The sequence below is a fragment of the Pseudomonas sp. TE21435 genome, from assembly GCF_056279265.1.
This window is the reverse complement of record NZ_JBWBQZ010000001.1, coordinates 3859258-3971047: the sequence shown is the minus strand read 5'-3', so window position 1 is coordinate 3971047 and position 111790 is coordinate 3859258. Positions and strand designations below refer to the sequence as shown.

Below are 111790 nucleotides of genomic sequence, written 5' to 3'. Positions count from 1 at the left end.
GCCGGTGTCGACGCCATGTTTCACCGCGTGGCCGACGATCTCGTGGCAGTCACGGAAGGGCAGGCCGCGGCGCACCAGGTAGTCGGCGAGGTCCGTGGCGGTGGAGAAGCCGCGCAGGGCCGCTTCGCGCATGATCGCGTGCTTGGGCTTGATCGCCGGGATCATGTCGGCGAAGGCGCGCAGCGAGTCGCGCAGGGTGTCGGCGGCGTCGAACAGCGGCTCTTTATCTTCCTGGTTGTCCTTGTTGTAGGCCAGCGGCTGGCCTTTCATCAGGGTCAGCAGGCCGGTCAGGGCGCCGAACACGCGGCCGCTCTTGCCACGTACCAGCTCGGGTACGTCCGGGTTCTTCTTCTGCGGCATGATCGAGCTGCCGGTGCAGAAGCGGTCGGGCAGGTCGATGAACTGGAACTGCGCGCTGGTCCACAGCACCAGCTCTTCGGAGAAGCGCGACAGGTGCATCATCGCGATGCTCGCGGCGGCGCAGAATTCGATGGCGAAGTCGCGGTCCGAGACGCCGTCCAGCGAGTTGCCGGCCACGGCTTCGAAGCCCAGCAACTTGCAGGTCAGCTCGCGGTCGATCGGGTAGGTGGTGCCGGCCAGCGCGGCGCTGCCCAGGGGCATGCGGTTGGCGCGCTTGCGGCAGTCGACCAGGCGCTCGTAGTCGCGGCTGAGCATTTCGAACCAGGCCAGCAGGTGGTGGCCGAAGGTCACCGGCTGGGCGGTCTGCAGGTGGGTGAAGCCGGGCATGATGGTCTCGGCTTCACGCTCGGCCTGTTCCAGCAGGCCCTTTTGCAGGCGGGTGATCTCGGCCAGGATCAGGTCGATCTCGTCACGCAGCCACAGGCGGATGTCGGTGGCCACCTGGTCGTTGCGGCTGCGGCCAGTGTGCAGCTTCTTGCCGGTGATGCCGATGCGGTCGGTCAGGCGCGCCTCGATGTTCATGTGCACGTCTTCCAGGTCGACGCGCCAGTCGAAGGTGCCGGCCTCGATCTCGCCCTGGATGGTCTTCAGGCCATCGATGATGGTGTCGCGCTCGGCGTCGCTGAGTACGCCGACCTGCGCCAGCATGGTGGCGTGGGCGATCGAACCCATGATGTCGTGGCGGTACAGGCGCTTGTCGAAATCGACCGAGGCGGTGAAACGGGCGACGAAGGCGTCGACGGGCTCACTGAAGCGGCCGCCCCAGGACTGATTGGTCTTGTCGGTGCTCATGGATTCACTCGTTGAAGGCGTGAACGGAAAAGTGGCGCCGATCATAGCAGGGTTGCGCCCGCCGCCGCAGGGCGCTGGTCGCGAGAATCGTCCGGTAACAAGGGGGTGCGGCATATTCAACGATTGAACGGCAGTGTTCCACGGAGCGTCTACAGTTGGACAAAGGGCTGGCGGTGAATCTGCCAGGCCAGTGAATCTTTGGCCTTCGCACCGGTCTGTAGCGTGACCGCGTTTCGGTCGCCCCACACTTGTCTACGCTATACCCGTGCGAGACTCACTCAGGAATCCAGCGCAATTATGAATGTCCTGATCGTTGATGATGAACCCCAGGCCCGCGAGCGCCTGAGCCGGCTGCTTGGCGAGCTGGAGGGTTACACCGTGATGGAGCCCAGCGCCACCAACGGCGAGGAGGCCCTGACCCTGATCGAAAGCCTCAAGCCCGACGTGGTGGTGCTGGACATCGGCATGCCGGGCCTCGATGGCCTGCAGGTCGCCGCCCGGCTCTGCGAGCGCGAGTCGCCGCCGGCGGTGGTGTTCTGCACCGGCGACGACGAATACGGCAGCGAAGCCTTCAGGGACAGCACTTTGAGCCATGTCGAGAAGCCCATCCAGCCCCAGGCGCTGCGTGACGCCTTGCGTCGGGCTGAAAAACCCAACCGCGCCCAGCTGGCGGCGTTGACCCGCCCCGCAGGCGATACCGGCGGCGGCCCACGCAGCCATATCAGTGCCCGCACGCGCAAGGGCATCGAGTTGATCCCTATTCCCCAGGTCATCTATTTCATCGCCGACCACAAGTACGTCACCTTGCGCCACGAGGCAGGCGAAGTGCTGCTCGACGAACCCCTCAAGGCCCTGGAAGACGAGTTCGGCGAGCGGTTTGTGCGTATTCACCGCAACGCGCTGGTTGCCCGTGAGCGCATCGAACGGTTGCAGCGCACGCCGCTGGGGCATTTCCAGCTCTACCTGAAGGGGCTAGAGGGCGATGCCCTGACCGTCAGCCGTCGGCATGTGGCCGGGGTGCGCAAGATGATGCAGTCCTTGCACTGAATACCCTTCGACAGCGTGAGAGCGGCCTTGCCCCGCGATAAGGTGCATTTCCCACCATCGCAATCGCGGGTCAAGCCCGTTCCCACGTGGCGCTTTGCTGATCTGAATCTGCGGGCACACCCGGAGGAGCTGTTATCATCGACGGCATTTCTCTGGTTCGGGGCGTTTCATGTCCACTCGCGAAATCCGCATTGCCACCCGTAAAAGTGCCTTGGCCCTGTGGCAGGCCGAATATGTAAAAGCCCGCCTGGAGCAGGCGCACCCGGGTCTCGTCGTAACCCTGGTGCCCATGGTCAGCCGCGGCGACAAGCTGCTCGACGCGCCGCTGGCGAAGATCGGCGGCAAGGGCCTGTTCGTCAAGGAGCTGGAAACCGCCCTGCTCGACAACGAAGCCGACATCGCCGTGCATTCGATGAAAGACGTGCCCATGGACTTCCCCGAAGGCCTGGGCCTGTACTGCATCTGCGAGCGCGAAGACCCGCGCGATGCCTTTGTTTCCAATACCTTTGCAAGCCTCGAGGCACTGCCGGCCGGCAGTGTTGTCGGCACTTCGAGCCTGCGCCGCCAGGCGCAACTGCTGGCGCGTCGGCCCGATCTTCAGATCCGCTTCCTGCGCGGCAACGTCAATACGCGCCTGGCCAAGCTCGATGCCGGCGAATACGACGCCATCATCCTCGCCGCCGCCGGCCTGATCCGCCTCGGCTTCGAGGACCGCATTACCGCCTCCATCAGTGTCGATGACAGCCTGCCGGCTGGTGGCCAGGGCGCGGTGGGGATCGAGTGCCGTAGCGCTGATACCGAGATTCATGCCTTGCTGGCGCCGCTGCACCATGCCGACACCGCTGACCGGGTGGTGGCCGAGCGTTCCCTGAACAAGCGCCTCAATGGTGGCTGCCAGGTGCCGATCGCCTGCTACGCGGTGCTTGAAGGCGAACAGCTGTGGCTGCGTGGCCTGGTTGGCCAGCCCTCCGGTGGCACCTTGCTGGTGGCCGAAGCCCGCGCTGCGCGCGTGGATGCCGAGGCCTTGGGCATACAGGTCGCCGAAGACCTGCTGGGGCAGGGTGCCGAGGCGATCCTCAAGGAAGTCTACGGCGAGGCCGGCCACCCGTGAGCCCCTGGCGCCTGCTGCTGACCCGCCCTGAAGAGGACTGTGCGGCACTGGCGCAGACGCTGGCCGACGCGGGTATCGCCAGCGCCAGCCTGCCTTTGCTGGTGATCGAGGCGCTCGCGCCGGACCCGGCGCAGATGCAGCGCCTGCGGACGATCGCCGGGGCTCAGGCCATCATCGTGGTCAGCAAGCCGGCGGCCCGCCTGCTGCTGGAGCAGCTCGCCCAAGCGGGAGTGAAGCCGCCTTCCGCAGGTTGGTTCACGGTAGGTGAGGCGACGGCGCGAATTCTTCAGGAACATGGGCTGCAAGTGGCCTTTCCAGCGGCCGGTGACGACAGCGAGGCCTTGCTCGGGCTGCCCGCCTTGCGCGAGGCTATTGCTGAGTCACCGAGGCCTCGCGTCCTGATCGTGCGCGGCGTCGGAGGTCGTGAACTGCTGGCCGAGCGTCTTGCCGAGCAAGGTGCTAGTGTCGATTATCTGGAATTGTATCGCCGCTGCCTGCCCGACTACCCTGCCGGAACCCTCGCCCGACGCATCGATGGGGAACGCCTCAATGGCCTGGTGGTCAGCAGTGGGCAGGGGCTGGAACACTTGCATCGACTCGCGGGTGCGCACTGGCCGCGGTTTTCCCGATTGCCGCTGTTCGTGCCCAGCCCACGGGTCGCTGAACAGGCCCGCGCACTCGGGGCGCTGGATATTGTGGATTGCCGTGGCGCCAGCGCCGCGGCCTTGCTGGCAGCCGTGCAGCGAACCGCTGCGCCTGCCTCTTAAGGCGCTAAGCTAGAGAGCGATGCGCCACCATGCAAAGGATGGATACGTGAGCGAAACTGTCTTGTCCAACACCGAACAGCCCGTGGCGTCCGAGGCGCCGGAATCCGCCACCGCCAAGCCCGCCCGACGCTCCGGCAACGGCCTGGCGCTGCTGGCCCTGCTACTGGGCGCCGCAGGCGTCGCGGTCGGCGGCTGGGGCGTCTGGCAGGTTCGCCAGCTGCAAGGCAGCGAACAAGGCCAGGGCGAACACCTGCAAGCCCTCAACCAGCGCGCCGACGCGCTGCAGCAGCGCGAGCAGCAGCTCAGCGCGCAGCTGGCCAGCCTGCCGGCAGCCAGCGAACTGGAAGATCGCCGTCGCCTTGTAGCGCAACTGCAGGGCGACCAGCAGCGCCTGAGCCAGCGCGTGGAGACCGTACTGGGCGAAAGCCGCAAGGAATGGCGCCTGGCCGAGGCCGAGCACTTGCTGCGCCTGGCGACCCTGCGCCTGTCGGCGTTGCAGGACATCACCAGTGCCAAGGCGTTGGTCGAGGGCGCCGATGAAATTCTTCGTGAGCAGAGCGACCCGGGCGCCTTCGCTGCCCGCGAGCAGTTGGCACGTAGCCTGGCGACGCTTTCCAGCACCCAGCAGCCGGACCGTACCGGCCTGTTCCTCAAGCTCGCCGCGCAGCGTGAGATGGTCCAGCAGCTCAGCGCCCAGTCGCCCGAGTTCGACAGCCAGGCCGACGCCATGGGGGCCCTGACCGCCGATGGCGACGGCGCCAGCCGCTGGTCACAGTGGTGGGCGGAAATGTCCAAGTACTTCCAGATCGAGTTCAATGCCGACGACAACGTTCGCCCGCTGCTGTCCGGCCAGTCGCTCAACCAGCTGCGCCTGGCCCTGAGCCTGACCATCGAACAGGCGCAATGGGCGGCGCTCAATGGCGAAGCCAAGGTCTACACCCAGGCCCTGGACGATGCGCGCAGTGTGTTGCTGGCCAACTTCAACCCGGACAATCCGCAGAGCAAGGCGATGCTCGACAACCTCAACCAGCTGGCCGACCAGCCGGTGTCGGTGGTCACGCCTGACCTGAGCGAGAGCCTGGCTGCGGTGCAGGCCTATATCCAGCGTCGCCACCTGCCGGCCACCACGGAAGGGGCCAAGCCATGAAGCGCGTCTACCTGCTGGCAGTGTTGGCGATCGTCATTGCCGCGGCGCTGGGTATCGCGATCGCCAAGCACAGCGGCTACGTGCTGATCGCCTACGGCGGCTTCCGCTATCAGTCGGGGCTGTGGGCGGCACTGGGCGCGCTGGTCGGGATCGTCCTGCTGTTGCTGCTGGCGCGTTACCTGGTCGGGCTGGTGCTGACGTCCTCCGGGGTGGTCAACCCCTGGTCGCGGCGCAACCGCAGCCGCCGCAAGCGCATTGCCATCGAGCAGGGGCAGCTGGACCTGGCCGAGGGGCGCTGGGCAAGTGCCCAACGCCACCTGCAGCGTGCCGCCGAATCCGATCGCCAGCCACTGCTCTACTACCTCGGCGCCGCCCGTGCCGCCAACGAACTGGGCCGGGTCGAGGAGCGTGACCAGTTGCTCGAGCGCGCCCTGGAGCGCCAACCCCAGGCAGAGCTTGCCGTGGCCCTGACCCATGCCCAACTGCAGATGGACCGCGGCGAAAGCGACGGGGCGCTGGAGGCCCTGCAGGCCATGCAGGAGCGCCATCCGCACAATGCGCAGGTGCTGCGCCTGCTGCACCGCCTGCACCTGGAGCGTGGTGACTGGCCGGCGCTGATCCGCCTGCTGCCTGACCTGCGCAAGCACAAGGTGCTGCCAGCGGCCGAACTGGCCGACCTGGAGCAACGTGCCTGGGGCCAGAACCTGGGCCTGGCGGCGACCCGTGACGAGGACCCGCAGACGGCGCGCCAGGCGCTCGAGCGCGCCTGGCAGCAGTTGACCAACGCCCAGCGCCAGGAGCCGCAACTGGTGTCGGCCTATGCCGAGCAGCTGCGCCAAATCGGCGCCCAGGGTGAAGCCGAGCAGGTGTTGCGCGGCGCGCTCAAGCGTAGCTACGAAAGCCATCTCGCCCGCTTGTATGGGCTGGTGCGCGGCGATGATCCTGGGCGCCAGTTGCAGACGGCCGAAGGCTGGCTGAAGGAGCATCCGCAGGACCCTAGTCTGTTGCTTACCCTAGGGCGCCTGAGCCTGCAGAATCGCCTGTGGGGCAAGGCCCGTGACTACCTGGAGAGCAGCCTGCGCATGGAGCGCAATCCAGAGGCTTGCGCGGAGCTGGCGCGGCTTCTGGCCGGCCTTGGCGAGACCGAGCGCAGCAACCAGCTGTTCCAGGAAGGCTTGGGGCTGCTGGATGAACGTCTGCTGGCGTTGCCGTTGCCGGAGGGGGTTCGGGCCTGAAGGGGCCTGGGCTCGCCCCACGCAGAGCTCATTGCCCTCGTGGGGCCGTGCCTGGCACCGGTTTTGTTGCCTTGGCATGCGTAAATGGCGGGCGCTGAACTTTCCTTCGTCCGTGTCGGAATGTTCCCACTTTCTACGAAAATGATTCCCTATCCATTCAGCGACTTGTCTGCGCTGTAGCGACTTGATACAAAGCGCCCCTTTCCTCTACCGTTTCAAACCACATCTCCTCTTTTCGGATCACCTTCGCCCATGTCGCTGGCCTGCCTGCGCAGCTTTTTCTTTCCCGCCTTTCTGGCCGCCGTCGCTGTGCTGGTGGCGTCGTTTCGCCTCGAGAACTTGGTCGGCCTTGACCCTTGCGCGCTGTGCTTCAGCCAGCGCCTGATGCTGGGGCTCTATGCGCTGGCTTGCCTGGGTGCGGTCGTCCACGCCGGTCAGCAGCGATTGCATGCCCGGTTGGCCTTGGGGTTCTCGGTTGCCGGCGCCTTGCTCGCCGGTCGACATGTCTGGTTGCAGGCCGAGCCGTTGCCGCTCAGCGGTTGTCATCTGCCGCTGGCGCACCTGATGGAGCGTCCCTGGGGCGAGATCCTGCGAACCTTCCTGCTGGGCAGCCCGGAATGCGTGTCGATCAACTGGAGCTTTCTCGACCTGACCCTGCCTGAATGGAGCCTGCTGGCGTTCCTGTTGCTGGCCGCGCAACCACTGTCGTGGCTGGTGGTGTATCGATTGCGCCACGGCGCGGTGGCTTGATCCAGCGCAACGAGCCGGGGATTGCGCGACCAGTGGTGGCCGGCAGAGGGATTAAACGCTTGTATGAACTTAGTCTGCTGCGTACCTTGATGGGCAGGTCGCGCGGGAATAATCTCCCAGCACGCATACCGAAAATACAACTGCTCGATGCCGTTTGCTGATGTCACCTTTGTGCCACGGTGTTGTGTCGCGAGGTGCAGCGGCATCTACCCAGAAGGGAAGAGATCGCCATGCTCGATAGTTGCCAGAACGCCCAGGAACGCTGGGGCGGTGTTCACAAGCTGATCGACCGTTGGCTGGAGGAGCGCGAGGAACTGGTGCAAGCCTTCCGCGCCCTGCGCGATGCCAAGCCGGCGTTTGCCGACAAGCACCACAACGGTGGGTTCTGCGAAATTCTTGTCGACTATGTGTCGGCGTGGCACTTCGAAGTCTGTGAGCAACTCATCAGCGAGGCCAAGGCGTTCGGTGACGAGCGTGCACTGGAACTGGCCGAGGAAATCAACCCGCGGATCAATGACATTTCACAGATCGCCTTGGCGTTCAACGACCGCTGCGCCGAGGGTGAGTGTACCGACACCGAACGCTTCGCCGAAAAGCTGGCCAAGCTGGGCAGCCTGCTGCACGAGCGCTTCGAACTGGAGGATTGCCTGATCGAGGTGTTGCACAACGCCCACAAGCAAGAAGACGCGGTGCAGGCCTGATTCAGTCGGCCACGTCCAGCAGTTCGATCTCGAACACCAGTGGGGTATAGGGTGCGATCAGGTCACCCGCACCGTCGGCGCCGTAGGCTTGCGCCGACGGGATCACCAGGCGCCATTTGGCCCCGACTTTCATTCGTGGCAGCGCCACCTGCCAGCCCTCGATCACCGAATCCAGCTTGAACCACTGAGGTTGCAGGTTCTGGTCGAACACCGTGCCATCCGGCAGCTTGCCCACATACCGTACTTGCACGCGTCCATTGGTCTTGGGCTGCGCACCGCTGCCGCTGGCCAGTTCGCTGTAGAGAACGCCCTCGGGCAACTCACGTACTCCGGCCTTGGCCCGCTCACCCGCGATAAAGCGTTTTTCGGCCTCCACCAGCTTGTCCACCTGGGCCTGCTCTGCGGCGGCGTTGGCTTGTGTTTCGTGCTGTTCGAGGATGACCTGCATGCGTGACTTGGCAATCCGTGGCGGCTCGCCCTGGTAGGCCTGGCGCAGCCCTTCGACCAGTGCGTCGAGCTGCAGGCCGGGCACTTCCTGACGCAACCGCTCACCGAGGCTGCTGCCCAGGCTATAGGCCAGGTCGCTGTCGTTGACGGGGGCGGTCTCGGCATTGGCCAGGGAGAGCGGCGTCACCAGGCACAGGCCGAGAATCAGATAACGAGGCATGGAGGTCTCCTGCGGCAATGAGCGCGAAGTATGCCAGCGTTGTTGGCCAGAGATGTGTAAATATCGGCACTGCACTAATGGGCAACTACACTTGTTTCCAGCTGCAAGACAACAACTTTGCCCAGGCATGCAACGCGGCGCTACCGAGACTGTCAACATGCCCTAGCGGCGGTAGCAGCAGAAGCATAGTATGAGCCGCACTCTCGTCAGCCAGGAGGTAAACCATGTCGGCCAAAAAGAAGCCAGTAAGTACGCCGTTGCACCTGCTCCAGCAACTTTCGGGCAGCCTGCTCGAACATTTGGAAGATGCCTGCTCCCAAGCGCTGGCGGATGCCGAGAAACTCTTGGCCAAGTTGGAAAAACAACGTGGCAAGGCCCAGGAAAAACTCCACAACGCCCGCCTGAAGTTGCAGGACGCCGCCAAGGCCGGTAAAGCCAAGGCACAAGGCAAGGCACAAAAAGCTGCTGGCGAACTTGAAGACTTGCTCGATTCGCTCAAGGATCGCCAGGCGCAGACCCGTACTTATATCCAGCAACTCAAGCGTGATGCCCAGGAGAGCCTGAAGCTGGCCCAGGGTGTCGGCAAGGTGCGAGAGGCGGCCGCCAAGGCCCTGGGCGCACGTACGGCAACACCGAAAGCTGCCGCCAAGCCCGCTGCAACCAAAGCCCCGGTCAAGGCTGCTGCCAAGCCGGCAACCCGTCCAACGGCCAAGCCTGCTGCTGCCAAGGCAGCGACCAAGACTGCCGCCGCCAAGGCTCCGGCGAAGACTGCCGCCGCTAAACCGGCTGCCAAGCCAGCGGCCAGGCCCGCTGCCGCCAAGGTTCCGGCGAAGACTGCCGCGGCCAAACCGGCTGCCAAGCCAGCGGCCAAGCCTGCTGCCGCCAAGGCTCCGGCGAAGACTGCCGCCGCCAAACCGGCTGCCAAGCCAGCGGCCAAGCCTGCTGCTGCCAAGGCTCCGGCGAAGACTGCTGCCGCCAAGCCAGCGACCAAGCCTGCTGCCGCCAAGGCCCCGGCGAAGCCTGCCACCGCCAAGCCAGTGGCCAAGCCTGCTGCTGCCAAAGCCGCCCCGAAGCCGGCAGCCAAACCTGCAGCCAGACCGGCCGCCGCCAAAGCCCCGGCCAAACCTGCCGCCAGCAAACCCGCCGAAAGCAAGCCTGCCACTCCGGCCGCCAGCGCCACTCCGGCGCCAGTGACCGGCGGCACCGCGCCTGCGGCCACCGGCACTCCGACTCAGTCGCCGACTTCGGCGTCCTGAAGCCCACGGGCCGCGGCGCGCAGCTGATGCAGCGCGTCGTGGTCCCGGGCCTGGTCCGGCGCCAGCCGGGCCAGCCAGTCCGGCGCCGCGCCCGCTTGTGCCGGCCACTCACGCGTCAACGCCTCCAGGCGTTCCAGCAAGGTGCGTTCAGCCTGCAGTTCCAGGGCTTTCACCTGCTCACGCATCACGCTCAGTTGCGGGTCGGCCAGCGCGTGTTCGCGCCATTGCCGGCGCAGGGCGCGTAGCGGCGCCACAACGTCGCGCTGCCAGGGCCGGGCCAGCGCCTGCAGGGTGGCAATCCGTTGTTCGTCGGGGGCTATGCCGCGGGCCTGTAGCCAGGTGCCGCAAAGCAGCAGGCAGACATCGCCGCCCAGTTCCTGGAGGGCCAGGCAAGCTGCCTCGACACCCGGCCGGGCATACAGGGCCAGGGCATGATTCCACAGGTCGGTGTGCATGGTTTCACTCGCGCCAGTGATCGGTGAAGCTGGTAGACTCCGCGACCATCATGATCAGACTATCGAACCTCACTTTACAGCGTGGTCCCCAGCGCCTGCTAGAAGGCGCCGAGATGACCCTGCACACCGGCCACAAGGCCGGCCTGATCGGTGCCAACGGTGCCGGCAAATCCAGCCTGTTCGCCTTGCTGCGCGGCGAGCTGTCGCCCGATGCCGGTGACTGCCAGCTGCCCGGTGACTGGCGCATCGCCCATATGCGCCAGGAGGTCGATACCCTCGACCGTATCGCCGTGGACTATGTCCTCGATGGCGACGTGCGCCTGCGCAAGGTCCAGGCAGAACTGGCCGCCGCCGAACTGGCCCACGATGGCACTGCCCTGGCGCGCCTGCACAGTGAACTGGACAGTGCCGACGGCTACACCGCCGATGCTCGCGCGCGCAAGCTGCTGGCCGGCCTTGGCTTCAGCAACGAGCAGATGGACCGCCGCGTCGGCGACTTCTCAGGTGGCTGGCGGATGCGCCTGAACCTGGCCCAGGCACTGATGTGCCCGTCCGACCTGCTGCTGCTCGACGAGCCGACCAACCACCTGGATCTCGACGCCATCCTCTGGCTGGAGGATTGGCTCAAGGGCTACCCGGGCACGCTGCTGCTGATCTCCCACGACCGCGACTTCCTCGATGCCGTGGTCGACCATGTGCTGCACGTCGAACAGCGCAAGCTCAATCTCTACAAGGGCGGCTACAGCGCCTTCGAGCGCACCCGCGCCGAACGCCTGGCGCAGCAGCAGCAGGCCTACGAGAAGCAGCAGGCGCAGCGCGCGCACATGGAAAAGTACATCGCCCGCTTCAAGGCCCAGGCCACCAAGGCCCGCCAGGCGCAGAGCCGGATCAAGGCCCTGGAGCGCATGGAGGAGCTGTCGGCGGCCCACGTCGACTCGCCCTTCGACTTCGTTTTCCGTGAGTCCGAGAAGATCTCCAGCCCCTTGCTCGACCTGTCCGAAGGCCGTCTGGGCTATGGCGACAAGGCCATCCTCGAGAAGGTCAAGCTGCAGCTGGCGCCGGGTGCGCGCATCGGTCTGCTCGGCCCCAACGGCGCGGGCAAGTCGACCCTGATCAAGAACCTCGCCGGTGAGCTGCAGCCATTGTCCGGGCGCCTGGTGCGTGGCGAAAACCTCGCCGTCGGCTACTTCGCCCAGCACCAGCTCGACTCGCTGGACGACAAGGCCAGCCCGCTGCTGCACCTGCAGCGCATTGCCCCGGGTGAGCGCGAGCAGACCCTGCGTGACTTCCTTGGTGGTTTCGACTTCCATGGCAACCGTGTCGACGAACCGGTGGTGAACTTCTCCGGTGGCGAAAAGGCCCGCCTGGCCCTGGCGTTGATCGCCTGGGAGCGGCCGAACCTGTTGCTGCTCGACGAGCCGACCAACCACCTGGACCTCGAGATGCGTCTGGCGCTGACCATGGCGCTGCAGGAATTCGCGGGTGCCGTGGTGGTGGTCTCCCACGACCGTCACCTGCTCAAGAGCACCACCAACGACTTCCTGCTGGTGGCCGACGGCAAGGTCGATACCTTCGACGGCGACCTCGACGACTACAGCCGCTGGCTGGTCGAGTTCCGCCAGCGCAACGCGCCGGTGAGCAGCACGCCGGCCAACCCGGACAAGACCGACAAGAAAGCCCAGCGCCAGGCGGCCGCGGCGCTGCGCCAGCAGTTGGCGCCGCACAAGAAGGCGGCCGACAAGCTGGAGACCGAGCTCAACCAGGTGCACAAGGACCTGGCCGAGGTCGAGACCGCCCTGGGCGACGGTGGCGTGTACGAGGCCGCGCGCAAGGACGAACTGCGCGACCTGCTGGCGCGCCAGACCAAGCTCAAGCAACGCGAAGGCGAGCTTGAGGAGGCCTGGATGGAGGCCCTGGAAACCCTTGAAAGCATGCAGGCCGAACTCGAGGCGCTGTCCTGATGGAGGAGCTGCGCTCGCTGTTACCGGGGCAGTGGATGGACTCGATGTGGCTGGGATTGCAGATTCTGCTGATCCTGATCGCCGCGTTCGTCCTGCAGCGCATGGTCGCTCGCGGGTTGAGAAGCCTGGGCGAACGCTACCCGTTGCCGCACGAGCTGATGGTGCCGGTGCGCGGCGCCTTGCGCTGGCTGATCATGGGCAGCGCGCTGTTGTTCGTGCTCGAGCGCCTGGGTGTATCGGCCACGGTGCTGTGGACCGCGCTGTCGGGCTTCGTCGCGGTGGCGGCGGTGGCGTTCTTCGCTATCTGGAGCGTGCTGTCCAACCTGCTGTGCGCGGTGTTGATCTTCACCGTCGGGCCGTTTCGTATCGGCGATGTGGTCGAGCTGGTCGATACCCTCGACAAACCGGGGGTGAAGGGCCGGGTGATCGCCATCAACCTGCTGTACACCACGCTGATGGAAACGCCGGAAGCGGGTGGCGCACTGGTGCAGGTGCCCAACAGCCAGTTCTTCCAGAAAGCCGTGCGCCGTTGGCGTGGCGCCGAGGCCACCACTGCGGTCAAGCCGGAATCGATCGAAACCGACTGAAGCCGCAGAATTTACTGGTTATTTTTTCGCCAGCACCGTAGCTTAACGATTTGTAACAAATGTTCGAGCGAGGTGTGCGATGTCGATGGAAACGTGGTTGGCCTTCTTTGCCGCGTGCTGGGTGATCAGCCTGTCGCCGGGTGCCGGGGCGATCGCCTCGATGTCCAGCGGGCTGCAGTACGGTTTCTGGCGTGGTTACTGGAACGCCCTGGGCCTGCAACTGGGCCTGATCGTGCAGATCGCCGTCATCGCTGCCGGTGTCGGCGCCATCCTCGCCGCTTCCGCCACGGCCTTCCAGGTCATCAAATGGTTCGGTGTCGCCTACCTGGTCTACCTCGCCTACAAGCAATGGCAAGCCCTGCCGATGGACATGAGCGACGAGTCCGGCGTGCGGCCTATCGGCAAGCCGCTGAGCCTGGTGTTCCGTGGCTTCCTGGTCAACGTCAGCAACCCCAAGGCGCTGGTGTTCATGCTCGCGGTGCTGCCGCAGTTCATCAACCCGCACGAGGCGTTGCTGCCCCAGTACGTGGCGATCACCGTGACCATGATCAGCGTCGACATGCTGGTGATGGCGGGTTACACCGGCCTGGCTTCGCGGGTGCTGCGCCTGTTGCGTACGCCGAAGCAGCAGAAGCGCCTGAACCGTACCTTTGCCGGACTGTTCATTGGCGCGGCGACGTTCCTGGCGACGCTGCGCCGCGCGCCGATCTGATTTGATCATCGCGGGGCCAGCTCGCTCCCACGGTTCTGGGAGCGGGCTGGCCCCGCGATTGCTTTTCAGCGCTGACGATCCACCAGCCCCTTTAGCAGATCCATCGGCATCGGAAACACGATGGTCGAGCTCTTGTCGCCGGCAATCGAGCCCAGCGTCTGCATGTAGCGCAGTTGCATAGCCCCCGGCTCCTTGCCCAGCATCTGCGCCGCCTGCATGAGTTTCTCCGACGCCTGCAACTCACCTTCGGCATGGATCACCTTGGCCCGTCGCTCACGCTCGGCCTCGGCCTGGCGGGCGATGGCGCGGATCATCGATTCGTTCAGGTCGACGTGCTTGATCTCGACGTTGGCCACCTTGATGCCCCAGGCGTCGGTCTGCGCGTCCAGCACTTCGCGGATATCCGAGTTCAACTGTTCGCGCTCGGCCAGCAGTTCGTCCAACTCGTGCTTGCCGAGCACCGCCCGCAGTGTGGTCTGGGCCAGCTGGCTGGTGGCGGCGAGGAAGTCCTCGACCTGGATGATCGCCTTCTGTGGGTCGAGCACGCGAAAGTACAGCACGGCGTTGACCTTGACCGAGACGTTGTCGCGGGTGATCACGTCCTGGGGCGGCACATCGAGCACCACGGTACGCAGGTCGACGCGCACCATCTGCTGGATCCCCGGAATCAGGATGATCAGGCCCGGGCCCTTGACCTGCCAGAAACGCCCGAGCTGGAACACCACGCCGCGCTCGTACTCGCGCAGGATGCGCAGCGCCGACAGCAGCAGTATGGCCAGCAGCACCAGTACGGCGCTGAAACCGAATTGCATGAACATCGTCTACTCTCCTTGCGCCGTGGGCGCAGTGGCGCTGACCTCCAGGGTCACGCCATGACGGGCCGTCACCCGCACGTGCTGGCCAGGTTGCAGTGGTGTCGCACACTGCACCTGCCACTGTTCGCCCTGGGCCTGTACCGAACCGCAGAACGGGTTGTCGGTGCGCACCTGCGTCACCGTGACCAGGCTGCCCACCAGCCCGGCATCGCCGCTGACCAGGGCGCGCCGGCGCGCTTTCACCGCCATGCCCAGCACGCCGCCGAGCAACAGCGCCGAGAGCACTGCCAGGCTGATGATCAGCGCCAGCGGAATGCCGAAGCCGGGGGCGTCGGTGTCCATCAGGATCACCGCCCCGACGACGAAGGCGACGATGCCGCCGAAGCCGACCACGCCGAAGCTGGGCAGGAACGCCTCGGCGACCATGAACGCCACCCCGAGCAGAATCAACGCCACCCCGGCATGGCTCACCGGCAGCAGTTGCAGGGCATACAGCGCCAGCAGCAGGCAGATGCCGCCGACCACGCCGCCGACCCCGGAGCCCGGGTTCATGAATTCGAACAGCAGGCCGTACACGCCGATCATGATCATGATCAGCGCCACGCTGGGGTTGGTGATCACCGCCAGCAGGCGGGTGCGCCAGTCCGGCAGGTGTTCGGTCACACTGGCCTCATGGGTGCGCAGTTGCACGGTCTGGCCTGCGACGAGCAGTGACTTGCCATCGAGCTGGCGCAGCAGGTCGGGGAGGTCAGCGGCGACCAGGTCGATTACCTGCAAGCGCTGGGCTTCGCTGGCCGACAGGCTGACGGCCTCGCGCACGGCCTTCTCCGCCCAGTCGGCGTTGCGCCCGCGCAGCTGGGCCAGGCCACGGATGTAGGCGGCGGCGTCATTGACCTGTTTGCGTGCCAGTGTGCCTTCTTCGCTGTTCGTGGCGGGTTGTTCAGCTTTGCCGGGAGCGCCGACCTGGACTGGCGTCGCGGCGCCGAGGTTGGTCCCTGGGGCCATGGCCGCGATATGGCTGGCGTAGAGGATGTAAGTGCCGGCGCTGGCTGCCCTGGCCCCACCCGGGGCGACGTAGGTGGCCACCGGCACGGGGCTTGCCAGGATCGCCTTGATGATCTGGCGCATGGCGCTGTCCAGCCCACCGGGGGTATCGAGGCGGATCACCACCAGTTGCGCGCCTTGTGCCTGCGCCTGGTCCAGCCCACGCAGCAGGTAGTCGGCGCTGGCCGGGCCGATGGCATCATCGACGCTCAACAGCCATACATTTGCGCCAGGCGCGCTCTGGCCACCCGGCGCGAAGCCGAGGATCAACAGCAACAGCAGCATGCGCCAGCGCTGGGCGATCACCTGTCGTCACCTCATGCAGACCTGTCCTTGAAGTTTAGCCGTGCCTGCCGGGCCACGGCCTAAACTTGAGGGTGGGGGCAAAACCGGAGGTGCATCATGCGTATGGCCAAGACCCTTCAGCAGCGCCTGGACCAGGCCAACTGCGACTACGACATCATTCCCCATCCCCATTCGGCCACCAGCCTTGAGTCGGCGCGCACGGCCGGCGTACCCGCCGAGCGGGTCGCCAAGTCAGTGATGCTTGATGACCGCCATGGCAACTTCATCATGGCCGTGCTGCCGGCCAACCGGCATCTGGACATGACCGAGGTGCGCATGACCGGGGCCTGGCAGCTGACCCGCGAAAGCAACCTGCCGAGCCTGTTCGGCGATTGCGAGCGCGGCGCCATCCCGGCCCTGGGCGACGCCTACAACATTCCCATGCTGCTCGACCGGAGTCTTACCCGCCAGGGCGATGTCTACCTCGAGGCAGGTGACCACGATCATCTGATCCACATGAGCATGGAGCAATACTTGAAGCTGGTGCCGCACGCCGAAGTGCGCGAACTGAGCTGATGCTCGCAACCAACGCCGGGTTGGCGTCGTGGACGACCCGCCCGGCCCGAGGAGGAATCATGGAAGCACCGAACCATCCATTTGCCGACTTGTTCAAGCAACTGGGGCTGGCGGACGATGCCACCAGCATCGACCAGTTCATTACCACTCATTCGCCGTTGAAGAATGAGATCAAGCTGGTGGACGCACCGTTCTGGACCGAGGCGCAAAGAACCTTTTTGAAGGAAAGCATCATAGAGGACGCCGATTGGGCGGTACCCTTCGACCAACTCAACGAAGCGCTGCGTCGCCCCCGCAAATAAAGCGCCGAGCGGCACCTGATGGGTGGATCGGGCCGTTGCTATGCTCAGGTAAAACAAGAGGGGATGGCGCAATGAAAGATCCCTACGCACCAGGATTCTGGTGCACCGTGACGATCCTGGGCACCCTGACCGTCGGCTACTTCTACGGTATCCGGCACACCCACCAGATGAACCAGGCCGTGCAGTTTCTCTATGCCGCCGCCGCCGTTACCGCGGCGGTGGCGCTCTGCGGCCTGGCCTGGATCGCCTGGCAGCATTTGCACCTGAACAAGCGTGAGGTGGCCCAGGGGCGAACGTTACTGACCATCTGGAACACCAAGGTCGCCCTGCGCCGGGTCGAGACGGTGTTCGACCGCTACTTCTGGGGCAGCTACTGGCACTCCGGGCGCACCTTCGAGGAGGTGATGGGCGAGCTCAAGGGCACACCGCTGGAGCAGAGCCTCGACGCCCTCAAGCGCCAGTGCCGGGAACTCGACCGCGAGGTGCACGACCACCACCATCACTGGCTGGCCAATGCCCGCGACTTGTCCAGCGTGGCCACGGCGATGGCCCGCGAGCGCTATCAGCTGGATCTGTGCGATGCCCCGGTGCGCGAGGGCGGCAATACCGCCGTGCTCAATCGCGATCTGGAAGTGCTGGTGTACACCTGGTCGGCGCGCCTGCGCAGCTTCGACCATCAACTGGACGAGCTGGAGCGCGCTTACCACTGAGCGGGATCATTCGCCGCGGATGTATTGCTCAAGCTGCAGGATCAGGTTGGCCTGCTCGGCGATGGTTTCCTTCACCAGGTCGCCAATCGACAAAAGTCCCAGCAGCTTGCCGTTATCCACAACGGGCAGGTGGCGCAGATGGCGGTTGGTCATCAGGTTCATGCAGTACTCGAGGTTCTGCTTGGGCTCCACGGTGACCACCGGCGAACTCATGATTTCCCGTACCGGCGTGGCAGCCGACGAGCGTCCCTTGAGTACCAGTTTGCGGGCATAGTCGCGCTCGCTGACGATGCCTACGACCTGATCGTTTTCCATCACCGGCAATGCACCGACGTTCTTTTCCGCCAGCAGCTTCAAGGCATCCAGCACCGAGTCATCAGGGCCTATGGTGTAGACGGTCTGATGCTGGGACTTGGCTTTGAGGATTTGTTCGACGTTCTTCATACGGGCCTCGGTGGGTGAAAAAGCGCGGTGTCGGAGTAAATAAAGCATCCGGCACGGCGCTCTGCACGGCAATGCAGGAAACGGCATCGAGGTGATTGAAAAACGTCATCGCGGCAAGGGGCTGCTGCGCAGCCCCGAGTGGGTCATCAAAGCTTCGGCATCTGCCCGATCCGCGCCACCATCTCGCTGACGATCTGCAGGTCGAGCATGAACTGCTCCACGGTCTTGAACTCGTTGTCGTTGTGCCCGGTGTACTTCACATCCGGCATGGCCAGGCCGAACTGCACGCCGTTGGGCAGGTCGTGCACCGAGGTGGCGCCAGCGGAGGTGCCGTACTCGTGCTTCATGCCCAGGTTCTCGCTGGCCACGGCCAGCAGGGCCTTGACCCACTCGCCTTCGGGGTTGCGGTACATCGGCTCGTCCATGCTGTAGTCGAAGGCCACCTTGGTCTGGCTCTTGGCAACCCAGCTGTCGAGCTTGCCGGAGATCTCACCCTTGAGGGTGTCGAGCGACTTGCCTTTGGGAATACGCAGGTTCACCGCCAGCTTCAGCGCCTTGTCATCCAGGCCGACGAAGGTCAGCGAGGTGGTCAGCGGGCCCATGAAGTTGTCCTTGAAGCCCACGCCAAGCTTGTTGCCCAGGTAGTCCAGGCCCCAGTTGTCGGCGGCGTAGCGGGCGGCGTCGGTGATGTGGTTGTGCTTGAGCGGCACCTCCTTGCCCAGGCCATTGAGGAAGTCGAGCATGCGCGCCACCGGGTTGACCCCGGACTCGGGCTCGGAGGAGTGCGCCGACACGCCGGTCACGGTCAGCAGCACCTGCTTGCCGTCGACCTTGGCGTCGATGCTGAAGTCACCGCCATGGCGCTTGACGTAGGCCGCGCCGGCTTTTTCCAGGGCCTTGGCCAGCTCGGCCGGCTTGTCGCCGGTCAATGTCGCCACCGAGCTGCCGGGTATCTGGTTGGTGGCCAGGCCGCCGGTGAGGTTGATCACCTCGGCGCCTTTGCCATCACCGGCACGCTTGGCGAAGGTGGCCATGACGGTGCCATAGCCCTTCTCGGCGATCACCACCGGGTAGCCGCCGTCCAGCGCGAGGTTGTAGTCGGGGGTGGCGTTGCGTTCGAAGTAGTAGGGGATGGCATCACCGGTGGTTTCCTCGGTGGTGTCCACCAGCAGCTTGAACTGGCGCGCCAGCGGCAGCTTTTCGTCCTTGGCTACTTTCAGCGCGTAGAGCGCCACGACGATGCCGTTCTTGTCGTCCTCAGTGCCGCGGCCGTACATGCGGTCGCCCACCAGGGTGACCTTGAACGGGTCGAGCTTGGTGCCGTCCTTGAGCTTCCAGTTTTCCGGTGTGACAGGCACCACGTCGGCATGGGCGTGGATGCCGATGACTTCCTTGCCCTCGCCGAGTGTGATCTCGTAGACGCGGTTGTCGATATTGCGGAACTGCAGGCCGAAGCCCTCGGCCAGGGCCTTGATCTTGTCGGCGATCTTGAGGAACTCCGGGTTTTCGTGCTGTGGCACGCCCTCTTTGCGAACGGTCGGGATCTCCACCAGCTCGCGCAGGGTCTCCTTGGCGGCCTTGCCGTACTTGATGCGGGTGTACAGGCCCAGCAGGCGGTTGATCTCGTCCTGTTGCTCGGCAGCCAGGGGCTTGCCGGCCAGGTACAGCTTGAGGGTGTCGTCCAGCTTGTCGGCCTTGGCCAGGTCGCTGCCGGCCAGCTTGCCGAGGAACTGCTTGAAGTCGGCCGGATCGCTGCCGTCGTAGGCCTTGATGATGGCGGCGGACTGCTGCTGGGAGAGGTTGGCCTGGGCCGGGATCGAGAACATGGCCACGCTGGCCAGCAGGAGCGATGCGGCGGATAGCTTGGTAAATGGCATGGGTGTGCGCATTCCTTTGCAAGGGGTGGAGGGTGACCGTTTACGCAAACGGAAGATGCCCACGCTATCACCAATGGCTACTGGCGCGGGAGAGGTGGCAATGTGCATTTCCGCACAAACGTACAAGCTTTCATCTACGGCGCGGCCTGCAGCTTTATGACAAAAATGCGTATCATTAGCGTTTTTTGCAATAACCCGTTCTACGAGAGAAGGATCCTCATGTTCACGTCTTACCTTGCACCCCTGGCCGGGGTGCTGGCCGTCACCCTTGCCTGCATCACGCCCGCCCAGGCCCGGGACGATGGCACCGACCACTCTGTCACCCTGGAAAAGGTCGTGCAGACCTTCACCGTGCAGGCCGACGGCAGCTTCCAGGTGGCGGTCGAGTCGATCTCGCGCATCAACGAAGAGCGGGCCATCCAGGCCAAGGCCCAGCAGCCGCTGAGCTACAACCGCTCGTACGAAACCCTGGAGGTCGACGAAGCCTTCACCCAGAAGCCCGATGGGCGCAAGGTGATGGTCGATGCCTCGCAGATCAAGGAGCAGCAGGAGCAGGCGTCCACCTACGCGCCAATGTTCCAGGACTCCCGGGTCAAGGTGGTGATCTTCCCGGAAGTCGCCGTCGGCGATCGCCTGGTGCTGCGTTACAAGCGCCATCGCAACACAGCGCTGTTCCCCGGCCACTTCGAGGACCTCACCGGCCCGGATTTCCACCCCGTGGAGCAGTTCTCGCTGATCTACGACCTGCCGGCGGATCTGCCGCTGTACGCTGATGCCCGTGGCTTCAAGGCGTCCTCGCCCAAGGCCGGCAAGGGCCGCAAGGTCTACCGCTGGGACTTCGTGCCCGCAGACAGGGCCAGGATCGAGGCGAGCGCCGTGTCCTACCTGGACTACGGCCAGTACCTCGCGGTGTCGACCTTCAAGGATTACGCAGGGCTTGCCGCCAGCTACCAGGCGCGCGCCGGCGTGGAAGTGACGCCGGCCATCGCCGCACTGGCCGAGCAGTTGACGGCGAACCTGCCCGATGCCCGGGCCAAGGCGCTCAAGCTCAGCGACTGGGTACGTGAGAACATCCGCTACGTAGCGGTCTATGTCGGTGCCGGCGGGGTGGTTCCGCATTCGGCGCAGAGCGTGCTGGACAACCGCTATGGCGACTGCAAGGACCATGTCGCCCTGCTCGAGGCGTTGCTCAAGGCCGCGGCCATCGAAAGCTCGCCTGCCCTGATCAACCTCGGCAATGCCTACCACCTGCCCAAGGTGCCGACCCTGGGCGTGCTCAACCATGTGTTGACCTACGTACCGAGCCTGGACCTGTACCTGGACTCGACCGACCCGTCGGTGGCCGCCGGCTACCTGCCGCTGATGGATCTGGACAAGACGACGCTGCTGACCGCCTCGGGCGAATTCGGCAAGACCCCGGCCTCGCAGTTCGGCAAGCAGGTCGGTGAGATGCTGTTCAAGGTCAAGGGCACGGGCGCCGCGGACTTCACCGGCGCTTCGACGATCGAGGGTTGGGCCAGCGAGGTCAACCGCTATGGCGCCAAGTCGATGAAACCGGCAGATCTCGACCGTATGGTCGAGCAGGTGCTCAATGCCTACGGGCAGCGGGGCAGCGGCAAGATCCTGATCCAGCCATCGGTGGCGCCGGAGCACTTCCACAGCCAGGTCCAGGGCCATACCGAGAACCTGGTGAACCTGCCAGGGCCAGTGGGGCTTCCAGCACTGAGCAGCCTGGTCGGTGGCATCTCGCAGATGGTCTATGGTTTTGCCGCCGAAAACGAACGCACCCAGGGCTTCGTCTGCATTTCCAACGAAACGGTGGAGAAGTCGCGCTTCGAGTTCCCTGCCGAAGTCACCGTCCTGGCGACGCCCAAGGCCGTTGCCGTGAAGGAAGGCAGCTTCGACTACAGTGCCCGTTACACGCGCGATGGCAATGCCGTGGTGGTCGAGCGGCGCATGCAGTTCAAGCATCCGAAGGCGGTGTGCACGCCTGAAGAGTTCAAGGCGATGAAGCCAGTCATTGAAACCATGGTCAGGGACCTGCAAGGCCAGATCATCGTGCAGGGCTGAGGCCCGGAAACGCAAAAGCCCCGCCAGAGCGATCTGAGCGGGGCTTTTGTTTGCCGCCATCGGTGAAAACACACGGGTGGCAGCGCGAAGTCATGGCGCACTCGGCGGGATTCGAACCCACGACCCCTGCCTTCGGAGGGCAGTACTCTATCCAGCTGAGCTACGAGTGCAACGGGGCGCATGATACCCATCTGCGTTGGTGGCGTCCATCGCCTTGATATGAGGGTGTTTTTCCAAAGCTACCCATCGCGGGTCAAGCCCGCCCCCACGCAGTAGCACCGTCAATCTATTCATATGCAATATCGGTATTTCTCATAGCCGACTTATGCCCGTTATCTTCTGGTCACAACTTGTTATAACAAGTCAGCCGACAGAGAAGACCATGGCCGAATTGCTCCCGCTGTCTCCCGTACCGCTCTACACCCAGCTCAAGGAACTGCTACGCGAGCGCATCCTCGACGGCAGCTACCCACCGCACAGCCGCATGCCCTCGGAAAACGAGCTGGGCAAGGCCTTCGACGTCAGCCGCATCACCGTGCGTCAGGCCCTGGGCGACCTGCAGAAGGAAGGGCTGATCTTCAAGATCCATGGCAAGGGCACCTTTGTCGCCAAGCCCAAGGCGTTCCAGAACGTCAGCACCCTGCAGGGCCTGGCCGAGTCGATGACGCAGATGGGCTACGAAGTGCTCAACCGCCTGCGCAGTTTCCGCCATGTGCCGGCCAGTGCATTGGTCGCGCAGCGGCTGCAGGTCGAGGAGGGCAGCCTGGTTACCGAAATCCGCCGCGTGCGCCTGATCAACCGTGAGCCGGTGTCGCTGGAAATCACCTGGCTGCCCCAGGCGGTCGGCGAGAAGCTGGAGAAGGCCGACCTGGTCACCCGCGACATCTTCCTGTTGCTGGAAAACGACTGCGGCATCGCCCTTGGCCATGCCGACCTGGCAATCGATGCGGTGCTCGCCGACAGCGACCTGACCCAGGCCCTGGAGGTGGAAGAGGGCGCGCCGATCATGCGTATCGAGCGCCTCACCCACACCGCCGACGGCGCTCCGCTGGACTTCGAACACCTTTATTACCGTGGCGACGCGTTCCAGTACCGCCTGCGCATCGACCGCCAGAAGGGAGGCAAGGCATGAGCATCCAGACCCAGGATTACGACATCGTCGTCATCGGTGGCGGCACCGCCGGGCCCATGGCCGCAATCAAGGCCAAGGAGCAGGACAAGACCCTGCGCGTGCTGTTGCTGGACAAGGCCAACGTCAAGCGCAGCGGCGCCATCAGCATGGGCATGGACGGCCTGAACAACGCCATCATCCCCGGGCATGCCACGCCCGAGCAGTACACCAAGGAAATCACCGTCGCCAACGACGGCATCGTCAACCAGGCCGCGGTGCATGCCTACGCCACCAAGAGTTTCGAGACCATCGAGCAGCTCGACCGCTGGGGCGTGAAGTTCGAGAAGGACGAAACTGGCGACTACGCGGTGAAGAAGGTCCACCACATGGGCGCTTATGTGCTGCCCATGCCCGAGGGCCACGACATCAAGAAGGTGCTGTATCGCCAGCTCAAGCGCGCCCGGGTGGAGATCAGCAACCGCATGGTCTGCACCCGCGTGCTGCTCGATGGCGAACGCGCCGCCGCCGGTGTACTGGGCTTTGACTGCCGCTCGGGCGAGTTCCGGGTGATCCGCGCCAAGGCGGTTGTCCTTGCCTGCGGCGCCGCCGGGCGCCTGGGCCTGCCCTCGTCGGGCTACCTGATGGGCACCTACGAAAACCCCACCAATGCCGGCGACGGCTACGCCATGGCCTACCATGCCGGGGCGGAACTGGCCAACCTGGAGTGCTTCCAGATCAACCCGCTGATCAAGGACTACAACGGCCCGGCCTGCGCCTACGTCACCGGCCCCCTGGGCGGCTACACCGCCAACAGCAAGGGCGAGCGCTTCATCGAGTGCGACTACTGGAGCGGGCAGATGATGTGGGAGTTCCACCAGGAGCTCGAAGGCGGCAACGGCCCGGTGTTCCTCAAGCTCGACCACCTGGCCGAGGAAACCATCCAGAACATCGAGGAAATCCTGCACAGCAACGAGCGCCCCAGCCGTGGCCAGTTCCACGCCGGGCGTGGCACCGACTACCGCCAGCACATGGTCGAGATGCATATCTCCGAGATCGGCTTCTGCTCCGGGCATTCGGCTTCGGGGGTGTGGGTCAACGAAAAGGCCGAGACCAGCGTCAAGGGCCTGTACGCCGCCGGCGACATGGCCGCGGTACCGCACAACTACATGCTCGGCGCGTTCACCTATGGCTGGTTCGCCGGGGTGAATGCCGCGCAGTATGTGGCCGGGCGTGAGTACGCCGAGGTCGACACGCAGCAGGTCGAACGCGAACAGGCGCGGGTGTTCGCGCCCTTGCAGCGTGAGCACGGCCTGCCGCCGGCCCAGGTCGAGTACAAGCTACGCCGCATGGTCAACGACTACCTGCAGCCGCCCAAGGTGACCAAGAAGATGGAAATCGGCCTGGCGCGCTTCGCCGAAATCGAACGCGATCTTGAGCAGATGAAGGCCAACAACCCCCATGAGCTGATGCGTGCCATGGAAGTTGCGGTCATCCGCGACTGCGCCGAGATGGCCGCGCGCGCTTCGTTGTTCCGCAAGGAGAGCCGCTGGGGGCTGTACCACCACCGGGTTGATTTCCCCGAGCGCAATGATGGCGAGTGGTTCGTGCATTGCCATCTGAAGAAGGGCGAGGACGGTGGGATGACCAGCTTCAAGAAAGCGGTGGAGCCGTACCTGATCCCGCTGGATGCCGAGGAACAGACCGCGTACGACCGGCTGCGGGTGAAGGCTGACGCGGCGTGAATGGGGCCGCTGTGCGGCCCTTTCGCCGGCAAGCCGGCTCCCACAGGGTGGGCATAGCGCTTTTGTGGGAGCTGGCTTGCCAGCGATAGGGCCAGCAGCCCCGGCGATGAACCATAAAGAGGGCCAAAGGCCCCAAGGACCCCGTGAACATGGCCTACCAACCCCAGGAAATCTTCTTTCGCAGCAGCGCCCCGGTGACTATCGATGAAGACAAATGCATCGCCGAAAAAGGCTGCACGGTCTGCGTCGAGGTGTGTCCCATGGACCTGTTGGCCATCAACCCGGCCACGCAGAAGGCCTACATGGCCTTCGACGAATGCTGGTACTGCATGCCCTGCGAGAAGGACTGCCCCACCGGCGCGGTAAAGGTCGATATCCCGTACCTGCTGCGCTGAACCCGAACCCCCGCCATCCGGCCGAACCACCGGACGCCCACCTGCAATGCCCCTCGTTTCCCACCACCCCAGCCCGGTGGCGGAGACGACTCCAATACTCAAAACGATTCGAGGGGAAACACCCATGCGCCTTGTAGCAACCGTGGCCGGCCTTGCGCTGGCAATCACCGGCCTGAACGCCAGCGCCGAAACCATCCGTATCGCCATCGGCACCCAGGACACCACCATCAACTGCGCCACCGGCGGCCTGTTGATCCGCGAGCTGGGCCTGCTCGACAAATACCTGCCCCATGACGGCAAGTACCAGGACGCCCAGTACCAGGTCGAGTGGAAGAACTTCACCAGCGGCGCACCGCTGACCAACGAGATGGTCGCCGGCAAGCTCGACTTCGGCGCCATGGCCGACTTCCCCGGCTCGTTCAATGGCGTCGCTCACCTCGACGCCGGCAAGCGCAGCCTGTTCATCAGCGTGCTGTCCGGCAGCGTGCACGGCAGCGGTAACGGCATCGTGGTGCCGGCCGCCTCCAGCGTGCAGTCGCTGGCCGAGCTCAAGGGCAAGACCATCTCCGTGCCGTTCGCCTCCACCGCCCACGGCATGCTGCTGCGCGCGGTCGCCGCCCAAGGCTGGGACCCGCAGAAGGACGTCAAGATCATTGCCCAGGCTCCGGAGATCGCCGGTTCCGCCCTGCGCAGCAACCGCATCGAGGCCCACGCCGACTTCGTGCCCTTCGCCGAGCTGTTCCCCAACCGCGGCTTCGCCCGCAAGATCTACGATGGCGCCCAGGCCAACGCGCCGACCTTCCATGGCGCGCTGGTGGACGCCGACTACGCGAAAAAGTACCCGGAAGTGGTCACCGCCTACCTGCGTGCCAGCCTGGAAGCCGACCGCCTGCTCGCCGCCGAGCCCGAGAAGTACAGCGAGCTGATCGAGAAAGTCACCGGCATCGAAGCCGAGGTGAACTACCTGTTCCACGGCCCGCTCGGCCTGCAGACCCGCGACCTCACCTGGAAGCCCGAGTACCGCCAGGCCGTGGCCACCTCCATCGACACCCTCAAGTTGCTGAAGAAGACCGACCGGGGCCTGGACACCGCGCAGTTCATCGATGACCAGTACATCCGCAGCGCCTACAAGCAGGCCGGGCAGGACTACGACAAGGCCCTGAAAAACTACGACCCGCTGCCACTCAAGGCCAATGATGCCGCGACCGGCAAGCCCATCACCGACTTCAGCCGCCTGGCGCAAATCTGGGTACGCGGCGAGGACAAGGTGCGCCACTACGCCTCCCCGGAAGCCGCGCTCAGCGCCCTGGCCCTGCTGGAACAGGAGGGCAAGGATATCCGCGCGATCTACGCCCAGGCCGCCGACAGCGGCATCAAGCTGCTGGCCAACCAGGCCTGGTTCGTGCGCAACGGCCAGGGCCAGCTGGCGGTTTTCCTGCTCAAGGACCAGGCCGAGCAGTACGCCAAGGCCCATGGCGGCGAAGCGCTGGACTTCGTGCAGGCCAACCAGAAGCTGCTGGCCCAGCGCTGATCGGGAGCCGCCGCCATGACCCGTGACCTTGCGCGCTGGCCCCTGCGCCTGGCGTCGCTGCTGGCCTGCCTGCTGTTCTGGCAGCTGGCCGCGAGCCACAAGCTGGACCTGCTGCTGTTCACCTTCACCTACGTGCCCACGCCCGGCGCGGTGCTCGACGCCGCCTGGCAACTGCTGGCCTCCAACGCCCTGCTGGCGCACCTGGGCAGCAGCCTGGCGCGGGTGTTCGCCGGCTACGGCGTGGCGGCGCTGCTGGGGGTGAGCCTGGGCCTGTTGATCGGTCGCTCGAAGTGGCTGGAGGACACGCTGATGCCGCCGCTGGAAGTGTTGCGGCCGATCCCGGCGGTGGCCTGGATCCCGCTGGCGATCCTGATGTTCCCCTCCTCGGAGCTGTCGATGGTGTTCATCACCTTCACCGGTGCGCTGTTCCCGATCCTGCTCAATACCGTGCACGGCGTCGAGGCGATCGACCCGCGCCTGGTGGCCTCGGCGCGCAGCCTGGGCGCCGGGCGCTGGGCGATCCTGCGCGAAGTGGTGCTGCCGGGCGCGCTGCCGAGCATCGTCACGGGGCTGGCCATCGGCATGGGCACCTCGTGGTTCTGCCTGGTGACTGCCGAGATGATCGCCGGGCAGTTCGGTATCGGTTACTACACCTGGGAGTCCTACACCTTGCAGAACTACCCCGACATCATCGTCGGCATGCTGCTGATCGGCGTGCTGGGCATGGGCAGCAGTGCGCTGGTCAAGCGCCTTGGCGCGCTGGCCACGCCCTGGATACGGAGGAGCGCGTGATGAGCAGTTATCAACAGGTGCCCGGGCGTATCGAGGCGCAGGGTTTGTCGATTCGCCTGGGCCATGGGCGTGACACCTTCGAAGCGGTGCAGGCGCTGGACTTTGCCATCGCCCCGGGCGAGTTCGTGTGCATCCTCGGGCCGTCCGGCTGCGGCAAGTCCACGTTGCTCGGCGCACTGGCCGGGCACCTGACGCCGGCCGGTGGCCAGTTGTTGGTGGACGGGCAAGCGGTCGACGGCCCTTCGCCGCAACGCGGCATGGTGTTCCAGCATCACACGCTGCTGCCTTGGCTCCGCGTGCTAGACAACGTGGCCTTCGGCTTGAAGATGCAGGGGCTGGGCAAGGCCGAGCGTCGACATCAGGCCGCCGAGATGCTGCAACTGGTCGGCCTGGGTGATTTCGCCCAACGCTGGCCCAGTCAGTTGTCCGGCGGCATGCAGCAACGCGCCGAGATCGCTCGGGTACTGATCAACCGCCCGCGCCTGCTGCTGATGGACGAACCGTTCGGCGCCCTCGATGCGCAGACTCGTGCGCGCATGCAGGAACTGCTGCTGGATATCTGGGCGCGCATCCGCACCACGGTGGTGTTCGTCACCCACGACATCGACGAAGCGTTGTTCCTGGCCGACCGCATTCTGGTGATGAGCCCGCGCCCCGGCCGCTTCATCGAAGACTTGCGCCTGGACTTCGCCCGCCCGCGGCGAGCGAGCCTGCTGACCAGCCCTGCATTCACCCACCTCAAACGCCATTGCCTGGCGTTGCTGCGCCATGAAGAAGGACGCGAACTGCCGCGCCTGACACCCTTGGGCCTGCCCGACACCGACCATCCTCCGCTGCGGATTGCGCTATGACTGAACGAATCACGGACAACCCCGACATCATCGAACTGCTGCCACGCCTGAACGCCCTTGATGCCGGCGTGCGACGCATCGCCCTGATCGAACTGGCCGACCTGGAAGACCCGGACGGCCTGCCTTGGCTCACCGATGCGCTGTTGGTCGACGCCAATGCTGATGTGCGCGCCGAAGCCGCGCGCTTGCTCGAAGCCTGGGAGGCGCCGGAAGTGGTGCAGGGCCTGTGCGCCGCATTGGCCGACCCCGCCGAGCCGGTGCGCCTGGCGGCCGCCCAGAGCCTCAGTGAGCTCAAGACCCAGGAGGCGGGGCAACTGATCCTGCCCTGGGCCAGCCATGCCGATGCCTTCGTGCGGGCCAGCGCCTTGCGCGCCCTGCGCGAGCTGCGCCTGGAGGACGCCGCTGTGCCTGCGTTGCAGGCGTTGGCGGATGTGGATGCCGGTGTGCGCCGCGAAGCGGTGGGCATCCTCGGCTGGCTCAAGCATGCGCCGGCCTTGCCCGCGCTGGCGCAACTGGCGGCCAACGAGCCGGATACCGACGTGCGCCGCGCCGCCATTGGTGCGTTGGGCCTGGCCCGGGATGCCGGTGTGCTGCCGGCGCTTATCGGCGCCCTGGCCGACGAGGCCTGGCAGGTGCGTGAAGAGGCGGCGACCACCCTGGGCAAGGTCGGCCAGGCTGCAGCGGGCCAGGCGTTGATCGCGGCGCTGGGCGACAGCTATTGGCAGGTCCGCTTGCGCGCGGCGCGGGCCTTGGGCCGGCTGCGCCATGCTGCCGCGTTGGATGGGCTGGCGCAATTGCTGGGCCATGGCATCGCCAACCTGCGCAAGGAAGCCGCACTGGCGCTGGGCGAGCTGGGTGAAGCCCGGGCATTGCCGGCGTTGCAGGCGGCCGAGGCCGACAGCGACCCGGAAGTGCGCAAGGCCGTGCGCATTGCCTTGGCGCAATTGCAAGGGGCGGTGTGATGGGCGCGCCCAGCGCCTTGCGCAACCACCGCGAACGCGGTGAGCTGCTGGTGCAGTGGGGTGAGGCTGAGCAGTTGATCAGCCACGCCCGGCTGCGCGGTGCCTGCCCATGTTCACAGTGCCGGGCAACACGGTTGAAGGGTGCGATTTCGCTGGTGGGCGAGGATGTGCGGGTGGCGCGGATCGAGGTCCAGGGGTATGGGGTGCAGCTGGTGTTCAGCGATGGGCATGAGCGGGGGATTTATCCCTGGGACTACCTGCGCAGTCTCGGTTGACCGCACCGGCCTCATCGCCGGCAAGCCGGCTCCCACAAAAGCAAGGCAATACCCTGTGGGAGCCGGCTTGCCGGCGATGAGGCCGGTACAGGCAACCCACCCCTAGAGCGCAATCAACTCCGGCCGCAACCCCTCCACCCTATGCACCACCGGCCGCAGATAGCCGCCATCCCCGGTAATCTGGTGCAGCACCTTCTCGCGCAAGCCATGCAGTGCCACCCCGGTGCGTTGGCGCGGATGCGACAGCCCAACTTCCACCACCGCCTTGATCCGCCCCGGCCGCGGTTCCAGCACCACCACCCGGTCGGCCAGGTAGGTTGCCTCTTCGGCATCGTGGGTCACCAGCAGAACGGTCACCCCAGAACGCTCACGTATTGCCAGTAACTCGTCCTGCAACTGCTGGCGGGTCAGTGCATCCAGGGCGCCGAACGGCTCGTCGAGCAGCAGGATGCGCGGGCTGGCCACCAGCCCCCGGGCGATCGCCACGCGTTGGGCCATGCCACCGGAGAGCTGGTGCGGGTAGGCCGATTCGAAACCGACCAGCCCCACCAGGTGCACGAATTCATGCACCCGACGGGCGCGCTCGCCCTGGGTGAGCTTGTCGTTGACCAGGCCCAGGCCGATGTTCTGCGCCACCGTCAGCCAGGGAAACAGGCGGTGCTCCTGGAACACGATGCCGCGTTCACCGCCGATGCCGTTGACCGGCTGGCCATCGACGCGGATCTGGCCGCTGTAGTCGTTGTCCAGGCCCACCAGCAGGCGCAGCAGGGTGGACTTGCCGCAGCCGGACGAGCCGACGATGGCGATGAATTCGCCCTGTTCGATCGACAGGTCGAAGTCGCGAATGGCTTCGAACGACTGACCGTCGACGCTGAAGGTCTTGCCGACTTTCTCGAAGCTGACCAGCGGCGGTGTGGCATCAGCTTGGTTGGCCGCGTGCAGGGCCGGGGTGATGAAAGCGTTCATGCGGATCTCCAGCGCGTGGCGCGTGATTCAAGGCGTTGGCCGAGGTGGCCGAGCAGGGCGCCGACCAGGCCGATCAGAACCATGGCGGCCATCACCTGGTCCATGCGGAACAATTGCTGGGCGCCGATCATCAGACTGGCGATGCCGCCGTCCGAGGGCATGAAGTACTCGGCGCCGATAGTGCCGAGCCAGGCATAGATCAGCGACAGGCGCAGCCCGGCGAAGATCGCCGGGGCGGCGCCGGGCAACACCAGCAGACGCAGCCGGTGCGGCAGGTCCAGGCGCAGGGCCTGCGCCGCCTCGCCCAACTGTGGCGGGAGGCTGGCGATGCCGCGTTGGGTGGCGATCAGCATCGGGAAGAACGCCGCCAGTGCGACGAACACCAGCTTGGCGCCTTCACCCAGGCCGAACCAGGCGGTCAGCAGCGGCACCCAGGCGAACAGCGCCACCTGGCGCAACGCCGACAGGCTCGGGCCGAGCAAGCGCTCGGCGTTGGCTGACAGGCCCAACAGCAGGCCCAGGGCGAATCCCGCGCCACCGCCGATGAACAGACCGACCAGGGTGCGTTGCAGGCTCAGGCCCAGGGCCTCGGGTAACGAACCGTCGAGCAGGCCTGCGTACAGGCTGCGCAGCACATCCAGCGGTGAAGAGAGGATGTTGGCATCGACCCAGCCCAGGTTGTTGGCGGCCTGCCACAGCAGCAACAGCCCTGCAGGCAGCAGCAGGCTTTGCCAGCCCCGTGGCACCTGGCCGCGCAACTGCTCGCCAGTGGCCGGTTGCGGCCAGTGCAACAGGCTGCGTTCCAGGCGCGAGAAGCCGCGATCCATCAGTGCGCCGACCAGGCCGATCAGCAGGATGCAGAGGAACACCAGGTCGAGCATGAACAACTGCCGCCCCCAGACCATCAGGTAGCCGATGCCTTCGCTGGAGGCCAGCAGTTCCACAGCCAGCAGCGAGGTCCAGCCAGTGGCCAAGGCCAGTCGCACACCGGCGAGAAACGCCGGCAGCGCGGCGGGCAGCAACAGGCGCAGGAACAGCAGGTGAGAGGGCAGGCGCAGGACGGCGGCGGCCTCGCGCAGCTTGGGCTGGGCGTCGCGCACGCCGACCAGGGTGTGCAGCGTGACCGGCACCACCACCGCCTTGACCAGCACTACCAGTTTGAGCAGCTCGCCGATGCCGAAGAACAGCATGAACAGCGGGATCCAGGCCAGTGTGGGGATTTGCGCCAGGGCGACGAAGGTGGGCAGCACCAGAGTCTGCGCCCGTCGCGACCCGCCCAGCCAAGTGCCCAGCAGCAGGCCGCTGGCGACTCCTGCCAGCAGCCCCCAGATCAGGCGCTGCAGACTTATCCACAGGTGGCCCCAGAGTTCGCCGGAGCCGAACTCCAGCGCACTCTGCCAGACCAGCGCGGGGGCGGGCAGGATCTGTTCGCTCATCCAGTGCTCCCGGCTGGCGACGACCCACAAGGCCGCCACCGCCAACGGCACGATCCACGGCAGATAGGAGCGGCCTTGCGTCGCGAAAGGGCCGCTCAGCGGCCGCCACAGGCGCCGCAGACTTGCGCTCAAGACTTCGCTCATCGGGGCATCTCCCAAACCGTTCCTTGTTTATTCATTTATGGAATTAAAAATTCACATAAATAGTATTCGAGAGATAAGAGCATGCGGTCGGTGCATGCGAAAGCCCCGTCCCGTTGCGTTTTCCTCATATTTTCCATGCGTTTCCTGCAAGCCCGTCGCAGGCCCGCATGGCGCCTGGTTTATGTCTTCTGGTTACTAAAAAATGAAGTTTTGATCTTTGTAGGTTCTAACCGGACCTGCCTAGCTTCTGGCCCATAGCGCCGGCCATCGCCGGTGGCAGCCTGCCAAGGAGCCTTGCCATGAAAACCATCTTCCGCCACCTGCTCAGCCCGTTGCTCGCCGCCTTGTTGAGTGCCGTGCCCGTGGCAGCGCATGCCGCCCAGCCGGATGTGATCCGTATCGCCGTGCCCGACCTCAGCGCTGGCAGCAAGCCCAGTGCCGGCGGCGTGGTGGATGTGCTGCGCGATCAGCAACTGCTGGAGAAGGAGTTTGCCAAGGACGGCATCCGCATCGACTGGCGCTTCTTCAAGGGCGCAGGCCCCGTGGTCAACGAAGCCCTGGCCAACGGCCAGGCGGACTTCGCCTACCTGGGCGACCTGGCCGCGATCATCGGCAAGGCCAGCGGCCTCGACACCCGCGTGTTGTCGGCTGGGGTGCGCGGTGTGAAGAGCTACCTCGGCGTAGTTCCGGGCTCGGGCATCCACAGCCTGCAGGATCTCAAGGGCAAGCGCGTGGCAGTGTTCCGCGGCACCGCCAACCAGCTGTCGTTCGCCAGTGCCCTGGCCAGCCAGGGGCTGTCCGAGCGTGAGCTGAAAGTCATCAACCTCGACTTCAACGCCGCCAATGCCGCCCTGGCCGCCAAGCAGATCGACGCCACCTGGGGCCTGTCCAACCTGCTGTCGCTGCGCGAGCGGGGCTTGGTCGAGTTGCCGGTCAACTCACGCAACCTGCAAGGGGCCGGCAGTACTCAAGCGGTGCTGCTCGGCACCGGCGCGTTCATTCGCCAGTACCCCGACCTGGTGCAGCGCCTGGTCAACGCCCAGGAACAGGCGGCGAAGTGGCTGCGCGATGAGCGCAATCGCGAAGCCTACGTGGACCTGGTGGCCAATACCGCCAACTGGCCAAAGTCGATCCTGCGCGACGACCTGGCCGAGGAAAACCTTGCCGAATACTTCGACCCACGCCTGGACGCTGGCTTCGTCGGCCTGCTGCAACAGGGCGTCGACCTGGCCACCAAGGAGCGCCTGATCCGCCGTGGCTTCCAGGTAACCGACTGGATCGAACCACGCTTCATCGACCACGCCCTGCAACAGGACCAGGCCACCCAGGCCGCCCGCTGACCCGACAACAACCCTGAGGAGCACGACCATGAGCAACGCCGCACTGGCCACCGCGCCGCAAACCCTCGAACTCGACATCCACCCCGTTGCCGGGCGCATCGGCGCCGAGATCCGCAACATCAAGCTGTCTGCCGACCTCGACCCGACCACCGTCGACGCCATCCAGGCGGCGCTGGTGCAGTACAAGGTGATCTTCTTCCGAGGCCAGGAGCATCTGGATGACGTAGGGCAGGAAGCCTTCGCCCAACGGCTCGGCGACCCCATCGCCCACCCCACGGTGCCCGTGGTCGATGGCACCAGCTACCTGCTCCAGCTCGATGGCGCCGAGGGGCAGCGGGCCAACTCCTGGCACACCGACGTGACCTTCGTCGATGCCTATCCCAAGGCCTCGATCCTGCGCAGCGTGGTGGCGCCGGCCTCCGGTGGCGACACGGTGTGGGCCAACACCGCCGCGGCCTACCAGGAACTGCCCGAACCGCTGCGCGCCCTGGCCGACCAGCTGTGGGCGGTGCACAGCAACGAGTACGACTACGCCAGTGCGAAACCTGATGTCGATCCGGCCAAGCTGGAGCGCTATCGCAAGGTGTTCACTTCGACGGTGTACGAGACCGAGCACCCGGTGGTGCGCGTGCATCCGGTCAGTGGCGAGCGTGTGTTGCAACTGGGGCATTTCGTCAAACGTATCAAGGGTTATTCGCTGGCCGACTCGCAGCATCTGTTCGCGGTGCTGCAGGGGCATGTGACACGCCTGGAAAACACCGTGCGCTGGCGCTGGCAGGCCGGGGACGTGGCGATCTGGGACAACCGCGCGACCCAGCACTATGCGGTGGATGACTACGGTACGCAGCCGCGCATCGTGCGTCGGGTGACCCTGGCCGGCGAGGTGCCGGTGGGCGTGGATGGGCAACTGAGCCGGACCACGCGCAAGGGCTGAGACCGTTGGGGCCGCAAAGCGGCCCCTGTTCGCTACAACTCGACGTCACAGGCCACCAACTGCCTCACCAATCCCTGCGCCAGCGCCGACAAGCCATACCCCACCCGGCTCACCACCCCATAGCGGGTGTAGAACGCCTCTTCCTGTTCCGGTGCCAGGTCCGCCAGCTTGAGCGCCACCAACCCTTCGTAAGGTCGCAGGTTCGCGCTGCAGGCGATGCCGATGGTGTCCGAGTGCTGCACTACATTGAGCAGCGCATAGCCATGCTCGCATTCCACGCTGGGCAGGAAGTCCTGCCGCCCACTGAGGTCGCTGAGGATCTTGCGGATGTTCGGCGGGCGGAAGGTGGTCGCCAGCGGATAGTCGAACAGGTCCTGCGCGCGCACTTCGCCACGCTCGGTCAGTGGATGCCCGGCGCGGCAGCAGAAGTGCCAGCGTTGGGGCGTGAGCTTGTGCACCTGGTAATCCGGGTCGGCTTCGAACTGGCGGGTGTCGGCGACGAAGAACTCGATCTCCTCGGCGATCAGCCGGCGGTTCAAGGCCTGCCAATTGTCCACCTGGAAGCAGGTGCGCGCCGCCGGGTACTCGGCGATGAAGCGTGCAACCGCCCGCGGCACCAGCCCGCCGGCGGGCGCCGGCCCCGAACCAAAGCGCACCACGCCGGTGGTGGCGCCATTGAACTGATTGATCTCGTTGACCAGGTTGTGCGCCCCATGCACCAGGCGCCGCGAATGCTCCAGCACCAGCAGGCCCTGGCGGGTCGGCGCCAGTTCCTTGCTGGCGCGGTCGACCAGGCGGCAGCCGACGTTGTGCTCCAGCGTCTGGATGCTGCGGCTGAAAGCCGATTGCGAAAGGTTCACCGCAGCCGCTGCAGCGACGAAGCTGCGGTGCTCGACAAGGGCGATGAAGTGGCGGAGCTGGCGCAGGTCGATATGCATTTTCTACATGGAAACTTTCGGTGGAATGCAATTGCTGGGAAGGGTTGGGAACCTTATAAAGGGAGTCTCTTATTCCACAAAATATGAATTACAAATATTTATATTTCTTAAAAGAATATAAGCCAGCCTGACCGCGATTCGGTTCCGCCAACGGAAATGCTCGCCTGGGCCCTTGCCTCAAGGAGCATCTGCATGTCCCGACTTTCCCGTTGGCCCGCGCGCGCCTCGTTGTTCGCCCTGCAACCCCTGGCGGCTGGAGTGCTGCTGGCCGCTTCCGGCAGCAGCTTTGCCGATGAGCCCAACGCCGCCCCAGCCGTGACGCAGGAAGCCCAGCTCGGCACCGTCACCGTCAATGCCCGGCGACGCGAAGAGACCGCGCAGAGCGTGCCCACGCCGATCAGTGTGCTGGGCAGCGAAACCCTCGAGACCCAGCGCATCTACCGCGTGCAGGATTTGCAGCAACTGGTGCCGAGCACCAACGTCGCCTATGTGCACGCCCGCCAATCGAGCATCTCCATCCGCGGCCTGGGCAACAACCCGGCCAGCGATGGCCTGGAAGGCAGCGTCGGGATCTACCTCGACAACGTCTACCTCGGCCGCCCGGGCATGGCGGTGTTCGACCTGCTCGATGTCGAGCAGCTGGAAGTGCTGCGTGGCCCGCAGGGGACGCTGTTCGGCAAGAACACCACAGCCGGTGTGCTCAACATCACCACGCGCAAGCCGACTTTCCACCAAGAGGGCAGCGTGCAGTCGTCGCTGGGCGAAGATGGCTACTGGCAGACCCAGGGCAGTTTCTCCGGTCCTTTGACCGACACCCTCGCCGGGCGCATCAGTGCTTACCACACCGAGGACGACGGCTATGTGAAGAACGTCTACAACGGACATGACCTCAACGGCGGCAAACGCCAGGGCTTTCGCACCCAGTTGCTGTTCAAGCCCAGCGAAACCTTCAACCTGCGCTGGATCGGCGAATACAACGAAGAAAACTCCGACAACGGTATCCTCAGCCTCTACAGCACCGGCCCGACCATCAATGGCGTGAACCGCTACGAGAGCCTGGCCGCCCAGGCCGGCGCAACCCTGGTGTCGGGCAAGGACCGCAAGGTCAACTTCGACGCCGACCAGATGGTCAAGGTGTTCCAGGGTGGAACCTCGGTGGAAGCCAACTGGACCTTGCCCAACGACTTCACCCTTACCTCGATCACCGCCTACCGCTGGTGGGACTTCACGCCGCGCAACGACGACGGCCTCAACGTGCCGGTGTTCCACAGCGCCGGGGTCTCGGTGCGCGACAAGCAGTACTCCCAGGAAATCCGCCTGGCTTCGCCCACCGGCGGCTTCTTCGACTATGTGCTCGGCGCCTATTACTTCAAGCAGGATCTGGACAACAAATCGTTCACCTACAACGGACCGCAAGCCGACATCTGGAACCTGACCCCGGCTGGCGCCCTGGCCAACGTCACCACAATCGGCAACGGCCATATCGATACCGACAGCTACGCGTTGTTCGCCCAGGGCACCTGGCACCTGACCGAGCGCCTGGATTTCACCGCTGGCGTGCGGGGTACCTACGAAGAGAAAAGCGCCTGGGTGACCCGCGACGCGCCGTCCGGCGGCGCGGCCGTGACCGGTGCGGCGGCCGCGGCGCGCCAGGGCAGGGTGGGCGCCTACGATTCAGGTGACCTCAACCAGTACAGCTTCGCCCCTTCCGGGCTGCTCAGCCTGAGCTACCGCTTCAGCGACGCGGTGCTGGGCTATGCCAGCCTGTCCCACGGCGAGAAGTCCGGCGGCGTCAACCTCACCGTCGGCGCCGCGCCACGGCTGGGCACCGACTCGCTACTGGTGGGTACCGAACGCGCCAACAACGCCGAACTCGGCATCAAGAGCACGCTGCTGGACAACCGCCTGCAGCTCAACACCAACCTGTTCTGGACCGAAGTGCACGGCTACCAGGCCAACGTCTATGACGAGGCCAACCGCGTGCAGTACCTGGCCAACGCCGGCAGCGTGCGCTCGCGAGGCCTGGAGTTCGAGGCCACGGCCCTGCCGGTCCGCGGCCTGACCGTGAATTTCAATGGCTCGTGGAACGACGTGCGCTACACCGAGTACGACGACGCACCGTGCCCGCCGGAGGTGAGCCTGGCCAATGCCGCGGCCACTTGCGATCTGTCCGGCCACCAGGTGGTCGGCGCCTCAAAGTACATCGCCAACCTCAACGGCCAGTACAAGTGGCAGCTGACCGAGCGTATCGAGCCCTACGTCACTGCCAGCTACGCCTTCCGCTCCAGGGCCGTCGGCACCATCGACGATTCCGACTACGGCCAGATCCCCAGCTACGCCATCGTCAACCTGTCCACCGGCGTGCGCCTGGACCAGGGCGACGGCGTGCTCGACCTGTCGCTGTGGGTGAAGAACGCCGGCGACAAGACCTACTTCACCAGCCTGTGGAACTCCGCCAACGGTGGCTATGCCGGGGTGCTTGGCACGCCGCGCACCGTGGGCGCCACCGCCCGTTACGACTTCTGAGCACAAGGAGCTTTGCCATGAACGCCAAGACCCAACCCCACGACCTGCCCGAAGGCGCCTGCCTCACCGCCAAGGTGCCCGACCGCGACGAAGCCCTGCTCGGCGACGTGGTGGTCAACCCGTATCGCCTGGCGCCGCTGACCGCGATCATCCGCGACGGCGGCCGCAGCCTTGGCGCCGCTCACGTTCGCGTGCTGGGGCGTGGCGAGCGCGGTATCGATATTGTCTACGACGTGTCCGACCGCTCGCTGTGGACCTACGGCGGCATTCCGGTGTTCGGCCTGTATCCGGACCACGTCAACCAGGTGGAGGTGAGCTACAAGCTCGAGGGTGAGCGCATTCGCGAGCGTTACGAGATCTACGCCCCGGCGGTGCGCCTGCCGGTGGTGGCAAAGCAGACTGCGGCGCTGCCCGAGGTCGAACCGGTCAAGGTCGCGCCCGGCTTCGAACAGCGCCTGTACCTGTTCAATCACCTGCTGGCAGACATCCCCGGTGGCCGGGCCTTCAAATGGAACGGTCTGGGCGGTGCCGCCGAGTGGGACTCGGTGGGCAACAACTGGATCGCCGACAGCAACGGCGATGTGCGCTGGTACCTCGATATCGAGCAGATCCACGATTCCAACCACCGCGACGGCCTGGGCGGAACCATGGGCTTCCACCAGACCCGCGACGGCAAGCTGATCTGGGGCCAGGGCCAGACCTATTCCAAGTACGACCTCCTTGGCCGGCGTATCTGGCAGCGCAACCTGCCGGACAAGTTCGCCGACTTCTCCCACGAGATCCGCGAGACCCCCAACGGCACCTACCTGTTGCGGGTCGGCACCAGCGACTACCGCCGCCCGGATGGCAAGCGCGTGCGCTCGATCCGCGACCATATCATCGAGGTCAACGAGGCCGGCGACGTGCTCGACTTCTGGGACCTGAACCAGATCCTCGACCCGTACCGCGGCGAGCTGCTGGAAACCCTGGGCAAGGCCGCGATCCAGCTGCCGGACGGCGTGCAGAAACAGGACGAGCGCCTGGCCAACGAGCTGGCCGAAGGCGACCTGCCGTTCGGCGACACTCCCGGCGTCGGTACCGGACGCAACTGGGCCCACGTCAACGCCATCGACTACGACGCCGATGACGACAGCATCATCGTTTCAGCACGGCACCAGGGCGTGGTGAAGATCGGTCGCGACAAGCAGGTGAAGTGGATTCTTGCTGCGCCCCAGGGCTGGCCGGCGCGCCTGCAGGACAAGGTGCTCAAACCCGTGGGCGAGGGCTTCGAATGGTCCTGGACCCAGCACACCGCCTGGCTGACCGGGCGCGGCACGCTGACCGTGTTCGACAACGGCTGGGGCCGGGACTTCGGCCCGACCAAGCTGGCGGGCAACTACAGCCGGGCGGTGGAGTACAAGATCGACGAGGCCAAGGGCACGGTCGAGCAGGTGTGGCAGTACGGCAAGGAGCGGGGTGACGAGTGGTACAGCCCGATCACCTCGGTGGTGGCGTATCGGGCCGATACCGATACCCAGTTCATCTATTCGGCTTCGGTTAACTTCCTGACGCCCGAGAAGCTGACGACCAGCGTGCTCAATGAAGTGCGTCGCGGCACCCAGGAGGTGGCGGTGGAGCTGAAAGTGCACAGTCGCCAGCCGGGCAGCGTGGGCTACCGGGCGCTGGTGATCGACCTCGACAAGGCGTTCTGATGGACTAACCTTCCAGGGCCCTATCGCGGGGCAAGTCGCATCGGTGCGCCGATGCGACTTGCCCCGCGATGCATTTCCACTGATCTGAATTCCGACCACTCGTTCTTTTTTTCGAACAGCCTATTGTCCAACCCCCTAGCGCCCGCTTAGCATTCCGTTTGAGATTTCAAACGCTCGGCACCCAGGCGTCGAACACCCTGGTGCACGAATTCCTGACGGCCGCCCCCGCATCGAGGGCGCCTTTTCAACAATCAAAATTCGCAGTAAAGGGAAGCCGACATGCAGCTCAAAGACGCTCAGTTGTTCCGCCAGCAGGCCTTCATCAATGGTGAATGGCTGGATGCGGACAGCGGTCAGACCATCAAGGTGACCAACCCGGCCACCGGCGAAGTGATCGGCAGCGTGCCGAAGATGGGCGCCGCCGAAACCCGCCGCGCCATCGAGGCCGCCGACAAGGCGCTGCCGGCCTGGCGCGCACTGACCGCCAAAGAGCGTGCCGGCAAGCTGCGCCGCTGGTTCGAGCTGATGATCGAGCACCAGGACGACCTGGCCCGCCTGATGACCACCGAGCAGGGCAAGCCACTGGCCGAAGCCAAGGGCGAAATCGCCTATGCCGCCTCGTTCATCGAGTGGTTCGCCGAAGAAGCCAAGCGTGTCTACGGCGACGTCATCCCAGGCCACCAGCCGGACAAGCGCCTGATCGTCATCAAGCAGCCGATCGGCGTCACCGCCGCCATCACCCCGTGGAACTTCCCGGCCGCGATGATCACCCGCAAAGCCGGCCCGGCCCTGGCCGCCGGTTGCACCATGGTGCTCAAGCCCGCTTCGCAGACCCCGTACTCTGCCCTGGCCCTGGTCGAACTGGCCACCCGTGCCGGCATCCCGGCTGGCGTGCTGAGCGTGATCACCGGCAGCGCCGGCGAAGTCGGCTCCGAGCTGACCGGCAACTCCCTGGTGCGCAAGCTGTCCTTCACCGGCTCGACCGAAATTGGTCGCCAGTTGATGGAAGAGTGCGCCAAGGACATCAAGAAAGTTTCCCTGGAGCTGGGCGGCAACGCGCCGTTCATCGTGTTCGACGACGCCGACCTGGACAAGGCGGTCGAGGGCGCGATCATCTCCAAGTACCGCAACAACGGTCAGACCTGCGTCTGCGCCAACCGTATCTACGTGCAGGACGGCGTCTACGATGCGTTCGCCGAGAAGCTGAAAGCCGCCGTGGCCAAGCTGAAGATCGGCAACGGCCTGGAAGAAGGCACCACCACTGGCCCGCTGATCGACGGCAAGGCTGTCGCCAAGGTCCAGGAGCACATCGAGGACGCCGTCGCCAAGGGCGCCAAGGTGCTGTCCGGTGGCAAGCTCATCGAAGGCAACTTCTTCGAGCCGACCATCCTGGTCGACGTGCCGAAAACCGCCGCCGTCGCCAAGGAAGAGACCTTCGGCCCGCTGGCGCCGCTGTTCCGCTTCAAGGACGAGGCCGAAGTCATCGCCATGTCCAACGACACCGAGTTCGGCCTGGCCTCGTACTTCTACGCCCGTGACATGAGCCGCGTGTTCCGCGTCGCCGAGGCCCTGGAGTACGGCATGGTCGGCATCAACACCGGCCTGATCTCCAACGAAGTCGCCCCGTTTGGCGGCATCAAGGCGTCGGGCCTGGGCCGCGAAGGTTCCAAGTACGGCATCGAGGACTACCTCGAGATCAAATACCTGTGCATCAGCGTCTGATCGCCAGGTAAACGCTTTTACCTCTGCCAGCGGGGCGCGAGAGCGACGTCTCGCTGGCCTTTTTGACATAGCGGTACCCGGTGGCCAGGGCATGTGTGACAGTCGATCAACGAATACTGTGCACGCCTGCGTCCAGCCACCCCCGAATAAAAGCGCCGCAGAACCGGCGCAATTGAGGGCACTATGAGCAAGACCAACGAATCCCTGATGCAACGTCGTGTCGCCGCCGTCCCACGTGGCGTTGGCCAGATCCACCCGATCTTCGTCGATACCGCGAAGAACTCGACGGTGATCGACGTTGAAGGCCGCGAACTGATCGACTTCGCCGGCGGCATCGCTGTACTGAACACCGGCCACCTGCACCCGAAAGTGGTCGCGGCCGTACAAGAGCAGCTGACCAAGGTCAGCCACACCTGCTTCCAGGTGCTGGCCTACGAGCTGTACGTCGAGCTGTGCGAAAAGATCAACAAGCTGGTGCCTGGCAACTTCGACAAGAAGACCCTGCTGGTCACCACTGGCTCCGAAGCCGTTGAAAACGCCGTGAAGATCGCCCGTGCCGCCACCGGCCGTGCTGGCGTGATCGCCTTCACTGGCGGCTATCATGGCCGCACCATGATGACCCTGGGCCTGACCGGCAAGGTCGTGCCGTACTCCGCCGGCATGGGCCTGATGCCAGGCGGCATCTTCCGCGCCCTGTTCCCGAGCGAGCTGCACGGTATCAGCGTTGACGACGCCATCGCCTCGGTCGAGCGCATCTTCAAGAACGACGCCGAGCCGCGTGACATCGCCGCGATCATCCTCGAGCCGGTACAAGGCGAAGGCGGCTTCCTGCCTGCGCCGAAAGAGCTGATGCAGCGCCTGCGTGCCCTGTGCGACCAGCACGGCATCCTGCTGATCGCCGACGAAGTGCAGACCGGCGCCGGCCGTACCGGTACCTTCTTCGCCATGGAGCAGATGGGCGTCGCGCCTGACCTCACCACCTTCGCCAAGTCGATCGCCGGCGGCTTCCCGCTGGCCGGTGTGTGCGGCAAGGCCGAGTACATGGACGCCATCGCCCCAGGCGGCCTGGGCGGCACCTACGCCGGTTCGCCGATCGCTTGCGCCGCAGCCCTGGCGGTGATCGAAGTGTTCGAGGAAGAGAAACTGCTGGATCGCAGCAAGGCCGTTGGCGAACGCCTGACCACTGGCCTGCGTGAAATCCAGAAGAAGCACCCGATCATCGGCGATGTCCGTGGTCTGGGCTCGATGATTGCCGTGGAAGTCTTCGAGAAAGGCACCCACACCCCGAACGCCGCCGCCGTTGCCCAGGTTGTCGCCAAGGCTCGCGACAAGGGCTTGATCCTGCTGTCCTGCGGCACCTACGGCAACGTCCTGCGTATCCTGGTACCGCTGACCGCCGAAGATGCCCTGCTGGATAAAGGCCTGGCGATCATCGAAGAGTGTTTCGCCGAACTGGCCTGAAATATGTGACACGTTTCAGAAAAAAACCCGCCTCGGCGGGTTTTTTTATGCCGTTCGCCGGCTTCAGGCGCTAAGGTTGTAGGAGGATTCCGTGGAAGCTGCGATGGATCGCGCGTCATTTCTGGAGACTCGCTCATGAGCGCTGCCGACCCCGTTGCCCCTTGTGTCTTGATCGCCGAGGGTGACCCTTGGGTACGCGACATGCTCAGCGAAATGCTGCTCAGTGTGCGCTGTGACGCCCGCCTGCAGGTCTGTGCCGATGGCTCCCAGGCCCTGAGCGCGCTGGCGGCCAAGCCTGACCTGATCATCGCCGCCCGTGAGCTTTCCGGCCTCGATGGCCTGGACCTGCTGCGCAAGGTGCGCGCCAGGGGCGACAAGCCCGGCCTGCCGTTCATCCTGATGAGCAACCGCACCGACAGCGCCAGTGTGCGCGAGGCGCTGCCGTTGCACCCCACCGCCTACCTGAGCAAGCCGCTCGACCTGGACAACCTGCGCAAGCGTCTGGAAAACCTGCTGCTGGAGGTGGGCGAGCAGATCGCCTGCCCGGTGCCACCGCTGCAGCCCGGCGTGCAACTGCCGGCCTACCTCGAGCAACGCCGCGCCACTGCCGATGGCGGCCCACTGTTCGCCGATGTGCAGGTGGCGGTCAAGCGCGCCCTCAACCCAAATGGCTTGAACCTCAAGGTGCTCGAGGAAGAGGTACGCAACGACCCGCAGATTACCGGCGTGCTCATCGCTGCCGCCAACAGCGCCGCGCTGCATCGCGAAGCGCCGGTGCAGACCTTGCTGCAGGCGTTGAACAAGCTTGGCAGCACCCAGAGCATGAACCTGATCCTCGGGCTAACGCTCAAGCGCAGCGCGCGGTTGAGCGACCCCTTGTTGGCGCGGTATGCCGCGCACTACTGGAATCTGTCGCTGCATGCCGCCGACTACGCACGCACCTTGGCGCGCACCCTCGAAGTGGACGAAGGGCGCTGTTACTGCGCGGGTTTGTTGCATTGCCTGGGCGACCTGGCGGTGCTGCGCACCTTGCAGGAGTGGCGACTGGCCGGTGGCGAGTTGGACGAGGACCAGGTGGAGCTATCGCTCAACGAGTTCGGCGCACCGTTCGGCTCGGCACTGCGCACCCGCTGGCGCTTGCCGCTCGACCTGCGCGAGCTGATCGCCGCGGTGTATCAGCTCGGTGGCGGCGTCTACTCCCGGGAGATCCTGGCGATGAACCTGGCCGGGCAACTGTCGCGACTCAGGCCCAGTGAGGGGCTGGAGAAGATCGCCGGCAGCAAGACGGCGCGGTTGCTCAAGCTGGGGTTGCCGGAGTTGTCGCGGCTGCGCAAGGTGGATCCGGAGGCGCTGGCGCGGGAGGAGGCCGAGGGTCAGGAGGAGCAGGCTGCGCAGAGCGAGGCAGCGGTCGTTTCCAGCGCCTGCGCAACTGAGGACGATGGAGAAGAGAAGCAGCCTTAGTAGGCTGGAAAACCAGCGTTCAGTGGGTTTTCCAGGCTCCCCTCAGCCGCGAACGATCTGGTTCTTGCCCTGACGCTTGGCCCTGTACATCGCCGCATCGGCACGAGCGAACAGGCTGTCCAGCGTTTCGTCTTCATCAATCAGCCCGGTCAGCCCCTGGCTCACCGTGACGCCATAGGTCTGCTCACCATGGCTGAAACTCAACCGCTGGATTTCCCGCTGCAGCCGCTCGGCGATCTGTTCGGCCACCTGAGCGGTGCAGCCTGGGAACACGGCGGCAAACTCTTCGCCACCAATGCGCCCGAACTGATCGCCACGCCGTAGCACGGCCTTGCCACTGTCGGCGATGCGCTGCAGCACCTGGTCGCCTTCCTGGTGACCATAGCTGTCGTTGATGTGCTTGAAGTCGTCGATGTCCAGCAGCAGGAAGGCCATCGGCGTGCCGTCCTCGCGGGCGCTGTCGAAGGCCTGCTGGGCGCACTCGAAGAAATGCCTGCGGTTGCTGCTCTGGGTGAGCACGTCGGTGGTGGCCAGACGCTGCAACTCACCTTCGAGCTGTTTTTTCTCGGTGATGTCCTCGGCGATGCCGACGATGATCACCCGCTGGTCGCCTTCACGCTGCTGGTTGATATAGCACTTGTCGCTGAGCCAGCGCACCTCGCCGGCGGCGTTGAGGATGCGGTACTCGCGGTCCTCGACGGTGCCCTTGACCAGCACCTGGGCCAGGCTGCGCTCGGCGTACTCCAGGTCATCCGGGTAGATGGCGTCGCGCCATTCGTTGTAGTCGGCCAGCACCAGGCTGGCCGGGCGGCCGAAAATGCGCTCGTAGGCGGGGCTGACGTAGAGCACCTGGCGGGTTTCCCAGTCGAAGGCCCAGAGCACGGCATTGACGCTGTCGAGCAGCGAGCTGTACAGCTGCTCGCGTTCGCTCAGGCGGGCCACTTCGCCTTGAGCGTGCAACAGGGCGAGCAGGGTTTGAGCAGCTTCGGGGCGCGGGGTGCCGGTAGAGGTGGGTGGGAGATCTTTGGCCATGAGCACGGAACGGTTCTCGACGATGGGCGTGCGGCCACGGTCCGGCCCGCCACGCGGGCGATATGCCGGATTTGAGTCGATTGCAGGGGGGGAAGTTCCGGTCGGCACGCCCCTCTGCGGGGCATGCCGATCAACGGTGGCTCAGGCGCCGTTGGGGCGCAGCGAATAGGTCTTGAGCTGGGCGGCGAAGTCACGCAGCGACTGAATACCACTGGCCTCGGCCTCGTGTACCCAGTCCTTCATGGCGGCGAGCATGTCGTGGCCGTTGGCGCTGGTGCGCGCCCAGATCTGCTGTAGCGCCAGGCGCTTTTCGTAGATGGTCTTGAGAGCCTGGCTGTGGGCCAGCAGTGACTCGATGCGCACGTGGTGGCGATCCTGCAGCAGGCTGGTTTCCCGCGAGAGCAGACGCTTGGCGCGGCGGAAGCGGTGGCGTACCGAGGTGTCGACCTTGTCCAGCTCCTGCTTGACCAGCGGGCCGATCACCAGCTTGCGGTACTGGGCCATGATCTGGAAGCGGTTGTTGAGGATGGCCATGGCAGTGTCCATGTCCAGCGACGCCTTGCCTTCCACCCGATGGGCGATGGGCGCCACCCGTTGCACCTTGGCCAGGCGCAGCAGGCTCAGCAGGCGGATCCACATCCAGCCCATGTCGAACTCCCAGCGGCGTACCGAAAGCTTCGCCGAGTTGGGGTAGGTGTGGTGGTTGTTGTGCAGCTCCTCGCCGCCAATGATGATGCCCCACGGCACCAGGTTGGTGGCGGCGTCGCGGCATTCGAAGTTGCGATAGCCCACGGCATGGCCCAGACCGTTGACCACACCGGCGGCCCAGAACGGAATCCACATCATCTGGATCGCCCAGATGGTGATGCCGATGGTGCCGAACAGCAGCAGGTCGAGTACCGCCATCAGGGCGATGCCGCCGAGCTTGTAGCGGGTGTAGAGGTTGCGCTCGATCCAGTCGTCCGGGCAGTTCTTGCCGTAGATGCGCAGCGTTTCCTCGTTTTTCGCCTCTTCCCGGTACAGCTCGGCGCCCTTGCGCAGCACGGTGCCCAGGCCCTTGTGCACCGGGCTGTGCGGGTCGTCGGGGGTTTCGCACTTGGCGTGGTGCTTGCGGTGGATGGCGGTCCACTCGCGGGTGTTCTGCGCCGTGGTGAGCCACAGCCAGAAACGGAAGAAATGCTTGAGGCCCGCGTTCAGCTCCAGGGCGCGGTGGGCCGAGTAGCGGTGCAGGTAGATGGTGACGCTGACGATGGTCACATGGGTCATCAGCAGGGTGACGGCGACCAGTTGCCAGGCCGACAAGTCGAGCAGACCGTAATACCACATAACGGGAAATACCCTCGGAAAACAGGCGGAACAACGCAGGCATTATCCTTTGGCGGGGAAATAAAACCAGTCGCGCTTTTGGATAGGAAGTCACAGGGTGTTTCAGCCCCTATAATGCCCCTTCTTTTTCCATGGGCTCATTCACCCGACATGTCTGTTTCCGTTCGCGACGCCTTGCGCATGGCCGGGCTCTACGTGTTGCTTTCGATTCTCTGGCTGGTGCTGTCCGAGCTGGTCTTGCACGGCATGACCGAGGATCCGTTGGCCCTGGCCGTGGGGCGGCAGATCAATGTCGTGCTCTGGGTCTTGCTCAGTGCCGCGCTGATCTTCGTTTCACGTGCGCGCCTGCTCAACTTCATTGGTATCGGCGCGCGCCTGCGCAGCGATGACCGCGAGCGCCTGCGCATGGCTGCGGCGGTGTTCGACAGCACTCTGGAAGGGGTGCTGGTGACCGATCGCAACGGCCTGATCGTGCACGTCAACCGGGCATTCATGCGCATTACCGGCTACCAGCAGGAAGAAGTCATCGGCCAACGTCCGAGCAAGTTCAAGTCAGGGCGGCATGGAGCGCCGTTCTACCAGCAGATCTATGCCGCGCTGGCGGAGCAGGGCGAATGGAGCGGGGAAATCTGGAATCGCCGTAAAAGCGGGGAAATCTACCCGCAATGGCAGACGATCTGCGCCATTCGTGACGACAGTGGTGAGCTTAGCCATTACGTCGCAGTGTTCAGCGACATCAGCGTGATCAAGCACACCGAACAGGAGCTGGCCTATCTCGTTCACCACGACCCGCTGACCGGTCTGCCCAACCGCCTGCTGTTCAATGATCGCGCCATGCAGGCGATGGCCGCGGCGCAGGCCAACAAGCGCGGCTGCGCCTTGCTGCTGCTCGACCTCGATCACTTCCAGAGCATCAACGACGGCCTCGGCCACACCATTGGCGACCAACTGCTCAAGCTGGTCAGCGAACGTCTGCGCGAGGTGCTGGGCAACGGTGTGACCCTGGCGCGCCTGGGGGGAGACGAGTTCGGCGTGCTGGCCGAGAGCTGTCAGCAGGTCGGCCAGGCAGGCAAGTTGGCGCAATCGATCATCGAGCGCTTGAAAGAACCGTTCTGTTTCGAGGGCAACCGCCTGTTCATCAGTGCCAGCATCGGCATCAGCCTGTTCCCCAACGATGCACTGTGCGCCGAGCAGCTGCTGCGCAACGCCGATTCGGCGCTGTTCAAGGCCAAGAGCAATGGCCGCGCCTGCTACGCGCTGTACACCGAGGAGCTTACCGCCCATGCCCAGCAGCGGGTCGAGACCGCCGGCGAATTGCGTCGGGCGCTCGAACAGCAGGAGCTGCGGGTGTTCTTCCAGCCGGTGCACGACCTGTTCACCGCCCGGATGATCGGCGTCGAGGCGCTGGTGCGCTGGCAGCATCCCGTGCGTGGCCTGGTTCCCCCCGGGGAGTTCATCCCCATCGCCGAGCGTACCGGGCTGATTGCCGAAATCGACGCCTGGGTGCTGCACCAAGCGTGTCGGCAGATGGTGCAGTGGCAGGCCGAAGGGCGGCAGCTGGCATTCGTGGCGGTGAACATCTCCAGTCGCCTGTTCAGCCAGCGTGACCTGTACCGCCAGGTGGCCGATGCGCTGCACGATACCGGGCTGGATCCGTCGCTGCTCGAGCTCGAAGTGACAGAGAGCGCGGTGATGGAAGACCCAGAAGTCGCCCTGGAACAGCTGCATCGTCTGCGCGAGCTGGGCGTGACCTTGGCCATCGACGATTTCGGTACAGGTTATTCGTCATTGCTGCGGCTCAAACGCATGCCCGTGCAAAAGCTGAAGATCGACCAGGGCTTCGTGGCAGGCCTGCCCCACGATGAAGACGACATTGCCATCGTGCGGGTGATCATCGCCTTGGCGCGAAGCATGGGCATGCAGGTGCATGCCGAAGGGGTGGAGCAGGCCGAGCAGGCGCGGTTCCTGCTGGAGCAGCAGTGCCAGCTGGGGCAGGGGTACTGGTTCGGGCGGCCGGTGCCGGCGGCGGAGCTGCACTGGGGCTGACACCGCATCGCGGGGCAAGCCCGCGATGGGCTCAACGCTTGTTCAAACCTTTGGCCAAACGGTCCCCACCCAGCTGGATCACCGCCACCAGCGCCACCAGCATCACGATCACGGTCAGCATGATCTGGCTGTCGAAGCGCTGGTAGCCGTAGCGGTAGGCAATATCGCCCAAACCCCCGGCACCGATCGCCCCGGCCATGGCCGAGGAGTTGATCAGCGTCACCAGGGTGATGGTGAACCCGCCGACGATCCCCGGCAGCGCCTCGGGCAGCAGCACGTGCCAGACGATGTGCCAGCGCCGGCAGCCCATGGCCTGTGCCGCTTCGATAAGGCCGTGGTCCACCTCGCGCAGGCTGACCTCGGCGATGCGCGCGAAGAACGGCGTGGCGGCAATTGTCAGCGGCACCACGGCGGCCCACACGCCATAGGTGGTGCCGACCACCAGGCGGGTGAAGGGGATCAGCGCGACCATCAGGATCAGGAACGGGATCGAGCGGAACAGGTTGACGATGGCGCCCAGCACCCGGTTCAGCGCGGCGGCCTCGAAGATCCCGCCCTTGTCGCTGGTGACCAGCAGCACTGCCATCGGTACCCCGACGACCAGCGCGACCAGCGAGGACACGCCGACCATCAGCAGGGTGTCGAGCAAGCCTTGCAGCAGGCGATCAATCCACATGGCCGAGTACCTCCACATCCACGGCCCAGCGACGGGCGCGTTCGAGCAACTGGCGGGTGTCCAGCGGCGAGCCGCGCACTGCCAGGATCAGTTGCCCCAAGGCATGCTCGCCGATGGTCTCGACGCCGCCCTGGAGCAGCCGCACGCGTCCGCCCAGATCGCTGAACAGGGCGCTCAGTTCCGGCTCGCCCACCAGGTCGAGCTTGAGCACCACGGCCGCGTCGCGGCTGCCCGGCTGGCTGCGTAGACTGGCCTGCAAGGTGGCCGGCAGCTTGGTCTGCAGCGGTGCGAGCAGGGTGCGGGTGACGTCGTGGCGCGGTGTGCCGAACACTTGCCAGAGCTCGCCCTGTTCGACGATCTCGCCCCGCTCGAGCACCACCACGCGCTGGCAGATATCGCGGATCACCGCCATTTCGTGGGTGATCAGCACCACGGTCAGGCCCAGGCGTTGGTTGATGTCGCGCAGCAGCTCGAGGATCGAGGCAGTGGTTTCCGGGTCCAGCGCGGAGGTGGCTTCGTCGCACAGCAGGATCTCGGGGTCATGCACCAGCGCCCGGGCGATGCCGACGCGCTGCTTTTGCCCGCCCGACAGCTGCGCGGGGTAGACATGGTGCTTTTCCGCAAGGCCCACCAGCTCCAGCAGCTCGCGTACCTTGCGCTGGCGCTCGGCCTTGGCCACGCCGGCCACCTTCAGCGGCAGCTCGACGTTCTGCCACACGGTCTTGGCCGACATCAGGTTGAAGTGCTGGAAGATCATGCCGATGCGCCGGCGCAGGGCCACCAGGCGGTCCTCGTCGAACGGCGCGATATCCACCTGGTCGATCAGCACCCGGCCCTGGCTGGGCTGTTCCAGGCGGTTGATCGTGCGCAGCAGCGAAGACTTGCCGGCACCGCTGCGGCCGATGATGCCGAATATTTCGCCGCGGCGGATGTTCAGGTCGATGCCTTGCAGCGCTGGTTGGCCCTGGCCCGGATAGGTCTTGCCAAGGCCGATGAAGCGGATGTGCGCCTGGTTCACTTCCGGGCGCAGGGCCGTTTCCTCGGCCTTGCACGGTTCGGCGGGCGGAATGGGCGCCCTCAGGGCGCTGGCCTGGGTCATGTCAGCCTTCCCAGCCGGCCTGGTAGAGCTTGCCATGGGCCTTGTCCAGGGCGGCGCGCACGACCGGCGAGTGTTGGTAGATATCGACGAACTTGGCCAGGCGCGGGTCGTTTTTCTCCTGCGGGCGGATAACGAACTGGATCACGTACTCCTTGTTCTCCAGGCCGTCGAACAGCAGCGCCGACGTAGCGTCAAAGGTGTTGGCCAGGCGGATATAGGCCGGGTAGCCCTGCACCAGGTCGGCGTCGTCATAGGCGCGCACCAGTTGCACCGCTTCCACCTGGAGAATTTTGATCTTCTTCGGGTTGGCGATGATGTCGTCCTCGGTGGCCTTGTAACCCACGCCCTGCTTGAGGGTGATCAGCCCGGCCTTGGCCAGCAGTTGCAGGCCACGGCCACTGTTGATCGGGTCGTTGGCGATGGCCACGCTGGCGCCTTCGGGCAGCTCGGCAAAGCTTTTGTACTTTTTCGAGTACAGCCCGACGTTGTTGATGATCCCCGGTGCATAGGGGACCAGATTGAAGCCGGCGGCGGCCTTGGCGTTTTCCAGGAAGGGGATGTGCTGGAAGTAGTTCACGTCGATGTCGCCGCTGTTGAGGCTGACATTCGGCGCGATCCAGTCGCTGAACTCGATCAGCTTCACCTCCAGGCCTTGTTTGTGGGCTTCTGCCACCGCCGCTTCCAACGGGATGGCGAAGGCGGCGGTGGTGCCGATCTTCAGTGGCTCCGCGGCGAAGGCGGCGGCGGACAGGCCGAGGCCCAGGGCGATGGCCGCGACGGGCCGGAACAGTTTTTCAAGCATGGTGCAGGGCTCCAGTCGGGGCAGGGGTGGGGGTGTTGCGGTAGGAGGATCCGGGATGGTCGGCGGGCAAGTGCGGATGGTCACTGGCGAACAGCTTCTCGCGCAGGGTGCCTTCGGCGTAGTCGGTCTTGTAGCGGCCACGGCGTTGCAGTTCGGGTACTACCAGGTCGATGAAGGCCTCGAAGCTTTCCGGGGTGACGGTGCGGGTCAGGTTGAAGCCGTCCAGGCCGGTGTCGTCGAGCCAGCCGATCAGTTGCTCGGCCACCTGCCCGGGGTCGCCGACCAGGGTCACGTAGCGGCCGCCCAAGGCGTGCTGCTCCAGCAGGCGGCGGCGAGTCCAGGCGCTGTCCTGCAATTGGCGGGTGGCGGACTGGATGGCATTGCCCTTGGCGAATCCGATGGGTTCGTCCAGTTCGTAGCGTGAGAAGTCGATACCGGTGGAACTGGCGAAATGCGCAACACCTGCCTCGGCGCTGGCGTAATGCAGGTACTCGGCGTGCAGGGCGTGGGCTTGGTCTTCAGTTGCGGCAACGATCACGGTGATGCCCATGAATACCTTGACCGCCTGCGGGTCGCGACCAGCGGCTTGCGCCGCTGCGCGCACCTTGTCGACCTGGGCGCGGGTGGCGGCCTTTTCCTGGCCGCTGATGAACACGCACTCGGCATGGTTGCCGGCAAAGGCCAAACCGCGCGCCGAACTGCCGGCCTGGAACAGTACCGGTGTGCGCTGCGGCGAAGGCTCGCACAGGTGATAGCCGTCGACCTTGTAGAACTCGCCCTGGTGCTCGACCTTGCGCACCCTGTCCGGCCGCGCATACACGCGCTGCGCGCGGTCGGCGACCACGGCATCGTCGGCCCAGCTGCCTTCGAGCAGCTTGTACAGCACCTGCAGGTATTCGTCGGCCTGGTCGTAGCGGCGGTCGTGCTCGGGTTGCTGTTCCAGCCCCATGGCCCGGGCGGCACTGTCGAGGTAGCCGGTGACGATGTTCCAGCCGACCCGGCCGTTGCTCAGGTGGTCGAGGGTGGAGAGGCGCCGGGCAAACAGGTAAGGCGCTTCATAGGTCAGGTTGGCGGTGAGGCCGAAGCCCAGATGCCTGGTAACGGCGGCCATGGCCGAGACCAGCAGCAGCGGGTCGTTGACCGGCAACTGGATCGACTCCTTGAGCGTCACGTCCAGCGACTGGCCATAGACGTCGTAGGTGCCGACGATATCGGCGATGAACAGCCCGTCGAACAGCCCCCGCTCCAGCAGGCGGGCCAGGTCGGTCCAGTAGTCGAGGGTCTTGTACTGGGTCGAAGTGTCCCGTGGGTGGGTCCACAAACCGTGGTTGATGTGCCCGATGCAGTTCATGTTGAAGGCATTGAGCAGGATCTGCTTGGCCATCAGATGGTCCCTCGGCGCGGCGGTTTTTCGTCGTTGAGGTAGTAGTTGCCGATGGCGTGGTACTTCCAGCGCACCGGGTCGTGCAGGGTGTGCACCCGGGCGTTGCGCCAGTGGCGGTCGAGGTTGTGCTCGGCCAGGGTGGCCTGGCTGCCGGCCAGCTCGAACAGGGTGGTGCCGGCGGCCAGGGAGATCTCGGTGCTGATCGCCCGGGCCTCGGCGACGGCAATCGAGGCGGCGGCCAGGGTCTCGGCGTTGCTGTCGGCCTGGGCGATGTCGAGGATTTCACCCGCGCGTTCGAGCAGGGCCTCGGTGGCGTGCAGGCGGATTGCCAGTTGGCCGAAGCTCTTCAGAGTCAGTGGATCGTCGCTGGCCTTGTCGAGGCCAGAGTCGATCCACGGGCGGCTGCGGGTACGCACGAAGTGCAGGGCGTCCTCGTAGGCGGCGCGGGCGATACCGGTGTCGATCGCGGCATGGAGGATCTGCGCCAGGGGGCCGACCGTGGTCGGGCGCTCGAAGGCGCTTTGGAACGGCACCACGTCTTCGGCGCGGACCGGCACATGGTTGAACACCACCGAGCCGCTGCCGGTGGTGCGCTGGCCGAAGCCGCTCCAGTCGTCGATCACCTCGATGCCCGGGCTGTCGGCGGGCACGAAGGCCAGGTGCGATACGCCCTGTTCGTCGATCACCAGGGTCGGGATGCGCTGGGCGTAGATTGCGCCGGTGCAGTAGAACTTACGGCCATCGATGCGGTAATGGTCGCCGTCGCGGCTCAGGCGGGTAGTGCGTTCGTGGGCGTTCTTCGTGCCGAGTTCGGCCAGGGCGTTGCCGAAGCGGCGGCCGGCGAGCACTTCGGCGTAGAGCCGTTGCTGTTGTTCGGCGCTGCCGTTCACCCGCAGCACCTCCAGGGCGTAGAAGTGGTTCTGCGGGATCTGCCCGAGCGAGGCGTCGGCCTGGGCGATGCGTGCGATGACCTTGGCCAGGGTGGCACTGGACACGCCGGCGCCGCCAAAGGCCCTGGGCACGCTGATGCCCCACAGGCCGGACTGCACGAAACGTTCGAGTTCGGCATGGGGCAGGCGGCGTTCGCGGTCGCGCAGGGCGCTGTCTTCGCGCAGGTAGTGGGCAAGTTCGTCGGCGACGGCCAGGGCCTGGCCGTCGGTGGTGATGATGGATGCAGTCATTTTGCTCTCCGGGCACTTGGGGCCGCTGTGCGGCCCTTTCGCCGGCAAGCCGGCTCCCACAGTGAGGCTTCACAGAAATCCTTGTGGGAGCCGGCTTGCCGGCGAAAGGGCTGCACCACAGCCCCTGGGCCGTGAATCAGATCCAGGAATGGCGGGCAGGCAGGGTGCCGTTGAGGTGGTAGGCGCCGACGGCGTGGTATTTCCAGCGCACCGGATCGTGCAGGGTGTGGACCCGGGCGTTGCGCCAGTGCCGGTCGAGATTGAACTCGGCCAGGCTGGCGCGGCTGCCGGCCAGCTCGAACAGCTTCTCACTGGCCTGCAGCGAAATCTCGGTAGTGAGCACCTTGGCTTCGGCCACGGCGATCGAGGCACGGGCCGCGGCGGCGGCATCGATCTCGCCGGCGTTGACCTCGTCGAGCACCCTGGCGGCCTTGCGCAGCAGGGCCTCGGCGGCGTGCAGTTCGAGCTTCAGGCGGCCGATGTCGGCAATCACATAGGGGTCGTCGCTGTTGCGTTCGACCTTGGCCTCGATCCAGGGCCGGGACTTCTCCCGCACGAACTGGATCGTGTCCTCGATGGCCGCTTCGGCGATGCCGGCGTCGATGGCCGCCTGGATCAGCTGCGAGGCGGCGCCCTGGATGCTGGGCTCTTCACGCAGGCGCCAGTTGTCCACCACCAGGTCGGCTTCCACCGGCACCTGGTCGAGCAGCACGGTGCCGCTGGCGGTGGTGCGCTGACCGAAGCCGGACCAGTCGTCGACGATGCGCAGCCCCGGGCTGCCGCGACGGACGAAGGCCAGGCGTTGCCGGCCGTCATCGTCCAGGGCTTTTACCGCTACCCAGTGGGCGTACAGGGCGCCGGTGGAGTAGAACTTCTCGCCACTGATGCGATAACCGTCGCCCTCGCGGGTAATGCGTGCCTTGAGTGTCAGGGTGTCCTTGGTCCCGCGCTCGGGGCCGGCATTGCCGATGCGCCAGCCGTCGAGCACGGCGCGGAAGATCGCTTCCTGCTGCGCCTGGGTGGCGGTAAGGCGCACCAGTTGCAGGATGCCGAACTGGTTCTGCGGAATCTGCCCCAGCGCCGGGTCGGCGGCACTGATCAGGCGGAACACTTCGGCGATGGTTTCGAACGAGACCTCGGGGCCGCCGAACGCCTTGGGCACGCTGATGCTGCCCAGGCCGCTGCGGGTGAACTGTTCGATCTCGGCCCATGGCAGCTTGCGCTGCTGGTCACGTTTGGCGGCCTGCTGGCGGGCCACCTCGGCCAGTTCGCGGGCGGCCTGCAGGGCCTCTTCGTCGTTGCGCAGCACCTTGGCCGGCAGCAGCAGCGGCGAGCTGTCGTGATCGCTGTGGAATCGGGTAGTTGGTTGGCTGGACATCAGTACCGCTCCTTGGCTGCACTCAATGCCCTGGCGTTATGCACTGGGGTGATTGTGATCCTGACCATTCCTAACCTCACAAAGTTGAAAGCGTCGCCTCAGCTGATGGCGACAGACGTTTGCTGGTCCGGTGGTCCGGTTGATATACCCTATTCGTTTATAAAAAGTTTATGAACTACCGTTTAGGAATATGAATAGAAGAACTGCGGGGTCGGCCCTGTCACTGTGAGCCAGCGACAGGGCAGAAAGGTCAGCGCTGAACCGTTACCACCAGCTTGCCCGCTGCCTGGCGTTGCGCCAGACGTTCGATCGCGGCGCCGCCCTCGGCCAGCGGGTAGGTCTGCGACACCAGCGGTTTCAGCTTGCCCTCGGCATGCCAGGCGAACAGCTGGCGGAAGTTGGCGGCGTTGTCCTCCGGCTGGCGCTGGGCAAAGGCGCCCCAGAACACCCCGACCACCGCCGCGCCCTTGAGCAGCGCCAGGTTCACCGGCAACTGCGGGATCGTCCCGCTGGCGAACCCCACCACCAGCAACCGGCCGTTCCACGCCAGCCCGCGCACAGCCTGGTCGAACAACTCGCCACCGACCGGATCGTAGATCACATCCACGCCCTGACCGCCGGTCAGGCGCTTGATCTCGTCCTTGAGGCTGGCCTGGCTGTAGTCGACCAGCTCGTCGGCGCCGGCCGCCTTGGCGATCGCCAGCTTCTCGGCACTGCTGGCCGCCGCAATCACCCGTGCCCCGAGGGCCTTGCCGATTTCCACCGCCGCGAGGCCGACGCCACCCGAGGCGCCGAGCACCAGCAGGGTTTCACCGGCCTTGAGCTGACCGCGCTGGATGAGGGCGTGCATCGAGGTGCCGTAGGTCATGCCGAACGCGGCGGCAGTGGTGAAGTCCATGTCCGCCGGCATCGGCAGCACGTTGTAGAACGGTACCGCCACTTGCTCGGCGAAAGCGCCCCAGCCGGTCAGGGCCATGACCCGGTCGCCAACCTTGAACGCGCCGGCCTTCTCGCCGACCGCGGCTACCACGCCGGCGGCCTCCGCCCCCGGTGAGAACGGCAACGGTGGCTTGAACTGGTACTTGCCCTCGATGATCAGGGTGTCGGGGAAGTTGACCCCTGCGGCGTGCACGTCGAGGAGGATCTCGTTCTTCTTCGGCACGGGGCTGGCGACCTCTTCCAGGACCAGGTCCCGCGCCGGGCCCAGGGCTTTGCACAACAAGGCTTTCATCAGGGCTATTCCTTTGCGTGTGGTGGCCGATAAGTGTAGGAGGGCCGCCCCGAGGGTCAACGAGCATGGTCGGCCCTGATGAGCCGGCATAAGCCCGGGCTTGGGTTTGGCCGGCGCGCTGGGTAAGCTGGCGGCAACTGTAATGAGGAGCGAATTCGTGAAAGCGTGGATCTTGATGGTGCTGGCCCTGATGCTGCCGGCGGCGGCCATGGCCGAGGAAAAGGAAGGCGAGCCCAAGGTCGCCTATATCAGCCTCAGCCCGCCCTTCGTTGGCAACTACGCCCTCGACGGCGGCCCCAAGCTGCGCGTGTACAAGGCCGACGTCGCCCTGCGCGTGACCGGGGATGCCGCCGCCACGGCGGTCAAGCATCACGAACCGCTGATCCGCAACCAGTTGGTGGCGCTGTTCACCCAGCAGGGCGTGGACAACATGAGCAACGTCGAGGCCAAGGAAAAGCTGCGCCAGGAAGCCCTGAAACAGGTGCAGCAGGTGATGGAGTCCGAAGAGGGCAAGCCGATCATCGAGGACCTGCTGTTCAACAACCTGATCGTGCAGTGATCAGGCGGCGAGGCTGCGGCGAAAGCGCGCCAGGGCCACGCCGAAGAACACCAGGCCGATCGCGGCCAGCGCCGCGACGTCCGGCCACACCACGCTCAGCCCGGCGTCGCGGAACAGGATTGCCGCGCCGAGGCTGACGAAGTGGGTCGAGGGCGAGCCCTGCATGACCCACTGCAGCCACTGCGGCATGCTGTCCAGCGGCGTGCTGCCCCCCGACAGCAGCAGCATCGGGATGATCACCGGGATCGCCAGCAGGCCGAACTGTGGTGTCGAGCGCGCCAGGGTGGCGAGGAAGATGCCCAGTGCCGTGCTGGCGAACAGGTACAGCGCAGTCACCCCCAGGAACAGCCCCATGGAGCCCGCCAGCGGCACGCCTAGGGCGCCCTTGACCACCACTTCCAGCGAAATCCAGGTACAGGCCACCACCACCAGGGCGTTGCTGGCGATCTTCGCCAGCATGATTTCCAGTGCCGTCAGCGGCAGCACCAGCAGGTGGTCGAGGGTGCCGTGCTCACGCTCGCGCAGCAACGCGGTGCCGGTGAGGATGATGGCCAGGATGGTGATGTTGTTGACGATCTGGATCACCGCCAGGAACCAGCCGCCTTCGAGGTTGGGGTTGAACAGGGCTTTCGGGTTGAGCAGGGCAGGGCTGCTGGTGCTGCGGCCTGCGTACTCCAGCAGTTCGCGTTCGAAGATCCGCCCGATGTAGCCGGCGCCCATGAAGGCCTGGCTCATGGCCGTGGCATCGACGTTGACCTGCAGCTCCGGTGAGCGCCCGGCCAGCAGGTCGGCCTGGAAGTTCACCGGCACGTTGATCACGAAGGTGTACTGGCCGCTGTCCATGGCCTGGTCCAGGCGATCCGCCGGCAGTGCCACGGCGGGCTGGAATTCGGGCGGTTGCAGCGACTCGGCGAGCTTGCGCGAGATGGCGCCGTGGTCTTCGTCGACCACTGCGACACTGGCGTTGTGCACGCCTATTACCGAACCTGCGGCAGGCATGTAGATCGCCACGCTGAAGGCGTACAGCAGGAACAGCAGCAACACGCTGTCATGGCGCAGGCTGGTGAGCTCCTTCAGGCCCAGGCGCAAGGTGTGGGAGAGCCGGCTCATTTCAGGCCTCCTGCTTTTTCAGCATGATCAGGCTCAGCCCGGTGAAGGCGGCAAAGAAGCCCAGCAGCGCCAGGCACTGCGGCCACAGCTCGCGCAGGCCCAGGGCCTTGGTGAAGGTGCCGACGGCGATGTCGAGGAAATAGCCGGCAGGGAACAGCTGGCCCATCAGCGCCGCCGCGCCCTCCAGCGACGAGCGCGGCACGATCAGCCCCGAGAACTGGATGGTCGGCAGGCTAGTGATGATCAGGGTGCCGAGGATCGCGGCGATCTGCGTGCGGGTGAAGGCCGAGATCAACAGGCCCAGGCTGGTGGTCGCCAGCAGGTAGGCCAGGCCGCCGCAGGCCAGGGCCAGCGGGCTGCCCTTGAGCGGCACGCCGAATAGCCAGCGGTTCATCGCCACCAGCAGCGCCAGGTTGACCAGGCTCACCGCGAGGTACGGCGCCTGCTTGCCGAGCAGGAACTCCAGGCGGGTCAGGGGCGTGGCGTAGAAGTTGGTGATCGAGCCCAGTTCCTTTTCCCGCACGATGCCCAGCGCGGTAAGCATGGCCGGGATGAAGGCCAGGATCAGCGCCATGACGCCGGGGCCGATGGCGTTCACGCTGACCACGTCCTGGTTGTAGCGAAAGCGCGTTTCCAGGCGCACCGGCTGCTGGCGCGAGACTGGGTTCGGGCCGAGGGCCGCGAGCTGTTCAAGGTTGGCCTGGTGCACGGCCTCGACATAGTTGCGGCTGGTCTCGGCGCGAAATGGCATGCCACCGTCAAGCCAGGCCGCAACCACCGGCTGGCGCCCGGCGTGCAGGTCGCGGCCAAAGCCCGGCGGGATTTCCAGGGCCAGCTTGATCTCCGAGCGCTGCAAGCGCTGGTGCAGCTGGCGGGCATCGCGGATCGGCGGCCGCTCGGCGAAGTAGCGTGAGCCACGGAAGGCCTCCAGGTAGGCGCGGCTCTGCGGGCTCTGGTCCTGGTCGTACACGGCGAAGGCGAGGTTTTCCACATCCAGCGAGATGCCATAGCCGAAGATCACCATCATGAACAATGCCCCTGCCAGGGCGAAGGCCAGGCGCACCTTGTCGCGCAGCAGCTCTTTGCCTTCGCGACTGGCGACGGCCAGCAGGCGGCGCAGACTGAATGCCTGGCGCAGGGCGGTCGCTGGGGCAGCGGCCTGTTCCAGCGTGGTGTCGGCTTGTGTCTGGGTGGGCGCGTCCTGGGCCTGTTCGAGGCAACGCACGAAAGCGTCTTCCAAGGTGTCGCCGCCGAACTGGATTTGCAGGGCCTGCGGGGTGTCGCAGGCCAGCACCCGGCCGGCGTGCATCAGCGAGATGCGGTCGCAGCGCAGGGCCTCGTTCATGAAGTGGGTGGACAGGAAGATGGTCACGCCCTGTTCGCGGGACAACTCCACCAGCAGCCGCCAGAAATCGTCGCGGGCCGCCGGATCCACGCCCGAGGTCGGTTCATCGAGGATCAGCACTTCCGGGCGGTGCAGCACTGCCACGGCCAGCGACAGGCGCTGACGCAGGCCCAGTGGCAGGGCGCCGGAAGGCTGGTCGGCGATGTTGCCAAGGTCGAAGCGCTCGATGAGTTCGGCGATGCGCGGCGCGCTGTCGGCCTTGGCCAGGTCGAACAGACGAGCGTGCAACTCGAGGTTCTGCCGGGCGCTCAGCTCGCCGTACAGGGAATAACTCTGGGACATGAAACCGACCCGCTTGCGCGTGGCCAGGTCACCGGCATCCACCGGGCGCCCGAGCAGGCTGGCGCTGCCTTCGCTGGCCGGCATCAGGCCGGTGAGCACCTTCATGGTGGTGGTCTTGCCGCAGCCGTTGGAACCGAGGAAGCCGAAAATCTCGCCGCGACCGATGGCGAAGCTGACCTTGTTGACCGCGGTGAAGTCGCCGAAGCGCAAGGTCAGGTCGTGGGCCTCGATGGCGACCGGCCCATCATCCACCTGGCGTGGCGGAATCCGCAGCGGCTCAGGCTGCTCGCGGCCGGCTCCCTGGAAGTGGGTAAAGGCATCATCGAGCTTGCCACTGGGCGTGGCCGCGGCCAGCTCACGGCTCAGGCCCGCAGCCAGCAGGCGACCGGCATCAAGCATCAGGCAGTGCTCGAACTGCTCGGCTTCCTCCATGTAGGCGGTGGCCACCAGCAGGGTCAGCTGCGGACGCTGGGCGCGCACCTGTTCGACCAGTTCCCAGAAGCGCCGCCGCGACAGCGGGTCGACGCCGGTGGTCGGCTCGTCGAGGATCAGCAGGTCCGGCTCGTGGATCAGCGCGCAGCACAATCCCAGCTTCTGCTTCATGCCGCCCGACAGCTTGCCAGCCGGGCGCTCGGCGAAACGTTCGAGGTCGGTGGCGCGCAGCAGGCTGGCCATGCGTTGCTCGCATTCGGCGCGGCCGAGGCCGAACAGGGTGGCAAAGAAGCGGATGTTCTCGCGGATCGACAGCTCCGGGTACAGGTTGTTGCCCAAGCCCTGGGGCATGAATGCGACCTTGGGGTACAGCGCGGTGCGGTGGCGGCGTTGGCGGATCGAACCGCCGAGCACCTGCAACTCACCCTGTTGCAGGCGCTTGACCCCGGCAATCAGCCCGAGCAGGGTCGACTTGCCGGCGCCATCCGGGCCGATCAGGCCGCAGCGGGTGCCGGCCGGCAGGCTGAATGCGAGGGGGTGCAGGGCCTGCAGATCGCCATAGCGGTGGCTGACACCGTCGGCCTGCAGCGCTGTCGCCGCGTTCATTGCAGGTTGGCCGGCCAGCCCACGTCGGCGGTGCGCACGTACCCGGCGCCGGGCATGCCCGGCTTGGCCTGGGGCACGGCGCTCGGCTCGGTCAGACGCAGCTTGACCCGGAACACCAGCTTTTGCCGCTCGTCACGGGTCTCGACCTGTTTCGGCGTGAACTGCGCCTTGGCCGCGACAAAGGCGATCTTCGCCGGCAGGGCCTGCTCGGGCAGGGCGTCGAGCACGATCCGCGCCTGGTCGCCCACGGTCAGCCGGCCGGTGGTGGCGGCGGGCAGGTAGAGGTTCATGTACTGGTCGCTGGGATCGATCAGCATCAGCACCCGGCCACCGGCACCGAGCACCTCGCCGGGCTCGGCCAGGCGCAGCTGGATGATGCCGTCGATGGGGGCGCGCAGGCTGCTGTCGTCGATCTCGCTGGTGAGCTGGGCCACCTGTGCCTCGGCGGCGCCGATGGCGGCCTTGATTGCCGCCAGCTGGGCGCGGGCGGCGACCACGGCTGAGGTGGCGGTGTCGTAGCGTGCCTGTTGCTGGTCGAGCAGTTGCTGGCTGGCGAACTTGCGCTGGTAGATTTCGCGAACGCGCTTGAGCTCCTGGCTGGCCAGCAGCAGTTCGCTCTGGCGCAGTTGCACGCTGGCCTGGGCAGCGGCGTAGTTCTCGCGGGCGCGCAGTACCTCGGCCTCGGCCTGGCTGCGCTGGGCCTCCATGGTGCGGGTGTCGATGCGGGCGAGCAGTTGGCCGCGGGTGACCTTGTCGCCTTCATCGACCAGCACCTCGGCCAGGCGCCCGGGGACCTTGCTGGCGATCTGCACTTCGGTGGATTCGAGGCGCCCGTTGCCCATGCTCAGGCCTTCGGGCAGGCGGTCGTGAAGGGACTTCCAGTAACCCAGCCCGCCTGCCGCCAGCAACAGCAATACAAGGGCGGAGGCGAAGATTCTGGGGGCTTTTCGATTCATCGGTCTGCATCCTGCGGCTTGCACGCCTTATCCTGGCGCGACGCGCATCCTGGCGCGTTGATATTGATCAAACCCCTGACAATAGACGCACAATCAGCTCAGCGCGAGGATCGCGGCCCATTGTTCGGCGGTCACCGGCATCACCGACAGGCGGCTGCCCTTTTGCACCAGTGGCAGTTCCTCCAGTGCCGCCTGCTGCTTGAGCAGGCCCAGGCCGAGTACCTGTCGGAAGGTCTGCACATGCTCGACATCCACCGCGCTCCACGGGTTCTTCTCGGCGCTGGCCTTGGCGTCGTGGTAGTGGCTTTGCGGGTCGAGGGCAGTCGGGTCCGGGTAGGCCGCGGCGCTGATCCGGGCAATGCCGGCGATCCCTGGTTGCGGGCAGCTGGAGTGATAGAAGAAGAACTCGTCGCCTACGCTCATGGCCCGCAGGAAATTGCGTGCCTGGTAGTTGCGTACTCCGTCCCAGCGGGCGCTGCCCAGGCGTGCCAAGGCTTCGATGGAGAGCTCGTCGGGCTCGGATTTCATCAGCCAGTAGGCCATGGATGCTGCTCCTGAAAGAGTTTGAAATAACTCGTTGCATGAAACCGACAGTCGGTTGGCGTCAACGTTTGCCTAGCGACTCATGTTGTCGGAAAATGCGCCGATTTTAAGCTATACGCTCCGGCAGCCATCAAGAAAGCCGCCGAGCCTGGACAGTTGTTCTTGGGGGGCAATCAATGAAACAACGTAAACCGGACCTGCTCTGGATCCTGGCCTTCATCTTCGGCCTGGGCGTGGTTACCACCGGTTACGCGCAAGGTTTGTGGGAGCGCAAGCTCGATGCCGCCTATCAGCAGGCGCCCGTCGATCCGGCGCAGCAACAGCACCGCTGATCGCGGGTTCATTTCGCCGCCAGGTACCAACCACGGTCTGACACCGTGCCTTGCAACGGTACATCCCAGCTTGCCTGGTTGAGCCGCTCCACCTTCTGGCATTCATGCGCCAGCCCCAGCAGCAATGGTTTTTTCCAGGCCTTGCGCCGGCCCTGGTAGGCCAGGCTGCGGTCATAGAAGCCCCCGCCCATGCCCAGGCGCCCCCCCCTCTCATCGAAGCCGACCAGCGGCAGCAGGATCAGGTCCAGCGCCCAGATCGGCCGTTGGCGTTTGCGCTCCACCATCGGTTCCGCGATGCCGAACCGGTTGGGGCGCAGCTTCTCGCCTGGCTCGAAACGCTGGAACACCATGCGCGTGGCGGGCCAGGCGTGCAGCACCGGCAGGTAGACACACTTGCCGCGTCTGTGCGCTTCACGCAGCAGCAGGCGCGGGTCGATTTCGCCGTCATTGGGCAGGTACAGGGCGATGTGCCGGGCGCGGCGGAACAGTGGATGCTGCGCCAGCTGGCGATAGAGGCCCTCGGCGGCCTGGCGTTGCTGGGCGGGTGTGAGGGCGCGGCGGGCGTTGCGCAGGAGGCGGCGAAGCTGGGGGCGGGTGAGCGGCGCGGTGTCGGTCATGGCACGGGCGATCCCTGAAGAAACGAAAAGCCCGCCGTTGGAGGCGGGCAGTTCTGAAAGCAGGCTCCCCGACAAGACCGCTATCGGTGTAGCCCTTGAACCCGAAAGTTCAAGGTGGAGATTGCAGGGGGCGTTAAGGCTTTCCGTCGGGCGGACATGCACACCGGCCCCAGCGTGCAACCCCCGTGGTTGTGCGTATCGGCTCAGGGACATAACCGACTGGCGCATCCCCCAGGGAGTGGCGCCAGTATACCAATCTCAGTCGCTTTTGCTAACCGGATCGTCGGAGAGCGCCTGGTCGACCCGCTCCAGCAGGTCACGCACCTGTTCGCGGGTGGTGCCGCCGCTGGCCACTTCGGGGCGTTCCTGGCGGTGCAGCAGCTCGTGGGTGATGTTCAGCGCGGCCATCACGGCGATACGGTCGGCGCCGATCACCTTGCCGCTGCTGCGGATCTCGCGCATCTTGCCATCGAGGTAGCGGGCGGCGCCGACCAGGTTGTTGCGCTCCTCGGGCGGGCAGATGATCGAGTATTCCTTGTCGAGGATCTGGACGGTGACGCTATTGCTTGAACTCATGAGTCTTGCTCCAGGGCCTTGAGGCGCAGGATCATCGATTCGATCTTGCGTTTGGCGATCTCGTTCTTTTCGATCAGGTGGGCGCGCTCCTCGCGCCAGGATCGTTCCTGAGCTACTAAGAGTGCGTTTTGCCGCTTTAGTTGCTCGACCCGTTCGATCAGCAACTCGAACCGGCTCATCAGCGCTTGCAGGTCGTTCTCTTGCATGGATTGCACTCGATTCCTTGACTCGCCTGGCGATCATGCCTGCCCCAAGGGCGCGACGGCCAGTGCCGATGGTCTTGGCGCGCCTGCCGGTGCTAGGATACAAGGTCTCCATTCTAGTCATTGCGCCGTCTGGCGCCTAGCTGCCCATGCCCAATACCCAATCGCCCTACATCGCCTTCGCCATGTTGCTTTCGAGCAATGGCCACCCAGTCACCCCTGCCGAGCTGCACGGCCTGCTGATCGGCCGCAGCTGCGCCGGCGCCGGCTTCGATGCCGATGCCTGGCTGGCCGACGCCGCCCAGCTGCTCGAGACCGAGCCCGGTGACACTGTCCGCAACGCCCTGGTCGGCCTGCAAGAGATGGTCAAGGCCGAGCTGACCGGCGACGACGTCGCCATCGTCCTGCTGTTGCCTTCCGATGATGCCGCACTCAGCGACCGCGCCACCGCGCTGGGCCAGTGGTGCCAGGGCTTCATCACCGGTTTTGGCCTGAACGCCGGTGGCAAGGACTTGTCCACCGATGCCAAGGAAGTGCTCCAGGACCTGGTGGCCATCTCGCAGGTCCAGGAAGCGCTGGAAGAATCCGAGGACGGCGAAAGCGACTACATGGAAGTCATGGAGTACCTGCGCGTCGCCCCGCTGCTGCTGTACACCGAGCTGGCCAAGCCCGAAGCGCCCGCGCCAAAGCCATCGCTGCACTGATCTGATCGGGGTCGTTTGCCCATGAGCCACATACCCAAGGCGGAGTACGCCCGTCGGCGCAAGGCGCTGATGGCGCAGATGGTCCCCAACAGCATCGCCATCCTGCCCGCCGCCGCAGTCGCCATTCGTAACCGCGACGTCGAGCATGTCTATCGCCAGGACAGCGATTTCCAGTACCTGAGCGGCTTCCCCGAGCCCGAGGCGGTGATCGCGCTGATCCCGGGCCGCGAGCATGGCGAGTACGTGCTGTTCTGCCGCGAGCGCAATCCCGAGCGCGAGCAGTGGGACGGCCTGCGGGCCGGCCAGGAAGGCGCGGTGAGTGATTTCGGCGCCGACGATGCCTTCCCCATCAGCGATATCGACGAGATCCTGCCGGGCCTGATCGAGGGCCGCGAGCGGGTCTACAGCAACATGGGCGGCAATCCCGAATTCGACCGCCGGCTGATGGAGTGGATCAATGTGATCCGCTCCAAGGCGCGCCTGGGCGCCCAGCCGCCGAACGAGTTCGTTGCCCTGGATCATCTGCTGCACGACATGCGCCTGTATAAATCGGCGGCGGAAGTGAAGGTCATGCGCGAGGCCGCGGCGATCTCCGCCCGTGCCCATGTGCGCGCCATGCAGGCCTGCCGTGCAGGGCTGCATGAGTACAGCCTGGAAGCCGAACTGGACTACGAGTTCCGCAAGGGTGGGGCGAAGATGCCGGCCTACGGCTCGATCGTCGCCGCCGGGCGCAATGGCTGCATCCTGCACTATCAGCAGAATGATGCGCCGCTCAAGGACGGTGACCTGGTGCTGATCGACGCCGGTTGCGAGATCGACTGCTACGCCAGCGACATCACCCGCACCTTCCCGGTCAGCGGGCGCTTCTCGCCCGAGCAGAAAGCCATCTACGAGCTGGTGCTCGCGGCCCAGGCCGCGGCGTTCGCCGAGATCGCCCCGGGCAAGCACTGGAACCATGCCCACGAGGCGACCGTGCGGGTGATCACCGAAGGGCTGGTGGCGCTGGGCCTGCTCAAGGGCGAGGTGCAGGCGCTGATCGACAGCGAGGCCTACCGTGCCTTCTACATGCACCGCGCCGGGCATTGGCTGGGCATGGACGTGCACGACGTGGGCGAATACAAGGTCGGTGGCCAGTGGCGCGTGCTCGAGCCGGGCATGGCGTTGACCGTCGAACCGGGCATCTATATCGCGGCCGACAACCAGGCCGTGGCGAAGAAATGGCGCGGCATCGGCGTAAGGATCGAGGACGACGTGGTGGTAACCAGACAAGGCTGTGAAATCCTCACTTCAGGCGTGCCGCGCACGGTCGCCGAGATCGAGGCGCTGATGCACGAAGCCCGCAAGGACGCCGCATGAACCGGGTCAACCTGGCGATCATCGGTGGCGGCCTGGTGGGCGCCAGCCTGGCCCTGACGCTGCAGGCCGCGGCCAAGGCGCGTGGCTGGACGATCCTGCTGATCGAGCCGTTCGCTCCGGGCGACAGCTTCCAGCCCAGCTACGACGCGCGTTCTTCGGCGCTGTCCTACGGCACCCGGCAGATCTACGAGCGGCTGGGGTTGTGGCAGGCCATCAGCCGCCGCGCCGAGCCGATCCGGCAGATCCAGGTGTCCGACCGTGGCCGCTTCGGCGCCACGCGCCTGGATGCGCTGGAGGAAGGCGTGCCGGCACTTGGCTATGTGGTGGAGAACGCCTGGCTCGGCCAGTGCCTGTGGCAGGCCATCGACAACGAGGTGGTCAGCTGGCGCTGCCCGGCGCAAGTGCAGGCGATGCAGGCCATCGCCGGTGGCTATCGGCTGCAGCTTGACGACGACACCACGCTGGAATGCGACCTGGCGGTGCTGGCCGATGGTGGCCGTTCGGGCCTGCGCGAGCAGTTGGGCATCCATGTACGCCACACGCCGTATGACCAGAGCGCGCTGATCGCCAACATCACCCCAGGCGAGGCCCATGCCGGGCAGGCGTTCGAGCGCTTCACCGAGCAAGGCCCGATGGCCTTACTGCCGCTGGCGGACAACCGCTGCGCGCTGGTATGGACCCGTCAGGGGATGGACGCCAAACGCCTGGCCGAGCTCGACGAGCGCAGCTTCCTGCGCGAGCTGCAGGAAGCCTTTGGCTACCGCCTCGGTGCCCTGCGCCAGGTCGGAGCCCGCCATCTCTACCCGCTGGCGCTGGTGGAGGCCGAGGAGCAGGTGCGCCCGCACCTGGTGGTGCTGGGCAATGCCGCCCATAGCCTGCACCCTATAGCAGGCCAAGGCTTCAACCTGTCGCTGCGTGATGTGCAGTCGCTGGCGGATGCGCTACTGGCCGGCCCGGCGCTGCCGGGCGATCTCGCCACGTTGCAGGCCTATCACCAGCGCCAGCGCCTCGACCAGGCCCTGACCATCGGCTTCTCTGACCAGGTCACCCGTGTGTTCGGCAGCAGCCAGCCGCTGCTGGCGGCCGGGCGCAACATCGGCCTGCTCGGGCTGGACCTGCTGCCACCGGCGAAAAGCTGGTTCGCCCGCCAGGCCATGGGCCTCGGCACTCGCCCCGATCCGCGGGGCCACCCATGAGCGCTGCGCGCCGGCTCGCACGGCGAGCGCGGATGCTGCGCTGGTTGCTGAACGTCTACCCGCCGTACCTGGGTGCCGGCATCCACATCCAGGAAATCAGCCCGGACATGCGCAGCGTCAAGGTGCGCATGAAGCTGACGCGGTGGAATCGCAACTACGTCGGCACCCAGTTCGGCGGCAGCCTGTACGCGATGGTCGACCCGTTCTACATGCTGCTGCTGATCGAGCAACTGGGGCGCGAGTACATCGTCTGGGACAAGGCCGCCTCCATCGATTTCATCTCGCCGGGCAAGGGCCCGGTGTATGCCCAGTTCCACGTCGGCGACGCGCTGCTCGACGAGATCCGCCAGCAGACCGCCAGCGGCAAGAAGTACCTGCCGCGGTTGCAGGTGGAGATCCGCGATGGCGCCGGCGAGCTGGTGGCGCGGGTCGACAAAACTTTATACGTGCGGCTCAAGCCGCAAGCGAGGCAGGCGTAAGGCATGGAAATGCGCGCAGATCTGTTGATTGTCGGTGCCGGCATGGTCGGCAGCGCCCTGGCCCTGGCCTTGCGCCACAGTGGCCTGGAGGTGCTCCTGCTCGACGGCGGTCCTTTGTCGGTCAAGCCGTTTGACGGCGAGGCGCCTTTCGAACCCAGGGTCAGTGCCCTGTCGGCCGCCAGCCAGCGCATTCTCGAGCGCCTGGGAGCCTGGGAGGGCATCGCCCGGCGCCGGGTTTCGCCCTACTCGGACATGCACGTCTGGGATGGCAGCGGCACCGGCGAGATTCATTTTTCTGCGGCCAGCGTGCACGCCGAGGTGCTGGGGCATATCGTCGAGAATCGCGTGGTCCAGGACGGCCTGCTGGAGCGTCTGCACGACAGCGATGTCGGGCTGCTGGCCAATGCCCGCCTGGAGCAGTTGCGCCGCTCCGGCGACGAATGGCTGGTGACCTTGGCCGATGGTCGCAAGCTGCGCGCGCCGCTGGTGGTCGCCGCTGATGGCGCCAACTCGGCGGTGCGTCGCCTGGCGGGCTGCCAAACACGCGAATGGGATTACCTGCACCACGCTATCGTCACCAGCGTGCGTTGTAGCGAGGCGCACCGCGCCACGGCCTGGCAACGCTTTACGGATGAAGGCCCGCTGGCGTTCCTGCCGCTGTCGCGTGATGGCCGCCAGGACTGGTGTTCGATTGTCTGGTCGACCACGCCGGAGCAGGCCGAGCAGGCCATGGCGCTGGACGACGTGGCGTTCCGCAAGGCGCTTGAGCGTGCCTTCGAAGGCCGCCTGGGTGACGTGCTCGAGGCTGATCCGCGGGTCTGCGTGCCGCTGCGCCAGCGCCATGCCAAGCGTTATGTCGATGAAGGGCTGGCGCTGATCGGTGACGCCGCCCACACCATCCATCCGCTGGCGGGGCAGGGGGTCAACCTGGGCTTCCTCGATGCCGCCGTGCTGGCCGAAGAGCTGGTACGTGCCAGCGAGCGCGGCGAGCGCCTGGCCGATGTGAAGGTGCTGAGCCGTTTTGAACGACGGCGCATGCCGCACAACCTGGCGCTGATGGCGGCGATGGAAGGCTTCGAGCGGTTGTTCCAGGCCAACCCGTTGCCGCTGCGCTGGTTGCGCAACAGTGGGCTGAAACTGGTGGAGCAGATGCCGGAGGCCAAGGCGCTGTTCGTGCGCCAGGCATTGGGGTTGTCCGGGGACCTGCCGGAGTTGGCCAAGGCCTGAGGGTCGCTGGGGCTGCGCAGCAGCCCCTTGCAACATCCGGTAACGGCTAAGCAGATGAGCGGGAAAATGGGATTCACTACCATTTGCACCTCTCAACCCAGCGAGGAGTACCCCGATGTTGCCCCGCAAGCCCCTACTGGCCGCACTGGCCCTCACTCTGTTCGGCGGCACCGCCCAGGCGGCGGAAGAAGTGGTGGTGTACTCCTCGCGCATCGACGAGCTGATCAAGCCGGTGTTCGACGCCTACACCGCCAAGACCGGCGTCAAGATCAAGTTCATCACCGACAAGGAAGCCCCTTTGATGCAGCGCATCAAGGCCGAGGGCGAGAACGGCGTGGCCGACCTGCTGCTCACCGTCGATGCCGGCAACCTCTGGCAAGCCGAGCAGATGGGCATCCTGCAACCGATCAAGTCGGCCACCATCGACCAGAACATTCCGCCGCAGTACCGCGCCTCGTCCCACGACTGGACTGGCCTGAGCCTGCGCGCGCGGACCATCGCCTACTCCACCGACCGGGTCAAACCTGCCGAACTGAGCACCTACGAAGCCCTGGCCGACCAACATTGGGAAGGCCGCCTGTGCCTGCGCACGGCGAAGAAGGTCTACAACCAGTCGCTGACCGCCACCCTGATCGAGAACCATGGCGAGGCCGAGACCGAGAAACTGATCAAGGGCTGGGTCAACAACCTGTCCACCGACGTGTTCTCCGACGACACCGCAGTGCTTCAGGCCATTGCCGCCGGCCAGTGCGACGTGGGTATCGTCAACACCTATTACTACGGCCGTCTGCACAAGGAAAAGCCCGATCTGCCGGTGAAGCTGTTCTGGCCCAACCAGGGTGACCGCGGTGTGCACGTCAACCTGTCGGGTATCGGCCTGACCAAGCATGCGCCGCACCCGGAAGCGGCAAAGAAACTGGTGGAGTGGATGACCGGCGAGGAGGCGCAGAAGCTGTTCGCCGACATCAACCAGGAATTCCCGGCCAACCCGAAGGTGAAACCGTCTTCGGAAGTGGCGGCCTGGGGTAGCTTCAAGGCCGACAGCATTCCGGTGGAAGTCGCTGGCAAGCGCCAGGCCGAAGCCATTCGCTTGATGGATCGGGCTGGCTGGAACTGAGTCCACCGCCTTATCCTTGAGAACCGATCGCGGGGCAAGCCCGCTCTCGCAAAGTTGTGGGAGCGCGCTTGCCCCGCGATGCTATCGCACAGCCCTCGAGATTTTCCATTTGGCCCACACCCCCCAACGTCGCTGGTACCTCCCGGTCTTGCTGGTCGCCGCCCTGGTCCTGCTGCCGCTCAGCGTCTTGCTGTTGTCATGGCAGTCGGTCGACATGCAGATTTGGTCGCACCTGCTCGACACCCAGATGAGTCGCCTGCTGGGCAACACCCTGACCCTGGTGGTCGGCGTAGGTCTTGGCGTGACCGTGCTGGGGGTGAGTTTGGCCTGGCTCACCAGCCTCTGCGAGTTCCCCGGCCGGCGGTGGCTGGACTGGGCTTTGATGCTACCGTTCGCCATCCCGGCCTATGTGCTGGCGTTCGTCTTCGTCGGCCTGCTCGATTTTGCAGGCCCCGTGCAGACGGCGCTGCGCGAGGTGTTCGGGCCCATGCGCCTGCCCAGGGTGCGCTCCACCGGTGGCGTGATCACGGTATTGGTGCTGGTGTTCTACCCCTACGTCTACCTGCTGGCGCGCACAGCGTTCCTGGCCCAGGGCAAGGGCTTGATGGAGGCGGCGCGGGTGTTGGGGCTGTCACCGCTGCAGGCGTTCTGGCGGGTGGCCTTGCCCATGGCGCGGCCGGCCATCGGCGCCGGCATCGCCCTGGCATTGATGGAGACCCTGGCCGATTTCGGCGCGGTGGCAGTATTCAATTTCGACACCTTTACCACAGCCATCTACAAGACCTGGTACGGCTTCTTCAGCCTGTCCAGCGCGGCGCAACTGGCCAGCCTGCTGTTGCTGGCCGTGATCCTGGTGCTGTACGGCGAGCGCCGGGCCCGAGGGGCCAGCCGCAGTGGCAACGAACGCCCGAGGGCACAGGCGCTTTATCACTTGCGGGGTATCAAGGCGTTGGCTGCCAGTGTCTGGTGCCTGCTGGTGTTCGCCTGTGCCTTCGTCATCCCGATGCTGCAGTTGCTGGCGTGGCTCTGGCAGCGGGGTCGGCACGACCTCGACGAGCGTTATCTCGGCCTGGTCATGCACACCCTGTACCTCGGTGCCATGGCGGCGTTGATCACGGTCAGCGTGGCCATGCTGCTGGCGTTCGCCAGGCGGCAGGCCCCGACCGCTGGTATCCGCGCCGGGGTCGGCTTGGCCAACCTGGGGTACGCCTTGCCCGGCTCGGTGCTGGCCGTGTCGATCATGTTGGCGTTCAGCTACCTGGACAACGAGCTGGTAGTGCCGCTGTCCCAGTGGTTGGGTGGGGCTGGCAAACCGATGTTGCTGGGAAGCTTGTCGGCATTGTTGCTGGCTTATCTGGTCCGGTTCATCGCTGTGGCCTATGGTCCGCTGGAGAGCAGCCTGGAGCGGATCCGCCCATCGCTTCCGGAAGCGTCGCGCAGCCTCGGGGTCGGTGGCCCAGGATTGTTTTTCAAGGTGTATCTGCCGTTGCTGGTGCCCGGCGCCCTCAGTGCCGCCCTGCTGGTATTCGTCGATGTACTCAAGGAGATGCCGGCGACTTTGTTGATGCGCCCGTTTGGCTGGGACACTTTGGCCGTGCGCGTGTTCGAGATGACTAGCGAGGGCGAATGGGCGCGTGCTTCGCTGCCAGCGTTGACCCTGGTACTGGTCGGCCTGCTGCCGGTGATCGGCCTGATCCGCCGTTCGGCCCATCGTCCGGGGCATCCGCGCTGAGGGTGTCACGCAGCTCCCTTGCGGCTACAATGCGCGGCATTCGCAGCGACGGGTCCTACAAGAACAGGTGATGCTTGAACATCGCCGACCGCCGCCGCCTCGCCACGCCCGGAAGGAGAAACCCATGGGACAGCGTACGCCTCTGTATGACCTGCACCTGGCGCTTGGCGCCAAGACGGTCGATTTCGGCGGATGGGACATGCCCCTGCACTACGGCTCGCAAGTCGAGGAGCACCACCAGGTGCGCAGTGATTGCGGGGTGTTCGATGTTTCCCACATGACGGTCATCGATATCGATGGCTGCGCCGCCACGCCCTGGCTGCAGCACCTGCTGGCCAACGACGTGACGCGCCTGGAAACCCCCGGCAAGGCCCTCTACAGCCCGCTGCTCAATGCCGAGGGCGGGGTCATTGACGATCTCATCGCCTACCGCACCGAAGACGGTTATCGCCTGGTGGCCAATGCCGCCACCCGCGACAAGGTGCTGGCCTGGCTGCAGACCCGCAGCGAAGGCTTCAAGGTGAATTTCAAGGCACGGCCTGAACTGGCCATTCTCGCCATCCAGGGGCCTCACGCCCGAGAAAAGGTCGCTGCCCTGCTCAGCGCCTCGCGGGCCGCGCTGATCCGCGAGCTGCGCCCCTTCGAAGGCCTCGCCGACGGTGACTGGTTCATCGCCCGCACCGGCTATACCGGGGAAGACGGGCTGGAAATCATTCTTCCGGGCGAACAGGCCCCGGCGTTCTACAACGACCTGGTCGGCGCCGGTATCGCCCCGAGTGGCCTGGGCGCCCGCGATACGCTGCGCCTGGAAGCCGGCATGAACCTGTATGGCCAGGATATCGATGAAGCCCATACCCCGTTGACCTCCAACCTGGGCTGGAGCGTCGCCTGGGAGCCGGTCGGGCGCGAATTTATCGGCCGCAGCGGCCTGCTCGCGGAAATCGAACAGGGCGTCAAGGAAAAACTGGTCGGCCTGGTGCTCGAGGAGCGTGGCGTATTGCGCGCGCATCAGGTGGTCCGTGTATCCGGGATTGGTGAAGGGGAGATCACCAGTGGTAGTTTCTCGCCTACGCTGAGCAAATCCATTGCCTTGGCCCGCGTGCCCATGGCCACCGGTGACCGGGCCGAGGTGGAAATTCGCGGCAAGTGGTACCCGGTGCGAGTGGTCAAGCCGACCTTCGTGCGCCATGGCAAGATCCTGATCTGAACATTAACGGCGGGCCGTCCGCTGACCCATTACGAGGAATACAAGACAATGAGCCAAATCCCCGCCGACCTGCGTTTTGCCGAAAGCCACGAGTGGGCTCGCCTGGAAGCCGATGGCACGGTGACCGTGGGTATCAGTGACCATGCCCAGGTAGCACTGGGCGACGTGGTGTTCGTCGAGCTGACCGAAGTCGGCAAGGTGTTCGCCGCCGGCGACGCTGCTGGCGTGGTCGAGTCCGTCAAGGCCGCCTCGGATATCTATGCGCCGGTGGGTGGTGAAGTGATCGCGGTCAACGAAGAGCTCAGCGATGCGCCGGAGCTTCTGAACTCCGAGCCTTACGATTCCTGGATCTTCAAGCTCAAGCCAAGTGACAAGTCCGAGCTGGACAAGCTGCTGGACGCAGCAGGCTATGCAGCGCTGATCGGCGAGTAACAGGGCCGCCCTCATCGCGGGGCATGCCCGTTCCCATAGTGTGTTCCTTGTGGGAGCGGGCTTGCCCCGCGATAAGGGCTGCACGGCAAACGCAATAATCCCCGCACATTCGGCAATCCTTCCTAGACTTGTAAGTCTCCATGAGAGCTGGTCCAGGAAGAGATCGTCGCCATGTCCCAGTCACCATCGCTGAGCCAACTGCAAGAGTCCAACCCTTTCCTGCGTCGCCACCTGGGGCCTGATGCCCAGGAGCAGCAGGCCATGCTCGACGCCCTCGGCGTCGCCAGCCGCAGTGAACTGATCGAGCAGACGGTGCCGCCGGGCATCCGCTTCAATCGCCCGCTCGACCTGCCGCCGGCCCTCGATGAGCAGGCTGCACTGGCCAAACTCGCGGGCCACGCTGCGCAGAACCAGCTGTGGACCAACCTGATCGGCATGGGCTACCACCCCACCATTACCCCCACGGTCATCCTGCGCAACGTGCTGGAGAACCCTGGCTGGTACACCGCCTACACGCCTTACCAACCAGAAATCGCCCAAGGCCGGCTGGAGGCGCTGTTGAACTTCCAGCAAATGATCATCGACCTTGCCGGCCTGCCCCTGGCCAATGCCTCGCTGCTTGACGAGGCCACCGCTGCCGCCGAAGCCATGGCACTGGCCAAGCGCGTGGCGCGCAGCAAGAGCAACGCCTTCTTCGCCGACGAGCACTGCCACCCGCAAACCCTGTCGGTGCTCAAGACCCGTGCCGAAGGCTTTGGCTTCGAGTTGATCGTCGACACCGTGGACAACCTGGGCAAGCACAAGGTGTTCGGGGCGTTGCTGCAGTATCCGGACACCCACGGCGAGGTCCGCGACCTGCGCCCGCTGATCGACCAGTTGCACGGTCAGCAGGCCCTGGCCTGCGTCGCCGCCGACATCCTCAGCCTGGTGGTGCTGACACCGCCCGGCGAACTGGGGGCCGACGTGGTGCTCGGCTCGACCCAGCGCTTTGGCGTGCCCATGGGTTATGGCGGGCCGCACGCGGCCTATTTCGCCTGCCGCGACGACTACAAGCGGGCGATGCCCGGGCGCATCATCGGCGTATCACGTGATGCCCGTGGCAACACTGCGCTGCGCATGGCCCTGCAGACACGCGAGCAACATATACGTCGCGAGAAAGCCAACTCCAACATCTGCACGGCCCAGGTGCTACTGGCCAACATCGCCGGCTTCTATGCTGTCTATCACGGGCCTGAGGGCTTGCAGCGCATCGCCCAGCGCGTGCACCGGCTGACCTTCGTCCTGGCCGCCGGGCTCGAGGCCAAGGGCATCAAGCGCCTCAACCAGCATTTCTTCGACACCCTGACGCTGGACGTCGGCGGCACCCAGGGGGCGATCATCGAAAGCGCCGAGGACGCCCGCATCAACCTGCGCATCCTTGGCCGTGGCCATCTGGGGGTGAGCCTGGACGAAACCTGCGACGAGGCCACGGTGCTCAAGCTGTTCGACATTTTCCTCGGCGTCGACCACGGCCTGGACATAGCCGCCCTCGACCAGCAGGCCCTGCCCGAAGGCATCCCTGGCGCGCTGGTGAGGCGCACGCCGATCCTGCAGCACCCGGTGTTCAACCTGCACCACAGCGAGACCGAGATGCTGCGCTACCTCAAGCAGCTGGAGAACAAGGACCTGGCACTCAACCAGTCGATGATCCCGCTGGGCTCGTGCACCATGAAGCTCAACGCCACCAGCGAGATGATCCCCATCACCTGGCCTGAGTTCGCCCAACCGCATCCGTTCGCCCCGGCGGCGCAGGTGCAAGGCTACAAGGCGATGATCGACGAGCTCGAAGCCTGGCTGTGCGCCATCACCGGCTTCGATGCCATCTGCATGCAGCCCAACTCGGGCGCCCAGGGCGAGTACGCCGGGCTGATGGCGATCACTCGTTACCACCGCAGCCGCCACCAGGCCGGGCGCACGATCTGCCTGATCCCGTCCTCGGCCCATGGCACCAACCCGGCGTCGGCGCAGATGGCCGGCATGGAGGTGGTGATCGTCGAGTGCGACGGGGATGGCAACGTCGACCTCGACGACCTCAAGGCCAAGGCGCGCCAGGCCGGCGAGCGGCTGTCGTGCCTGATGGTGACCTACCCGTCCACCCATGGGGTGTATGAAGAGGGCATCCGCGAGATCTGCGAGGTGGTGCACCAGCTTGGCGGGCAGGTTTACATGGACGGCGCCAATCTCAATGCCCAGGTAGGGCTGACGCGGCCGGCGGACATCGGTGCCGATGTCTCGCACATGAACCTGCACAAGACCTTCTGCATCCCCCATGGCGGCGGTGGCCCGGGCATGGGGCCCATCGGCATCCGTGCACATCTCAAGCCGTTCGTGGCCAGCCACCCGGTGGTGCCGGTGCCGGGGCTGGACCCGAACAACAGCGCGGTGAGCGCGGCGCCTTGGGGCAGCGCCAGCATCCTGCCGATCAGCTGGATGTACATCGCCATGATGGGGCCGCAGCTGGCCGATGCCAGCGAGGTGGCGATCTTGTCCGCCAATTACCTGGCCAGCCAGCTGCGCGATGCCTTCCCGGTGCTCTACCGTGGGCGCAACCAGCGGGTGGCCCATGAGTGCATCTTCGACCTGCGCCCGCTCAAGGCGCTGACCGGCATTACCGAGGAGGACGTGGCCAAGCGCCTGATGGACTATGGCTTCCATGCCCCGACCATGTCGTTCCCGGTACCGGGCACGTTGATGGTCGAGCCCACCGAAAGCGAGTCGAAGGCCGAGCTGGATCGTTTCGTCGAAGCGATGCTGGCGATCCGCGCCGAGATCGCGCAGGTGCAGGACGGCAACTGGCCTGCGGAGGACAACCCGCTCAAGCATGCACCGCACACCCTGGCCGATGTGCTGGCGCCGTGGAACCGGCCCTACAGCATTGAACAGGGCATCGCCCCCAGCGCTCACGCCCGCCAGCACAAGTACTGGCCGGCGGTGAACCGGGTCGACAACGTGTATGGGGACAGGAATCTGTTCTGCGCGTGCGTGCCGGTGGAGGCTTATCGCTGAGCTAGCGATCCACCGACACAGCAGGAATGGGCTTACTCGGCCACAGCGTTCTTGGCCAGGATCGCGTTGGCCAGTTCCATGTCACTGGCCTGCACGCCCGGGTTGTCCGCGCGCACCTGGCGGATTGCGGCTTCCAGGAACGGCCCGCGAATGGCGCCATCACTGGCAACGAAGCTGCCGGCGTCGTCTTGGGCGGCGACGATCAGCTTGTGGTCCTTGAACGTCAGGTAGGTCGAGGCGGTAGTCGCGCCGGAGGAGATGATATTGCGCCAGAACGTGTCGGCCATGGCGGAGCCAAGGGGCAGCGAGAACAGGACGGTGGCTGCGATGGCTGTTTTGAAACGCATAATGAATCACCTCGGTGTATGAGGGCGGTTGAGATGCCGATTTGAGCGTTTCTCACTGCCCCAAGTTCCCGGCCACAAAGGGGATTTCTTGGTTATCCACAGACCCGCAGGACCTCTTCGGTACAGGTCCTGCCCTGGACGACCCGGTCACCACCGTGCCGTCGAAGGTCACGCAACCCGTCTACCTCGGCCTGTTGCCGCAGGGCGGCGAGGTCGCTGGCGGGGGTGATCCGTTCGCGCAAAGCGGTGCTGACCTGGAGCAGTTCGAACAGCCCGGTACGCCCATGGAAACCCGTACCCCTGCATTGCGGGCAGGCCTGGCGATCCTGCGGGGGCAGGTCCAGACAAGCGCGACATAGCGTGCGCACCAGGCGCTGGGCCATGACCCCGATCAGAGTCGCCCGGATCAGGTAGTCGGCGACGCCAAGCTCCAACAAGCGGGTGATCGCGCCGCAGGCGTCCTGGGTATGCAGGGTCGACAACACCAGATGCCCGGTGAGGGCCGCCTGCACGGCCACCTGAGCGGTTTCCCGGTCGCGGATTTCGCCGATCATGATGATGTCCGGGTCCTGGCGCAGCAGGGCACGGACACCGCTGGCGAAGTCCAGCTCCAGGCTGGGCTGGACCTGCAACTGGTTGATCATCGGTTCAAGACGCTCGATCGGGTCTTCGATGCTGCACAGGTTGACCTGGGGAGTGGCCAGGTGCCGGAGGCTGGCATAGAGGGTGCTGGTCTTGCCCGAGCCGGTCGGCCCCGTCACCAGCAGGATGCCCTGGCGCTGTTGCAGCAGGGCCAGCCACTGCTCCAGCAACGCGCCCTCCAGGCCCAGGGTTTCTAGGCTGTCGTGCAGTTGCTGAGGGTCGGACAGGCGCAGCACCAGCTTCTCGCCGAACGGGGTGGGCAGGGTGGACAGGCGCAGTTCCACCTCGGCGCCGCTGGGCAGGCGGGTTTTCAGGCGGCCGTCCTGTGGCCGGCGTTTTTCGGCGACGTTCATGCGGCCCAGGTGCTTCAGCCGGCTGACCATAGCCAGTGTGACGCTGGCCGGGAAGGCATACACCGCGTGCAGCAGGCCATCGATGCGCAGGCGCAGATGGCCTTGTTCACGGCGAGGCTCCAGGTGGATATCGCTGGCGCGCTGCTCGATGGCGTACTGCAGCATCCAGTCGACGATGTGCACGATATGGGCATCGTCCGCGCTGGCCTGGGCTTGCCTGGCACCCAGTTCGAGCAGTTGCTCCAGCTCGCCGAGACGGGGCAACTGGCCAAGGCCCGCGCCGCGCACGGAGTGGGCCAGGCCCAGGAAGGTCGGGCGCAGCTGGCGGAGCTGCCGCGGACTGGCCAGCACCCGACGCACTGCCTTGCCCAGGCTACGGCTCAGGTCTGCCTCCCATTCGTGTTGATAAGGCTGCGCGCTGGCCACCGTGACACTGTATTCATCCACGGCCACGGCGAGGATGCCATGGCGCTGGGCGAAGGCTGCGGACATCAGCCCGGCCACGCGCACCAGGTCGACCTGCAAGGGGTCGATTACCAGAAAAGGCTGGCCTACCCGGTCTGCCAGCCAGCGGCACAGGGCGTCCAGCTCCAGCGGGTGGCCGATGGCGGCGATCAGTTCCAAGGGATGTTCAGCAGGGTGGGTCTTGCCGCGCTCGAGTGCCGCGAGAGCGGCTTCGGGGGCGATCCGCTGCTCAGCCAGCAAGGCATCCAGCAGGCGATTGAGGTCAAGATCATGGTGGTCGTTGGCGAGCATGGAAGCGTCCTTGCCGAGCTTCAGAGGCCTGGGCAAGGCTAGCCGTGCGGGACGCAAGGTGTCGGTGCAAAGGGTTTCCGGACATTGCCTGCCGGTTTCAACGGCGGGCTACCTCCGCAAGCTGTGGCAGGTTCGCCAGGCACACTTCGCTGACGCAGACCAGGTTGCGCAGTTTCTGCGCGATCACTTCGGCCCGGTGCCAGCTCAGGCCGCCGACGCCGATCGCCACGTCCAGCAGATCGTCGCACTGGCTCACGTTGACGCTGTGCGGGGTGAGGAATTGCAAGGCGAACAGGTTGAGCACGCGGCACAGGCTGTCCGGTTCGGCGTCTGCCTGCAGGCGGTAGTGCACCGTGCAGTGGACAGTGTTGGCGGCCCAGGCGTCGAGGCGGGGCAAGTTGAGGGGCCGTTCGAGTGCGTTCATGCTGGGTCTCCGCGAAAGTGGAGAAATTCTTGCACGTCACACGGGGCATTTTTTCGCTATGATTCGCCAATATCGCGCTAACGCGAATTTTTTAATTCGCAAAAATGCAAATTGGAGAATTAATAATGCTTGGCGAATTGGACGCTTATGACCGGCGCATCCTTGAACTGCTGCAAGACGACGCCTCGCTGTCCAGCGCGCAGATCGCCGAGCGTGTGGGACTGTCGCAGTCACCTTGCTGGCGGCGCATTCAACGCTTGAGAGAGGAGGGCGTGATTCGCGGCCAGGTGACGCTGCTGGACCGCAAGAAGGTAGGGCTGAACACGCAGATCTTCGCCGAAGTGAAGCTCAACGCCCATGGCCGTTCGAACTTCGCCGAGTTCACCGAGGCGATCCGCGGTTTTCCCGAAGTGCTGGAATGTTATGTGCTGATGGGGGCGGTGGACTTCCTGCTGCGTATCGTCACCTCGGACATCGAGGCTTACGAGCGGTTCTTCTTCGAAAAACTGTCGAACGTGCCGGGTATTCAGGAAGTTAACTCGATCGTGGCGTTGTCGGAGATCAAGTCGACCACGAGCCTGCCGCTGAGGCCCTGAAGCGCCAATCGCGGGGCAAGCCCGCTCCCACGAGTGCAGGAGCGGGCGGTGCGGACTCAGGCCTTGAGCAGGTGCTTCCAGGCGCGGTTCTGCTCGATGGCGCGAGCCTGTTCGATGCGGGCCTCCAGCAGTTCGCCCTTGTCTTCCTCCAGCAGCGGCAGTTCGGCCAGCTCGTGAAGCTTGTTCAGCTCGCCGTACAGACGGTCCAGCTGTGGCAGGTCGAGTACCTGGCGGGCGTGGTGCAGCCAAGTTTGCACGGTCTCGATGCGCGGCAGCTGCTCGGCCAGGTCCTCCGGACGCTGTACATACAGCGGCAGCTTCAGGGCGCGGGCTTCCTCGCCCAGCAAGTGCTGCAGCCAGCTGGCCAGCTGCGCCTTGCCCTGGCGCTCGCCACGGCCCTTGCGCTCGACGGTCCAGGTGCGGGCGGTCAGCCAGCGTGCGGTCTCCAGGGAGAACTGGCCCCAGCGCGGGTCTTCCAGCTCTTCAGCGAACTGCTCGGGCGCGGCGCGGCGGATGTCTTCGTCATCGTTGCCGGCCAGTACCAGCGGGCGCCAGTCTTCCAGCAGCGCATCGAGGCTGGCGCGCAAGGCTCGGGTGGTCGGGCGCGGTGCCGCCTGGCCGAGGCTGGCGGTGATGGCGCGCAGTTCGGCCAGGCAGCGGACCCAGTCCTGCAGCAGGCGCCAGTGGCCATTGTGGCGATACTGCTCGGCCAGGCGCTGGCTGCTGCCCAGCAGTTGCCAGGCCAGGGCGGCGTAGGCGTCGTCCAGCGGCATCTCGGCGTGCAGCTCGGTCGCGGGCAGGCCCAGCTCGTAGCTGTCCGGATCGAGCAGGCGGTAGCCGCGCTCGGCCTTGCTGATGTCGCATGGCATCAGGGCGAGGCTGGCGGACAGCTCGGCGGCCAGCTCCAGCAGCGCCTCCGGGGCACCTTCACGCAGCTCCAGCTCCAGCTCGCAGATTTCTTCCTTGCGCTTGCCGGCGATCACGAAGCCCTGGTCGATGGCCGCTTCGATCACCACCTTGGCCTTGCCGCGGCCCCAGGCGATCTCGGCGTACTCGCGGGTGAAATCGGTGGTGAACAGCGGTTTGATGGCCTTCTTGTCCAGCCCGGCCAGTTGCTCGGGCCAGCAGGTGCCATCGAGTTTCTTCAGGTCGAGCTTGACCTTGTCCAGGTGCCATTCGAACTCGTTGCGCTCGGACAGGCCGGCCACGCTCTGGCCGCGGCACTTGAGGGTCTGGATGATGACCTCGCCATCGCGGCGCAGGCGCAGGGCGACACGGGCGGCGGACAGGTCGCGCTCCGGGGTGTCGAAGTACTGGTTGAGCAGTTCGCGGGTCTGCCAGCCGGACTTGTTGCGCTTTTTCAGCAGCGGGTGCTCGCGCAGGGCGGCAAGGGTCTCGCGACTGGCGCGGAGTTTGAGTTCGGTTTCTTTGTGCATCGCGGGCTCGGAAGGAGGGGCATCGTGGTGTGCAGTCTACAGGAGTCGGGTGGTGCCTGCCGGTCCGCGAAGGGGCGTATGGGGTTGTCCTGCCAGGCGACCGCGTTGTTATGATGCCTCTCACGCTTCCGAGGAGTCCGCGCATGCCGTTGCCATCGCTGAAAGACCAGTTTGCCGCCCTGATCGCCGCACCTTCGGTCAGTTGCACCCAGGCTGCGCTGGACCAGTCCAACCGAGCCGTCATCGACCTGCTGGCCGGCTGGTTGGGTGACCTGGGTTTCACGTGCGAGATCCAACAGGTCAGCCCTGGCAAGTTCAACTTGCTGGCAAGCCGCGGCACCGGCCCGGGCGGCCTGGTGCTGGCCGGGCACAGCGACACGGTGCCCTTCGACCCGCAACTGTGGAGCAGCGACCCGCTCAAGCTCACCGAGGTCGATGGCCGTTGGGTGGGCCTGGGCAGCTGCGACATGAAGGGCTTCTTCGCCCTGGTCATCGAGGCGGTGATCCCGCTGCTCGAGCACGATTTCAAACAGCCGCTGCTGATCCTCGCCACCTGCGACGAAGAAAGCTCCATGTCCGGCGCCCGGGCCTTGGCAGAGGCCGGCCAGCCCCTCGGGCGGGCGGCGGTGATCGGCGAGCCCACCGGGCTCAAGCCGATCCGCATGCACAAGGGCATCCTCATGGACCGCATCGACATTCTCGGGCGCAGTGGCCATTCGTCGGATCCGACCCTGGGTCGCAGCGCCCTGGAAGCCATGCATGCGGTGATGGGCGAGCTGATGACGCTGCGCCGCAGCTGGCAGGAGCAGTACCGCAACCCACAGTTCACGGTGCCTGCGCCGACCCTGAACTTTGGCTGTATCCATGGCGGCGACAATCCCAACCGCATCTGTGGCCAGTGCGCCCTGGAGTTCGACCTGCGGCCATTGCCGGGCATGGATGTTGAGCAGCTGCGCGCAGCGATCCGCGGCAAGCTGGCACCGTTGGCCGAACGCCATGAAGTGCGCATCGATTACGCGCCACTGTTCCCCGAGGTGCCACCTTTCGAACAGGCCGCCGACAGCGAGCTGGTGCGCCTGGCCGAGCGTCTGACCGGCCATCGTGCCGAAGCGGTGGCCTTTGGCACCGAAGCGCCTTATCTTCAGCAGCTCGGTTGCCAGACCATCGTGCTGGGCCCCGGTGACATCGCTTGTGCCCACCAGCCAGGGGAATACCTTGAAATGTCACGCATCGAGCCTACCGTGCGTCTATTGCGTGATCTGATCCGGCACTATTGCCTGAACCATTGATCCTTCCTGAGCAGAGGAGACCGCGCGTGACCGCAAGCCTGTTCCGACGATGACTTTCGAACGTTGTGCGCCTTTTCGTTCTCCGTTCACTTATCCACAGGCCTTGTCATGCCCGATTACGTCAACTGGTTGCGCCATGCTTCCCCCTACATCAACGCCCACCGCGACTGCACCTTCGTGGTCATGCTCCCCGGTGATGGCGTCGAGCACCCGAACTTCGGCAACATTGTCCACGACCTTGTGCTGCTGCACAGCCTGGGCGTGCGCCTGGTGCTGGTACACGGCTCACGTCCGCAGATCGAAAGCCGCCTGGCCAGCCGTGGCCTGACCCCGCACTACCACCATGGCATGCGCATCACCGACGCGGCGACACTGGACTGCGTGATCGACGCCGTCGGTGCCCTGCGCCTGGCCATCGAAGCACGCCTGTCGATGGACATGGCGGCCTCGCCGATGCAGGGCTCGCGCCTGCGCGTGGCCTCCGGCAACCTGGTCACCGCACGGCCGATCGGCGTGCTTGAAGGGGTCGACTATCACCATACCGGTGAAGTGCGCCGGGTCGATCGCAAGGGCATCAATCGCCTGCTCGATGAGCGTTCCATCGTGTTGCTGTCGCCGCTGGGCTACTCGCCGACCGGCGAGATCTTCAACCTGGCCTGCGAGGATGTGGCCACCCGCGCCGCCATCGAGCTGGGGGCCGACAAGCTGCTGCTGTTCGGGGCCGAGCCGGGCCTGCTGGATGAGCGTGGGCAATTGGTACGCGAGCTGCGCCCGCAACAGATCGCGCCGCACCTGCAGCGACTGGGCAGCGACTACCAGGCCGAGCTGCTGGATGCCGCTGCCGAAGCCTGCAAGGGCGGTGTGGCGCGCAGTCACATCGTCAGTTACGCCGAGGACGGTGCGCTGCTGACCGAGCTGTTCACCCGTGGGGGCGGTGGCACGCTGGTGTCCCAGGAGCAGTTCGAAGTGGTACGCGAGGCGACCATCGAGGATGTCGGCGGCCTGCTGGAACTGATCAGCCCGTTGGAAGAACAGGGCATCCTGGTGCGCCGTTCGCGGGAGGTGCTGGAGCGGGAAATCGAGCAGTTCAGCGTGGTCGAGCGCGAGGGCATGATCATCGCCTGCGCGGCGCTCTATCCGATCGCCGATTCCGAGGCGGGGGAGCTGGCGTGCCTGGCGGTGAACCCGGAGTACCGGCATGGCGGGCGTGGCGATGAGCTGCTCGAGCGTATCGAGGAGCGGGCGCGCACGCTGGGGCTCAACACCTTGTTCGTGCTGACGACCCGGACCGCACACTGGTTCCGTGAGCGCGGCTTCTCGCCCAGTGGCGTGGAACGGCTGCCGGCGGCGCGGGCATCGCTGTACAACTACCAGCGTAATTCGAAGATCTTCGAGAAACCGCTCTGATGCCATCGCGGGTCAAGCCCGCTCCCACGGTGTACCCGGGCTGGCACACGTGGGAGCGGGTTTGACCCGCGATGCGATGGCAAAGAAAAACGCCGCCCCTGAGGGCGGCGTTTTCGTTTACACGGTGTGCAGATACCAGTTGTACTCGAGGTCGGAGATCGAGTGCTCGAACTCCTCCAGCTCGCTTTCCTTGCACGCGACGAAGATGTCAATGTACTTCGGATCGATGTACTTGTTGAGGATCTCGCTGTCGTCCAGCTCGCGCAGGGCATCGCGCAGGTTGTTCGGCAGGCTCTGTTCCAGCTGCTCGTACGAGTTGCCTTCGATCGGCTCGCCCGGTTCGACCTTGTTGGTCAGGCCGTGGTGCACGCCGGCCAGTACCGCAGCCATCATCAGGTACGGGTTGGCGTCGGCGCCGGCCACGCGATGTTCGATGCGCACGGCATCCGGCGAGCCGGTCGGCACGCGCAGCGCCACGGTACGGTTGTCCAGGCCCCAGCTCGGTGCGTTCGGCACGTAGAACTGCGCGCCGAAACGGCGGTACGAGTTGACGTTCGGGCAGAGGAACGCCATCGAGGCGGGCAGGGTCTCGAGCACACCGCCGACAGCGTGACGTAGCGCGGCGTTCTGCTCGGGATCCTCGCTGGTGAAGATGTTGTTGCCATCTTTGTCCAGCACGGAGATGTGTACATGCAGGCCGTTGCCTGCCTGGCCCGGGTAGGGCTTGGCCATGAAGGTGGTGTCCATTTCATGGTCGTAGGCGATGTTCTTGATCAGGCGCTTGAGCAGCACCGCATAGTCACAGGCCTTGAGCGGGTCGGCGACGTGGTGCAGGTTGACTTCGAACTGCGCCGGGGCGCTTTCCTTGACGATGGCGTCGGCTGGGATGCCTTGTTCCTTCGCGCCTTCGAGGATGTCCTGCAGGCAGTCGGCGTATTCGTCGAGATCGTCGATCAGGTACACCTGGGTCGACTGCGGGCGCTTGCCCGAAATCGGCGAGCGTGGCGGCTGCGGGCGGCCGTTCACGTTCTCCTGGTCGATCAGGTAGAACTCCAGCTCGAACGCGGCGCAGATGGTCAGGCCCAGGTCGGTGAACTTGCTCACCACCTGGCGCAGCACTTCACGCGGGTCGGCAAAGAACGGCTCGCCTTCGATCTCGTGCATGGTCATCAGCAGCTGCGCGGTCGGGCGCTTCTGCCAAGGCTCGTTGCAGAGAGTGTCGGGGATCGGGTAGCAGATCCGGTCGGCATCGCCGATGTCCAGGCCCAGGCCTGTGCTTTCGACGGTCGACCCGTTGATATCCAGGGCGAAGAGGGAGGCCGGCAGGTTGATGCCTTTCTCGTAAACCTTGTGGAGGCTGGTGCGCTCTATGCGCTTGCCGCGCACCACACCATTCATATCTGCAATCAGAAGGTCAACGTAGAGAACCTCAGGATGTTCCTTAAGGAACGCGTTCGCTTCGTTAAGCTGAACGGCACGCGGGGGTACCGACATGATGCAACACCTTTGTTGTTAAAAATATCAATCAAGGGGGGCTTGCAACCCCAGTCAATCGGAAAGACCAGGTTAAGTCAAGCCAGCACCCTGATGCCCTTAAATGGCACATCTACGGCAGATTTGCTGCATCTCGGGGCGTGCCATTATCCGCTATTTTCGACTTGAAGGGTTATCCCGAGCGGGGCGTGTTTTATTTTTTACGGGGGAGTTGTGTAAAAAAATGAACGAGGCTAAGCTCGGCATCAACCCAGAACACAATAATACGAGGGTCACATGGTCCGCCTGTCGAGACCTGCCAGCGCCGCATGCACGGTGCGTTCAGGTACATCTCCCGGTTGCCGTCCGGTCATTGCACGCCTGTTTCGAAGGGGCGCTGCGCTGGCCGCAATAATTGACGGTTCGCTTGAAAAAGCCATGCCTCGTAACGCTTTAGCGCAACACCTCCTTTCCTTCTGCCCTTCGCTTTCTGTCCGGACGCGCGCCCATGGCGTGTATGCATTGTCGTCCTGCGCGAGGGTTTTTGCTTTAGCCATGCACAGCATCCAGAATCAAGGCGCGGGCCTGTCCAGGCCCCTCGGCGCGCTGCGCGCCGACTTTGTCCGACGCCTGGCGTCAGTGGCCGCCGGTTGCCGCCAACCGCGCCACATTACCTCCTGAGGTATTTATGAGTAACAACCTCGACCAGCTCACCGATTGGTTGAAAGAGCACAAGATCACCGAAGTGGAGTGCCTGATCAGTGACCTGACCGGCATCACCCGCGGCAAGATCTCGCCGACCAACAAATTCATCGCCGAAAAGGGCATGCGCCTGCCCGAGAGCGTGCTGCTGCAGACCGTGACCGGCGATTACGTCGACGATGACATCTATTACGAACTGCTCGACCCGGCCGACATCGACATGATCTGCCGCCCCGACGAGAACGCGGTGTTTCTCGTGCCATGGGCCATCGAGCCGACCGCCCAGGTGATCCACGACACCTACGACAAGAAGGGCAACCCGGTCGAACTGTCGCCGCGCAATGTGCTGAAGAAGGTCCTGAAACTCTACGCCGACAAGGGCTGGCAGCCGATTGTCGCGCCCGAGATGGAGTTCTACCTGACCAAGCGTAGCGAAGATCCCGACTTTCCGCTGCAGCCGCCGGTGGGCCGTTCCGGCCGCCCGGAAACGGGGCGGCAGTCGTTCTCCATCGAGGCGGCCAACGAGTTCGACCCGCTGTTCGAGGACGTCTACGACTGGTGTGAGCTGCAGCAGCTGGACCTCGACACGCTGATCCATGAGGACGGCACGGCGCAGATGGAAATCAACTTCCGTCACGGCGACGCGCTGCACCTGGCCGACCAGATCCTGGTGTTCAAGCGCACCATGCGCGAGGCGGCGCTCAAGCACAACGTGGCCGCCACCTTCATGGCCAAGCCGATGACCGGCGAGCCGGGCAGCGCCATGCACCTGCACCAGAGCGTGGTCGATGCCGTCACCGGCAAGAACATCTTCTCCAACGCCGACGGCAGCATGAGCGAGCTGTTCCTCAATCACATCGGCGGCCTGCAGAAGTTCATCCCCGAGGCCCTGCCGCTGTTCGCCCCCAACGTCAACTCGTTCCGCCGCTTCCTGCCGGACACCTCCGCGCCGGTAAACGTCGAGTGGGGCGAAGAGAACCGCACCGTCGGCTTGCGCGTACCAGATGCCGGGCCGCAGAACCGCCGGGTCGAGAACCGCCTGCCGGGCGCCGACGCCAACCCGTACCTGGCCATTGCCGCCAGCCTGCTGTGCGGCTATATCGGCATGGTCGAAGGCATCGAGGCCAGCGCGCCAGTCCAGGGTCGTGGCTACGAGCGCCGAAACCTGCGCCTGCCGCTGACCATCGAGGACGCCCTCGAGCGCATGGAAATCAGCCGCGCGCTGGAGCAGTACCTGGGCAAGAAATTCATCACCGGCTACGTCGCCACCAAGCGTGCCGAGCACGAGAACTTCAAGCGCGTCATCAGCTCCTGGGAGCGAGAGTTCCTGCTGTTTGCTGTGTGATCAACCCTGAGGCCGCCAGGGCGCGGCCACCGGACCATGGAGAAGCACATGAGCGTCAACAACCCGCAAACCCGTGAATGGCAAACCCTGAGCGGCGAGCACCACCTTGCACCTTTCAGCGACTACAAACAGCTGAAGGAAAAGGGGCCGCGCATCATCACCAAGGCGCAGGGCGTGCATTTGTGGGACAGCGAGGGGCACAAGATCCTCGACGGCATGGCCGGCCTGTGGTGCGTGGCGGTCGGCTATGGCCGTGAAGAGCTGGTGCGGGCGGCAGAGCAGCAGATGCGCGAGCTGCCGTACTACAACCTGTTCTTCCAGACTGCCCATCCGCCGGCGCTGGAGCTGGCCAAGGCGATCACCGACGTGGCGCCCGCCGGCATGACCCATGTGTTCTTCACCGGCTCCGGTTCCGAGGGCAACGACACCGTGCTGCGCATGGTTCGCCACTATTGGGCGCTGAAGGGCAAGCCGCACAAGCAGACCATCATCGGCCGCATCAACGGCTACCACGGCTCCACCTTTGCGGGTGCGTGCCTGGGTGGCATGAGTGGCATGCACGAGCAGGGCGGCCTGCCGATCCCGGGCATCGTGCATATCCCGCAACCGTACTGGTTCGGTGAGGGGGGCGACATGACCCCGGACGAATTCGGCGTGTGGGCGGCCGAGCAGCTGGAGAAGAAGATTCTCGAAGTCGGCGAGGACAACGTCGCCGCCTTCATCGCCGAGCCGATCCAGGGTGCGGGCGGGGTGATCATTCCGCCTGAGACCTACTGGCCGAAGATCAAGGAGATCCTCGCCAAGTACGACATCCTGTTCGTCGCCGACGAAGTGATCTGCGGTTTCGGCCGTACCGGCGAGTGGTTCGGCTCCGACTACTACGACCTTGCACCCGACCTGATGACCATCGCCAAGGGCCTGACCTCCGGTTACATCCCCATGGGCGGTGTGATCGTGCGTGACAAAGTGGCCAAGGTGATCAGCGAAGGGGGTGACTTCAACCACGGCTTCACCTACTCCGGCCACCCTGTGGCGGCAGCGGTGGGCCTGGAAAACCTGCGCATCCTGCGCGACGAGAAGATTGTCGAGCGTGCCCGCAACGAAACGGCACCGTATTTGCAAAAACGACTGCGTGAGCTGCAGGACCACCCACTGGTGGGCGAGGTGCGCGGCCTGGGCCTGCTCGGCGCGATCGAGTTGGTCAAGGACAAGGCCACCCGTAGCCGCTATGAGGGCAGGGGCGTCGGCATGATCTGCCGCACCCATTGCTTCGAGAACGGCCTGGTGATGCGCGCGGTGGGCGACACCATGATCATTGCGCCGCCGCTGGTGATCAGCCGCGAAGAGATCGACGAACTGGTGGAAAAGGCGCGCAAGTGCCTGGATCTGACCTACGAGGCGGTCAAATGACAGTCTGCTAGGCTGGCGAGGTGACATTAATGTCGTTGCAAGGCCCTGCTTCTGTTGAAACAGCGCCTTGTAACTTGCCAGACTAACGGCTGTTTAGTCGCCCAACGCGCGTCCCGTGGTACCTGGCTGCTGAACAGATGGCTTGATAATAAATTCTGGAGCATTACGCATGAAGAAATTGGGCAAGACGCTGCTGGCCGCCGCCCTGATGGGTGCCATGGCCACCGCTGTTCAGGCTGACGACAAGGTGCTGCACGTCTACAACTGGTCGGACTATATCGCCCCGGACACCGTGGCCAACTTCGAGAAAGAGACCGGCATCAAGGTCGTCTACGACGTCTTCGACAGCAACGAGACCCTTGAAGCCAAGCTGCTGGCGGGCAAGTCGGGTTACGACATCGTCGTGCCGTCCAACAACTTCCTGGCCAAGCAGATCAAGGCCGGCGTCTACCAGGAGCTGGACCGCTCCAAGCTGCCGAGCTGGAAAAACCTCGACCCGGCCCTGCTCAAGGCGGTCGGCGATGCCAGCGACCCGGGCAACAAGTTCGCCTTCCCCTACATGTGGGGCTCCATCGGCATCGGCTATAACCCGGAGAAGGTCAAGGCCGCGCTGGGCATCGACAAGATCGACTCGTGGGACGTGGTGTTCAAGCCAGAGAACATCGCCAAGCTGAAGAGCTGCGGCGTTAGCTTCCTCGATGCGCCGACAGAGATGATCCCGGCCGCGCTGCACTACCTGGGCAAACCGAGCGACAGCACCAAGAAGGAAGACCTGAAGGCGGCCGAGGACCTGTTCCTGAAAATCCGCCCTTCGATCACCTACTTCCACTCTTCCAAGTACATCTCGGACCTGGCCAACGGCAACATCTGCGTGGCCGTGGGCTACTCGGGTGACCTGGAGCAGTCCAAGGCACGTGCCCACGAGGCCGGCGACAAGGTCAAGCTGAGCTATGTCATTCCGAAGGAAGGTGCCGGCACCTTCTACGACATGGTCGCGATTCCGAAAGATGCCGAGAACGTCGACGCCGCCTACAAGTTCATGGAATACCTGCTACAGCCTAAAGTCATGGCCGGTATTACCAACGCCGTGCGTTTCCCGAACGGTAACAAGGCAGCCACCGAGTTCGTGGACAAGGACATTACCAGCGATCCGGCGATCTACCCTTCCGAGGAAGTGAAAGCGCAGCTCTACGCGATCAAGGCGCCAGATAAGACCGCCCAGCGCGAGATCACCCGCAGCTGGACCAAGATCAAGTCGGGCAAGTAAGCCCGATGCGGCAACCTCTGGGCCGGGCTTTTCCGGCCCAGAGGCCAGTAAAGGCAAATAAGTTTGCGGCATCCACGCCGTGAAGGTAAGTTGCGCGCCGGTTTTGCGTGTGCGGCCGAGGTTTACTGCCCGCAAAGGCACTGATTGTGAGGACCACCCACTTGTCTATTTCTGTTTTTCGCCAGGCCTTGATGGCCGGAGCGGGTCTGACGCTGGCTTGCAGCGTCCAAGCGGCGCCCACGGTGCACATCTACAACTGGTCCGACTATGTCGGCCCCACCACGCTCGCCGATTTCCAGAAGGAAACCGGGATCGAGCCCAAATACGACGTCTTCGACAGCAACGAGACGCTGGAAGGCAAGCTGCTGGCCGGGCGCACCGGCTATGACGTGGTCGTGCCGTCCAACCATTTCCTCGGCAAGCAGATCAAGGCGGGCGCGTTCCAGAAGCTCGACCGCGACCTGCTGCCCAACTATGCGAACCTCGACCCGGCGCTGATGAAGCGCCTGGAGAAGAACGACCCGGGCAACCAGTACGCCGTCCCCTACCTGTGGGGCACCAATGGCATCGGCTACAACGTCGAGAAGGTCAAGGCGGCGCTGGGCACCGACAAGATCGATTCCTGGGCGGTGCTGTTCGAGCCTGAGAACATGAAGAAACTCAGCAAGTGCGGCGTGGCCTTCCTCGACTCCGCCGACGAGATGCTGCCGGCGGTGCTCAACTACATGGGCCGCGACCCCAACAGCAGCAACCCCAAGGACTACGCCGATGCAGAGAAGAAACTGCTGGCCGTGCGTCCCTACGTGACTTACTTCCATTCTTCGAAATACATCACCGATCTCGCCAACGGCGATATCTGCGTGGCCGCCGGTTTCTCCGGCGACGTGTTCCAGGCCAAGGCCCGCGCTGAAGAGGCGAAGAAGGGCGTGAAGCTGGCCTACGCCATCCCCAAGGAAGGCGGCAACCTCTGGTTCGATGTGCTGGCGATTCCCAAGGACGCCAGCAACGTCAAGGAGGCCCATGCCTTCATCAACTATTTGCTGAAACCTGAGGTTATCGCCCAGGTCAGTGATTACGTCGGTTACGCCAACCCGAACCCCAAGGCTGGCGACCTGATGGACCAGGCCGTGAGGACTGACGCCGCGGTTTACCCACCGCAGGAAGTGCTGGACAAGATGTTCGTCAACGCCGAGTTGCCACCCAAGGTGCAACGTTTGATGACCCGCAGCTGGACCAAGGTCAAGTCGGGCAAGTAACAATCCAGGCCCGCCAGCGCAGCGGCGGGCACACAAATCTTGTTGGGAGTTTCACTCATGGCAGTTGCCTCCGGTGCCTATAAGAAAGCCCTCGAGGGTGGCCAGCAACCCAAGCAGGTGCTGGTCAAGATCGACCGGGTCACGAAAAAGTTCGACGAAACGGTAGCCGTGGACGATGTGTCCCTGGAAATCCGCAAGGGCGAGATCTTCGCCCTACTGGGCGGCTCCGGTTCCGGCAAGTCCACCTTGCTGCGCATGCTGGCCGGTTTCGAGCGTCCGACCGAAGGGCGGATCTTCCTCGATGGCGTCGACATCACCGACATGCCGCCCTACGAGCGGCCGATCAACATGATGTTCCAGTCCTACGCGCTGTTCCCGCACATGACCGTGGCGCAGAACATCGCCTTCGGCCTGCAGCAGGACAAGATGCCCAAGGCCGAGATCGACGCCCGCGTGGCCGAGATGCTCAAGCTGGTGCACATGACCCAGTACGCCAAGCGCAAGCCGCACCAGCTCTCCGGTGGCCAGCGCCAGCGCGTCGCTTTGGCACGCTCGCTGGCCAAGCGCCCCAAGTTGCTGCTGCTCGATGAGCCGATGGGCGCGCTGGACAAGAAACTGCGCTCGCAGATGCAACTGGAACTGGTGGAGATCATCGAGCGCGTGGGCGTGACCTGCGTGATGGTGACCCACGACCAGGAAGAGGCCATGACCATGGCCCAGCGCATCGCCATCATGCACCTGGGCTGGATCGCCCAGATCGGCAGCCCGATCGATATCTATGAAACCCCGACCAGCCGCCTGGTTTGCGAGTTCATCGGCAACGTCAACCTGTTTGAAGGCGAAGTGGTCGACGATGCCGAAGGCCATGCGGTCATCGCCAGCCCGGAGCTGGAGCGCAAGATCTACGTCGGCCACGGTGTCACCACTTCGGTCGAGGACAAGCACATCACCTACGCCCTGCGGCCGGAAAAGCTGCTGGTCACCACCGAGCAGCCTACCTGCGAGCACAACTGGTCGCGCGGCAAGGTCCACGACATCGCCTACCTCGGCGGCCACTCGGTCTTCTACGTCGAGCTGCCCAGCGGCAAGATCGTCCAGTCGTTCGTCGCCAACGCCGAGCGCCAGGGCACTCGCCCGACCTGGGACGACGAAGTCTACGTGTGGTGGGAAGACGACAGCGGCGTGGTACTGCGGTCATGAAAATCCGCAAGCTCAAGCGAGCATTCCAGCGCCTTGTCCCGGAGGGACGGCACCTGGTGATCGGCGTGCCGTTCATCTGGCTGTTCCTGTTCTTCATGCTGCCGTTCTTCATTGTCCTGAAGATCAGCTTTGCCGAAGCCGATGTGGCCATCCCGCCGTACACCGAGATCTACACCTACCTGGAAGGCAAGGTCCAGCTGGTGCTGAACCTGGCCAACTATGGCCTGCTGACCGAGGACGAGCTGTACATCGCGGCCTACCTCGGCTCGCTCAAGGTAGCCTTCTTCAGCACCTTGCTCTGCCTGCTGATCGGCTACCCGATGGCCTATGCCATCTCCAAGGCCAGGAAAGAGTCGCAGACCGTCCTGCTGCTGCTGATCATGATGCCGACCTGGACTGCGATCCTGATCCGCGTCTACGCCTGGATGGGCATTCTCAGCAACAACGGCCTGCTCAACAGCTTCCTGCTGTGGCTGGGGCTGATCGACCAACCGCTGCAGATCCTCAACACCAACCTGGCGGTGTATATCGGCGTGGTCTATTCGTACCTGCCGTTCATGATCCTGCCGCTGTACGCCAACCTGGTGAAGCACGACGAAAGCCTGCTGGAAGCTGCATCCGACCTTGGCTCGAGCACCTTCAACAGCTTCTGGAAGATCACCGTGCCGCTGTCGAAGAACGGCATCATCGCCGGCTGCATGCTGGTGTTCATCCCGGTGGTGGGCGAGTTCGTGATTCCTGAACTGCTCGGCGGCCCGGAAACCCTGATGATCGGTAAAGTGCTGTGGCAAGAGTTCTTCAATAACCGTGACTGGCCGGTGGCATCGGCGCTGGCGGTAGTGATGCTGGCGATCCTGATCGTACCGATCCTGCTGTTCAACCGCAGCCAGGCCAAAGAGATGGAGGGCCGCGCATGAAACGCTTCAGTTTCTCCAAGCTGATGCTGGTGCTCGGCTTGCTGTTCATCTACCTGCCGATGCTGATCCTGGTGATCTACTCGTTCAACGCCTCCAAGCTGGTAACGGTATGGGGCGGCTGGTCGGTGAAGTGGTACGTCGGCCTGCTCGACAACACCCAGCTGATGGGTTCGGTGATGCGCTCGCTGGAGATCGCCTGCTACACGGCGGTCGCCGCGGTGGCGCTGGGCACCCTGGCGGCCTTCGTGCTGACCCGGGTCACCCGCTTCAAGGGCCGTACCCTGTTCGGTGGCCTGGTCACCGCGCCACTGGTGATGCCCGAGGTGATCACCGGTCTGTCGCTGTTGCTGCTGTTCGTGGCCATGGCGCAGATGATCGGCTGGCCGCAGGAGCGCGGCATCGTCACCATCTGGATCGCCCACACCACGTTCTGCGCAGCCTACGTGGCGGTGGTGGTGTCGGCGCGCCTGCGCGAGTTGGACCTGTCCATCGAGGAGGCGGCCATGGACCTGGGCGCCAAGCCGTGGAAGGTGTTCTTCCTGATCACCATCCCGATGATCGCACCGTCGCTGGCGGCGGGCGGCATGATGTCGTTCGCCCTGTCGCTGGATGACCTGGTGCTGGCCAGCTTCGTCTCCGGCCCTGGCTCGACCACCCTGCCGATGGAAGTGTTCTCGGCCGTGCGCCTGGGCGTGAAGCCGGAGATCAACGCCGTGGCCAGCCTGATCCTGCTGTCGGTGTCGCTGGTGACTTTCATGGTCTGGTACTTCAGCCGCCAGGCCGAGGAGCGTCGTCGTCGGGCGATCCAGCAGGCCATCGAAGAGGGCGCCGCGGCGAACGTCTCGCAGCCGCAGGTCCGTCGTCCGGCCCAGGCCACCGCGCAGGCCTGAACCGACGCATCGCGAGGCAAACCTGCCCCCACGAGACCTCCACGGGACTCGTGGAAGCAGGTTTGCCCCGCGTTCTTTTCAGCTCTGATCCGGCCAGTACCAGGCCGGCTCATCGAGCATTCCCTGCCCGACGACCCCGGTCTGTCCCAGGGTTTTCTCCAAGTGGATCGAGTTGCAGTCCGCGTCCTCTTCCAGTGCCGCCACCAAGCGTGGAGCGTGCGACACCACCCACACCTGACACTGGCGCGCCGCGCGGCGAATCAACCGTGACAGCGCCGGCAGCAGGTCCGGGTGCAGGCTGGTTTCCGGCTCGTTGAGCACCATCATGCTCGGCGGGCGAGGGGTAAGCAGGGCGGCCACCAGCAGCAGGTAGCGCAACGTGCCGTCGGACAGTTCCGCGGCGCTCAGCGGGCGCAACAGCCCGGCCTGGTGCAAGCGCAGGGCGAACATTCCGCCGGCCTGGGCATCGACCGTGAGGCGTGCGCCGGGAAATGCATCGCTCACCGCATCCTGCAGCGCCTGCAGGTCGCCTATCTCATCGATGGTCTGCAACGCTGCGGCGAGGTCGCGGCCGTCGTGATGCAGCACCGGGGTGCGGGTGCCCAGCCGTGACTGGCGGGCAGGCGCCTCGGCGTCGGTCCTGAAGTGGTCGTAGAACCGCCAACTGCGGATCTGTTCGCGCAGGTGCAGCACCTCGGGTGAGCCCTGCAGGCTGCCGACCTGGTCGAACAGGCTGTCGAACTCGGTCATGTGCTGGTGCAGCACCTGCCATTGGCGCCCGTCGCGGGCCTTGACCATCGCCGCGTTGCGCTGCACCAGCTGGCTGGCGGGGCGGCACAGGGGCCCGGCCCAGATGGTTTCAAGCTTTATTTGCGGGTCGAGGGCGAACTTGGACCGGCTGGGTTCGGGCAGGCCGAGGCTGATGGCGTAGCCGAAGTCTGCGCCGGCAAAGCCCATCTTCAAGCGTTTGACATGCTGGCGCGGCCCGCCCTCTACCGGCACTTCGCCGCTGAGCATGCGGCGGGTGAGCTTCTCTGGGCCGGCCCAGAAGGTGGACTCCAGCCCGCCTTCGGCGGCCAGCGCATTGACCACCCCGCCGTGCGCGGTCTCCGCGAGCAGACGCAAGGCCTTGTACAGGTTGGACTTGCCACTGCCATTGGCACCGGTAATCACGTTCAGCCGGCCCAGCGGCAGCACCAGCTGGTTGATCGAGCGGTAGTTGGCAATGGCCAGGGTGGTGAGCATAGGCGGCATCCTTGAGCGGTCGGAACGCAGTATCGCCGATACCGCCTCGCTTTGTTGAACCCTGGCCGATGCCGTTTGTCGATCCCTGATCTACGCTTTCAAACGCATCCCTTTCACCTGAGAGAAGCAAGGAGCCTGCATGACGCTAGAGCGTGTGCCGCTGGTCGTTTGCCTGGGGTTGCTGTCCCTGCTTTCAGGATGTGGCAAGGAGGAGGTCGGCCAGGTGCTGCCCCGGGTCGCGGTGCAGCAGGTGCAGCCCACCGACTTTGCCGCCCGGGTCACCCTGACCGGTGACGTGCAGGCGCGGGTGCAGACCGACTTGTCGTTCCGCGTGGGCGGCAAGATCATTGCGCGCAGCGTCGATGTCGGTGACCACGTGAAGGCCAATCAGGTACTGGCGCGCCTGGACCCCAAGGACCTGCAGAACAACGTCGATTCGGCCAAGGCCGAGGTGTTCGCCGAACAGGCCCGGGTTACCCAGACCAGCGCCGCGTTCGTGCGCCAGCAGAAACTCTTGCCCAAGGGCTACACCAGCCAGAGCGAGTACGACTCCGCTGAAGCCGCGTTGCGCAGCAGCCAGAGCGCGCTCAAGGCCGCCCAGGCGCAACTGGCCAACGCCAACGAGCAACTGAGCTACACGGCATTGGTGTCCGAGGCCGACGGCGTGATCACTGCGCGCCAGGCCGAAGTCGGCCAAGTGGTGCAGGCGACCATGCCGATCTTCAGCCTGGCGGTCGATGGCGACCGTGACGCGGTGTTCAATGTCTATGAGTCGCTGCTGGTGGCACCCAGCGGTGACAAGGGTGTGACGGTCAGCCTGATCGACAACCCCGCCATCACCGCCCAAGGCCACGTGCGCGAGATCACCCCGACGGTCTCTGCGCAAAGCGGCACGGTGCAGGTCAAGGTTGCCCTGCGCGACGTGCCCAAGGGCATGGCCCTGGGTGCGCCGGTGACCGCATCGGCCAGTGCCCATGGCAAACCGAGCGTCGAGCTGCCCTGGTCAGCCCTGACCAAGGCGCTGAACGAGCCCGCCGTGTGGGTGGTCGGCGAGGGTGACAAGGCGCAACTGCGCAAGGTCCAGGTGGCGCGCTACCTGACCGGAAAAGTGGTGATCAGCGAGGGCCTGGAGGCCGGTGAGGTGGTGGTGGTCAGTGGTGGCCAGCTGTTGAACCCAGGTATTCAGGTCGAGAAGGTCGATGCCAGAAACGGGGGAGTCGCGCCATGAGGCCGTTGCTGCCGATAGTGTCTGCCTGCCTGTTGCTGGCTGCCTGTGGTGGAGAGGAGGCCCAGCCCGAACCCGTGCGACCGGTGTTGTCGACCGTGGTCGAGCCCCAGGTGCAAGCGCAGCTTGGGCGCTTTGCCGGCAACATCCAGGCGCGCTTCGAGAGCACCTTGGGTTTCCGCGTGTCTGGTCGTATCGCCAGGCGCTGGCTGGATGTCGGGGCCCAGGTCAAGCCGGGCGATACCTTGGCCACCCTCGATCCGACCGACCAGCAGAACCAGCTGCGTGCCGCCGAAGGCGACCTCGCGCGGGTGCAGGCGCAGTGGATCAATGCCCAGGCCGATGCCCGTCGCCAGCAACAGCTGTATGACCGCGGAGTCGGCGCCCAAGCCCAGCTGGACATCGCCCAGACCAACCTGAAGACTACCGGCGCGTCGCTGGCGCAGGCGCGTTCGGCAGTCAGCCAGGCCCGCGACCAGCTCGACTACAGCACCCTGCGTAGCGACCATGCCGCGGTGATCACGGCCTGGCAGGCCGAGGCCGGGCAGACTGTCAGCGCCGGCCAGGCCGTAGTCACCCTGGCGCGCCCGGACGTGAAGGAAGCGGTGATCGACCTGCCGATAGCCTTGGCCGAACAACTGAGCCGCGACCTCACCTTCACCGTCGCCTCGCAGCTCGACACCAGCATCAACACTACTGCCACCTTGCGCGAGCTGGAGCCCCAGGCCGATGCCACCACCCGTACCCGCCGCGCCCGCCTTACCCTGGCCAGCACCCCGGAGGCTTTCCACCTGGGGACAGCGATCAGCGTCACCCTGACCTCGGCGCTGACGCCGCGCAGCCAGTTGCCGCGTTCCGCGTTGCTCGAGCGCGATGGCAAGACCCAGGTCTGGGTGGTCGACCCGCAGGGCAAGACCGTGGCCACCCGTGACGTCACCCTGGCGGAGCGTGGCCCTGACAGCATCATCCTGTCCTCCGGTGTGCAACCCGGCGAGCGCGTCGTCACCGCCGGCGTGAACAGCCTCAAGCCTGGCCAGAAGGTCATCTTCGACGAGGACGCACGATGAAAGGAAGCTTCAACCTCTCCGAATGGGCGCTCAAGCACCAGTCCTTCGTCTGGTACCTGATGTTCGTCGGCCTGCTGATGGGGATTTTTTCCTACTTCAACCTGGGTCGAGAGGAGGATCCGTCCTTCACCATCAAGACCATGGTGATCCAGACCCGCTGGCCCGGCGCGACCCAGGACGAGACGCTGTACCAGATCACCGACCGGATCGAAAAGAAACTCGAGGAGCTCGATTCGCTCGACTACGTGAAAAGTTATACCCGCCCCGGTGAATCGACGGTCTACGTGTACCTGCGCGACACCACCAAGGCCAAGGACATTCCAGACATCTGGTACCAGGTGCGCAAGAAGATCCAGGATATCCGCGGTCAGTTCCCCCAGGGTGTACAGGGCCCGGGCTTCAACGACGAGTTCGGCGACGTGTTCGGCTCGATCTACGCTTTCACCTCCGATGGCCTGAACCTGCGTCAGCTGCGCGACTATGTGGAGCAGGCCCGCGCCGAGGTGCGCGAGGTGCACAACATCGGCAAGATCGAGCTGATCGGCACCCAGGACGAAGTGCTCTACCTGAACTTCTCCACCCGCAAGCTGGCAGCCCTGGGCATCGACCAGCGGCAGGTCATGGAGGCGCTGAAATCGCAGAACGCGGTGACCCCGGCGGGGGTGATCGAAGCCGGCCCCGAGCGGATTTCGGTGCGCACCACCGGGCAGTTTGCCTCGGAGAAGGACCTGGAGACTGTCAACCTGCGCATCAACGACCGCTTCTTCCGCCTGGCCGATATCGCCGACATCGAGCGTGGCTATGTCGACCCACCGTCGCCGATCTTCCGCTACAACGGCCAGCCGGCCATCGGCCTGGCCATCGGCATGAAGGCCGGCGGCAACATCGAGGTGTTCGGCGCGGCGCTGAAGAAGAAGATGGACAGCATCGTCAGCGAGCTGCCGGTCGGGGTCGGCGTGCACACCGTGTCCGACCAGGCGGTGGTGGTCAAGCAGGCGGTTGGCGGCTTCACCAGTGCCTTGTTCGAAGCCGTGGTGATCGTGCTGGTGGTGAGCTTCGTCAGCCTGGGCGTGCGTGCCGGGCTGGTGGTGGCCTGCTCGATCCCGCTGGTGCTGGCCATGGTGTTCGTGTTCATGGAGTACAGCGATATCACCATGCAACGGATATCGCTGGGTGCGCTGATCATTGCCCTGGGGCTGCTGGTGGACGATGCGATGATCACCGTGGAGGTGATGGTCACGCGCCTGGAAATGGGCGAGACGAAAGAGCAGGCGGCGACTTTCGCCTACACCTCGACGGCCTTCCCCATGCTTACCGGCACCCTGGTGACCGTGGCCGGTTTCGTGCCGATCGGCCTCAATGCCAGCTCGGCCGGTGAATACACCTATACCTTGTTCGCGGTGATCGCCGTGGCGCTGCTGGTGTCGTGGGTGGTGGCGGTGTTCTTCGCCCCGGTGCTGGGGGTGCATATCCTCAGCAGCGAAAAGCTCAAGCCCCACGAGGCCGAACCTGGGCGGGTGGGCCGGGCGTTCGAACATGGCCTGCTGTGGTGCATGCGCCACCGCTGGGTGACGGTGATCGGCACCATCATGCTGTTCGCACTGTCGGTGGTGGGCATGCGCTTCGTGCAGAACCAGTTCTTCCCATCCTCGGACCGCCCGGAGATCCTGGTCGATCTCGACCTGCCGCAGAACGCCTCGATCGAGGAAACGCGCAAGGTGGTGGATCGCCTGGAGGCGAAGATCAAGGACGACCCCGACCTGGTGCGCTGGAGCACTTACATCGGCCAGGGCGCGATCCGCTTCTACCTGCCCCTCGACCAGCAACTGCAGAATCCCTATTACGCCCAGCTGGTGATCGTCAGCAAGGGCTTCGAAGAGCGCCAGGGCATGATCGAGCGCCTGCAGAAACTGCTGCGCGAGGACTTCGTCGGCATCGGCAGCAACGTGCAGTCGCTGGAGATGGGCCCACCGGTGGGCCGGCCGATCCAGTACCGGGTCAGCGGCAAGGACATCGACCAGGTGCGCCGCTATGCCATCGAACTGGCCACGGTGCTCGATGGCAACGAACATATCGGCGACATGATGTACGACTGGAACGAGCCCGGTAAGGTGCTGCGCATCGAGATCGCCCAGGACAAGGCACGCCAGCTGGGGCTGTCGTCCGAAGACGTGGCCAATGTGATGAACAGCATCGTCAGCGGCGTGCCGGTTACCCAGGTCAACGACAACATCTATCTGGTCGACGTCATTGCCCGCGCCGAGGACAGCGAGCGGGGCTCGCCCGACACCCTGCAGAACCTGCAGATCGTCAGCCCCAGCGGTGTATCCATTCCCCTGCTGGCGTTCGCCACCGTGCGCTACGAGCTGGAGCAGCCATTGGTGTGGCGGCGCGACCGCAAGCCGACCATCACCATCAAGGCCTCGGTGGTCGGCGATATCCAGCCGACCAACCTGGTGGCGCAGCTCAAGCCGAAGATCGACGAGTTCGCCGGCAAGCTGCCGCCCGGCTACGGCGTGGCCACCGGCGGTACGGTGGAGGAGAGCGGCAAGGCCCAGGGGCCGATCGCCGACGTAATTCCGCTGATGCTGTTCCTCATGGCGACCTTCCTGATGATCCAGCTGCACAGCGTGCAGAAGCTGTTCCTGGTGGTCAGCGTCGCGCCGCTGGGTCTGATCGGCGTGGTCCTGGCCCTGGTACCCACGGGCACGCCCATGGGCTTCGTGGCGATCCTCGGCATCCTCGCCCTGGCCGGGATCATCATCCGCAACTCGGTGATCCTGGTGACCCAGATCGACGAATTCGAGGAGCAGGGCTACACCCCCTGGGACGCGGTGGTGGAGGCGACCAACCACCGCCGCCGGCCGATCCTGCTGACGGCGGCGGCGGCGAGCCTGGGCATGATCCCGATTGCCCGGGAAGTGTTCTGGGGGCCGATGGCCTATGCCATGATCGGCGGCATCATCAGCGCAACGCTGCTGACGCTGTTGTTCCTGCCGGCGCTGTACGTGGCCTGGTACAAGATCCGCGAGCCGGAAAAGACTTCCTGAGAACCACGCGCACCCTGTGGGAGCTGGCTTGCCAGCGATAGCGTCGTCAGCCTCACCGACGCTATCGCTGGCAAGCCAGCTTCCACAGGGTTCAGTGTTCGCGCTAATGGTTATATAAACATTCTTAAACAGTATTTTTAAGAATATCCGCGCCTCACTAGTATTGCCCTCAAGCCAGGCGCAAATCCCCTTCAAAACCTCTGCCCGGCTCCCTTACTCACAGGAGAACGAGCATGAGTGCATCTCTGCGCAGCATCGACGGTCAGGACGAAGCCACCATTCTGCGTGAAATCCAGAGTGCCCTGCGCGACCTGCGCTTTGGCGCGGTGGAGATCACCGTGCACAACGCCCAGGTGGTGCAGATCGAACGCAAGGAGAAGTTCCGCCTGCAGCAGCCCGGTAACAAGACCGGCTGACACCGCACCCCTTCAAAACTAGAAAAATGCCAATCGGGAGCTTCACCATGTCCATCCGCCGTTATGCGCTTGCCGCCCTGGCCAGTGCCGTTTTTGCCGGTTCCGCGATCGCCAAGGACTACGAATTGCTGAACGTGTCCTATGACCCGACCCGCGAGTTGTACCAGCAGTACAACGCCGAGTTCATCAAGCATTGGCAAGCCGCCAACCCCGGCGACAAGGTGAAGATCCAGCAGTCCCACGGTGGTTCGGGCAAGCAGGGCCGCGCGGTCATTGACGGCCTGCGCGCCGACGTGGTGACCCTGGCCCTGGCCGGCGATATCGACGAGATCGCCAAGCTTGGCAAGACCCTGCCGGAGGACTGGCAGAAGCGCCTGCCGGACGCCAGCACGCCGTACACCTCGACCATCGTGTTCCTGGTACGCAAGGGCAACCCGAAAGGCATCAAGGACTGGGGCGACCTGATCAAGAAAGACGTCTCGGTGATTACGCCCAATCCAAAGACCTCCGGCGGCGCCCGCTGGAACTTCCTCGCCGCCTGGGCCTATGGCCTGAAGACCGGCGGCAGCGAAGACAAGGCCAAGGCCTACGTGCAGGAGCTGTTCAAGCACGTGCCGGTGCTCGATACCGGCGCCCGCGGCTCGACCATCACCTTCGTCAACAACGGGCAGGGCGATGTGCTGCTGGCGTGGGAAAACGAAGCCTTCCTGGCGCTGAAGGAAGACGGTGGCGCCGACAAGTTCGAGATTGTCGTGCCTTCGCTGTCAATCTTGGCCGAGCCGCCGGTGGCGGTGGTCGACAAGAACGCCGAGAAGAAGGGCAACGAGAAGATCGCCGAGGAGTATCTCAAGCATCTGTACAGCCCGGCTGGCCAGAAGATCGCTGCACAAAACTTCTACCGTCCGCGTGACGCGAAGGTCGCCGCCGAATTCGGCAAGCAGTTCCCGAAACTGGACCTGGTGACCATCGACAAGGACTTCGGTGGCTGGAAGACTGCGCAGCCGAAGTTCTTCAACGATGGCGGTGTGTTCGACCAGATTTATCAGGCACAGTGATCGGCAATGAACAAGCGGGGCCGCTTCGCGCCCCTTTCGCCGGCAAGCCGGCTCCCACAGGAAGCGGGAATGCACCGCCACTGTGGGAGCTGGCTTGCCAGCGAAAGGGCTGCGCAGCAGCTCCACAAACAAAACCCTTCAGTAGCCTGCACCGGCCCGGGATGACTCCCGGGCTCCGTGCGTTCAACCAGGGACCTTTATGTCACGTCGCATTTCCCCCGTCATACCCGGCTTCGGGCTGACACTGGGCTACACCTTGGTGTACCTCAGCCTGATCGTGCTGATACCGCTGGCGGCCATGTTCATCCATGCCTCGCAGCTCACCTGGGAGCAGTTCTGGAACATCGTCAGCGCGCCGCGGGTCATCGCCGCGCTGAAGCTGAGTTTCTGCGCTGCCCTGTTCGCCGCCATCATCAACGGCGTGATCGGCACCCTGCTGGCCTGGGTGCTGGTGCGCTACACCTTCCCCGGGCGCAAGGTCATCGATGCGATGATCGACCTGCCGTTCGCCCTGCCCACCGCCGTGGCCGGCATCGCCTTGACCGCCTTGTACGCCCCTGCGGGCTGGGTCGGCCAGTTCGCCACGGATCTTGGTTTCAAGATCGCCTACACCCCACTGGGCATTACCCTGGCGCTGACGTTCGTCACCCTGCCGTTCGTGGTGCGCACGGTGCAGCCAGTGCTGGCTGACATCCCGCGTGAGGTGGAAGAGGCCGCTGCCTGCCTGGGCGCGAAACCCTTGCAGGTGTTCCGCCATGTGCTGGCGCCCGCTTTGCTGCCTGCCTGGCTGACCGGCTTCGCCCTGGCCTTCGCCCGTGGCGTTGGCGAGTATGGCTCGGTGATCTTCATCGCCGGCAACATGCCGATGAAGACCGAGATCCTGCCGTTGCTGATCATGGTCAAGCTCGACCAGTACGACTACACCGGCGCCACTGCCATCGGCGTATTGATGCTGGTGGTTTCCTTCATCCTGCTGCTGCTGATCAACTTGCTGCAGCGGCGCATCGAAACCCCTTGAAGGAGGCCCGGTAATGTCTTCATCAACCCTTGGCACAACCGCCGCCGCCAACGCCGCCCGGCGTGGCAGTGCCACTTCGCGCCGCGTGCTGATCACCCTGGCCTGGATCGTCTTTGCGCTGTTCCTGGCCCTGCCGCTGGTGATCGTGGTGTCCCAGGCCCTGAAAAACGGCTTCGGCACCTTCTTCGAGGCGATCTTCGAGGCCGACGCCTTGTCGGCGCTCAAGCTCACCCTGCTGGCGGTGGCCATCTCGGTGCCGCTGAACCTGCTGTTCGGGGTCAGCGCCGCCTGGTGCGTGAGCAAGTACAGCTTCCGTGGCAAAAGTATCCTGGTGACTCTGATCGACCTGCCGTTCTCGGTGTCACCGGTAATCGCCGGCCTGGTCTACGTGCTGATGTTCGGCGCCCAGGGCCTGTTCGGCCCGTGGCTGCAGGACCACGACATCCAGATCGTCTTCGCCCTGCCGGGCATCGTCCTGGCGACCATCTTCGTCACCGTGCCGTTCGTGGCCCGCGAGCTGATCCCGCTGATGCAGGAGCAGGGTACCCAGGAAGAGGAGGCCGCGCGCCTGCTCGGGGCCAACGGTTGGCAGATGTTCTGGCACGTGACCCTGCCGAACATCAAGTGGGGCCTGATCTACGGTGTGGTGCTGTGCACCGCCCGGGCCATGGGCGAGTTCGGCGCGGTGTCGGTGGTGTCCGGGCATATCCGTGGCGTCACCAACACCTTGCCGCTGCACGTGGAGATCCTCTACAACGAGTACAACCATGTCGCGGCCTTCAGCGTGGCCAGCCTGCTGCTGATCCTGGCGCTCTTCATCCTGCTGCTCAAGCAGTGGAGCGAGAACCGTATTAACCGCCTGCGCCACAGCGCCGCGGAGGAATGATTCATGTCGATCGAAGTTCGTAACGTCAGCAAGCGCTTCAACAGCTTCCAGGCCCTGGACAACATCAACCTGGACATCCACAGCGGCGAGCTGGTTGCCCTCCTTGGCCCGTCGGGCTGCGGCAAGACCACCCTGCTGCGCATTATCGCCGGCCTGGAAACCCCGGATGACGGCAGCATCGTGTTCCATGGCGAAGATGTGTCGGGCCACGACGTGCGTGATCGCAACGTCGGCTTCGTGTTCCAGCACTACGCGCTGTTCCGCCATATGAGCGTGTTCGACAACGTCGCCTTCGGCCTGCGCATGAAACCCAAGGGCGAGCGCCCGAGCGAGAGCAAGATCGCCGAGAAGGTCCACGAGCTGCTGAACATGGTGCAGCTCGACTGGTTGTCCGATCGCTACCCCGAGCAGTTGTCCGGTGGCCAGCGCCAGCGTATCGCCCTGGCTCGTGCCCTGGCGGTGGAGCCCAAGGTATTGCTGCTCGACGAGCCGTTCGGGGCGCTGGATGCCAAGGTGCGCAAGGAGCTGCGCCGCTGGCTGGCGCGGCTGCACGAGGACATCAACCTGACCTCGGTATTCGTTACCCACGACCAGGAAGAGGCCATGGAAGTCGCCGACCGCATCGTGGTGATGAACAAGGGCGTGATCGAGCAGATCGGTTCGCCGGGCGAGGTGTACGAGAAGCCGGCCAACGACTTCGTCTACCACTTCCTGGGTGACTCCAACCGCCTGGCGCTCAGCGAAGGCCACCATGTGCTGTTCCGCCCGCACGAGGTGTCGCTGTCGCGCCATGAGACCGAAGGCCACCATGCCGCCGAGGTCCGCGATATCCGCCCGTTGGGCGCGACCACCCGGGTCACCTTGAAGGTGGAAGGGCAAAGCGAGCTGATCGAGGCCGAGGTGGTCAAGGATCACGACAGCCTGACTGGGTTGGCGCGGGGGGAGACGTTGTTCTTCCGGCCGAAGGTGTGGCAGAAGGTGGCGGATATCTGAGCTGCAGGCATGAAATGAAAAGCCCGGGCATGGTCCCGGGTTTTTTTATGTGCTGGCGGATAGTCGGGGCTGCGCTGCAGCCCATCGCCGGCAAGCCGGCTCCCACAGTACAGGGTCTGCTGCAATGACCTGTGGGAGCTGGCTTGCCAGCGATCGAGGGCAAAGCCCTCGCAGCGGATTGATGCCTTGAGCGAATATTTTGCATGCTGATAAGGCATCGTTCGCAAGCTGTTCTGCGGCAGGCCGCGAAAGACGCGGGTTGTGGACAGACCATCGAAATAATTATTCCATTTTGGTCTAGTTTTACGTTTAAACATTTCTTTATGAGCTAAGCCCCTAGGCCCGATGATTCAGCCACACACCTGAATCAACACCCCAGGAGTTTCTAGCAATGGGTAATGTCCAGACGGCCGTCAGGGCCTTTGAGCAGCCATGGCACCCAGCATCGGGCGACCTGGTCGAGCTCGGACGCACGCTACGCCTGCCGCTTGGTCAGTTACGCCTGCAACGCACGCCGCTGAGCGGCCTCAAACGACGCGACAAGCTGGCGTTGGTGCTGCTGGTGCTGGCCCTGCACGGTGCCGTCGCCTACTGGATCAACCAGGCACCGACCCCGGCGTTGCCCATCGTGCCGCCGCAGATTCCGCCCATGACCATCGAGTTCGCCGCGCCCGCGCCGCCAGTCGTCGAGCCGCCACCGCCAGCCCCGGCAGCGCCTGTGCTCGAACCGCCACCGCCGGTGCTCGACGAGTTGGCTGCCAAGCCAAAGCCCAAGCCGAAAGTCGTGCCCAAGCCTGTGGCCAAGCCACAGCCAAAACCGCAGCCGAAACCGGTCGAAGCGCCGCCACCCACGCCTACGCCCGTGGCCGCGCCGGCTCCGCCTGCGCCTGCGCCACCCGCCCCGGCCCCGGTGACGCCAGCCTCGGCCAACGCCGCGTACCTCAAGAACCCGGCGCCGGAATATCCGCAGATGGCCCAGCGCCGTGGCTGGGAGGGCACCGTGCTGCTGCGCGTCGAGGTGCTGCCCAGTGGCAAGCCAGGGCAGATCCAGATCCAGAAAAGCAGTGGTCGCGACGCCCTGGACGCCGCCGCGCTGGCGGCGGTGAAACGCTGGAGCTTCGTCCCGGCCAAGCAGGGCGAGGTGGCCCAGGTGGGTTGGGTCAGCGTACCGATCGATTTCAAGCTTCGTTAACTTGCGAGCGCACACAGGAAGGACTTCATCATGAGCGTGTTGGCATCTCCCCTCGAATCCGTTGAAGGCGCGGTCATCTGGCTGCTGGTCGGCTTCTCCGTCGCCACTTGGGCGCTGGCCCTGGTCAAGGTCGTGCAGTTCGTGCGCCTGAAGAACCAGGACAAGCGCTTCCACCAGCAGTTCTGGGCTGCGTCCAGCCTCGACTCCGCCGCCGAGCCGGCCCACGACCTGCCTGGCCCGGCCGCCCGTGTCGCTCAGGCGGGATTTGCGGCGATTGCGGTCGGTGAGCCTGGCCAGGCCAGTGACCTCAGTCAGGCCATCAACCACCAGGACCGCCTGGAGCGCGCCTTGCGCCAGCAGATCGTCCGTGAGCGTCGTTCGCTGGAAACCGGCCTGGCGGTGGTGGCCAGTATCGGCAGCACTTCGCCCTTCATCGGCCTGTTCGGCACGGTGTGGGGCATCATGGAGGCGCTCAAGGGCATCAGCGCGGCGGGCTCGGCGAGCCTGGAGACCGTGGCCGGGCCCATCGGCGCGGCGTTGGTGGCCACCGGCGTGGGGATCGCCGTCGCGGTGCCAGCGGTGCTGGTCTACAACTACTTCCTCCGTCGCCTCAAGCTGACCGCCGCCGACCTCGACGACTTCGCCCACGACTTCTACAGCCTGGCGCAGAAGAGTGCCTTCCGCGTGCTGGTGCACCCGGCGGTGCAGCGCCAGCACACCGGCTTCACCCAACCTGTGAAGGAGGCGTCCTGACATGGCCTTCTCGACCCAGGACAGCGATGAAGTGTTGAGTGAAATCAACGTCACGCCGTTAGTGGACGTCATGCTGGTGCTGTTGGTGGTGTTCATCGTCACCGCGCCGTTGCTGACCAACGCCATCCCTATCAACCTGCCCAAGACCGAGGCCGTGGCCCCGGTGGAGCAGAAGGACCCGCTGGTAGTGAGCATCGACGGCAGCGGCAAGCTGTTCATCAACAAGGATGAGATCCAGCCCGACCTGCTGGAGACCAACCTCAAGGCTGCCAAGGACAAGGACGCCGAGCTGCGTGTGCAGCTGCAGGCCGACGATGGTGTGAACTATGGCGAGGTCGCCCGCGCAATGGCGGCGATCGAGCGTGCCGGGATCAGCAAGCTGGCGGTGATTACCGCGCGCTGACCGGCGATACCTTCTTCAGGCAAGTGCTTAGGGGCCATTTTCCTTGGCAGGGGATGGCCCTTTTTTTATGCGCGAAGCCAGGCCTCTTTCATTTTGGTATTTTGGTTATTAATAAATAGCTTCTTATTCCTTTACGAATATAACCCCCTCCCTATACTTGCACCCAAGCACGCAAACTTCCGGAGGCGTCCCCATGCGCAATGAGTCGATTCGTTACCTGATTGTGCCGGGCTGGCAAGGATCGCCAGACAACCATTGGCAGAGTCACTGGCAGCGCAGCCTGCCCAACAGCGCACGGGTCGAGCAGAGCGACTGGCTCACGCCACAACGGCGCGATTGGGTACAGGCATTGGAGCAGGCGATTGCCGCCGAGCGCTCGCCGGTGATTCTCATCGCCCACAGCCTCGGCTGCATCACGGTCGCGCATTGGGCCGCCCAGGCCAGCCCTGATCTGCAGCAAAGGGTGCGCGGCGCGCTGCTGGTGGCACCGGCGGATGTCGAGCGGCCGAATTGCGCGCCGGCCCTGCGCAATTTCGCGCCGATTCCCCTGCAGGCCCTGCCGTTTCCCAGCCAAGTGGTCAGCTCCGACAACGACCCGGCGGTGAGCGTGCCGCGCGCGTTGTACCTGGCGCAGGCCTGGGGCGCCGAAGCCGGGCTGTTGGCCAACGCCGGGCATATCAACGTCAAGTCCGGGCACCTGCGCTGGGAGCAAGGCTTTGCCTATCTCTACCGGCTGCAGGCCCGTGTCGACCAGCGCGCCCTGCGCCGCGCCTGATCCACAGGTTTCATCGACTGAGCTGAATCCCTCGACCGCTTGCGGCCGGGGCGGGAGTATTCCATGACATTTCACACACCATTCGGTCAGCCGCTGCTGACCTTCCCCGAACTGGACAAGAGCCCACTGAGCATCCGCGCCAAGGCGCTGGTGTTCGTCGATCCGCGCTCCCAGGCGCTGCGCCAGGCCCTGGAGCGGCTGGCGCCACAACCGTTGCCGGTGCTGATTCGCGGCGAGACCGGCACTGGCAAGGAGCTGCTGGCCCGGCAGATTCATCGCGCCAGCGATCGGGGCGGCCTGTTCGTGTCGGTCAACTGCGCGGCCATCAGCCCGACCTATGCCGATGCCGAGCTGTTCGGCTACAGCGCCGGTAGCCAGGGCGGTACTGCCAGCAGTCGCGCCGGATGGTTCGGTTCGGCCAATGGCGGCACGTTGTATCTGGACGAGATCGCCGACCTGCCCCTGGCGATCCAGGGCAAGCTGTTGGCCGCCCTGGAGAATCGCGAGGTGATCAGGGTCGGCGCCACGCAACCGCAGGCGGTCGATGTGCGGCTGGTGGCCGCGTCCAGCATCGACCTGGCGCTGGCAGTGCGCGCGGGGCGTTTCAACGAGCGGCTCTACCATTACCTGTACGAAGGTGAGCTGGAGTTGCCGGCGCTGCGTGATCGGGTCGGCGATATCCTGCCGTTGGCCGAGTACTTCGTGGGGATCTACAGCGTGCGCCTGGATCGGCCGGTTCCCCTCATCAGCGAGGCCGCCCAGCAGGCGCTCGAAGCGCATGCCTGGCCGGGCAATACCCGCGAATTGGAGAACGTCATTCACTTCGCCCTGCTGGTCAGCGATGGCGAGGAAATCCTCCCCGCGCATCTCGACCTGCCCGATACCGCTCCCCTCGCCAGCCTGGCCCGCCAGCTCATGCAGCTAGGCGGCAGTCGAGAGGCGGATACCTTGGCCGAACTGCGCGCTCTGCTCGGCGCGGCGCTGGCACGACTGGGGAAAAGCTCGCCGTAGAGCAGTCTGCCGCCGTTCATAAGCAAAGGGCGTGATGGCCATTTGTTTTTGGCATAAGCAGCTAATCAAAAGATATTGTTCCGGAATAAAAAATCTCGGTATTGTCCGCTGCACGCCCACCCGAACGGATGGGCACCCGACTCGCCATCTGCGATGGCCCAGCTTTAGAACAAGGATCACCATGAAAAAGACCCTGCTGACCACCGCCCTGGCCGCCGCACTGTCGTTCGCGGGCCTCGCCAACGCCGCCGAGAAACTGGTGGTGGCCGCCACGCCCGTGCCGCATGCCGAAATCCTCGAACTGATCAAGCCGACCCTGGCCAAGGAAGGCGTGGACCTGGAGATCAAGGTCTTCACCGACTACGTCCAGCCCAATGTGCAGGTCGACCAGAAGCGCCTGGACGCCAACTACTTCCAGACCCTGCCGTACCTGAAGAACTTCAACGAAGGCAAGGGCACCCACCTGGAGACCGTGATCGGCGTGCACGTCGAACCGTTCGGTGGCTACTCGAAGAAGGTCAAGAGCCTGGCCGAGCTGAAGGACGGCGCGACCGTGGCCATCCCCAACGAGGGCAGCAACAGTGGCCGTGCCCTGCTGCTGCTGCAGAAGGCCGGGCTGATTACCCTGAAGGATCCGAAGAACGCCCTGGCCACGCCGAAGGACATCGCCGAGAACCCGAAGAAGCTCAAGTTCAAGGAGCTTGAATCGGCCATGCTCCCGCGTGTGCTGGATCAGGTCGACCTGGACATGATCAACACCAACTATGCGCTTGAAGCCGGCCTGAACCCGGCCAAGGACGCCCTGGTGATCGAAGGTAGCGATTCGCCGTACGTGAACTTCCTGGTTGCCCGCCCGGACAACAAGGACAGCGCGGCGATCCAGAAGCTGGCCAAGGCGCTGACCAGCCCGGAAGTGAAGGCATTCATCGAGAAGAAGTACAGCGGCGCGGTACTGCCAGCGTTCTGATACGCGACCTGGAACGAAAAACGCCGACGCATTTTGCGTCGGCGTTTTTGTTTGTGCTGAGCTGACGGGCAGGCCGGTCTGGAGTAATGCCGCGCAAGCTCAGCGTTGAGTCGCCAGGGCCCGGCGCAGCGCCAGGAGCCACAGCAGTTGTTCGTTCGAAGCAGGCAAGCAGGGGCTGTTCATCGTTGTCTTCCTTGTTGAATGTGATGGGCCGTGCAAGTCACAGTTTGAAATCCCTTGGAGGGGAAAAGCCTCGGAAAGATCCGCGTCTAGTGAAGGAAATTTCCGAACGTCACGGGGTGGGTGATATAGATATGCAATAAAGATATTTATAAAAATATTTTTATGCCTTTAGAGTCTAGGAATCGTGCTTACCGGCACAGCGCCACTATTCGTGAAATGACGCCGAGTTACCCTCGTGCCGACCCTGGACCTTCCCATGCCGTACCTTCGTGACCCCGTGCCGAGGCCCTTTCCATGAGCTTCGACACTGCTTTCATGCTTAGCACACTGCCGGCCTTCTTCAAGGCCGTTGGCGTGACCCTGCAAGTCGGGGCGATCGCAATCGTCACCTCGTTGCTGGTGGCGCTGCTCAATGCGACGATCCTGGTGTTGCGCACGCCGTACCTGTGGCGCCTGGTCAAGGGCTATGTGGAGCTGGCGCGCAACACACCGTTGCTGATCCAGCTGTTCTTCGTCTACTTCGCCTTGCCGAGCCTGGGGGTGAAGGTATCCGGCTTCGCTGCCGCGATCATCACCCTGACGTTCATGGGCGGTGCCTACCTCACCGAGGTACTGCGCGCCGGGGTCGAGGCCGTGCCACGGGCGCAACTGGAATCCGGGCGCTCCATCGGGCTTTCCGAGGGCCAGCTGCTGCGCCATGTGATCCTGCCCCAGGCCGGCATCCTCAGCCTGCCGGCACTGTTCGCCAATTTCGTCTTCCTGCTCAAGGAAACCACCGTGGTTTCGGCGGTGGCGGTGCCGGAGATTCTCTACACCACCAAGAGCTACATCGCCCTGTACTACAAGACCTACGAAATGCTCGCCGTGCTGACCCTGCTCTGCGTGCTGATCTTCCTGCCGCTGTCGCTGCTGCTGCGCTACCTGGAACGGAGGCTGCAACATGGCCAGTTCGGGCATTGAGCTGCTGCTGGTTTCGCTGCCGCAACTGGCCACGGGCGCTGGGCAGACCCTGGCGATCTCGGCCCTGGGCATCCTGTTCGCCACCTTGGGCGGCGTGCTCTACGGCGTGCTGGCGACCCTCGGCAGCCGTTGGCTGAACATCCTGCTGCAGGTGTACCTGGAACTGTTCCGGGCGATTCCGGTGCTGGTCTGGCTGTACCTGGTGTTCTTCGGCTTGCCGATCTTCTTTGGCCTGAGCATCCCCAGCTTCTGGTGCGCGGTGCTGGTGCTGGGCCTGTGGGGCGCCAGCGAGGTCGGCGAGGTGGTGCGCGGCGCCTTGCAGTCGCTGCCACGCGGGCAGCGCGAGGCGGGGTTGTCGATCGGCCTGGGCGGCTGGCAGCTGTATGCCTATGTGCTGCTGCCCCAGGCGCTCAAGCGCATGACCCCGCCGACCATCAATATCTACACGCGGATCATCAAGACCAGCTCGCTGGCGGTGCTGATCGGCGTGGTCGAAGTGATCAAGGCGGGGCAGCAGATTATCGAACGTACCTACGAGTCGGTGCTGATCTACGGCGCGCTGTTCCTGTTCTTCTTTCTTGTCTGCTATCCGCTGTCAGCC

At 64.9% G+C, this 111790-nt stretch carries 101 protein-coding genes, 1 tRNA gene and 1 other RNA gene (2 of these 103 running past the window's edge); 69 read left to right on the top strand and 34 right to left on the bottom strand.

Features of this window, described 5'->3' with window-relative positions:
* Nucleotides 1-1212 carry the 5' portion of an argininosuccinate lyase gene (argH, locus tag ACZ9C1_RS17965; RefSeq protein ID WP_102683522.1) on the bottom strand. It extends 183 nt beyond the left edge of the window, so only the first 1212 of its 1395 coding nucleotides appear in the window; the start codon lies at nucleotides 1210-1212; its stop codon lies beyond the left edge, outside the window.
* Between the two features lie 297 nt (nucleotides 1213-1509).
* Here argH and ACZ9C1_RS17960 point away from each other — a divergent pair, with 297 nt between their 5' ends.
* The 7 genes from ACZ9C1_RS17960 to rsd all read left to right on the top strand — a co-directional run bounded on the left by ACZ9C1_RS17960 (nucleotide 1510) and on the right by rsd (nucleotide 7970).
* Nucleotides 1510-2259, top strand: a complete 750-nt coding sequence (locus ACZ9C1_RS17960; protein WP_102683521.1) for a LytR/AlgR family response regulator transcription factor — start codon at nucleotides 1510-1512, stop codon at nucleotides 2257-2259.
* A gap of 169 nt (nucleotides 2260-2428) precedes the next feature.
* Entirely contained in the window at nucleotides 2429-3370 is a 942-nt protein-coding gene (hemC, locus tag ACZ9C1_RS17955) for a hydroxymethylbilane synthase (RefSeq protein ID WP_476254236.1), read from the top strand.
* A complete protein-coding gene (locus ACZ9C1_RS17950) occupies nucleotides 3367-4137 on the top strand; it encodes a uroporphyrinogen-III synthase (protein ID WP_110697080.1) in 771 nt (256 codons plus the stop codon). The genes hemC and ACZ9C1_RS17950 overlap by 4 nt, the downstream gene beginning before the upstream one ends.
* Nucleotides 4138-4183: 46 nt before the next feature.
* The gene (locus ACZ9C1_RS17945) at nucleotides 4184-5284 is read left to right on the top strand and encodes a uroporphyrinogen-III C-methyltransferase (protein WP_457377741.1); all 1101 of its coding nucleotides are present in this window, start codon (nucleotides 4184-4186) and stop codon (nucleotides 5282-5284) included.
* Nucleotides 5281-6519, top strand: a complete 1239-nt coding sequence (locus ACZ9C1_RS17940) for a heme biosynthesis protein HemY (RefSeq protein ID WP_277502335.1) — start codon at nucleotides 5281-5283, stop codon at nucleotides 6517-6519. Before ACZ9C1_RS17945 ends, ACZ9C1_RS17940 begins: the two co-directional genes overlap by 4 nt.
* 252 nt (nucleotides 6520-6771) lie before the next feature.
* Nucleotides 6772-7269 (top strand): disulfide bond formation protein B, encoded by a 498-nt coding sequence (locus tag ACZ9C1_RS17935; protein WP_457377740.1) that lies wholly within the window; start codon nucleotides 6772-6774, stop codon nucleotides 7267-7269.
* Between the two features lie 230 nt (nucleotides 7270-7499).
* A complete protein-coding gene (gene rsd, locus ACZ9C1_RS17930) occupies nucleotides 7500-7970 on the top strand; it encodes a sigma D regulator (RefSeq protein WP_457377739.1) in 471 nt (156 codons plus the stop codon).
* A gap of 1 nt (nucleotide 7971) precedes the next feature.
* Here rsd and ACZ9C1_RS17925 read toward each other — a convergent pair whose 3' ends face one another.
* A complete protein-coding gene (locus ACZ9C1_RS17925; protein ID WP_277502333.1) occupies nucleotides 7972-8637 on the bottom strand; it encodes an FKBP-type peptidyl-prolyl cis-trans isomerase in 666 nt (221 codons plus the stop codon).
* Between the two features lie 224 nt (nucleotides 8638-8861).
* On the opposite strand from ACZ9C1_RS17925, the gene ACZ9C1_RS17920 reads away from it, so the two are divergent.
* Nucleotides 8862-9893 (top strand): AlgP family protein, encoded by a 1032-nt coding sequence (locus tag ACZ9C1_RS17920; RefSeq protein WP_476254235.1) that lies wholly within the window; start codon nucleotides 8862-8864, stop codon nucleotides 9891-9893.
* On the opposite strand, the gene ACZ9C1_RS17915 is transcribed toward ACZ9C1_RS17920, so the two are convergent.
* The gene (locus tag ACZ9C1_RS17915; protein ID WP_277502331.1) at nucleotides 9869-10348 is read right to left on the bottom strand and encodes a TIGR02444 family protein; all 480 of its coding nucleotides are present in this window, start codon (nucleotides 10346-10348) and stop codon (nucleotides 9869-9871) included. The two genes, ACZ9C1_RS17920 and ACZ9C1_RS17915, sit on opposite strands and share 25 nt — an antisense overlap.
* 50 nt (nucleotides 10349-10398) lie before the next feature.
* Here ACZ9C1_RS17915 and ACZ9C1_RS17910 point away from each other — a divergent pair, with 50 nt between their 5' ends.
* The 3 genes from ACZ9C1_RS17910 to ACZ9C1_RS17900 all read left to right on the top strand — a co-directional run bounded on the left by ACZ9C1_RS17910 (nucleotide 10399) and on the right by ACZ9C1_RS17900 (nucleotide 13608).
* Nucleotides 10399-12309: an ATP-binding cassette domain-containing protein gene (locus ACZ9C1_RS17910; protein ID WP_367857589.1), complete on the top strand. Its 1911-nt coding sequence runs from the start codon at nucleotides 10399-10401 to the stop codon at nucleotides 12307-12309.
* On the top strand, nucleotides 12309-12896 hold the full coding sequence (locus ACZ9C1_RS17905; protein WP_110697093.1) for a mechanosensitive ion channel family protein: 588 nt from the start codon (nucleotides 12309-12311) through the stop codon (nucleotides 12894-12896). Before ACZ9C1_RS17910 ends, ACZ9C1_RS17905 begins: the two co-directional genes overlap by 1 nt.
* Before the next feature lie 79 nt (nucleotides 12897-12975).
* Complete coding sequence (locus tag ACZ9C1_RS17900) at nucleotides 12976-13608, top strand: LysE family transporter (RefSeq protein WP_110697095.1); 633 nt, start codon at nucleotides 12976-12978, stop codon at nucleotides 13606-13608.
* A 65-nt stretch (nucleotides 13609-13673) separates the two neighbouring features.
* Here ACZ9C1_RS17900 and ACZ9C1_RS17895 read toward each other — a convergent pair whose 3' ends face one another.
* Complete coding sequence (locus ACZ9C1_RS17895; RefSeq protein ID WP_023630586.1) at nucleotides 13674-14426, bottom strand: slipin family protein; 753 nt, start codon at nucleotides 14424-14426, stop codon at nucleotides 13674-13676.
* A gap of 3 nt (nucleotides 14427-14429) precedes the next feature.
* Nucleotides 14430-15752, bottom strand: coding sequence for an NfeD family protein (locus tag ACZ9C1_RS17890; RefSeq protein WP_476254582.1), 1323 nt, complete (start codon nucleotides 15750-15752; stop codon nucleotides 14430-14432).
* A gap of 117 nt (nucleotides 15753-15869) precedes the next feature.
* Between ACZ9C1_RS17890 and ACZ9C1_RS17885 the strand changes: the two genes are divergently transcribed.
* The 3 genes from ACZ9C1_RS17885 (at nucleotide 15870) to ACZ9C1_RS17875 (ending at nucleotide 17340) form a co-directional block, all read left to right on the top strand.
* Complete coding sequence (locus tag ACZ9C1_RS17885) at nucleotides 15870-16328, top strand: aminoacyl-tRNA deacylase (RefSeq protein ID WP_023629227.1); 459 nt, start codon at nucleotides 15870-15872, stop codon at nucleotides 16326-16328.
* A gap of 59 nt (nucleotides 16329-16387) precedes the next feature.
* Nucleotides 16388-16630, top strand: a complete 243-nt coding sequence (locus ACZ9C1_RS17880) for a DUF2789 domain-containing protein (protein ID WP_023629226.1) — start codon at nucleotides 16388-16390, stop codon at nucleotides 16628-16630.
* Between the two features lie 71 nt (nucleotides 16631-16701).
* Nucleotides 16702-17340 carry an NADH:ubiquinone oxidoreductase subunit N gene (locus tag ACZ9C1_RS17875; RefSeq protein WP_476254234.1) on the top strand — a complete coding sequence of 213 codons (639 nt, stop codon included), beginning with the start codon at nucleotides 16702-16704 and terminating at the stop codon, nucleotides 17338-17340.
* A gap of 6 nt (nucleotides 17341-17346) precedes the next feature.
* Here the strand turns inward: ACZ9C1_RS17875 and ACZ9C1_RS17870 are convergent, their stop codons facing one another.
* Together ACZ9C1_RS17870 and ACZ9C1_RS17865 are read right to left on the bottom strand one after the other, a co-directional pair.
* Nucleotides 17347-17784, bottom strand: coding sequence for a CBS domain-containing protein (locus tag ACZ9C1_RS17870; protein WP_110697101.1), 438 nt, complete (start codon nucleotides 17782-17784; stop codon nucleotides 17347-17349).
* Nucleotides 17785-17930: 146 nt separating this feature from the next.
* Nucleotides 17931-19661, bottom strand: coding sequence for a dipeptidase (locus ACZ9C1_RS17865; protein ID WP_258701225.1), 1731 nt, complete (start codon nucleotides 19659-19661; stop codon nucleotides 17931-17933).
* Nucleotides 19662-19880: 219 nt separating this feature from the next.
* Here ACZ9C1_RS17865 and ACZ9C1_RS17860 point away from each other — a divergent pair, with 219 nt between their 5' ends.
* Nucleotides 19881-21731 (top strand): DUF3857 domain-containing transglutaminase family protein, encoded by a 1851-nt coding sequence (locus ACZ9C1_RS17860; protein WP_139674474.1) that lies wholly within the window; start codon nucleotides 19881-19883, stop codon nucleotides 21729-21731.
* A gap of 93 nt (nucleotides 21732-21824) precedes the next feature.
* On the opposite strand, the gene ACZ9C1_RS17855 is transcribed toward ACZ9C1_RS17860, so the two are convergent.
* Nucleotides 21825-21901 (bottom strand) — tRNA-Arg (locus tag ACZ9C1_RS17855).
* Nucleotides 21902-22113: 212 nt separating this feature from the next.
* Between ACZ9C1_RS17855 and ACZ9C1_RS17850 the strand changes: the two genes are divergently transcribed.
* The 8 genes from ACZ9C1_RS17850 (at nucleotide 22114) to ACZ9C1_RS17815 (ending at nucleotide 29390) form a co-directional block, all read left to right on the top strand.
* Nucleotides 22114-22863 (top strand): GntR family transcriptional regulator, encoded by a 750-nt coding sequence (locus ACZ9C1_RS17850; protein WP_102683504.1) that lies wholly within the window; start codon nucleotides 22114-22116, stop codon nucleotides 22861-22863.
* The gene (locus tag ACZ9C1_RS17845; RefSeq protein ID WP_476254233.1) at nucleotides 22860-24584 is read left to right on the top strand and encodes a fumarate reductase/succinate dehydrogenase flavoprotein subunit; all 1725 of its coding nucleotides are present in this window, start codon (nucleotides 22860-22862) and stop codon (nucleotides 24582-24584) included. The genes ACZ9C1_RS17850 and ACZ9C1_RS17845 overlap by 4 nt, the downstream gene beginning before the upstream one ends.
* 149 nt (nucleotides 24585-24733) lie before the next feature.
* The gene (locus ACZ9C1_RS17840; RefSeq protein WP_008096634.1) at nucleotides 24734-24979 is read left to right on the top strand and encodes a 4Fe-4S dicluster domain-containing protein; all 246 of its coding nucleotides are present in this window, start codon (nucleotides 24734-24736) and stop codon (nucleotides 24977-24979) included.
* 124 nt (nucleotides 24980-25103) lie between these two features.
* Nucleotides 25104-26510 (top strand): ABC transporter substrate-binding protein, encoded by a 1407-nt coding sequence (locus ACZ9C1_RS17835; protein ID WP_277502325.1) that lies wholly within the window; start codon nucleotides 25104-25106, stop codon nucleotides 26508-26510.
* A 15-nt stretch (nucleotides 26511-26525) separates the two neighbouring features.
* On the top strand, nucleotides 26526-27302 hold the full coding sequence (locus ACZ9C1_RS17830) for an ABC transporter permease (RefSeq protein WP_476254232.1): 777 nt from the start codon (nucleotides 26526-26528) through the stop codon (nucleotides 27300-27302).
* The gene (locus tag ACZ9C1_RS17825; protein WP_277502323.1) at nucleotides 27302-28153 is read left to right on the top strand and encodes an ABC transporter ATP-binding protein; all 852 of its coding nucleotides are present in this window, start codon (nucleotides 27302-27304) and stop codon (nucleotides 28151-28153) included. The genes ACZ9C1_RS17830 and ACZ9C1_RS17825 overlap by 1 nt, the downstream gene beginning before the upstream one ends.
* On the top strand, nucleotides 28150-29115 hold the full coding sequence (locus ACZ9C1_RS17820; protein ID WP_102683499.1) for a HEAT repeat domain-containing protein: 966 nt from the start codon (nucleotides 28150-28152) through the stop codon (nucleotides 29113-29115). Before ACZ9C1_RS17825 ends, ACZ9C1_RS17820 begins: the two co-directional genes overlap by 4 nt.
* Complete coding sequence (locus tag ACZ9C1_RS17815; protein ID WP_139674465.1) at nucleotides 29115-29390, top strand: DUF971 domain-containing protein; 276 nt, start codon at nucleotides 29115-29117, stop codon at nucleotides 29388-29390. The genes ACZ9C1_RS17820 and ACZ9C1_RS17815 overlap by 1 nt, the downstream gene beginning before the upstream one ends.
* Nucleotides 29391-29492: 102 nt before the next feature.
* On the opposite strand, the gene ACZ9C1_RS17810 is transcribed toward ACZ9C1_RS17815, so the two are convergent.
* Both ACZ9C1_RS17810 and ACZ9C1_RS17805 read right to left on the bottom strand, forming a co-directional pair.
* Nucleotides 29493-30356, bottom strand: a complete 864-nt coding sequence (locus ACZ9C1_RS17810) for an ABC transporter ATP-binding protein (protein ID WP_111531958.1) — start codon at nucleotides 30354-30356, stop codon at nucleotides 29493-29495.
* Nucleotides 30353-31936 carry an ABC transporter permease gene (locus tag ACZ9C1_RS17805; RefSeq protein WP_476254231.1) on the bottom strand — a complete coding sequence of 528 codons (1584 nt, stop codon included), beginning with the start codon at nucleotides 31934-31936 and terminating at the stop codon, nucleotides 30353-30355. The genes ACZ9C1_RS17810 and ACZ9C1_RS17805 overlap by 4 nt, the downstream gene beginning before the upstream one ends.
* A gap of 299 nt (nucleotides 31937-32235) precedes the next feature.
* Between ACZ9C1_RS17805 and ACZ9C1_RS17800 the strand changes: the two genes are divergently transcribed.
* Together ACZ9C1_RS17800 and ACZ9C1_RS17795 are read left to right on the top strand one after the other, a co-directional pair.
* Nucleotides 32236-33276, top strand: coding sequence for an ABC transporter substrate-binding protein (locus ACZ9C1_RS17800; protein ID WP_476254230.1), 1041 nt, complete (start codon nucleotides 32236-32238; stop codon nucleotides 33274-33276).
* A gap of 28 nt (nucleotides 33277-33304) precedes the next feature.
* The gene (locus ACZ9C1_RS17795; RefSeq protein ID WP_102683494.1) at nucleotides 33305-34210 is read left to right on the top strand and encodes a TauD/TfdA dioxygenase family protein; all 906 of its coding nucleotides are present in this window, start codon (nucleotides 33305-33307) and stop codon (nucleotides 34208-34210) included.
* 32 nt (nucleotides 34211-34242) lie between these two features.
* Here ACZ9C1_RS17795 and ACZ9C1_RS17790 read toward each other — a convergent pair whose 3' ends face one another.
* Nucleotides 34243-35148 carry a LysR family transcriptional regulator gene (locus ACZ9C1_RS17790; RefSeq protein ID WP_102683493.1) on the bottom strand — a complete coding sequence of 302 codons (906 nt, stop codon included), beginning with the start codon at nucleotides 35146-35148 and terminating at the stop codon, nucleotides 34243-34245.
* 192 nt (nucleotides 35149-35340) lie between these two features.
* On the opposite strand from ACZ9C1_RS17790, the gene ACZ9C1_RS17785 reads away from it, so the two are divergent.
* From ACZ9C1_RS17785 to ACZ9C1_RS17765, 5 genes are all read left to right on the top strand, one after another.
* Nucleotides 35341-37674 (top strand): TonB-dependent receptor, encoded by a 2334-nt coding sequence (locus ACZ9C1_RS17785; protein WP_110697127.1) that lies wholly within the window; start codon nucleotides 35341-35343, stop codon nucleotides 37672-37674.
* Between the two features lie 17 nt (nucleotides 37675-37691).
* Complete coding sequence (locus tag ACZ9C1_RS17780) at nucleotides 37692-39365, top strand: aryl-sulfate sulfotransferase (protein ID WP_476254229.1); 1674 nt, start codon at nucleotides 37692-37694, stop codon at nucleotides 39363-39365.
* Nucleotides 39366-39644: 279 nt separating this feature from the next.
* Complete coding sequence (gabD, locus tag ACZ9C1_RS17775) at nucleotides 39645-41087, top strand: NADP-dependent succinate-semialdehyde dehydrogenase (RefSeq protein WP_046853707.1); 1443 nt, start codon at nucleotides 39645-39647, stop codon at nucleotides 41085-41087.
* Nucleotides 41088-41270: 183 nt separating this feature from the next.
* A complete protein-coding gene (gene gabT, locus ACZ9C1_RS17770) occupies nucleotides 41271-42548 on the top strand; it encodes a 4-aminobutyrate--2-oxoglutarate transaminase (RefSeq protein WP_476254228.1) in 1278 nt (425 codons plus the stop codon).
* Between the two features lie 135 nt (nucleotides 42549-42683).
* Nucleotides 42684-44009: an HDOD domain-containing protein gene (locus tag ACZ9C1_RS17765; protein WP_476254227.1), complete on the top strand. Its 1326-nt coding sequence runs from the start codon at nucleotides 42684-42686 to the stop codon at nucleotides 44007-44009.
* Between the two features lie 42 nt (nucleotides 44010-44051).
* Here ACZ9C1_RS17765 and ACZ9C1_RS17760 read toward each other — a convergent pair whose 3' ends face one another.
* Complete coding sequence (locus ACZ9C1_RS17760) at nucleotides 44052-45041, bottom strand: GGDEF domain-containing protein (protein WP_110697135.1); 990 nt, start codon at nucleotides 45039-45041, stop codon at nucleotides 44052-44054.
* A 141-nt stretch (nucleotides 45042-45182) separates the two neighbouring features.
* On the bottom strand, nucleotides 45183-46367 hold the full coding sequence (desA, locus tag ACZ9C1_RS17755; protein ID WP_102683489.1) for a delta-9 fatty acid desaturase DesA: 1185 nt from the start codon (nucleotides 46365-46367) through the stop codon (nucleotides 45183-45185).
* Nucleotides 46368-46517: 150 nt separating this feature from the next.
* On the opposite strand from desA, the gene dibA reads away from it, so the two are divergent.
* Nucleotides 46518-48413 (top strand): phosphodiesterase DibA, encoded by a 1896-nt coding sequence (gene dibA / locus ACZ9C1_RS17750; protein WP_476254226.1) that lies wholly within the window; start codon nucleotides 46518-46520, stop codon nucleotides 48411-48413.
* A 31-nt stretch (nucleotides 48414-48444) separates the two neighbouring features.
* Here the strand turns inward: dibA and ACZ9C1_RS17745 are convergent, their stop codons facing one another.
* The 7 genes from ACZ9C1_RS17745 to ACZ9C1_RS17715 form a co-directional block, all read right to left on the bottom strand.
* Nucleotides 48445-49089 carry a methionine ABC transporter permease gene (locus ACZ9C1_RS17745; RefSeq protein WP_023632119.1) on the bottom strand — a complete coding sequence of 215 codons (645 nt, stop codon included), beginning with the start codon at nucleotides 49087-49089 and terminating at the stop codon, nucleotides 48445-48447.
* The gene (locus ACZ9C1_RS17740; protein WP_476254225.1) at nucleotides 49079-50188 is read right to left on the bottom strand and encodes a methionine ABC transporter ATP-binding protein; all 1110 of its coding nucleotides are present in this window, start codon (nucleotides 50186-50188) and stop codon (nucleotides 49079-49081) included. Before ACZ9C1_RS17740 ends, ACZ9C1_RS17745 begins: the two co-directional genes overlap by 11 nt.
* Before the next feature lies 1 nt (nucleotide 50189).
* A complete protein-coding gene (locus ACZ9C1_RS17735) occupies nucleotides 50190-50990 on the bottom strand; it encodes a MetQ/NlpA family ABC transporter substrate-binding protein (protein WP_401107105.1) in 801 nt (266 codons plus the stop codon).
* Entirely contained in the window at nucleotides 50983-52374 is a 1392-nt protein-coding gene (locus ACZ9C1_RS17730; RefSeq protein WP_476254224.1) for an LLM class flavin-dependent oxidoreductase, read from the bottom strand. Before ACZ9C1_RS17730 ends, ACZ9C1_RS17735 begins: the two co-directional genes overlap by 8 nt.
* Entirely contained in the window at nucleotides 52374-53555 is a 1182-nt protein-coding gene (locus tag ACZ9C1_RS17725; RefSeq protein ID WP_198755815.1) for an SfnB family sulfur acquisition oxidoreductase, read from the bottom strand. The genes ACZ9C1_RS17730 and ACZ9C1_RS17725 overlap by 1 nt, the downstream gene beginning before the upstream one ends.
* A 136-nt stretch (nucleotides 53556-53691) precedes the next feature.
* A complete protein-coding gene (locus ACZ9C1_RS17720) occupies nucleotides 53692-54933 on the bottom strand; it encodes an SfnB family sulfur acquisition oxidoreductase (RefSeq protein WP_139674426.1) in 1242 nt (413 codons plus the stop codon).
* 250 nt (nucleotides 54934-55183) lie between these two features.
* A complete protein-coding gene (locus tag ACZ9C1_RS17715) occupies nucleotides 55184-56164 on the bottom strand; it encodes an NADPH:quinone oxidoreductase family protein (protein WP_476254223.1) in 981 nt (326 codons plus the stop codon).
* Nucleotides 56165-56321: 157 nt separating this feature from the next.
* On the opposite strand from ACZ9C1_RS17715, the gene ACZ9C1_RS17710 reads away from it, so the two are divergent.
* Nucleotides 56322-56723, top strand: coding sequence for a flagellar basal body-associated protein FliL (locus tag ACZ9C1_RS17710; protein WP_476254222.1), 402 nt, complete (start codon nucleotides 56322-56324; stop codon nucleotides 56721-56723).
* Here the strand turns inward: ACZ9C1_RS17710 and ACZ9C1_RS17705 are convergent, their stop codons facing one another.
* The 4 genes from ACZ9C1_RS17705 to ACZ9C1_RS17690 all read right to left on the bottom strand — a co-directional run bounded on the left by ACZ9C1_RS17705 (nucleotide 56724) and on the right by ACZ9C1_RS17690 (nucleotide 62057).
* Nucleotides 56724-57833 (bottom strand): ABC transporter permease, encoded by a 1110-nt coding sequence (locus tag ACZ9C1_RS17705; RefSeq protein ID WP_038707028.1) that lies wholly within the window; start codon nucleotides 57831-57833, stop codon nucleotides 56724-56726. It abuts the gene before it with no gap.
* Nucleotide 57834: 1 nt separating this feature from the next.
* Nucleotides 57835-60558 (bottom strand): ribosome-associated ATPase/putative transporter RbbA, encoded by a 2724-nt coding sequence (gene rbbA / locus ACZ9C1_RS17700; RefSeq protein ID WP_476254221.1) that lies wholly within the window; start codon nucleotides 60556-60558, stop codon nucleotides 57835-57837.
* The gene (locus ACZ9C1_RS17695) at nucleotides 60555-61514 is read right to left on the bottom strand and encodes an HlyD family secretion protein (protein WP_046853721.1); all 960 of its coding nucleotides are present in this window, start codon (nucleotides 61512-61514) and stop codon (nucleotides 60555-60557) included. The genes rbbA and ACZ9C1_RS17695 overlap by 4 nt, the downstream gene beginning before the upstream one ends.
* A gap of 93 nt (nucleotides 61515-61607) precedes the next feature.
* The gene (locus ACZ9C1_RS17690; RefSeq protein WP_046853722.1) at nucleotides 61608-62057 is read right to left on the bottom strand and encodes an EVE domain-containing protein; all 450 of its coding nucleotides are present in this window, start codon (nucleotides 62055-62057) and stop codon (nucleotides 61608-61610) included.
* 176 nt (nucleotides 62058-62233) lie between these two features.
* Between ACZ9C1_RS17690 and ACZ9C1_RS17685 the strand changes: the two genes are divergently transcribed.
* Entirely contained in the window at nucleotides 62234-62389 is a 156-nt protein-coding gene (locus ACZ9C1_RS17685; RefSeq protein ID WP_011536298.1) for a hypothetical protein, read from the top strand.
* A gap of 8 nt (nucleotides 62390-62397) precedes the next feature.
* On the opposite strand, the gene ACZ9C1_RS17680 is transcribed toward ACZ9C1_RS17685, so the two are convergent.
* The 4 genes from ACZ9C1_RS17680 to ACZ9C1_RS17665 form a co-directional block, all read right to left on the bottom strand.
* Complete coding sequence (locus ACZ9C1_RS17680) at nucleotides 62398-63006, bottom strand: 5-formyltetrahydrofolate cyclo-ligase (RefSeq protein ID WP_139674413.1); 609 nt, start codon at nucleotides 63004-63006, stop codon at nucleotides 62398-62400.
* A 61-nt stretch (nucleotides 63007-63067) separates the two neighbouring features.
* Nucleotides 63068-63247, bottom strand: a non-coding RNA gene (gene ssrS / locus ACZ9C1_RS17675) — 6S RNA.
* Between the two features lie 17 nt (nucleotides 63248-63264).
* Nucleotides 63265-63582, bottom strand: a complete 318-nt coding sequence (locus ACZ9C1_RS17670) for a cell division protein ZapA (RefSeq protein WP_023631617.1) — start codon at nucleotides 63580-63582, stop codon at nucleotides 63265-63267.
* Nucleotides 63579-63788, bottom strand: a complete 210-nt coding sequence (locus ACZ9C1_RS17665; RefSeq protein ID WP_023631616.1) for a TIGR02449 family protein — start codon at nucleotides 63786-63788, stop codon at nucleotides 63579-63581. The genes ACZ9C1_RS17670 and ACZ9C1_RS17665 overlap by 4 nt, the downstream gene beginning before the upstream one ends.
* 146 nt (nucleotides 63789-63934) lie before the next feature.
* On the opposite strand from ACZ9C1_RS17665, the gene ACZ9C1_RS17660 reads away from it, so the two are divergent.
* The 10 genes from ACZ9C1_RS17660 (at nucleotide 63935) to gcvP (ending at nucleotide 76280) form a co-directional block, all read left to right on the top strand.
* Entirely contained in the window at nucleotides 63935-64489 is a 555-nt protein-coding gene (locus ACZ9C1_RS17660) for a YecA/YgfB family protein (protein WP_038707024.1), read from the top strand.
* 21 nt (nucleotides 64490-64510) lie between these two features.
* Nucleotides 64511-65845, top strand: a complete 1335-nt coding sequence (gene pepP / locus ACZ9C1_RS17655) for a Xaa-Pro aminopeptidase (RefSeq protein ID WP_102685065.1) — start codon at nucleotides 64511-64513, stop codon at nucleotides 65843-65845.
* The gene (ubiH, locus tag ACZ9C1_RS17650; protein ID WP_457377722.1) at nucleotides 65842-67041 is read left to right on the top strand and encodes a 2-octaprenyl-6-methoxyphenyl hydroxylase; all 1200 of its coding nucleotides are present in this window, start codon (nucleotides 65842-65844) and stop codon (nucleotides 67039-67041) included. The genes pepP and ubiH overlap by 4 nt, the downstream gene beginning before the upstream one ends.
* A complete protein-coding gene (locus ACZ9C1_RS17645) occupies nucleotides 67038-67520 on the top strand; it encodes a DUF4442 domain-containing protein (protein WP_476254220.1) in 483 nt (160 codons plus the stop codon). The genes ubiH and ACZ9C1_RS17645 overlap by 4 nt, the downstream gene beginning before the upstream one ends.
* Nucleotides 67521-67529: 9 nt before the next feature.
* A complete protein-coding gene (locus tag ACZ9C1_RS17640; protein WP_277505517.1) occupies nucleotides 67530-68747 on the top strand; it encodes a 2-octaprenyl-3-methyl-6-methoxy-1,4-benzoquinol hydroxylase in 1218 nt (405 codons plus the stop codon).
* A gap of 115 nt (nucleotides 68748-68862) precedes the next feature.
* A complete protein-coding gene (locus ACZ9C1_RS17635) occupies nucleotides 68863-69864 on the top strand; it encodes an extracellular solute-binding protein (protein WP_277502308.1) in 1002 nt (333 codons plus the stop codon).
* Nucleotides 69865-69973: 109 nt separating this feature from the next.
* On the top strand, nucleotides 69974-71596 hold the full coding sequence (locus ACZ9C1_RS17630) for an ABC transporter permease (protein ID WP_139674400.1): 1623 nt from the start codon (nucleotides 69974-69976) through the stop codon (nucleotides 71594-71596).
* Nucleotides 71597-71720: 124 nt separating this feature from the next.
* Nucleotides 71721-72803, top strand: coding sequence for a glycine cleavage system aminomethyltransferase GcvT (gene gcvT / locus ACZ9C1_RS17625; protein ID WP_277502307.1), 1083 nt, complete (start codon nucleotides 71721-71723; stop codon nucleotides 72801-72803).
* Between the two features lie 48 nt (nucleotides 72804-72851).
* Entirely contained in the window at nucleotides 72852-73235 is a 384-nt protein-coding gene (gene gcvH / locus ACZ9C1_RS17620) for a glycine cleavage system protein GcvH (RefSeq protein WP_277502306.1), read from the top strand.
* Nucleotides 73236-73406: 171 nt separating this feature from the next.
* Entirely contained in the window at nucleotides 73407-76280 is a 2874-nt protein-coding gene (gene gcvP / locus ACZ9C1_RS17615) for an aminomethyl-transferring glycine dehydrogenase (RefSeq protein ID WP_277502305.1), read from the top strand.
* Nucleotides 76281-76312: 32 nt separating this feature from the next.
* Here the strand turns inward: gcvP and ACZ9C1_RS17610 are convergent, their stop codons facing one another.
* The 3 genes from ACZ9C1_RS17610 to ACZ9C1_RS17600 all read right to left on the bottom strand — a co-directional run bounded on the left by ACZ9C1_RS17610 (nucleotide 76313) and on the right by ACZ9C1_RS17600 (nucleotide 78802).
* The gene (locus ACZ9C1_RS17610; RefSeq protein WP_102685073.1) at nucleotides 76313-76627 is read right to left on the bottom strand and encodes a DUF2388 domain-containing protein; all 315 of its coding nucleotides are present in this window, start codon (nucleotides 76625-76627) and stop codon (nucleotides 76313-76315) included.
* 92 nt (nucleotides 76628-76719) lie between these two features.
* Nucleotides 76720-78378, bottom strand: coding sequence for a GspE/PulE family protein (locus ACZ9C1_RS17605; RefSeq protein ID WP_277502304.1), 1659 nt, complete (start codon nucleotides 78376-78378; stop codon nucleotides 76720-76722).
* A gap of 97 nt (nucleotides 78379-78475) precedes the next feature.
* The gene (locus ACZ9C1_RS17600) at nucleotides 78476-78802 is read right to left on the bottom strand and encodes a hypothetical protein (protein ID WP_094010951.1); all 327 of its coding nucleotides are present in this window, start codon (nucleotides 78800-78802) and stop codon (nucleotides 78476-78478) included.
* A 125-nt stretch (nucleotides 78803-78927) separates the two neighbouring features.
* Here ACZ9C1_RS17600 and ACZ9C1_RS17595 point away from each other — a divergent pair, with 125 nt between their 5' ends.
* A complete protein-coding gene (locus ACZ9C1_RS17595; RefSeq protein WP_023631494.1) occupies nucleotides 78928-79398 on the top strand; it encodes an Lrp/AsnC family transcriptional regulator in 471 nt (156 codons plus the stop codon).
* 56 nt (nucleotides 79399-79454) lie between these two features.
* On the opposite strand, the gene ACZ9C1_RS17590 is transcribed toward ACZ9C1_RS17595, so the two are convergent.
* A complete protein-coding gene (locus ACZ9C1_RS17590; protein WP_198755003.1) occupies nucleotides 79455-80834 on the bottom strand; it encodes a CYTH domain-containing protein in 1380 nt (459 codons plus the stop codon).
* 143 nt (nucleotides 80835-80977) lie between these two features.
* Here ACZ9C1_RS17590 and argE point away from each other — a divergent pair, with 143 nt between their 5' ends.
* Together argE and argA are read left to right on the top strand one after the other, a co-directional pair.
* On the top strand, nucleotides 80978-82123 hold the full coding sequence (argE, locus tag ACZ9C1_RS17585) for an acetylornithine deacetylase (RefSeq protein ID WP_139674381.1): 1146 nt from the start codon (nucleotides 80978-80980) through the stop codon (nucleotides 82121-82123).
* A 108-nt stretch (nucleotides 82124-82231) separates the two neighbouring features.
* On the top strand, nucleotides 82232-83530 hold the full coding sequence (gene argA, locus ACZ9C1_RS17580; RefSeq protein ID WP_102685077.1) for an amino-acid N-acetyltransferase: 1299 nt from the start codon (nucleotides 82232-82234) through the stop codon (nucleotides 83528-83530).
* A 117-nt stretch (nucleotides 83531-83647) separates the two neighbouring features.
* Here the strand turns inward: argA and ACZ9C1_RS17575 are convergent, their stop codons facing one another.
* The gene (locus ACZ9C1_RS17575) at nucleotides 83648-85024 is read right to left on the bottom strand and encodes a glutamine synthetase family protein (protein ID WP_038707015.1); all 1377 of its coding nucleotides are present in this window, start codon (nucleotides 85022-85024) and stop codon (nucleotides 83648-83650) included.
* 667 nt (nucleotides 85025-85691) lie between these two features.
* Here ACZ9C1_RS17575 and ACZ9C1_RS17570 point away from each other — a divergent pair.
* The 7 genes from ACZ9C1_RS17570 to ACZ9C1_RS17540 all read left to right on the top strand — a co-directional run bounded on the left by ACZ9C1_RS17570 (nucleotide 85692) and on the right by ACZ9C1_RS17540 (nucleotide 93990).
* Nucleotides 85692-87050 carry a glutamine synthetase family protein gene (locus tag ACZ9C1_RS17570; protein ID WP_038707014.1) on the top strand — a complete coding sequence of 453 codons (1359 nt, stop codon included), beginning with the start codon at nucleotides 85692-85694 and terminating at the stop codon, nucleotides 87048-87050.
* Nucleotides 87051-87098: 48 nt separating this feature from the next.
* Nucleotides 87099-88460, top strand: a complete 1362-nt coding sequence (locus ACZ9C1_RS17565; protein WP_277502302.1) for an aspartate aminotransferase family protein — start codon at nucleotides 87099-87101, stop codon at nucleotides 88458-88460.
* A 169-nt stretch (nucleotides 88461-88629) separates the two neighbouring features.
* Nucleotides 88630-89727 (top strand): polyamine ABC transporter substrate-binding protein, encoded by a 1098-nt coding sequence (locus ACZ9C1_RS17560; RefSeq protein ID WP_139674374.1) that lies wholly within the window; start codon nucleotides 88630-88632, stop codon nucleotides 89725-89727.
* Nucleotides 89728-89888: 161 nt separating this feature from the next.
* The gene (locus ACZ9C1_RS17555; RefSeq protein ID WP_046853739.1) at nucleotides 89889-90983 is read left to right on the top strand and encodes a polyamine ABC transporter substrate-binding protein; all 1095 of its coding nucleotides are present in this window, start codon (nucleotides 89889-89891) and stop codon (nucleotides 90981-90983) included.
* Between the two features lie 57 nt (nucleotides 90984-91040).
* Nucleotides 91041-92183 carry a polyamine ABC transporter ATP-binding protein gene (potA, locus tag ACZ9C1_RS17550; protein WP_046853740.1) on the top strand — a complete coding sequence of 381 codons (1143 nt, stop codon included), beginning with the start codon at nucleotides 91041-91043 and terminating at the stop codon, nucleotides 92181-92183.
* Complete coding sequence (locus ACZ9C1_RS17545; protein WP_023630467.1) at nucleotides 92180-93100, top strand: ABC transporter permease subunit; 921 nt, start codon at nucleotides 92180-92182, stop codon at nucleotides 93098-93100. Before potA ends, ACZ9C1_RS17545 begins: the two co-directional genes overlap by 4 nt.
* Nucleotides 93097-93990, top strand: coding sequence for an ABC transporter permease subunit (locus ACZ9C1_RS17540; protein WP_277502300.1), 894 nt, complete (start codon nucleotides 93097-93099; stop codon nucleotides 93988-93990). The genes ACZ9C1_RS17545 and ACZ9C1_RS17540 overlap by 4 nt, the downstream gene beginning before the upstream one ends.
* Before the next feature lie 78 nt (nucleotides 93991-94068).
* Here ACZ9C1_RS17540 and ACZ9C1_RS17535 read toward each other — a convergent pair whose 3' ends face one another.
* Nucleotides 94069-95235: an AAA family ATPase gene (locus tag ACZ9C1_RS17535; protein WP_277502299.1), complete on the bottom strand. Its 1167-nt coding sequence runs from the start codon at nucleotides 95233-95235 to the stop codon at nucleotides 94069-94071.
* 139 nt (nucleotides 95236-95374) lie between these two features.
* On the opposite strand from ACZ9C1_RS17535, the gene ACZ9C1_RS17530 reads away from it, so the two are divergent.
* From ACZ9C1_RS17530 to ACZ9C1_RS17455, 16 genes are all read left to right on the top strand, one after another.
* Nucleotides 95375-96463 carry an efflux RND transporter periplasmic adaptor subunit gene (locus ACZ9C1_RS17530; protein ID WP_102685442.1) on the top strand — a complete coding sequence of 363 codons (1089 nt, stop codon included), beginning with the start codon at nucleotides 95375-95377 and terminating at the stop codon, nucleotides 96461-96463.
* Nucleotides 96460-97527: an efflux RND transporter periplasmic adaptor subunit gene (locus tag ACZ9C1_RS17525; protein WP_102685443.1), complete on the top strand. Its 1068-nt coding sequence runs from the start codon at nucleotides 96460-96462 to the stop codon at nucleotides 97525-97527. The genes ACZ9C1_RS17530 and ACZ9C1_RS17525 overlap by 4 nt, the downstream gene beginning before the upstream one ends.
* A complete protein-coding gene (locus tag ACZ9C1_RS17520) occupies nucleotides 97524-100577 on the top strand; it encodes an efflux RND transporter permease subunit (RefSeq protein WP_476254219.1) in 3054 nt (1017 codons plus the stop codon). The genes ACZ9C1_RS17525 and ACZ9C1_RS17520 overlap by 4 nt, the downstream gene beginning before the upstream one ends.
* 233 nt (nucleotides 100578-100810) lie before the next feature.
* Entirely contained in the window at nucleotides 100811-100993 is a 183-nt protein-coding gene (gene oscA / locus ACZ9C1_RS17515; protein WP_003258557.1) for a sulfur starvation response protein OscA, read from the top strand.
* Between the two features lie 47 nt (nucleotides 100994-101040).
* Complete coding sequence (locus ACZ9C1_RS17510; RefSeq protein ID WP_102684754.1) at nucleotides 101041-102048, top strand: sulfate ABC transporter substrate-binding protein; 1008 nt, start codon at nucleotides 101041-101043, stop codon at nucleotides 102046-102048.
* A gap of 199 nt (nucleotides 102049-102247) precedes the next feature.
* Complete coding sequence (gene cysT / locus ACZ9C1_RS17505; RefSeq protein ID WP_476254218.1) at nucleotides 102248-103066, top strand: sulfate ABC transporter permease subunit CysT; 819 nt, start codon at nucleotides 102248-102250, stop codon at nucleotides 103064-103066.
* A gap of 13 nt (nucleotides 103067-103079) precedes the next feature.
* On the top strand, nucleotides 103080-103952 hold the full coding sequence (gene cysW, locus ACZ9C1_RS17500) for a sulfate ABC transporter permease subunit CysW (protein ID WP_277502295.1): 873 nt from the start codon (nucleotides 103080-103082) through the stop codon (nucleotides 103950-103952).
* 3 nt (nucleotides 103953-103955) lie between these two features.
* Nucleotides 103956-104945 (top strand): sulfate/molybdate ABC transporter ATP-binding protein, encoded by a 990-nt coding sequence (locus tag ACZ9C1_RS17495; protein ID WP_008093195.1) that lies wholly within the window; start codon nucleotides 103956-103958, stop codon nucleotides 104943-104945.
* 391 nt (nucleotides 104946-105336) lie between these two features.
* Complete coding sequence (locus ACZ9C1_RS17490; RefSeq protein WP_476254217.1) at nucleotides 105337-106137, top strand: energy transducer TonB; 801 nt, start codon at nucleotides 105337-105339, stop codon at nucleotides 106135-106137.
* 30 nt (nucleotides 106138-106167) lie between these two features.
* The gene (locus tag ACZ9C1_RS17485; RefSeq protein WP_102684750.1) at nucleotides 106168-106890 is read left to right on the top strand and encodes a MotA/TolQ/ExbB proton channel family protein; all 723 of its coding nucleotides are present in this window, start codon (nucleotides 106168-106170) and stop codon (nucleotides 106888-106890) included.
* A gap of 1 nt (nucleotide 106891) precedes the next feature.
* A complete protein-coding gene (locus ACZ9C1_RS17480; RefSeq protein ID WP_028688526.1) occupies nucleotides 106892-107293 on the top strand; it encodes an ExbD/TolR family protein in 402 nt (133 codons plus the stop codon).
* 193 nt (nucleotides 107294-107486) lie between these two features.
* Nucleotides 107487-108068: an alpha/beta hydrolase gene (locus tag ACZ9C1_RS17475; RefSeq protein ID WP_111531976.1), complete on the top strand. Its 582-nt coding sequence runs from the start codon at nucleotides 107487-107489 to the stop codon at nucleotides 108066-108068.
* Between the two features lie 63 nt (nucleotides 108069-108131).
* Complete coding sequence (locus tag ACZ9C1_RS17470) at nucleotides 108132-109079, top strand: sigma 54-interacting transcriptional regulator (RefSeq protein WP_476254216.1); 948 nt, start codon at nucleotides 108132-108134, stop codon at nucleotides 109077-109079.
* Nucleotides 109080-109260: 181 nt separating this feature from the next.
* Nucleotides 109261-110046 carry a MetQ/NlpA family ABC transporter substrate-binding protein gene (locus ACZ9C1_RS17465; protein WP_094010961.1) on the top strand — a complete coding sequence of 262 codons (786 nt, stop codon included), beginning with the start codon at nucleotides 109261-109263 and terminating at the stop codon, nucleotides 110044-110046.
* 477 nt (nucleotides 110047-110523) lie between these two features.
* Entirely contained in the window at nucleotides 110524-111189 is a 666-nt protein-coding gene (locus ACZ9C1_RS17460) for an amino acid ABC transporter permease (protein ID WP_476254215.1), read from the top strand.
* Nucleotides 111170-111790, top strand: the 5' portion of a protein-coding gene (locus ACZ9C1_RS17455; RefSeq protein WP_430944041.1) for an amino acid ABC transporter permease. The gene runs 39 nt beyond the window's last position; only the first 621 of its 660 coding nucleotides appear in the window; its start codon is at nucleotides 111170-111172; its stop codon lies off the right edge, out of view. The genes ACZ9C1_RS17460 and ACZ9C1_RS17455 overlap by 20 nt, the downstream gene beginning before the upstream one ends.

Excerpts from the sequence above, each read along its gene's own strand:
- ACZ9C1_RS17460 (WP_476254215.1), top strand. The coding sequence starts at position 110,524 with ATGAGCTTCGACACTGCTTTCATGCTTAGCACACTGCCGGCCTTCTTC.
- ACZ9C1_RS17540 (WP_277502300.1), top strand. The coding sequence starts at position 93,097 with ATGAAACGCTTCAGTTTCTCCAAGCTGATGCTGGTGCTCGGCTTGCTG.
- ACZ9C1_RS17480 (WP_028688526.1), top strand. The coding sequence starts at position 106,892 with ATGGCCTTCTCGACCCAGGACAGCGATGAAGTGTTGAGTGAAATCAAC.
- ACZ9C1_RS17490 (WP_476254217.1), top strand. The coding sequence starts at position 105,337 with ATGGGTAATGTCCAGACGGCCGTCAGGGCCTTTGAGCAGCCATGGCAC.
- ACZ9C1_RS17875 (WP_476254234.1), top strand. The coding sequence starts at position 16,702 with ATGAAAGATCCCTACGCACCAGGATTCTGGTGCACCGTGACGATCCTG.
- ACZ9C1_RS17805 (WP_476254231.1), bottom strand. The coding sequence starts at position 31,936 with ATGAGCGAAGTCTTGAGCGCAAGTCTGCGGCGCCTGTGGCGGCCGCTG.
- hemC (WP_476254236.1), top strand. The coding sequence starts at position 2,429 with ATGTCCACTCGCGAAATCCGCATTGCCACCCGTAAAAGTGCCTTGGCC.
- ACZ9C1_RS17925 (WP_277502333.1), bottom strand. The coding sequence starts at position 8,637 with ATGCCTCGTTATCTGATTCTCGGCCTGTGCCTGGTGACGCCGCTCTCC.
- ACZ9C1_RS17725 (WP_198755815.1), bottom strand. The coding sequence starts at position 53,555 with ATGACTGCATCCATCATCACCACCGACGGCCAGGCCCTGGCCGTCGCC.
- ACZ9C1_RS17635 (WP_277502308.1), top strand. The coding sequence starts at position 68,863 with ATGTTGCCCCGCAAGCCCCTACTGGCCGCACTGGCCCTCACTCTGTTC.
- ACZ9C1_RS17790 (WP_102683493.1), bottom strand. The coding sequence starts at position 35,148 with ATGCATATCGACCTGCGCCAGCTCCGCCACTTCATCGCCCTTGTCGAG.
- ACZ9C1_RS17890 (WP_476254582.1), bottom strand. The coding sequence starts at position 15,752 with ATGCTGCTGTTGCTGTTGATCCTCGGCTTCGCGCCGGGTGGCCAGAGC.
- desA (WP_102683489.1), bottom strand. The coding sequence starts at position 46,367 with ATGTGGTATTACGGTCTGCTCGACTTGTCGGCCTGGCAACTGGTCGCC.
- ACZ9C1_RS17605 (WP_277502304.1), bottom strand. The coding sequence starts at position 78,378 with ATGCTCGCCAACGACCACCATGATCTTGACCTCAATCGCCTGCTGGAT.
- ACZ9C1_RS17595 (WP_023631494.1), top strand. The coding sequence starts at position 78,928 with ATGCTTGGCGAATTGGACGCTTATGACCGGCGCATCCTTGAACTGCTG.
- ACZ9C1_RS17715 (WP_476254223.1), bottom strand. The coding sequence starts at position 56,164 with ATGAAAGCCTTGTTGTGCAAAGCCCTGGGCCCGGCGCGGGACCTGGTC.
- ACZ9C1_RS17825 (WP_277502323.1), top strand. The coding sequence starts at position 27,302 with ATGAGCAGTTATCAACAGGTGCCCGGGCGTATCGAGGCGCAGGGTTTG.
- potA (WP_046853740.1), top strand. The coding sequence starts at position 91,041 with ATGGCAGTTGCCTCCGGTGCCTATAAGAAAGCCCTCGAGGGTGGCCAG.
- ACZ9C1_RS17905 (WP_110697093.1), top strand. The coding sequence starts at position 12,309 with ATGGAGGAGCTGCGCTCGCTGTTACCGGGGCAGTGGATGGACTCGATG.
- ACZ9C1_RS17485 (WP_102684750.1), top strand. The coding sequence starts at position 106,168 with ATGAGCGTGTTGGCATCTCCCCTCGAATCCGTTGAAGGCGCGGTCATC.
- ACZ9C1_RS17475 (WP_111531976.1), top strand. The coding sequence starts at position 107,487 with ATGCGCAATGAGTCGATTCGTTACCTGATTGTGCCGGGCTGGCAAGGA.
- ACZ9C1_RS17850 (WP_102683504.1), top strand. The coding sequence starts at position 22,114 with ATGGCCGAATTGCTCCCGCTGTCTCCCGTACCGCTCTACACCCAGCTC.
- ACZ9C1_RS17685 (WP_011536298.1), top strand. The coding sequence starts at position 62,234 with ATGAAACAACGTAAACCGGACCTGCTCTGGATCCTGGCCTTCATCTTC.
- ACZ9C1_RS17660 (WP_038707024.1), top strand. The coding sequence starts at position 63,935 with ATGCCCAATACCCAATCGCCCTACATCGCCTTCGCCATGTTGCTTTCG.
- gcvP (WP_277502305.1), top strand. The coding sequence starts at position 73,407 with ATGTCCCAGTCACCATCGCTGAGCCAACTGCAAGAGTCCAACCCTTTC.
- gcvT (WP_277502307.1), top strand. The coding sequence starts at position 71,721 with ATGGGACAGCGTACGCCTCTGTATGACCTGCACCTGGCGCTTGGCGCC.
- gabT (WP_476254228.1), top strand. The coding sequence starts at position 41,271 with ATGAGCAAGACCAACGAATCCCTGATGCAACGTCGTGTCGCCGCCGTC.
- ACZ9C1_RS17820 (WP_102683499.1), top strand. The coding sequence starts at position 28,150 with ATGACTGAACGAATCACGGACAACCCCGACATCATCGAACTGCTGCCA.
- ACZ9C1_RS17565 (WP_277502302.1), top strand. The coding sequence starts at position 87,099 with ATGAGCGTCAACAACCCGCAAACCCGTGAATGGCAAACCCTGAGCGGC.
- gcvH (WP_277502306.1), top strand. The coding sequence starts at position 72,852 with ATGAGCCAAATCCCCGCCGACCTGCGTTTTGCCGAAAGCCACGAGTGG.
- ACZ9C1_RS17740 (WP_476254225.1), bottom strand. The coding sequence starts at position 50,188 with ATGACCCAGGCCAGCGCCCTGAGGGCGCCCATTCCGCCCGCCGAACCG.
- ACZ9C1_RS17465 (WP_094010961.1), top strand. The coding sequence starts at position 109,261 with ATGAAAAAGACCCTGCTGACCACCGCCCTGGCCGCCGCACTGTCGTTC.
- ACZ9C1_RS17895 (WP_023630586.1), bottom strand. The coding sequence starts at position 14,426 with ATGTTCATGCAATTCGGTTTCAGCGCCGTACTGGTGCTGCTGGCCATA.
- ACZ9C1_RS17670 (WP_023631617.1), bottom strand. The coding sequence starts at position 63,582 with ATGAGTTCAAGCAATAGCGTCACCGTCCAGATCCTCGACAAGGAATAC.
- ACZ9C1_RS17760 (WP_110697135.1), bottom strand. The coding sequence starts at position 45,041 with ATGGCCAAAGATCTCCCACCCACCTCTACCGGCACCCCGCGCCCCGAA.
- ACZ9C1_RS17835 (WP_277502325.1), top strand. The coding sequence starts at position 25,104 with ATGCGCCTTGTAGCAACCGTGGCCGGCCTTGCGCTGGCAATCACCGGC.
- ACZ9C1_RS17785 (WP_110697127.1), top strand. The coding sequence starts at position 35,341 with ATGTCCCGACTTTCCCGTTGGCCCGCGCGCGCCTCGTTGTTCGCCCTG.
- ACZ9C1_RS17815 (WP_139674465.1), top strand. The coding sequence starts at position 29,115 with ATGGGCGCGCCCAGCGCCTTGCGCAACCACCGCGAACGCGGTGAGCTG.
- ACZ9C1_RS17885 (WP_023629227.1), top strand. The coding sequence starts at position 15,870 with ATGCGTATGGCCAAGACCCTTCAGCAGCGCCTGGACCAGGCCAACTGC.
- ACZ9C1_RS17600 (WP_094010951.1), bottom strand. The coding sequence starts at position 78,802 with ATGAACGCACTCGAACGGCCCCTCAACTTGCCCCGCCTCGACGCCTGG.
- ACZ9C1_RS17845 (WP_476254233.1), top strand. The coding sequence starts at position 22,860 with ATGAGCATCCAGACCCAGGATTACGACATCGTCGTCATCGGTGGCGGC.
- ACZ9C1_RS17780 (WP_476254229.1), top strand. The coding sequence starts at position 37,692 with ATGAACGCCAAGACCCAACCCCACGACCTGCCCGAAGGCGCCTGCCTC.
- ACZ9C1_RS17915 (WP_277502331.1), bottom strand. The coding sequence starts at position 10,348 with ATGCACACCGACCTGTGGAATCATGCCCTGGCCCTGTATGCCCGGCCG.
- ACZ9C1_RS17735 (WP_401107105.1), bottom strand. The coding sequence starts at position 50,990 with ATGCTTGAAAAACTGTTCCGGCCCGTCGCGGCCATCGCCCTGGGCCTC.
- ACZ9C1_RS17880 (WP_023629226.1), top strand. The coding sequence starts at position 16,388 with ATGGAAGCACCGAACCATCCATTTGCCGACTTGTTCAAGCAACTGGGG.
- dibA (WP_476254226.1), top strand. The coding sequence starts at position 46,518 with ATGTCTGTTTCCGTTCGCGACGCCTTGCGCATGGCCGGGCTCTACGTG.
- ACZ9C1_RS17765 (WP_476254227.1), top strand. The coding sequence starts at position 42,684 with ATGAGCGCTGCCGACCCCGTTGCCCCTTGTGTCTTGATCGCCGAGGGT.
- oscA (WP_003258557.1), top strand. The coding sequence starts at position 100,811 with ATGAGTGCATCTCTGCGCAGCATCGACGGTCAGGACGAAGCCACCATT.
- ACZ9C1_RS17810 (WP_111531958.1), bottom strand. The coding sequence starts at position 30,356 with ATGAACGCTTTCATCACCCCGGCCCTGCACGCGGCCAACCAAGCTGAT.
- ACZ9C1_RS17680 (WP_139674413.1), bottom strand. The coding sequence starts at position 63,006 with ATGACCGACACCGCGCCGCTCACCCGCCCCCAGCTTCGCCGCCTCCTG.
- ubiH (WP_457377722.1), top strand. The coding sequence starts at position 65,842 with ATGAACCGGGTCAACCTGGCGATCATCGGTGGCGGCCTGGTGGGCGCC.
- ACZ9C1_RS17640 (WP_277505517.1), top strand. The coding sequence starts at position 67,530 with ATGCGCGCAGATCTGTTGATTGTCGGTGCCGGCATGGTCGGCAGCGCC.
- ACZ9C1_RS17940 (WP_277502335.1), top strand. The coding sequence starts at position 5,281 with ATGAAGCGCGTCTACCTGCTGGCAGTGTTGGCGATCGTCATTGCCGCG.
- ACZ9C1_RS17860 (WP_139674474.1), top strand. The coding sequence starts at position 19,881 with ATGTTCACGTCTTACCTTGCACCCCTGGCCGGGGTGCTGGCCGTCACC.
- argE (WP_139674381.1), top strand. The coding sequence starts at position 80,978 with ATGCCGTTGCCATCGCTGAAAGACCAGTTTGCCGCCCTGATCGCCGCA.
- rsd (WP_457377739.1), top strand. The coding sequence starts at position 7,500 with ATGCTCGATAGTTGCCAGAACGCCCAGGAACGCTGGGGCGGTGTTCAC.
- rbbA (WP_476254221.1), bottom strand. The coding sequence starts at position 60,558 with ATGAACGCGGCGACAGCGCTGCAGGCCGACGGTGTCAGCCACCGCTAT.
- pepP (WP_102685065.1), top strand. The coding sequence starts at position 64,511 with ATGAGCCACATACCCAAGGCGGAGTACGCCCGTCGGCGCAAGGCGCTG.
- ACZ9C1_RS17545 (WP_023630467.1), top strand. The coding sequence starts at position 92,180 with ATGAAAATCCGCAAGCTCAAGCGAGCATTCCAGCGCCTTGTCCCGGAG.
- ACZ9C1_RS17645 (WP_476254220.1), top strand. The coding sequence starts at position 67,038 with ATGAGCGCTGCGCGCCGGCTCGCACGGCGAGCGCGGATGCTGCGCTGG.
- ACZ9C1_RS17730 (WP_476254224.1), bottom strand. The coding sequence starts at position 52,374 with ATGGCCAAGCAGATCCTGCTCAATGCCTTCAACATGAACTGCATCGGG.
- ACZ9C1_RS17840 (WP_008096634.1), top strand. The coding sequence starts at position 24,734 with ATGGCCTACCAACCCCAGGAAATCTTCTTTCGCAGCAGCGCCCCGGTG.
- ACZ9C1_RS17800 (WP_476254230.1), top strand. The coding sequence starts at position 32,236 with ATGAAAACCATCTTCCGCCACCTGCTCAGCCCGTTGCTCGCCGCCTTG.
- ACZ9C1_RS17695 (WP_046853721.1), bottom strand. The coding sequence starts at position 61,514 with ATGAATCGAAAAGCCCCCAGAATCTTCGCCTCCGCCCTTGTATTGCTG.
- ACZ9C1_RS17560 (WP_139674374.1), top strand. The coding sequence starts at position 88,630 with ATGAAGAAATTGGGCAAGACGCTGCTGGCCGCCGCCCTGATGGGTGCC.
- ACZ9C1_RS17495 (WP_008093195.1), top strand. The coding sequence starts at position 103,956 with ATGTCGATCGAAGTTCGTAACGTCAGCAAGCGCTTCAACAGCTTCCAG.
- ACZ9C1_RS17470 (WP_476254216.1), top strand. The coding sequence starts at position 108,132 with ATGACATTTCACACACCATTCGGTCAGCCGCTGCTGACCTTCCCCGAA.
- ACZ9C1_RS17610 (WP_102685073.1), bottom strand. The coding sequence starts at position 76,627 with ATGCGTTTCAAAACAGCCATCGCAGCCACCGTCCTGTTCTCGCTGCCC.
- ACZ9C1_RS17705 (WP_038707028.1), bottom strand. The coding sequence starts at position 57,833 with ATGAGCCGGCTCTCCCACACCTTGCGCCTGGGCCTGAAGGAGCTCACC.
- ACZ9C1_RS17920 (WP_476254235.1), top strand. The coding sequence starts at position 8,862 with ATGTCGGCCAAAAAGAAGCCAGTAAGTACGCCGTTGCACCTGCTCCAG.
- ACZ9C1_RS17960 (WP_102683521.1), top strand. The coding sequence starts at position 1,510 with ATGAATGTCCTGATCGTTGATGATGAACCCCAGGCCCGCGAGCGCCTG.
- ACZ9C1_RS17795 (WP_102683494.1), top strand. The coding sequence starts at position 33,305 with ATGAGCAACGCCGCACTGGCCACCGCGCCGCAAACCCTCGAACTCGAC.
- ACZ9C1_RS17520 (WP_476254219.1), top strand. The coding sequence starts at position 97,524 with ATGAAAGGAAGCTTCAACCTCTCCGAATGGGCGCTCAAGCACCAGTCC.
- ACZ9C1_RS17745 (WP_023632119.1), bottom strand. The coding sequence starts at position 49,089 with ATGTGGATTGATCGCCTGCTGCAAGGCTTGCTCGACACCCTGCTGATG.
- ACZ9C1_RS17525 (WP_102685443.1), top strand. The coding sequence starts at position 96,460 with ATGAGGCCGTTGCTGCCGATAGTGTCTGCCTGCCTGTTGCTGGCTGCC.
- ACZ9C1_RS17720 (WP_139674426.1), bottom strand. The coding sequence starts at position 54,933 with ATGTCCAGCCAACCAACTACCCGATTCCACAGCGATCACGACAGCTCG.
- cysT (WP_476254218.1), top strand. The coding sequence starts at position 102,248 with ATGTCACGTCGCATTTCCCCCGTCATACCCGGCTTCGGGCTGACACTG.
- ACZ9C1_RS17535 (WP_277502299.1), bottom strand. The coding sequence starts at position 95,235 with ATGCTCACCACCCTGGCCATTGCCAACTACCGCTCGATCAACCAGCTG.
- ACZ9C1_RS17665 (WP_023631616.1), bottom strand. The coding sequence starts at position 63,788 with ATGCAAGAGAACGACCTGCAAGCGCTGATGAGCCGGTTCGAGTTGCTG.
- ACZ9C1_RS17690 (WP_046853722.1), bottom strand. The coding sequence starts at position 62,057 with ATGGCCTACTGGCTGATGAAATCCGAGCCCGACGAGCTCTCCATCGAA.
- ACZ9C1_RS17910 (WP_367857589.1), top strand. The coding sequence starts at position 10,399 with ATGATCAGACTATCGAACCTCACTTTACAGCGTGGTCCCCAGCGCCTG.
- argA (WP_102685077.1), top strand. The coding sequence starts at position 82,232 with ATGCCCGATTACGTCAACTGGTTGCGCCATGCTTCCCCCTACATCAAC.
- cysW (WP_277502295.1), top strand. The coding sequence starts at position 103,080 with ATGTCTTCATCAACCCTTGGCACAACCGCCGCCGCCAACGCCGCCCGG.
- ACZ9C1_RS17865 (WP_258701225.1), bottom strand. The coding sequence starts at position 19,661 with ATGCCATTTACCAAGCTATCCGCCGCATCGCTCCTGCTGGCCAGCGTG.
- ACZ9C1_RS17830 (WP_476254232.1), top strand. The coding sequence starts at position 26,526 with ATGACCCGTGACCTTGCGCGCTGGCCCCTGCGCCTGGCGTCGCTGCTG.
- gabD (WP_046853707.1), top strand. The coding sequence starts at position 39,645 with ATGCAGCTCAAAGACGCTCAGTTGTTCCGCCAGCAGGCCTTCATCAAT.
- ACZ9C1_RS17935 (WP_457377740.1), top strand. The coding sequence starts at position 6,772 with ATGTCGCTGGCCTGCCTGCGCAGCTTTTTCTTTCCCGCCTTTCTGGCC.
- ACZ9C1_RS17900 (WP_110697095.1), top strand. The coding sequence starts at position 12,976 with ATGTCGATGGAAACGTGGTTGGCCTTCTTTGCCGCGTGCTGGGTGATC.
- ACZ9C1_RS17570 (WP_038707014.1), top strand. The coding sequence starts at position 85,692 with ATGAGTAACAACCTCGACCAGCTCACCGATTGGTTGAAAGAGCACAAG.
- ACZ9C1_RS17510 (WP_102684754.1), top strand. The coding sequence starts at position 101,041 with ATGTCCATCCGCCGTTATGCGCTTGCCGCCCTGGCCAGTGCCGTTTTT.
- ACZ9C1_RS17590 (WP_198755003.1), bottom strand. The coding sequence starts at position 80,834 with ATGCACAAAGAAACCGAACTCAAACTCCGCGCCAGTCGCGAGACCCTT.
- ACZ9C1_RS17530 (WP_102685442.1), top strand. The coding sequence starts at position 95,375 with ATGACGCTAGAGCGTGTGCCGCTGGTCGTTTGCCTGGGGTTGCTGTCC.
- ACZ9C1_RS17870 (WP_110697101.1), bottom strand. The coding sequence starts at position 17,784 with ATGAAGAACGTCGAACAAATCCTCAAAGCCAAGTCCCAGCATCAGACC.
- ACZ9C1_RS17575 (WP_038707015.1), bottom strand. The coding sequence starts at position 85,024 with ATGTCGGTACCCCCGCGTGCCGTTCAGCTTAACGAAGCGAACGCGTTC.